The organism is Rhodococcus sp. NPDC056743 (genome assembly GCF_042790355.1).
In the GTDB taxonomy this organism is placed as follows: Bacteria; Actinomycetota; Actinomycetes; order Mycobacteriales; family Mycobacteriaceae; genus Rhodococcus_F.
On the sequence record NZ_JBHTZI010000006.1, the window covers coordinates 112,937 to 228,279 of the forward strand.

The window sequence follows — 115,343 nt, forward strand, 5'->3', positions numbered from 1 at the left end:
ACGGCGGGGCCGGCCCGCACGGCGGCAGTGCCGTTGCCACGAACGGCTTGCTGCACGAGGATGTGCTCGCGCGCCTACGGTAGCTAGCCGGGTAACAGAACTCCCCTCTCGCCGCAAGGGCCGTAGGGAGGAACCCCTGCAGGCCCTTCCGGAGGATTCGGCACGGCATCTCGACCCGTTGACTTGGAGTAGTCGATCACGCACTACTTCAGGAGAATGATGAACCGGATTTCCCGGCGCTCGATACTGTTCGGCCTTGCTGCCGCGCCCCTCGGACTTGCGGTGGGCTGCGGCGCCGACTCCGCAGGCGCATTACAGCCTACGGCAACAGCAGGGTCTTCACGTCCGTTACCGATTCCGCCGCTGGCTCCATCGACTGTCGACGACTCCGGGGTCCGCCACTTCACACTCCGCGCCGGTGCCGGAACCACCGAGATCGTCGCGGGAAAACTCACCGACACTTGGGGTTTCAACGGCTCCATCCTGGGACCGACCGTTCGAGCCGCGCGCGGAGAATCTGTGGCATTCACGATCGACAACAGCCTGGCAGAGCCGACGACCGTCCATTGGCACGGCATGCATCTGCCCGCAAGGTTCGACGGTGGCCCGCACCAGACCATCGAAGCCGGCGGACGCTGGGAACCGGCGTGGACTATCGACCAAGCGGCCTCGACGCTCTGGTATCACCCGCACCCGCACGGATCCACCGAACGGCACGTCCAGCGCGGTCTCGCCGGACTGTTCCTGATCGACGACGCCGACACCGATAGCCTGGACATCCCCAAAACCTATGGGGTTGACGATGTTCCGTTGATAATCCAGGATCGCCGATTCCTTGTCGACGGCAGTTTCGACGAGTCCGACCCGACCGACATCGGCCTGCTCGGCGACACGCTCGTCACCAACGGCATCTCCGACGCCTACCTCGACGTCACCACCGGGGCTGTCAGGTTGCGCATCCTGAACGGCTCCTCCGGCCGTCTCTACAACCTGGGGTTCCCCGACGACCGGTCATTCGATTTGATCGCCAGCGACGGCGGACTGCTCGAATCACCGATGCCGACGAAGCGGATTCAACTCAGCCCCGGCGAACGAGCCGAGATCGTGGTTCGCGTCGATCCCGGTGCGACAACCACATTGGTGTCGTTCCCGATCGAGGACGGTGGTGGCGTGTCCTCCTCCGACGCAGAAAACTTCGGCATGAACGACCGCTTCGACATCGTCGAACTTCGGGGAGTCGGCACTCGCGTGTCACGGTCGACCCTGCCGCCGCAGTTGGCCACCCTCTCACGCCTCGACCCGTCGACGGCAAGCGTTTCCCGAACCTTCGATCTGCAGTGGTACATGATCAACGGACAACGAATGGACATGAACCGCATCGACTTCGAGGCCGTGGTCGGAGCCACCGAAGTGTGGACCATCACCAACAAGGACAACTGGCCGCACAACTTCCACGTCCACGACGTGCAATTCCAAGTCCTCGACGTCGACGGCCGAACTCCCCCACCGCACCTGCGCGGCCTCAAGGACACTGTTTACACGCCTCCGGGCAGCAGGATTCGCGTTGCACTGCAGTGGTCCGAATACACTGATCCCACTGTGCCGTACATGTTCCACTGCCACCTGCTGATGCACGAGGATCAGGGCATGATGGGCCAATTCCTCGTCCTCGAACCGGGCCGGAAAGCCGCGCCGATGCAGATGCAGATGCAGATGGACGTGGACATGGACACCGGTCATTGACGGGTCTGCAAGTGGTACACGGCAAGGCGGACCCGATTGTCGCAGCCCGTCTTCGACATCAGGTTTGCCACATGAGTTTTGACCGTCGTCACACCCAAATGCAGCACGTCCCCGATTTCCTGATTGCTCTTCCCTTCCGCGACCAAGGCGAGAACCTGAGATTCACGCTCGGTCAGCGAAACCACCTCTGTCACAGCAGAGCCTGCGGCCGCGCCGATCACCGCTCGATCCACGAGGCGGCGAAGCAGTTCCGGGGAGAACACCATGTCGCCGTCGGCTACCCGGCGAATGGCACCGAGCAACTCGGCGGGTTCAGTGTCCTTGACGAGAAACCCCGAAGCACCGGCAGCAAGCGCGGGATACAGATGATCGTCGTCGTCGAAAGTGGTGAGTACGAGAATGCGTGCGCGCCGCCCGGACTTGACAATCTGCCGGGTGGCGCCGATCCCGTCGAGGCCGGGCATCCTCAGGTCCATCAGGATCACGTCGGGATCCAGTTCAGCAGCAAGCGATACCGCCTCGACGCCGTTCGACGCCTCACCGGATATGGTCATGTCCTCGGCCGCAGTGCACAGCATCCGCAAACCGGCGCGTACGAGTCGCTGGTCGTCGACAACCAACACTGCGATCACGAGTCGCCACCTTCGACTACCAGCGGAATACTCACGTACACTTCCCATCTTCCGTCACCGAGCGCACCGGCGCTCATCTCACCGCCGACCAACTTTGCACGCTCCCGCATTCCGACGAGGCCGTGTCCGGCGCCCTTCACCGATCCACCGAAATTGTTGCTCACCCTGACCTCGACCCGACCGTCCTTGCGACGAACAGTTACCGAGACGGGCACCTTCCTGTCTCCATATTTCAGGACGTTGGTCAGAGATTCCTGAACTACCCGTAACAACGTCAGCCGGCCGATGGCGTCGAGGTCAGCTGCGTCCGACTCGACGTGCGCCTGAACCTGGAAGCCAGCCGCCCGCACACGATCGACCGCGGCCTCGATTTCCGCGCCGACGGCGTCCGGTTCGACCAGAGCAACCTCGCCGAGCGAGGGATCGCGCAATGCGACGAGAAGGCGGCGAATGTCAGTCAGCGCATCCGATGCCGTCGCATGCACGTCGGTAAGGACTTCCCGCACGGCTTCGTCCTGCGGTGCCAATACGTGTTGAGCGACTCCGATTCTCAGGACAATCGACGCCATGTGGTGCGCAACGAGGTCGTGCAGCTCACGGGCCAGCGCGCTCCGTTCCGCAGCACGGGTGTGCGCGAGATTATTCGCGGCCAATTCACGCTGCGAGCGCAGATACAACCCGAGCAGCAGCGGCAAGCCCACGTAGGCAAGCACTTTCACAGCGGTGGTGACCGACCAGAATGCGTCGTGAGATTCGAACCAGATCCCTGCCAGTACGGAACCGCACCACCCGGTTGCCGATACGGCGACCAGTTCCCGGCGCTCGACCCGCATCGTGACATCGACAACGGCTACCGCGCCGAGATACGGCACGAGTTCGGAGAGCCCCCACGCATCGGCGACGAACATCGGAATGGCAAGAGCCGAGATAAGCAGGGAACCAAGAACCGGCCACCGCCGACCCGCCACGAAGACGAGCGCCGACAGCATCGAGACGATCCAATAGCCGACGGGAACCCGATACTCCCCGGGATACGTGCTTGCAATCAGTAGGCACGGGATCAGCACCAACGGCGCGTAACGCACATACCGCTGAATTCGATCTGGCACCGCTGTCCGGTTCACCCGTCGAGCCTATGACGCTCGGGGTCGCGGCACCTCCTCCCCAGGGAGGAGGGGACGTGACTCGCGTCATTTCGAGCGTTTCTCGACAACTGACCTTACTCCTGAGTAAGATAAGGGGGTCCAACGCCCCGACACCGAGAAACCCCTGGTGATCATGACCAAGCAAGACAGTGTGGCCCCGAGCAAGAGCCATGCCACGGCGCACCCTCGAGACACGTCCGCAGTCGGCCTCAACCCCGTCAAACGCGACGCGATGGGTGCTGCCATGCGCGTGCTGACCAAGATCACCGGTTCTGAATTCGCAGACAAGTTCAACCTGCGCCAGACCATCGACCGGGTTACCTACGAGGGCACCAAAACCGGCTTCAAGACTCTCGGCGCCGCTACGCGTGGCTTCAAGAAGGTTGCCGGCAACGACGCTCCCAAGCGACTGCCGGACAACCCCGCCAAGAACGCCGACTACTTCGATCTGACACCCGACGACGATCAGAAGATGATCGTCGAGACCGTGCGCGAGTTTGCGTCGGAAATCCTGCGCACCGCAGCACACGACGCCGACGAGGCTGCCGCCGCTCCCGCCGATCTGACGAAGCGCGCGGCCGAACTCGGGATCACCTTGATCAACGTCCCCGAGGAACTCGACGGCGCCGCATCCGATCGTGGCGCGGTTACCAACTCGCTTGTCGCCGAGGCACTCTCACACGGAGACATGGGTCTGGCACTGCCGATCCTCGCTCCCAGCGGTGTAGCCGTCGCCCTCACTCAGTGGGGCACCGACGCGCAGCAGAAGACGTACCTCCCCGCGTTCACCGGCGAACAGGTTCCCGGCGCCGCGGTGGTAGTCAACGAACCTCGCGCACTGTTCGATCCCTTCGCTCTGCAGACCAAAGCTGTTCGCTCCCCCAGCGGATACCGACTCAACGGTGTCAAGAGCCTGGTACCGGCTGCCGCGACGTCGGAACTTTTTGTCATCGCCGCAGAACTCGACGGTAAGCCGTCGTTCTTCATCGTGGAGTCGGACACCAAAGGCCTTGTCGTCGAAGCTGACCCCAGCATGGGACTGCGGGCCGCATCGCTGGGCCGCTTGATCCTCACCGATGTCTCGGTTCCCGAATCTGCGCTTCTCGGCGACGGCAACGCTGATCAGCGTAAGGCCGAATACGCCGACGCGATCCGCCTCGCCCGCCTCGGTTGGGCGTCGATGGCGGTAGGCACCAGCCAGGCTGTCCTGGACTACGTGATTCCGTACGTGAACGAGCGTGAAGCATTCGGTGAGCCGATCAGCCATCGTCAGGCAGTTGCCTTCATGGTCGCCAACATCGCCATCGAACTGGACGGAATGCGTCTGGTCACGCTACGCGGCGCGTCGCGCGCCGAGCAGGGGTTGTCCTTTGCTCGTGAATCCGCCCTGGCCCGGAAGCTGGCTTCCGAGAAGGGCATGCAGATCGGCCTCGACGGCGTGCAGCTCCTCGGTGGACACGGATTCACCAAGGAACATCCGGTCGAGCGCTGGTACCGCGATCTTCGAGCCATCGGCGTTGCCGAGGGCATTGTCCTCATCTGACGCCGCTGACTTTCCAGGAGAACCACGATGATCAATCTCGAACTTCCCAAGAAGCTCAAAGCATCCGCGAACCAGGCGCATCAGGTCGCAGCTCAGATCTTCCGACCCATCTCACGTAAATACGATCTCGCCGAACACGAATACCCGGTCGAACTCGACACGATGGCCGCCATGGTCGAGGGTCTGTCCGACTCCGGCGGCGACATCGGCGGCGCTGCCGGCGGCCGAGCAGATTCCGGCAAGACCGGCAACGCCAACGGCGGCAACATGTCGGCACTGCTCAACTCCCTCGAAACCTCCTGGGGCGACGTGGGTCTCATGCTCTCGATCCCTTATCAGGGACTCGGTAACGCGGCGATCGCGGCCGTCTCCACCGACGAGCAACTCGAACGGTTCGGCAAGGTATGGGCTTCGATGGCCATCACCGAGCCCGGCTTCGGATCCGACTCGGCAGCGGTCACCACCACAGCTGTTCTGGACGGTGACGAATGGGTTCTCAACGGCGAGAAGATCTTTGTGACCGCGGGTGAGCGTTCCACGCACATCGTCGTCTGGGCGTCAGTTGACAAATCCAAGGGCCGGGCGGCAATCAAGTCATTTGTCGTGCCGCGTGACGCGCCGGGCCTGAGCGTCGCACGCCTCGAGCACAAGCTGGGCATCAAAGCGTCCGATACCGCCGTACTGCTGCTCCAGGACTGCCGAATCCCCGCGGACAATATCCTCGGCAGCGCAGAGGTCAACGTGGAGAAGGGCTTTGCCGGCGTCATGCAGACGTTCGACAACACCCGCCCGTTGGTCGCCGCGATGGCTATCGGCGTCGGCCGCGCTGCCCTCGAAGAACTGCGCACCATCTTGACGGAAGCGGGGGTCGAGATCTCGTACGACACACCGGCTTACAACCAGCACGCGGCAGCCGCCGAGTTCCTACGGATGGAAGCCGATTGGGAAGCTGCCTACCTGCTCGCACTGCGCGCGGCCTGGATGGCAGACAACAAGAAGCCGAACTCCCTCGAAGCATCGATGTCCAAGGCCAAGGCGGGCCGCACAGGCACTGATATCACTCTCAAGGCAGTGGAACTCGCCGGAACGTACGGCTACTCACAGCGTCCGTTGCTCGAGAAGTGGGGTCGCGACTCCAAGATCCTCGACATCTTCGAGGGTACTCAGCAGATTCAGCAACTGATCATCGCTCGTCGTCTGCTGGGAAAGACCTCCGCCGAACTGAAGTAAAATACGGCACCGAGATCGTCGGTGAAAGTCTCGGATTTCGATTAGTCTGAAATCCGGTCCTTTCACCGACGCTCGGAAGAGGTTTACCCATGCCCGGAATGGTCACCAAGATCGCAGACACCATCGGCGCCGTGGGAGTAATGGCTCGAGCAGGACTGATTCCATTTCCCCGCCTCGACAAAGGCCTGAAATCGATTGCCGCCGTGGACAAATACGGACCCTTTGCCGGCCCCGTCCATGCGCATGCAGAAGGCGGTCTCGACGCGGTAGCCATTATCGACGAACGTGGATCCATCACGTACGCCGAACTGGAACGACAGAGCAACGCACTCGTTCGGGCCTGGCAGGAAGACGGCATCACATCCGGTTCTGTCATGGGCGCCATGTGCCGGAACCATCGAGGCCTGGTTCTGACTATGCTCGCGGCAGCCAAGAACGGTACCAAACTTGTCCTCATGAACACGGGATTTGCGCGCCCTCAACTGGTCGACGTCGCGGCCCGTGAAAATGTCGCGGCATTCGTCTACGACGACGAGTTCACCGAAGTCGCCGACGCACTGCCCGCAGCCACCAGGCGATACCGATCCTGGACAGAGCGTGAGAACACCACCATCCGCACCCTCGATGACGTCATTGCGGGTCGAAGCACCTCAGCGGTGCCCGCGCCGGAGCGCAATGGTGGGTTTGTACTTCTGACCAGCGGAACCACCGGAACCCCGAAAGGCGCGCCCCGCAGCCACACGTCACCGTTGGCGTCGGCGCAGTTCCTCGACCGGGTACCACTGCGCCGCGGGCAAACGATGATGATGGCAGCACCTGCGTTCCACGGCACCGGCGTCTCCCAGTTCGCGCTCGCACTCGGGTTGGGACAGACCGTCGTGATGCATCGGAAATTCGACCCCGAGAACACGATCAAGCTTGTGGCGCAACACAAGTGCGACAGCCTTGTCGTGGTTCCGACCATGCTGACCCGCATCATCGATCTCGGCCCCGACGTGCTGTCGAAGTACGATACCTCACATCTGAAGATCATTTTCTCCGCCGGGTCGTCGCTTTCACCCGATCTGTGCAAACGAGTCACGGAGGCATTCGGCTACGTTCTCTACAACCTGTACGGATCCACCGAAGTAGCGGTCGCCACTGTCGCCACACCCGAAGATCTCACCATCGCACCGGGCACCGCCGGCCGGGCGCCCGTCACGTGCCACGTCGAACTGTTCGATGACAGCAACCAGAAAATCAACTCCCCCCACACAATCGGGCGAATCTTCGTCTCGAGCGGCCTCAGCTTCGAGGGGTACACAGACGGCCGCGACAAGGAGCGCATCAACGGACTCCTCTCCACCGGCGACGTCGGGCACTTCGACGCCAACGGTCTGCTGTTCGTCGACGGGCGCGACGACGACATGATCGTCTCCGGCGGCGAAAATGTGTATCCCCTCGAAGTCGAGAACCTACTTGCTGATCACGCGGATGTACTGGAAGCTGCGGTAATCGGTGTGGAGGACGCAGACTTCGGGCACCGGCTGCGCGCGTTTGTCGTCATCGCCCCCGGCGCAGACAAGAACGCCGAGGATCTGAAAACGCACGTTCGTTCCAACTTGGCGCGCTACAAGGTGCCACGTGAAATCCTGTTCATCGACGAACTCCCCCGCAATGCAACGGGAAAGCTGTTGCGCCGCGTGCTGATCGAGATGGACGTCGACGAACACTAGCCTTCACGGTGCGATTGTCACAGCGCCGCGAGTGCACTGATCAACTCCGCCTCGTCTACCCGCGTCGAGTGCCCGTCGCGAATGACAACCTCACCGGCAACCAGAACGGTGTCGACAATCTGCCGGGTGCCGGTCGTGAGAATGGATGCACCCGGATCGCGCACCGGCAGGCATCCGAAGTCTCTCTCGAACCGAATCATGGTGAGATCAGCGGCATCTCCGACCCCCACCCCGCCGGATCGCGGCGGCAAGCCGAGGGCACTGTTGGCGCCACCGGTTGCGATATCGATCATGTCACCGAAACCGAGTAGGTCCGCCCGTGATCGGGTGGCCCGCTGCACGTAGGCACCGGTACGCAGGGTTTCGAGCATATCCTGCGTGTCGTTGCTGGCGGCGCCGTCAACCCCCAGACCCACCGCGAGGCCGGCTTCGAGGAAACTCGGAACCGGCGCAACCCCGCTACCGAGTCGCATATTGCTCACCGGGTTGTACGAGACGCCAACTCCCCTCTCCGCCAGCACTTTTTGGCCGCGATCATCGAGTTCGACACAGTGAACCGCGAGAACCCTATCCCACAGGAAATCATTCGAGTCCAGAAAGTCGACCGCACCCATCCCCGTATGTTCGGTGCACATCATATTGTCGGTCTGAGTCTCGAGAAGATGTATCGATACGGTCAGTCCTCGCGCCTGCGCGAATTCCCGCACTTGCGCCATCCCCTCCGGAGTGAGCGATCGCGGATTCGGCACTGCCACAGCAGCATCGATGCGCAATCCGGCGACATCCCGCATTATCTGATCGGTGTGGGCGAGGACGTCGTCGAGTGGCTGCAAAAGCCTGGGATCGAACCCCCACTTACGCGTCGGGTCCGAGCGATCCCCCACCCCGCGCCCCAGGAGGGCGCGAATCCCGGTGTCCTGCAATCCCCGGATGACGGCGTCGTGTACCTCGCTCGACGGGTGCGGCCACATGTGTTCCACCAAGGTTGTGGTGCCGCTTCGCAGGGCCTCCAGGCTGGCCGCAACTGTTGCGGTATATGCCTTCTCCGGGGTGATCAGCACCGATTCCTCGGCAACGGCCAGGAGCCATTCGAGTAGTGGGGTTCCTTCCGCGATACCTCGCATCAGCGACTGCTGGATGTGCGTGTGGGTGTTGACGAATCCGGGAATCAGGTACGCCCCGGACCCGTCCACCCTCCCGGAGTCTGGGCCGCTTGGAGCCGCGGTACCGCGCGACGCCTCGATCGCGGTGACAATTCCGTCCGTCACAACGACGTCTCGACCTTCGAGCCATTGCCTGCCGCTGTACACAGTGACATCGGTGATGGTGGTGCTGGCCGGTGCGGTACTCATCGTTTTCTCCGTATCTTCGGTCGACATCTTCGGTCGACATCTTCGGTCGACTCAGCGGGCGAAGTTGGCGTTCACACGCTGGTAGATGTAGTCCTCGGCGGTGATCGGCGGATACTTCCCGGCCGGACCTTCGATCACGATGTCCCGGTTGGCCTGCGCGAAGAATGCCAGGCTGTATCGAGGGCCGCGGTAGTCGTCCGGGCCAGGGCTCTTGACGCGATGGAAGTTCGACGGCAGTACATCGTCGCTCCATCGCATCAGCATGTCACCGATGTTGCAGGTGATGGCTTCCTCGGCGGGTTCCACCGACGTCCATTCCTGGGTCTCCATCTCCTTTCCCGGGCACAACTGCAGTCCGCCCTGACCGTCGCGTTGGAAAAGCAACGTCAGGCAGTCGAAATCGGTGTGGGCGCCGGCCCGCCACATTCCCTCGACATCGGCATCCGGAGCAAGCGGGAAGTAGTGCAGCAACCGGAGAGTGCTCTGGTAGCTGGCGAGAGACGGATCGTGAGCCTTCGTGAAGAAGTCGCGCTCGAATCCGAGTTTGTCAGCGAAGCACGACAGCAGTGCCATCGCGACGCCCCAGCATCGTGACTCGAAGTCGAGAATAGTTTCGCGGAAACCCGCGAGTTCCTCGTCCGTGGGCCACAGGTCACCCATGTGGGGCCGAGTTACCTGGTAGGACTCCTTCTGGTCGGGCGTCCCGATCGACGGCCGCACTTGCGACATGCTCTCCCAGCCGGAATTGAATCCCTTCTTCAGCGGATATTGGGCCTTAACCTCGCTTTGCAGCGCAAAGAAGTTCTCGGTCGCGGCAAACGCCTTGCGCACCTCACCGATGTCGATTCCGTGGTTGATTACCTGAAAGAATCCGATATCCGTTGCAGCCGACCATAACTCGTCGGCTATTTCACTTCGACGGTTCTCGAAATCGGAGAGATCGATCCGACGCACTTCGCGGTCGGTTGTTTCGGTACCGAGGCCGCCCATACGGCTCTCGCGGTTGAGTTCTGTCATCTCGTACGTCATGATTTTCCAGGCTCCTGATCAGCGGATTCCGATGGACGGATTGGTGAACTGGTTGGTGTAGATCTGCTGCGCAGTCAGTGAATCCGGAATCGCGGCACCGCCTGCCACCAGGACAGGCGTCAGGTCGGCAACGTTTCGGGCGACTCGGGCCATGTCATAGGTTCCCACCGAACCGTCGGCCTCGTTTGCAATCAATCCTTCGTCCTTCAACATCTGAGCACTGAAGGCAGCTTCGCCTGCGGTGTAGGGGCTGAACGAAATATCCTGCGAGACAACGTCGACGATCGTGGCATTTGCCGCGCCCGGATCGCTGATGTAGTCGGCGCTCGCCTGCTGGATGATCGGTACCAATTTGGTCAGGCACGACGAGAGCGCTTCTACCTTGTCGGCGCGGACCGACACGTTGGACGCATAGATATCGAAGCCCGAATCCTTCAGCAGATCAAAGGAAACCGGCTTGTCCCAGGCCGGGGTCTCGTTCTCGTAGGTATACGGTTCGGAATTCGCGAACCCCTGCTGCGCAATGGTCGGGTCGCCGACGAAACGCGACGGTGCGCCGTCGTAACTCGTGTCGAGTTGCGACTGCTTCAACAACCCCTTCGCAACCAGCCACTGCGGAAACAACTGTTCCTTCGAGACCACGACGCTAGCATCGGTTTTCCCGATATCGGCAACACTCTTCCACTCGGGGTGCGACGCAGGGTCCCACATCACGATTGCCGGACTGTACTTGAGCAGTGGGGTCACCGCCATGACAGGCTGACTTGCCGACGCCGCGATCACCTGGTCACCATGGACGAGCCCCAACGTGATCGAATCGTCCACGTACATCTGAGAACTGACGGACTGAAACCCGATCGCGGGGCCACCGGCCCGAAGTGTGAGATCGACGCCGGTATCCTTGCCGCCCGCGACCAGAGTGCCGCTGACCGACTTGTCGTCGGTATCGACGGTATATCCCGGCCCGAGCATCTCGAACAGCGCACCCATGTCCGACTGGGGCTGCCATTGCAGCTGCACTACAACGTTTTCCGGACATACGCCGGCAAGTGTCTGTGCCTCCGCTGCCAACTCGAGTGCCTCCGACGTAACTGCCGTGTCGGCGTCACTCGAACTACATGCACTCAATCCGAATGCAGCAATCAGCGCGACGGCGATGCTGGCGGTTCCCACAGTTGTGCGATTGGGGCTCACGGCGTTCTCCTCGAATGAAGTGACTCTGACATGCAGATTGTGGATGAGCAGAGTCTGTAGCACTTCGATTACATGCAGATGCCGCTTTGTTTCTCGCAGGTTAAACATCAGCGATAACCAATTCACCTGCGATGTCACAGTCAATTAACACTGAGAAATCCGCACGACATACATGCAATCCAAACTCGAACACAGCAGAACACAGATATTTTGCATGCATCACACGATCCGGAGGCACGGATGAAACTCGCAAACACGATGCAGGACACCGACGCACGCAGACTGACCACGTCCATGCAGATGGCCTTCACCGATGTCGTGAAGAAGTTCGACACCGGCACGGTGGCACTGGACGGCATCAACCTCGATGTGCGTCGTGGCGACTTCGTAGCCGTGGTCGGCCCGTCCGGCTGCGGAAAGTCGACGCTGTTGCGCATGGCAGCCGGCCTCGAGCGCCCCACCAGTGGATCCGTTGCACTCGACACCGAGTCGGTTGGCTTCATCTTCCAGGAACCGACCCTGTTGCCGTGGCGAACAGTGCAATCCAATGTCGAGTTGTCGGCCGAGTTGGGCGGTGTATCCAAAGCCCTCCGTCGTGAACGCGGCACCGATGCCATCAATGCAGTCGGCCTGCGCGACTTCTCGGGGCAATTGCCCAATGCACTGTCCGGTGGCATGAAGATGCGAGTGTCGCTCGCTCGGGCTCTGACCCTGGCTCCGGAGGTCATGCTCCTGGACGAGCCGTTCGGCGCTCTCGACGAAATGACTCGCCTCGACATGCAGGTCGAACTTCAACGGCTTTACGCGGACAAGGGATTCACCGCTATGTTCATCACGCATTCGGTGTCCGAGGCGGTGTACCTCGCCAACAAGGTTGTCATCATGACCGCGCGACCTGGTCGCATCCATTCTGTTGTCGACATCGACTTTCCCTACCCACGCAACCCGGAACTGCGGTACGACGCCCGTTTCACCGAATACGTCGCCGAAATTTCGGCCAGTCTGCACGGGAGCATCCGATGACCGAAGCACTTGCACTTCGTCGGGACATGATTGTGTTTCCCCTTCTCTCATTGGCCGGCGCCCTCGCGCTCTGGTCGATAGTGAGCAACCTGGTCCTCTCCCCCGAACGCCAGTTCATGCTGCCGCCACCGAGTCGAGTGCTCACGCAGTCGCTACTCGACTGGAAACACTTGGGCCCGATGCTCGAAGCTCTGGCCGTCACTGCGCAGGTCGCGGCTGTAGGCTTTGTCGTCGCGGTTGCGATCGGCGTCGGAACCGGTGTGCTGATGAGTCAGGCCAAGTGGATCGAACGGATCGTCTACCCGTATGCCGTTGTGCTTCAAGTTATTCCCATTCTCGCGATCGTCCCGTTGATCGGCCTGTGGTTCGGCTACGGCATGACTGCCCGCACCTTGGTGTGTGTACTGATCGCGGCGTTCCCCATCATCACCAACACCCACTTCGGTTTGCAGTCCGTCGACCGGGGACTGCACGAACTCTTCACTCTCGGACGCGCATCCCGCTGGGATCGGCTGGTGAAGCTCGAACTGCGAGCTGCGATGCCTGCCATTCTGACCGGCATTCGCACCGCGTCCGGACTTGTCGTTGTCGGCGCCATTATCGGCGACATGTTCTTTGCGAAAGGACAGCCGGGCATCGGCACCCTTCTCGACGTCTACCGCAGCCGACTCCAGTCCGAGGATCTGATCGGCGCAATCGTCATCGCATCGCTTTTCGGCGTTCTGGTCTTCTCCGTCTTCGGATACCTCTCCCGTGTGCTGGTCGGTAAGTGGCACACGTCGGGCCGCTGATCGACTTGCTCTTTACTTGAAAAGGACCTACTGACATGAGCTTCGAGATTCCCACCATCGACATCAGCCCCTACGTCGCGAACTCGCCGGACGAGCGCCACCACGCCGCCTGCGCTGCCGTCGCTACCGAACTGGACCGGGCTTGCCGCGAGGTCGGCTTCATTCAGATTGTGGGACACGGCATTCCGCGCGAGTCGATCGACGGACTGGCCTGTGCGCTGGACGAGTTCTTCGACCTGCCGTTGAACGTGAAGAAGACATACACTCGCTCGTCGTCCGAGAATCGCGGTTATTCGCCGCCGAAATCGGAGTCGTTGAGCATGAGCCTCGGCGTCGCGTCCGCAAACATGATGAACGACTTCTACGAAGCCGTTGTCGTCGGAACCGAGGTTGCCGACTATCCAGGACTGGGTCTCCCCGAATCCAGCTACGCCGCCAACACCTGGCCGGACGCCGCACCCGGGTTCCGACCGGCCGTCGAGCACTACTTCTCCCAAGCCCAGACTTTGGCCACAATCCTGATGCGCGCCTTCACCGATGCGTTGGATTTGGAGAAGGGATACTTCGACTCCATGCTCGACCATTCGATCAATGCGTTGAAGATGAACAACTACGCGCTCGAAGAAGGCGACATCGATGTCGCCGGCGACATGACCGGCATGGGCGCACACACCGACTTCGGAATTCTGACCATTCTGTGGGCCGATCAGGTTCCCGGCCTTCAGATTTTGGGCGCCGACAATCTCTGGCACGACGCCCAACCCGCGGACAACGCACTGCTGATCAATCTCGGCGACGCGATGGCTCGATGGACCAACGACCGCTGGCGGTCCACGATTCACCGCGTGGATCCGCCGATCGTCGGCGGCCGGATCATCAGACGGCGTTCTGCCGCATTCTTTTTCGACGGCAACTACGACGCCGTTATCGAGGCGCTGCCGGGAACACTGGCGCCCGGTGAGGTCGGATATCCGCCGATCACGATTGCCGAGAACATCGCGGCAAAGGTCGCAGGATTGAAGGGTGGGATCGCCCCGGGTGGGGACTTGCGAGAAGCCGAACGGGTGCGAGCGGCCGGGTAATGTCAGCACCGTGCAAGGGGACCGCGATAACCATGACCAGCGAATCTATGACCAGCGAGAAATCATGACCACAACCGAACGTGCACCACTGACCGAATCGGTGCACGAGAGTCTCCGAGAGCTCATCTTCTCCGGCGAACTTGCTCCGGGTACGCCGCTGAGTGTCCCCGCGCTCGCAACCAAACTGAATGTCAGTAGAACACCGGTTCGTGAGGCCGTGCAGCAGTTGATCTACGAGGGCATCGCGGTGCATACCCGCAACGCCGGTGCGAGGGTCGAATCACTCGATGCGGACTCGCTGCGCGCGGTGTTCGAGGTCCGGGAAGTCTTGGACGGCCTGGCCGCATTCAGCGCCACAACGCGCGCAACGCACGACGTCGTCTCACAACTGAACACGATGGTCGAGGAGCAACGCGAATTGCTGGTCGCCGCTCCGGATCGGCGACGCGATTCCGCATTGGATCTCGAGTTTCACAATCTGATTCGAGAGACAGCGGCCAATGTCCCACTCAGCGAGGCTCTGCACCGTCTGGATGGTCAGTCGCACTTGTTTCGGACGGATATGTGGGGTTCGGATCTGAACCGGCGCCTCGCCGTAGCCGAGCATGCGCGGATCGTCTCGGCCATCGAGACCGGTGACGCGATTGGTGCCCGCGCCGCGGCGAGCGCTCACGTCGCCGGACTACTCGTCCGTACAACGCGCTGCTGACCCACCACACACACCGACAAAAAAGAACCGCCGCACTGGATTCCAGTGCGGCGGTTCCTTCTTTAGTAGCGGGGACAGGATTTGAACCTGCGACCTCTGGGTTATGAGCCCAGCGAGCTACCGAGCTGCTCCACCCCGCGATGCATTGATAAAACTACACGAGCCGGTGAACAGATTGCAAATCGCCTGCGCCAGAGTCACATCCAGGCCTCGGACCACGATTTTTCGTGACCGGCTTCACATTTTGCCCGTGACCATCAACACATAACGAGTATGTAACGGCGCCGCTTCGAATCCGCATCGGTGGGAGTTGACCTGGCGATTGTCCGAAAAATCCCGACCCGTACCGAACAGTTCGCTCGTAAAACTGTGAAGTGAACCTTGAAAGCAACTGCCGTACGGTCGATCCCGGCCCGAATCAACCGGGCGAACGCCGACCCGCCGCTGCTTGACTCTGCCCCGCGGGATCGGAACCCCCGAAACCTTCGAGGGGCAGAGACACGGAGAGACAAGCGCCCGGGACGAACGCACCACCTCGACCCGCAGGCCCGCCGTTGTCAGCGAGCGCGGAGAGGATTTACCCCATGTCTTACACCAGCATCAGCAAGCGTGCAGTAGGCACATTGGCCGTCGCCGGCGCCCTCGTTGCAGTGCCCCTCACCATCTCCGCCGGCACCGCATCCGCAGCCACCCACAACTGGGACGGCGTCGCAGCGTGCGAGAGCGGCGGAAACTGGAACATCAACACCGGAAACGGCTACTACGGCGGCCTGCAGTTCTCGCAGAGCACCTGGACCGCCAACGGTGGCTCCGGCTCCCCCGCAAACGCGTCGAAGGAAGAGCAGATCCGCGTTGCCGAGAACACCCTGCAGTCCCAGGGCCCCGGCGCATGGCCCAGCTGCGGCAGGCACCTGACCGTCGCGTCCGAGGAGCAGGCTCCGGCACCGGCACCGGCCCCCGAAGCAGCACCGGCCGTCGCCGAAGCACCCATCGCCGCATTCCAGATCCCGGCCGAGTACAAGCCAGCCGCACAGCAGGCCTACGACTCCGCTCGCGGACTTGCCGACCAGTACGGTTTCGGCGCGCAGTTCCAGCAGCTCGCCGACACCAACCCGCAGGTGCTCGCAGCACTTCGCTGACACCGATCACGCACAAACACGCGCACACAAACACGCGCACACAAACACACGTACACAAAATCGAAGGCCCACCATCCGATTGGATGGTGGGCCTTCGAGTTCTGCTACAAAACCTTACTTCGGCAGAACCTTACTTCGGCAGCGCCTGGTAGGCGTCAACAGCCTTCTGCAGACGATCCAACGCCGCACCGTACGCAGCGAAGTCGCCACTCTGCTGGGTAGCTCGCAGATTGGTCAATGCCGCATCGAGCTCCGCGACCACTGCCGCGGTGTCCGTCGGAGCCGGGGCCGGAGCACCGGGCGTCGGAGTGGTATCCGTGCTGGTATCCGGAGTCGGCGCTGTCTCCGCCGTTCCGCCCGGAGCCGTTGCCACCCCGGCAGCACCGCCGTTGTCGAAGATCTGACCGAGAGCCTCGGCCAGCGTCGACGCGTAGCCGACCCGGACACGTCCGGACACACCCGGTTCCTGGTAACTCGCCAGGACACGAGAGAGCTGCGGGAACGACGTACTGGCATTACTGCGTTCGGTGTACATCGGCTCGACGTAGAGAATGCCGCCCTTTGCGATCGGCAACGCCAACTGGTTGCCGTATCGAATCGTGTTGGTTCTCTCGAGGATCGATTTCTCCGAACCCACTCGCGGATCCGAGATCATCGAGTTCTGAGACTGCGACGGACCCTGCGTCTGTTTGTCCGTCGGCAACTGCAAGACTGTGATCTTGCCGTAGTTCTTCGGATCCGAATCCACCGAAATGTGGGCCGAGAGGAACTCACGACGGAAGCCGACCATCGGGCTGATGAGTCGGAACGACGGCTCACCGGTCTCCTGATCGCCGACCATCACATAGAACGGCGGCTCGTTCTGGTTGGAACCTTCGACCGTCGGCTCGTTGGGCACCGACCAGAACGCGTTGTTGGTGAAGAATTCGGTCGGGTTGTCGACGTGGTACTTCGCCAACATTTCGCGCTGGACCTTGAACAGATCCTCCGGGTAACGGAAGTGCGCACGCAGGTCGTCGGAGATCGCGCTCTGCGGCTGGACGGTGTTCGGGAACACACCCTTCCAGGCGTTGAGGACAGGATCGTTGTCGTCGACCTGGTACAGCGTGACCGTGCCGTCGTAGGCGTCGACGGTGGCCTTCACCGAGTTACGGATGTACGACACCTCCTTCTTCGGGAGGAGTCGGCCTGTGGTGGCGTCGACGCTGTCGGCCACCAAGCCCTCGAGCGAACTACGCTGCGCGTACGGGTAGTTCTCGAGCGTTGTGTACGCATCGACGATCCAGACGATCTTGCCGTCCACGGCTGCCGGGTAGGCGTCGCCGTCCATCGTCAACCACGGAGCGACCTGGCCGACGCGATCGCGCGGGTCACGGTTGTAGATGATCTTCGAATCGGAGCCGACCGCACCCGAGAACAGGATGTTGCGCTCGGTGTACTTGGCAGCAAACGCCAACCGGTTGAACCAGTTTCCGATATCGACACCACCGGATCCGGTGTACGTGTACTTGGTCTGCTCGGTGTCGTACTCACGTGGCTCGGAACCGCTGGCCCCGCCGACGATCGCGTAGTCCGCGGCGCCCTGAGCGATGACCTCACCGTAGTAGACACGCGGCTGGTCGACCGGGATGACCTGGGTACCCGCAGCCAACGACGCGATGTCACTGACCGTGTAGATCGGGTAACCCGCGTTGTTGTTGGCTGCTTCCTTGGTCGGATCGAGGACCGGAGCGGTGATCCTGTTGGCCGGTGCTGCCACCAGGCCGTCACCGTGCGTGTAGACGGTGTGCTTGTTGATCCAGTCCGTCTGGTTACCTTGCAGGTTGTTCGGCGAGAGTTCACGCGCCGCGACAATGTAGTCCTGCATTTCGCCGGCGACCTCGTAGCGGTCGATATCGAGCGACGGCGGGAAGCCGTAGAAGTTCTGACGCTGCTGCTGCTGCGTGAACGTGGGCGAAAGAATGTTGGGATCGAGCAAGCGCGCGTTTGCAATGGTCGTGACATCGGCCGGAACGTCGCGCGGAATGGCGGTGCCGTCACCCGAGTACGGCTGATAGGTCACCTTGTCGTCGGTGATGCCGTACGCCTGCCTGGTGGCCGCGATATTTCGCTCGATGTATGTGCTTTCCTTGTCGGCAGCGTTCGGCTTGACCGAGAACTGTTCGACGATCATCGGCCACACGGCACCGACGAGAACCGACGACAGCACGAGCAGAGCAACAGCCATGGCCGGAATCCGGAGATCCCGCGTGAAGATGGCCGCGAAAAACGCCAGGGCACAGATCACTGCGATCGACAGCAGGATCAGCTTGGCCGGCAGCACCGCATTGATGTCGGTGTAACCGGGGCCGGTGAACGTGGGCTCCTTACGATCACTCGAGAGCAGCGAGTACCGGTCGAACCAGTACGCCACTGCCTTGAGCAGAACGAAAGTTCCTGCCAAGACTGCCAATTGGATACGAGCAGCCGACGTGAACGTTCCCCCACGGCCGGCGAGTTTGATGCCGCCGAAGATGTAGTGCGTGAGAAGGTTCGCCACGAATGCCAGGAGAACCGCGACGAACAGCCAGTTCAGCACGAAGCGGTAGAACGGCAGATCGAACGTGTAGAAACCGACGTCGAGGTTGAACTGCGGATCGGTGATCCCGAACGAACCGCCGTTGAAGAACAACTGGATCGTGACCCAGTTGGCCTGCGCGATCAACCCGGACAGCAATCCGATCGCGATCGGGACGATCACACCGAACAGACGCAGACGCGACATGACGGTGGTGCGGTAGCGCGCGATCGGATCATTCGGTCCCGATACCGGAACGAAGACCGGACGCGAGCGGTACGCGAGCATCATCGCCAACCACACGATGGCACCGACTACAACACCCACGACGAGGAAGAGCAGCGCCCGGGTGAGCAGAACCTTGGTGAAAACGCCTCGGAAATTGACCTCGCCGAACCACAGCCAATCGGTGTACATGCTGATCAGCCGGGGACCGATCAGCAGGAGGACCGCAACAATTACGGCTACCCCCAACAGAATTCGACTGCGTCTGGACAGAGAGGGTAAACCTGCGGGGGGCCGCATGCCCACGTGCCACGCTCCAAGATTCGGCGACGCCGAGACGTCGCAACCGAGTGCATCGATCAGTGCAGCCAGGTCCGAGTGGACTTGGCCGTTTCGGACCACTCTACGTAACAACAGTCACGGCATGACAACACGAGGTGCAAGGATGAACAGGTGAGTGAAGAAAATCCGAACAGGTCACCGAAGGCTCTTGCCCGGTGCGTTCATGAAGTTGTCGACCACATCGACGCCGAAGGCTGGGATCAGCCGCCCAAGTTGTATGCCTTGGTACCCACCGAATTGCTTGCCGCAGCCGAACCGGGTCTGCTCGACCAACTCGAGGACGGGGCCGAATACACCCCGATCGAACAGGAACCGCTCCCCGACGACATCATCGGCGGATCACGAGCGCTCGAAGAGTTTCTGGCAACGACCAACTGGCCCGAGTCCGTCGAGGGTTGCATCCTCGTTCAGGAAATCGTAGTTCTGCCGCCCGCCGCAGAATCCGATCTAGACCACGCTGTCGAGCCGGTCTTGACCGACGAGCACGCAGCCGACGAAATTGCTCGACTGACGGCCGATGCCCACCCGGATCGACGAGCGGCACGCCTCTTTGTCGGCGTCCTCCGCGACGGCCCGTCCCTGTCGCTGTTGCAGATGCGTCCGGACGAAGACGCAGATCCTTACGCCGAGCTACAGCTTCTGACGTACGACGGGTTGGCTCCGCATCTCGTTCACGCGCTGTACGCGACGCTCGACGAGGTAGAAGAGGACTAGCAAGAGGACTAGCAGCTGGGTGCGTCGCCGCCCGAGTTGAGACTGTCGAGTGCGTCGACCGCGCCGGACAGGTTGTCGACCTTCACGAGTCGAAGACCGTCCGGCGCGTTCTGTTTTGCCTCGTCGCAGTTCTGCGCGGGGACGAGGAACGTCGTGGCACCGGCGTCGGCGGCGGCGATGAGCTTGAAGCGGATTCCTCCGATGGGCCCCACGGTGCCGTCCGAATCGATGGTTCCGGTTCCCGCGACGAACTGCCCGCCGTTGAGTTCGCCCGGCGTCAACTTGTCCAGCAGAGCGAGGGTGAACATCAGGCCGGCTGACGGCCCCCCGATATCGGCAAGATTGAACGTCACGTCGAACGGAACTTCGGGAACTTCTTCCGGGGTGATGCCGAGGTAGCCGGATTCGGGCTGGTTGGGCCGGGCTCCGACCGTGACGGACACAACCGTTTCGGCGCCGTCGCGAATCACGGTAACCGGTACCTCTGTGCCCGGCGCTATTGCCGCGACAGTTTGTTGCACCGCACCGACCGTGTCTACCGGGGTGTCACCGATCTTCACCAAGGTGTCGCCTTCGGCCAACGCACCACTGGCAGGACCGTCTTCGGTGACCTTCGTGACGGTCAACGCGACTGGCTTGCCCAGGAAGTTGAGGGCCGCGAGTTCCGCGCTGTTCTCGGACTGCTGGAAGTCGGCGGTGTTAGCCTGCTGAATTTCTTCCTTCGTCTTGCTCGGCGGGTACACCTCGGCGCGGGGAACCAATCCGTGGTCGCCGCTGGCCCAGAGCCCGAAGGCCTCGAAGAGATTGAGACCGTCTCGAACGGAGACGGTGGTCATATTGAGGTTGCCGGTCGTCGGGTCGAGTTCGGTGCCCTCGATGTCGACCACCGACTTCGTGACCTGCTTGCCGTCGACGGTGGTGTCGACTGTGCCCAGCGTGTTGAACGTCGGTCCCGGACCGAGCGCGACGTACGGAACGGTGACGAGGGATCCGACGATGCCCAAGACGACGATGGGAGCTAAGGCGGCCAGGAGAGTCACGATCCGTCGATTCACCTTGTCCAGGGTAGAGCCATTGCCTTCGCTGTTCGCCATCAGCGTGACAGCGCGCATTACTCGAGGCCTCGAACCCTTGTACCGTTGAGGTATGAGCAACATGCCGTTCGGCTTCTCCAACTCCGACGACGATCCCGACCGCGACAAGAACGCGGCCGGTGGCAATCCGTTCGGGGGTGGTGACATGCCGTTCGGGTTCGGCGCGGGCGGTGAAGGTTTCGACCCCGCACAACTCGGGCAGATGCTGACCCAGTTCGGCCAGATGCTCAGCGGCATGGGGTCGTCGATGGGCTCCGGCGGGTCCGGTCCTGTCAATTACGACGTCGCGAAGAAACTCGCACGCCAGCAGATCGGTTCTGTCACACCGATCACGGAGGGCAACGTCAAGGCCGTCGCCGACGCGGCTCATCTCGCGGAACTGTGGCTGGACGCTGCAACGACGCTCCCTGCCGGCGCCACCAAGACGGTTGCGTGGACGGCTAACGACTGGCTCGACAACACCATCGACACCTGGAAGCGCCTGTGCGATCCGGTGGCCGAGAAGGTGTCGGGCATGTGGGCGCAGGGTTTGCCGCCCGAGGCCGCTCAGATGGCCGGCCCGATGATGGGAATGCTCACGCAGATGGGTGGACTCGCGTTCGGTTCGCAGCTCGGTCAGGCTCTCGGCCAGTTGTCGAAGGAAGTGCTGTCCTCCACCGACATCGGTCTTCCCCTCGGTCCCGCAGGCACCGCAGCTCTTCTTCCCGCGGCAGTTCAGTCGTTCAGTGACGGACTGGAGCAGCCGAATCAGGAAATCCTGGTGTTCCTCGCCGCACGTGAGGCTGCTCACCATCGCCTGTACAGCCATGTGCCCTGGTTGCGCCAGCGAGTGCTGTCCACCGTCGAGGAATATGCCCGTGGGATCACCATGGACTTCTCGGCAATGGAGGAATTCGCGAAGGACCTCGACCCGTCGGCCTTGGCCGACCCGTCCAAGCTGGAAGCCCTCATGCAACAGGGCACCTTCGAACCGCAGACAACACCGGAGCAGAAGGCTGCTCTCGAGCGCCTCGAAACACTGCTGGCGCTGGTCGAGGGCTGGGTGGAGACGGTAGTCACCGCCGGACTCGGCGAACGCCTGCCGGGTGTTGCGGCGATGAGCGAGACGCTTCGCCGTCGACGCGCCACGGGCGGACCGGCAGAGCAGACCTTCGCAACACTCGTCGGTCTCGAACTTCGTCCGCGCAAGGTCCGCGAGGCCGCAACACTGTGGCAGCGATTGACCGCCGAAGCCGGCATGGAAGCCCGCGACGGCGTCTGGTCGCATCCGGACCTGCTGCCTGACTCCACTGATCTCGATGCCCCGACGTCGTTCGTCGAACGTGTCACCGGCGGCGGCGAGGCCGGTAACTTCGACGATCCGATGGCTCAGCTCGAGGCATTGCTGGCCAAGGAACGGGCCGCCGAAGAAGCCATGGACAAGACACAGGCAGACAAGACACAGACAGACAAGACGCATGACAAGTCCGCTGAGGACGAGCAGGACGGCAAGTAAACCGAAAAAGTTGCGATCCACGTCGAAGCACAAGGTCAGTGCCTCGAAAGCCTGTGGATAACTATGTGTTTCGCAGTCAGGCGAGCCCAGCTCACTGTCATCATCGGTGAATGAGCACACCGAACACCACACGATCCGTGGGTCCCGAATGGGATCCACGGATCGTTGTTCTTCTGCGCCCGGACGGCCGGCTTCAACTCGGATGGCGACCGGGGCAAGCTGTGGTCCTGACTCCCCCCGACGGAGTCGACGGCAGAGATCTGCAAGCCATACTCCGATTGATGGACGGACGCACGAGCATTGCGACCATCACGTGGACTGCAACGCGACGCGGTATCAGTACCGCTGTCATGACCGAACTGCTCGCCGAACTCACCGCAGGCGGATATCTGCGGCCCGTCCGGGGCGGCACCAGCCGAACCGGATCAATTCGCGTCCACGGGCAAGGTCCGCTGTCGGACTCCATCACGCAGGCTTTACGTCACGGCAGCACGCATATCCAACGCTCGCACGGCTACCGCAGCAGTCATGTCGTTGCCGGGTGGCGGAATGTACTTGTCGTCCTGACCGATGACGTCGTCACCGATCCGCGCCTGGTTGCCGACCTCGTGCGGTGCGGCATCCCCCACCTTGCGGTTCACCTGCGCGACGGGTGCGGCGTCGTCGGACCGTTGGTACTACCAGGACACTCGAGTTGTCTGCGATGCGCCGACATCACCCGAGCTGGCCACGATCCGGACTGGCTGCACCTGGCGGCGCAGTTGCTCGGTAGTGCCGGCTACGCCGAACCCGCGATGATCCATGCGACCACAGCGCTCGCTCTGTCCGAAATCGAGTCCGCGCTCAGTGCGTCCGAAGCGACGCCGCCGGTCAGCTTGTTCTCCACCCTCGAGATTGATCTGGTCCCTTATCGCATCACGACACGTCGCTGGCCACGGCAAACGTCGTGCAGTTGCCATTACCTCGCACCCGTGACGGGCGCGGGCGGCGTCCGTCAGACATGATGGTGTGGTGTCCGACATCCCGCGCAAAAGCTCTGCCCGTACCGCCAAACTCGCAAGCATTCCGATTGGGATGGCCGGGCGGGCCGCAATGGGCTTCGGGCGCAAGCTCGCCGGTGGTGACAAAGACCAGATCGACGCCCAGCTCAGTGCCCGGGCTGCGGAACAGTTGTTTTCGGTTCTGGGGGAACTCAAGGGCGGCGCCATGAAGCTGGGCCAGGCGCTCAGCGTCATGGAAGCGGCCATTCCGGAGGAATTCGCAGAGCCGTATCGCGAGTCCCTGAACAAGCTCCAGGCCGCCGCTCCGCCGTTGCCCGTCAAGCAGGTCCACAAGATGTTGGATCAGCAGCTGGGAACCAAATGGCGTGATCGGTTCCAGTCCTTCGACGACACCCCCACCGCGTCGGCAAGCCTCGGGCAGGTCCATCGGGCCGTGTGGTCAGACGGACGGGACGTAGCCGTCAAGGTGCAGTACCCTGGCGCCGACGAAGCCCTGCGAGCCGACCTCAAGACTCTCGCTCGATTTGCGGGCCTCTTCGGATCGGTGATGCCCGGCGTCGACGTGCGCCCGGTTATCGAGGAATTCACCGCGCGCACCGAGGAAGAACTCGACTACCGGATCGAAGCCGACAATCAGCGAGCATTTGCCGCGGAGTTCGACGGCGATCCGCAGTTCGTCATCCCGCGCGTCGTTGCAAGCGCACCGAAAGTTGTTGTCACCGAATGGATGACGGCAACACCGTTGACCAGGATCATCGAGAGCGGAACCCCGAACCAACGCAATGCCGCCGGCGCACTCCTCGCCGAGTTCCACTTCGCGTCACCGGCGCGCGTCGGCCTGTTGCATTGCGATCCGCACCCCGGGAATTTCATGTTGCTCGACGACGGCCGACTGGGTGTCATCGATTTCGGCGCGGCGGCACCGTTCCCGAACGGGCTACCGACCGTCTTGGGAACAATGGTGAGATTGGCCGTCGACGAACGATTCGACGAATTGACGGAATTGTTGCGGGCCAACGGTTTTGTCATTCCGGGCCGCACGGTCACCGATCAGGAAATCGCCGACTACCTACGTCCGTTCACGGATCCGATCCAGACCGAGTCATTCCATTTCACTCGAACCTGGCTTCAACGAGCCGCCGGAACTGCGACCGATTTCAACAGCGCGCAGTTCCGGACGGCCCGGGCACTCAACTTGCCGCCCGAGTACCTGATGATCTTCCGAGTCCTCCTCGGCTCGGTGGGCATTTGTGCCCAGTTGGACGCGTACGCCCCGTACATGGAGATCCTGACCCGGTGGCTGCCGGGATTTGCGGAGCCGCAGGTGTAACCACCTCATATGCCGCAGGTGTAACTCAGGCACACACGAGTTGCTTACGGGGTCTGCCCCTCGGCCTCTTGGTTGCTATGACCGCACCGTGGTCGAGGATTTCTCCGCCCCATACTCCCCACGGCTCGCCGCGGTCGAGAGCTGCACCCAGGCAGAGGGAGCGGATGGGGCACTGCGCGCAGAGGGCCTTGGCTTGTTCGAGTTCTGCCGGGGACTCCGCGAACCACAGATCGGGATCGGACACGCGGCACGGCAGGTCGTGGCGGGTGGAAGCGATCTCGATGAACGTGACGGCTCGACATGTCTGGGTAGACAACTCGTCTCTCCTAGCTTGGATGCGACGTGGATGTGTCGCAAGAAATGGGTTCGATGGGTGCGAACCACAACCGAGCGGGGAAACCGGAAAGCACGGGATCCAACACAAAGGCCACGGTCCGCGTAATGCGGGGTCCGTGGCCGTAAGTGAACGGATGCGTCTTATCGAGGATTTTCTCGATGGCTTAGAGACACGGACCAGATTGCTGCTGCGCGCAGCTTGGCGGCGGCAACAGCGAACTGTTCACGCACCGGGTACGAATTCATGTTCGTCATTTTTGCCACCTCCATTTCTGATCGGTCCGGATAATTTCTGCGCACGAGTCTCCCCGTAGCACTGGAAACCAGACTAGAGAATTCTCGGAAACTGCACAACCTATTTTTGACCTGCGGTTTTGCAGATTATGAGGACGTCTTCGCCGTAGTCCTCGAGTTTTTTCGGCCCGATTCCATTGATGGCAACCAAGCCCCGAGCGTCCTGCGGGCGTTGCTCGGCAATGGCGGTCAGTGTGTTGTCACTGAACACGACGTAGGCGGGCACCTTCTTTTCCCTGGACTTGTCGAGACGCCACGCACGCAGGTTCTCGAGTAATTCGACGTCGATGTTGGACGGGCATTTCTCGCATCTACCGAGCATCGTGGCCGACGTTCCCATGAGCGGCTTTCCGCAGACACGGCAACGCTGACGCTTCTTGCCCGACTGCGCCGGTGCGGCAATCCGTGAGGCCGGAGAATCCTCGGGGATCAACCCGTTCAGGAACCGTGAGCGGCGTCGGGATTTTCGGCCACCCTCGTTACGCGCCAATGCCCAGGACAAGTGCAGATGCTCACGGGCGCGCGTGACACCGACGTAGAGGAGCCGACGCTCTTCTTCGACCGCTGCCTCGTCGGGGGCGGAGTTGGCGTCACCGAGCACGTGCTGGATGGGAAGCGTGCCGTCGTTGAGGCCCACCAGGAATACGGCGTCCCACTCGAGGCCCTTGGCAGCATGCAACGACGCCAGCGTGACCCCTTGGACTGTCGGTGGGTGCCGCGCTTCGGCGCGCGCCGTCAGTTCCTGCAAGAGACCGGGAAGTGTCAGTTCGGGATCGTGAACCAACTGCTCTTCGGTGAGTGCAACGAGCGCGGTCAGTGATGCCCAGCGTTCACGTGCCTGGGCGCCTGCCGGTTCCTCGTTGGTCAGTCCGAGTGGTGCCAGTACCGCCCGGACCAGCGAGAGAAGTCCGGTGCCACTGTCTGCGCCGTCCGGGAGGTCGTCTCGGCCGCCGGCTTGCCGCAGCGCCGTCACCGCCTGACGAACCTCGGTGCGAGTGAAGAAACCCTCGCCGCCCCGCACCTGGAATGGGATGCCGAGCTTGGTGAGTGCCTGCTCGTGCACTTCGGATTGCGCGTTGATCCGGTACAGGATCGCGATCTCGGCGGCCGGTGTTCCGGCGGCGATCAGACGTTTCACCGATCGGGCAATGGCAAGCGCCTCGGACGGTTCGTCGTTGAATTCCGCGAACTCGGGCTGGGGGCCCGGCGCGCGTTGTCCGATGAGCTGCAATCGGGTGCCGGCGATTCGCCCGGTGGCAGCGCCGATGACCCGGTTGGCCAGCGAGACGACCTCCGGCGTGGAGCGATAGTCACGTTCGAGCCGGACCACGGTTGCCTCGGGAAACTTCCGTGAGAAGTCGAGGAGGTAGTTCGGGGTAGCTCCGGTGAACGAGTAGATGGTCTGGTTGGCGTCGCCGACAACCGTGAGGTCGTCGCGGTCACCGAGCCACGCGTCGAGAACGCGCTGCTGCAGCGGCGTGACGTCCTGATACTCGTCCACCACAAAGCAGCGGTAACGCTCACGGAACTCGTCGGCCACGGACGAGTGCTCTTCGAGTGCGGCAGCGGTGTGCAGGAGAAGATCGTCGAAATCGAGCAGCATGCCGTCCTGGCCGCGCGCCTTCAGTTCTTCGTACGCCGCGTAGACCTGCGCCACCTTGGCAGGATCGGCCGGTGCCTCCCGGCGGAACTTGGCAATAGTGCGCGGGTAGTCCTCCGGCGCGATCAACGACGCCTTGGACCACTCGATCTCACTCGCGAGGTCGCGCACGCTTTCGGTGCTGGTCGGCAAACCCACCCGTGCCGCGGCGCTGCTGACAACCGCGAACTTGCGATCAAGCAGGCGCCATTCGGTATCGCCGATCACCTGCGGCCAGAAGTACTTGAGCTGCCGCAGCGCAGCAGCGTGGAACGTGCGAGCCTGCACCTGGGGACCGCTGCCACCAACACCCAACTCCCGCAGTCGGCCACGCATTTCACCGGCGGCGCGCGCGGTGAAGGTGACCGCCAGGACCTGCCCGGCCTGCACATGACCATCGGCAACCAGGTGGGCGATTCGCCGGGTAATCGTGCGTGTCTTGCCTGTTCCGGCGCCCGCGAGTACACATACCGGGCCGCGTGGAGCGAGCACGGCGGCTGATTGTTCCGGGTCCAGTCCGGTGTCCGCAGGCATGCGCACCATCATGGCAGGGCGTACCGACAGCTCCGCCGCGTGCCCGAGCGGATGTGGGCAAGCGAACACGGCCAGTTACGGAACAACAACCGAACTCGTGGTGTTATATGCGCCGTGACTACTTCCGAAAAAGCTCCTGCCCTGACCATCTACTCGACCACGTGGTGCGGCTACTGCCGTCGCCTCAAGACTCAGCTCAACGCGTCGGGCATCGAGTACACCGAAATCGACATCGAGGACGATCCCTCGGCAGCCGAATTTGTCGGCAGTGTCAACGACGGCAACCACATCGTCCCAACGGTGAAGTACGCCGACGGCAGTGTGGCCACCAACCCCTCGCTCAATCAGGTGAAGGCGGCCCTCGGCCTGTAAGGGCGCTACTTGACCCAGCTCTCGAGCATTCCTCGCGCAATCGAGATGGAACCGGGCAGGAGCAACGGCGCATCGGCGTCGGATGCCCAGTCCCCCAGTTCGAGAGCAGATCGCACCTCGTCTTTGGTGAACCACCGTCCCTCGGCGATCTCGCCGTCCGCGAACACCAGCGGATCGGCGGGGTCGCCGATGGCCGTGAATCCCAACATCACCGAGCGTGGGAACGGCCATGGCTGACTACCCAGGTAGCGGACGTCGTGGACGTCGACGCCCACTTCTTCCTTGATCTCGCGCACCACACACGTCTCGAGCGACTCCCCGGCTTCGACGAAGCCGGCGAGAATCGAGAACCGTCGCTGCGGCCACGTCGGCTGACGAGCCAGCAGCACTCGATCCGCGCCGTCGTGGACCAGGCAGATCACTGCCGGGTCGGTGCGCGGAAACTCCTCGTGCCCGGTAGTCGTGGAAATACGTGACCACCCGGACATCGTCGGCTCACTCGGGGCCCCGTCGATCGAGCTGAATCCGGCACTGTCATGCCAGTTGAGAATGGCGATCGCGCCCGTCAGTAGACCCGCGTCCGCATCGTCGAGCGTTCCGCCCAACATCCGCAGATCCGACAACTCGCCGGCGAGCAGCGACACGCGCACTGCCCACACATGCTTGTTGTCGCGAATTCCGAGAAACACCGCACCGCGAACAGGTTCCGCACCCAGGTCAGTGGCCTCGCCGAACACCAACTGCCCGCCGGAGACCTTCACCTGACTGCGCGAGTTGACGCGCAAGAGCAGCGCGTCACTCCACCCTGCGGTCAGAGCGGCTGTGTCGGACCGCAATTCCTCGGCGCGGCCGACACTCGAGCGGGAAAGCAAAGGCGTTTCGGTCAGCTGGAAGTCGTTCACGCTGACGACATTACTGGGCGCCGAAATATCAGCTGACGACGCGACGGATGTACAACAGTCGATCGTTTGTCTCGACAGCGTCGACCTCCGGTGAACCGACTCGAACCAGACGCCCGTCGCGAACAACTCCCAGCACGATGTCGGACAGGTGACGCGGCGACCCGCCGACCTCGTCACGTTCGACAGCACGCTCGGCAATCGCGAATCCCGCCTCGGGCGTCAGGAGATCTTCGATCATCTCGACAACCGTGGGTGTGGTGGTGGCGATGCCGAGGAGTCGGCCTGCGGTCTCCGAGGAGAGCACCACGGAATCCGCGCCCGACTGACGCAGAAGATGCGCGTTGTCCGCCTCACGAATAGCCGCGGCAATTCTTGCCTTCGGTGCGATCTCGCGAGCGGTCAACGTCACGAGCACCGCCGTGTCGTCACGGTTGGTCGCCACGATGATCGAATTTGCGCGCTGCGCTCCGGCGAGGCGAAGCACGTCGGACTTGGTCGCCGAACCGAATACCGTCACCAGGCCCTTGGCCTCAGCGGCGTCCAACACTGCCCGATCGGTGTCCACGACCACGATCTCGGATGCGGACACACCGTCGCCGATCATGGCTTCGATAGCTGTGCGCCCCTTGGTGCCGTATCCGACGACGACGGTGTGATTACGCACTTGCTGCCTCCAACGCTGAATTTTGAACGCCTGACGCGAACTCTCGGTCAGAGCTGACAGTGTGGTTCCGACCAACACGATCAAGAAGAAGATACGAAGCGGCGTGATCAACAAAACGTTGACCAGACGCGCCGACGGAGTGAACGGCGTGATGTCGCCGTAGCCGGTGGTCGAGAGCGACACTGTGGCGTAGTAAATGCAGTCGAGAAGCGAGAGTTCGTTGTCCTGCGCGTCGCGATACCCCGCACGGTCGATGTACACGATGAGCACGGCGGCCGCGAGCGCGCCGAGTGCCACCAGAACCCGTTTGTAGATTGCGCGGGCAGGACTGGTCTGCAGCTGCGGAATTCGCAGCACCCCGACAAGGGCAAAGTCAGGCTGGTCGGCCAATGATTCCGACCTGGAAAAACGCGCCCGGAGTTTACCGGCCATACTTGCAACTCTCTCACTAGTAACTACGCAGACGCATCACAGTAGTGGCACGGACTGACTCTGTGAGGCAGGGTGGGTCAATGTCTTCGAAAAGTACGACGTCCTCGAAAAGTACGACATCCAGCCAAGCCGCGGCAATTCGACTCTCCGCTTTGTTGCTCGGCGCCGGAACCATGCACTTCGTAGCCCCGTCATTCTTCGACAGCACCGTCCCACGCCAACTCCCCGGCGAAGCTCGCACGTACACCCAGGTATCGGGTGTCGCAGAACTGGCAATCGGGGCGGCCCTGGCGATTCCGAAGACTCGCCGGTTGGGTGCCGGTCTGGCAGCGGCACTGTTTGTCGCAGTGTTTCCCGCCAACATCCAGATGGCTGTGGACTGGTGCCGCAGCAACAAGACGTCCACTGCCCAGAAGGTGGGTTCGATCGCGCGCCTTCCCGTGCAAATCCCCTTGGTGACCGAAGCTCTCAAGGCGCGAAGGAACGCCGGCTAGCTCTCCTCGCGGGCTCCTGCCGTGCGGATGAGGTGCGCCAGCGCTTCACCGTCCGGCAGGTTCTCGGGCGAGATGGTGCGTCCAGTCCGCACGTAGTGGAATGCGGCCCGAACCTTGTGCAGTGGAAATTCTTCCTTCCGTCCCGACGCGCGGGCCCGCGCGGACATCAATTCACCCCACGCCACACGGTAGGCAGCCAACTGCATGACCACGGCGTCTTCGTTGGCGGCGGACGGTTCGGCTCCGGTCTTCCAGTCGATGACCGTCCACCCACCGTCCGAGTCCGCGAACACCGCGTCGATTCGGCCACGCAAAACTGTTCCGGCAATGGAGGTTTCGAACGGAACCTCCACCTCGACGGGGCTGCGGTTGGCCCATGGAGAACGCAGGAAGGCATCCTGCAACTTGACCAGATCGGTCTCCGGGCCCGCTCCGGTATCGGCGGCGCCGGGCAGTTCGTCGAGATCCAACAACCGCGTTGCGCCGAAACGTCGCTCGATCCACGCGTGGAACGCGGTGCCGCGCCGGGCCAACGGGTTGGGCGGATACGGTAGCGGCCGACGCAAACGCGCTGCGAGTTCATCGGGATCGGCCTTGAGGTCGACCAACTGTGTGACCGAAAGCTGCGCCGGGAGAATCACTTCGGCACGCGCGTTGGCGCGGGCCTCTCGCTCGGCCAGAAGCACAGTGACATCCGACGCCCAGTTCTCCGGGTCGTCTTCAGGTTCCAGCTCGCCTTCAGGTTTCAGCTCTTCGGGCTCGGTAGGTTTCGCCAACTCTGCCAGTACCGCGGCCGCGCCGGCCTCCACCGCTCCGCGCCGTGAACCGAGCGGATCCGGTGGCCACTGAGCGGTTCTCGGTGTGGACGCCAAGGGATTCTCGGTATCGGGCTCGGGGTCCGGCGCCCAGGTCTCGACAACACCGATGTCCGGAGTCTCGGTAACCGTCTGGTGCAATTCGGCCAGGAACTCCGACGGCCCTTTGGGCTCGGCTCCCGACTCGGCCCAGTGGTGCGCCGAAAGGAACAGTGCCCGTTCGGTTCGGGTGAGGGCAACGTAGAACAATCGCCTGTCCTCGTCGAGTCGACGGTCTCCGAGAGCCTGCTTGTGAGCGTCGATTGCGTTCTGCAGATCCTTGCGGTTGTAGACATCCTCGAGATCGAGCACAGGTACGCCGTCCGCCGAGTCTGCGTCGACGGCACGGTCACCGCGCAGCGACGGCGGCAATTCTGCGAGCGCTCCCAGCCATGAACCGGACGCCGTCGACGATGGAAACACGCCGTCACTGACGTGCGGGACGGCAACCACTTCCCATTCCAGGCCCTTCGCGGAGTGCACCGTCAGAATCTGCACCCGATCCGGCGCGACTTCCACTTCGCCGGGCGTCAGCCCCTTTTCGATCTGTTCGGCGGCAGCAAAGAACGCAAGCATTCCCGTGAGATTCGAGGTGGGGCGCGTGGCGTAGTTGGCAACAACATCGGCAAAGGCGTCGAGGTGCTCGCGACCGGCTGTTCCCAGTACACCGAGCCGGGTGCGCGCGCCGGCTTCGATTCCGATGCCGAGCACCCGCTCGACTTCTGCCACCAATTCTGTGAGCGGTTGTCCGATGCGCTCGCGCAACGACGCCAGTTCACCGGCCACGGCGCCAATGCGCGCATAGCCGAGCGCCGAATAATTCTCTGCCGAGCCAGGATCCGATATCGCGTCGACAAGTCCTGCCTGCTCGGCCTGCTCACCGGGCAGCGAATCCTGCACGGCTTCGGCGAGCGCTGCCGAATCGGTAACGGCTCCGGCCGTGCCGTAGCCGGCGGAAATCGCGAGCTCCCGGGATCGCTTCGACAGCGCCGCCACGTCCTTGGCACCGATCTGCCAGCGCGCCCCGGTCAGCAGTCGCACCGCGGCACTGCCCGCCAACGGATCGGCTACTACCCGCAGCATCGCAATGACGTCGGCAACTTCGGGTGTGTGCAGGAGTCCGCCGAGGCCGACCACCTCGACCGGCAAGCCGGCCGCACGCAGCGCCTCGGCCAGCGGCGCGGCGTCGGCATTGCGGCGGATCAGGACTGCTGCGGTAGGTGGTGGCCGGTTGTCTGCACGGGCGGCGTCGTACTGCTCGGCAATTTTCTGCGCCACCCACAGCCGTTCCTGCTCGACGTCAGGCAACAACGCGAGCCGGACGTCGCCGGCAACTGCCCCCGGCCGGGCCTTCAATGTGCTGACGGCAACCCCGCGTCGACGAAGCGGCGCCGACGAGAGATTGGCAAGTTCGAGTGCCTCCGGGGGATTACGCCAGCTGGTCAGCAATTCGAGGGTCGGGGCCGGGTTTCCGTTCGCGAGTGGGAAATCCGTCGCAAAACGCGGGAGGTTGGCTGCCGATGCGCCGCGCCAGCCGTAGATGGATTGCATCGGATCGCCGACGGCCGTCAAGGCCAGACGAGCATCGGTGCCGCCGCCGAACAGCGAGGACAGCAAGACGCGCTGAGCGTGACCGGTGTCCTGATACTCGTCGAGAAGCACCACCCGGAAGCGGCTCCGTTCCGCCTCTCCTACTTCGGGGTGCCCCGACGCTACGCGGGCGGAGAGCGACATCTGACTACCGAAGTCGAGGGCTCCTTCCCACCGCAGTGTCTCGGACAGCCTCGCTACAAGCGGCAGGAGTTCGACGCGCTTGTGTTGGACGTCGAGATATCCGAGCAGTTCCTTGCTCGGCCCGCCGCGCTGCTTCGGGCCGGCAGGCAATGTGTGGATCAACGCGTCGAGTTCCGCGTGAGCGCCGCGCAGTTGATCCGGGTCGACAAGATGCTCGGAAAGCTGACCGGCAAGTGCCAGAACGGTTTCGGTGATCGACCCCGGATTCTTGTCGGTATCGAGGTCACCATCCCAGCCGCTGACAACCCGGTGCGCCACCTGCCACAGTTCCGTCTCCGACAAGAGCGTCGCCGACGGTTCGATAGGCAGAAGCAGACCGTGTTCGGACAGCAACCGGCCCGCGTACGCGTGATAGGTGCTGACCTCGGGTTCACCCGCCAGGATCCGTCCGCGCACTCCCCCGGTGGGATCGAGGGCGCGCAGAACATCGGAACCGGCAAGCCGCGCGAGGCGCTTGCGGATACGAGTCGTGAGCTGTTGCGCGGCTTTTCGGGTGAATGTCAGACCCAGCACAGCCTCGGGGTCGACAAATCCGTTGGCCACCAGCCAGACGACGCGAGCAGCCATCGTTTCGGTCTTGCCGGCCCCGGCGCCCGCAACAACCAGTGTCGGGCCCAGTGGCGCAGCAATGACCGCTGCCTGTTCCGGCGTCGGCGGATGTTGACCGAGCGCTACCGCTAGATCGACCGGGCTGATCTTGGGTCGCCTCGCTTTGGATGGCATCTAGGAACTCACCTGCCGTCCTTCGTCGTGGGCGGGGCAACTGGACCGTACCGGGCAGTGGCGGCATCCGTCATTGACCCTGGCCAGATACTGCGGCCCCTGCGTTGCCGCAGCGGCGTTGTGGATGACATCACGCCACATCTCGACGGCCTCGGCGGTCAGCGGCGGCTGAACACGCTGCGCTGCACCGTCTTTCTTGTTGGACTTCGCCACGAACACCAACCTGGCCCCACCGGGTTGCGTAGCCGCCTCTCCCGCTATCGCCCCTTCCGCTGCCGCCACCTGATAGGCCGCCAACTGCGCGTGGGACTGCGCCGCGTCGTTGCTGACGGGGTTTCGCGCCGTCTTGACGTCGATGACAACGGGGCGCCCCTCGGTGTCGCGCTCGAGTCGATCGATACGTCCGCGGAGTTTGACGGCCGGCTCCCCTTCTTCGCGCGGTTCGAGGATGCCCTCGACCGCGACCTCCACCCCCACTTCGGTGAGTTCGCCGCGGGTGGAGCTCATCCAGGCGGTGAACGTAGCCAACATTTCCCGAGTGCGATTGAGTTCGCGGCGCGAGTACCACTGCGAACCCAAATCGATGGACTCCCAGGCATTCTCGAGCGCTTTCTCGACCTGATCCGGGGGGATACGCCCCGCGAGTGCCTGCACGAGCGTGTGGACGAGCGTGCCCGCGATGGCATGCGTGTTGTCTCCGTCGGAACCGCCATGACGCTCGAACACCCAACGTAGCGGACATGTTTCGAGCAACTCGATGGTGGACGGCGAGAGTGCCACCGGACCGTCCTCCGGCTGCCACAACGGTTCCACGGTACTGGGTGAGCTGGTGCCGTACCACTGATCGGGGTGCGCGCCGCGCACTCCCGCGGCGGCCAGACGAGCCAACTGACGAGCCGCACGCGCGTGCTTCTCGGGATCGCCCGCGGCGAGATCCGGATCGCACACCACACTGCGCAGTTGGGCAACCAACGCCGGTAAGGACAGCACTCTGGTGTCGCCGGGTTCGGGGGCAAGCATGGCCGGTTCACCCGTGCCCTCGTCATCGAACTGATCTCCGCGCAGTAGCTCGTCGACAAATCGTGACGGCACCAGATCGGTATCTCCCGACGCGGATTCGACGGCTGTGACCAACAATCGACGGCGCGCTCGACTGCACGCCACGAGGAAGAGTCGACGCTCCTCGGCCAGCAGCGGAGCCGTCCGCGACAACCGCTCTTCGGCAGAATCGCTGCCGTCCGAGACACCGTTGATCAGGTCGATGAGTGCCTCGGTCCGGAGAAGTGAACCGCGTGCCCGCAAGCTGGGCCACAGTCCTTCCTGAACACCGGCCACTGCGACAACTGCCCATTCGCGTCCGGCCGCCGCGTGCGCACTGACGACGGTCACAGCATCCGGCGCGATCACCGACCGCGAGCGCGAATCAGTGGGGATCTCCTGGCTGGTGAGGTAGTCGACAAAACCCGCGAGCTGCGAACGGGGCAGCCGATCCACGTAGGTGGCTGCGGCATCGAAGAGCGCGACCACTGCGTCGAGGTCGCGGTCGGCCTGCGAGCCGATCGGGCCGCCGCGCGCCGACGCGGCCGCCCAGCGGCGCTCGAGCCCGGTGGCCTGCCACGCTGCCCAGAGAACTTCCTCGACGCCGAGCCCCCGATCGAGCGGTACGCGAGCCTTGCGCAACACGGACAGAACACGATTCAACGCGGCAGCTTCGACGTCGGTGAGCTTGGCGGTCAACCGCTTGGATTCTGCGCGGTCCTCGTCGATCAGAATGAGCCGCAACAGTTCTGCGGAGTCGCGATCCTTCCCCGAAGCAAGTTCGATGCGGCGCAGACCACGACGCAACCGCCGCAGCGTGACGGGTTCGGCGCCACCGACAGGGCCGGACATGAGCGCCAAGGCGTCGTCGCCGGTGAACCCGTCTCGCCCGAGAGCCCGCAGTAGCAGGAGAAGCCCGGACACTCCGTGTTGGCGGGCAAGTGGCAGTTCGGTGGCTGCGGTGGTGACGGGGACGCCTGCCGCCAGCAAAGCGCGTCGCAGCGGAGCCAAGGTACGCGGAACCGAACGCACGATGACTGCCATGTCCGACCACGCAATACCGTCGAGGAGGTGCGCACGCCGCAACGTGTCCGCGACGACGGCCGCTTCCTTGGCCGTGGTGCCCAAGACTCGAACCGACGCGTGACCGGGATTGTCGTCCGACAGGTCGGCGGGTACCGCAATGCGGTGAGCGAGGTTGCCGGGCAATCGTGCGGCGATCTTCGCGGCAATCGCCGCGACGTCGGCGTTGTTGCGGTGCGTGGTCGGCAGGATGACTGCCCGCTCGTCGCCCTTGTCCGCCAGGTCGAGGAGGAAACGGGAATCGGCCCCGCGGAATCCGAACACGGACTGATCCGGGTCGCCGGCGACGACCGTCGTCGTCGTTCCGGTTCCGATCAGCCGAACCAACTGCGCGGCTTGCGGATCCAGGTGTTGAGCATCGTCGACCAGGAGGTGACGGATGCGGGCACGTTCGGATCGCAACAACTCGGGGTCAGTGGCAAACGCAGTGAGCGCGGCACCGATCAACTCTGCGGCATCAAGGGCCGGCGCGGTTGCCTCCGGGGCCTCGACGCCGACGGATGCGCGCAACAGAACACCCTGCTCGTATACCTCGGCGAATCGGCCGGCAGCCACCCATTCCGGACGGCCTTTACGCTTGCCGAGCTTGATCAGATCTTCCGGTCCGAGGCCGCGTTCGTTGGCGCGCAACATCAGATCGCGCAGTTCGACCGCAAACCCGTTCATGCCCAGCGCCGGCCGCAGTCGCTCCGGCCAGTACTGCGCGCCGTCCTCGATATCGCCGCGCAACATCTCACGCAACACCGCGTCCTGTTCGGCGCCGGTGATCAACCGCGGCGGAGCATTACCGTGCGCTGCTGCCTGCAACCGCAGCACGGCAAACGCGTAGGAGTGCACGGTGCGGACCAGCGGTTCACGAGTTGCCTGCGGGCCGCGCTCGCGTTCGAACCCGAAGAGCCCCGCGGTGATCTGTTCACGCACCGCCGTTGCTGCCCGACGCGACTGCGTGAGGACCAGAACGGATTCCGGATCTTCGCCGCCGGAAATCTTGGCCACCGCCAGATCGACCAGCAGTGACGTCTTGCCCGTTCCCGGACCGCCCAGCACTTGCCAGGGATTCCACTGCGCACCACCGAAGGCCAGCATGAACGGGTCGTCGTCCGGCTCGGCGAACAACAGCGCAGCGGTATCGTTCCACTTCCGCGGAACAAGTGAGGGCGCGGCCCGATGCACCAACCGCGCCCGCGGGATGGTGTTCTTGGTGCGCACTGACGTCTCACTCACCCAGGCATTCCATCAGAGGGCACCGACACCGCACACATTGCCTACGTCGGGCAAGATTGGCCTGTGCCTGCACTCCACACCTATCTGTACGGCCCGGCCGATGCGCCGGAGATACTCTCGCTGCACGGTCTGACCGGCCACGGCCGACGGTGGCAGTCGATGGCCGAGAATCAGCTTCCCGACGCTCGCTGGATCGCTCCCGATCTGCGTGGTCACGGCCGCTCGACCTGGGCTCCGCCGTGGAACATCGAGGCACATGTCGCCAGCCTGATCGATACCCTGGACGAGCACGCACGCGGCCCGGTCCTGATAGTTGCCCACTCGTTCGGCGGCGCTGTGGCGCTCCATCTTGCGGCGACGGCGCCGGAGCGTGTCCGCGGCTTGGTGTTGCTCGATCCTGCCATCGGACTCGATCCGGAGTTCATGGGCAGAGTGGCCGAACTCACGATCGGTTCACCGGATTACACAGATGCCGCCGAGGCACGTTCGGAAAAAGTTCACGGTTCCTGGGGCGAGGTGCCCGCCGCAGTCCTCGACGAAGAATTCGAGGAACATCTCATCCACCTCGACAACGGACGCGTCAACTGGCGACTCTCCACTCCCGCCGTCGTCACCGCGTGGGGAGAACTCGCGCGGCCACTGGTGCTCCCGCCGAGTTCCATGCCGACGGTGATCGTCCAGGCGATGAAAGTGCAACCGCCTTACGTCACCGACGAGTTCCGGACGGCAATGACCGAGCACCTCGGCCCGCACCTGACCAGCGTGGAGTTCGACTGCGACCACATGGTGCCGCACGTGCGCGCCGACGAGGTTGCGGCCCTGATCCGCACATTGCTCTGACCCTCACTGCTTGCTCTGACCCTTGCACCGAGAGGCACACCATGGCAGCCACCACGGACGAACAGATCGAAGGGGTCCGCCGACTCGTCGCATCCATTCCCTCCGGATTTGTCGCCACCTACGGCGACATCGCCGACGCTGTCGGGCTTTCCAGCCCACGAACGGTCGGGTGGATCATGCGTACCGACTCCTCGGACCTTCCGTGGCATCGGGTTCTGGGTGCATCCGGCAAACCCGCAGCGCACCTGGCCCATCGCCAGATTGCGAAGTTGGAATTGGAAGGCGTGCCGATCAAGGACGGCCGGATCGACATGTCGCGCGCACGGCACACCTTCCCGTAGGGCAGCATGGACTCATGACCGCCCATCCGCCCACATGTGCGCTGATACTTGCCGGCGGACGCGGCACCCGCATGGGTGGTGTCGACAAACCTGGACTTGTGGTGCGCGGCCGCCGTCTACTCGACATTGCGCTCGCTGCCACAGCACATTTAGGCACGACGGTGGTGGTCGGACCGCATCGCGACGACCTCGACGCCGGGGTCGTGCAAACCCAGGAGTCGCCGATCGGCACCGGGCCGGTATCCGCACTCTGGGCCGGCCTGCATGTCATTGATCTACCCGAAGACGCAGTCGTGGTCGTCCTGGCAGCCGATCTGCCGCAGATCAGTCGCGGTGTCGTCGACGCCCTCGTGGATACTCTCGATTCCGAGTCACGCGCAAACCTGGTGGCGTGCGCCGTCGACGAGAACAACCGAACACAATTTCTGTTGTCCGCCTGGATATTCCATGAACTTCGGGATCGAATCGCAGCACTGCGCGAACACGACGGACTCGACAATCAGCCGATGAAAAAGTTACTTACCCAAGGATTCTCGACACTTCAGGTGAGCGGCACAGCTGATTGCGACACTCCCGAGGATCTCGAACGGGCGCGGGATCTACCTCGACTGACAATCACGGAGGCCCGCGCCGCGATTCTGGAGTCGCTCACACCCCTGCGCCCCCGCCGGGCCGTGCTGGCTGAGAGCGTCGGCGCCACACTCGCCGAACCCCTTGTTGCACAGGGCGATTTACCGCGCTCACCCGTCTCCGCGATGGACGGCTATGCCGTCGCAGGTGACGGACCCTGGCGGATCCGCCAGGAAATCCGCGTCGCCGGCGCCGACGCCACGCTTGAATTGGCAGACGGTGAAGCAATCCGCATTGCGACCGGAGCACACCTTCCCACCGGCGCCAGCGCCGTAGTCCGAGACGAACACGTGGTCACTGAGGTCGCCGAGGGCACTGAGGACAGTCCCCCGCGGTTGACGCTGCTACCGAATACGCCGCTACGCAACGACGCTCGACCCCAGGGCGAAGACTGGACTGTCGGTTTCACCATCGCACCGGCCGGTACACCGGTGACACCGGTACTCGTTTCGGCAGCCACCAGCGGTGACGTTGCCGAAGGCGCGGTTCGCGGTCCGGTGCGTGCGCGGGTCGTGACAACCGGTGACGAAATCCGCCGAGACGGACCGCTGCGCGAAGGCCAGACGCGCGATTCCATCGGCGGCATCCTTCCCCTTCTGCTCGGGCGATGCGGCGCGACGTGCATCTCCGACACCCATTTACGCGACACCGCCGACGGTTTCGCGAACACCCTCGCAGCTGACGACAACGCCGATCTCATCGTGATCGTCGGTGCGACGGGCGGCGGCGCTGCCGACGAAATGCGCTCCGCGTTAGACCGTCTCGGTGCCCGAATTGTTGTCGGCCGGGTCGCGTCGCGTCCCGGCGGTTCACAGATCACGGCAGTGTTGCCCAACGGAAAAGTGGTTCTCGGCCTCCCCGGTAATCCTTATGCGGCAGTCACGACGTTGTTGACGATGCTGCCTACCATTGTCGGTGCGCTCACCGGGAGAACTCCCATGCCGCCGTTGCTCGGAACTATCGAGAACGCCTCCGAGGTCAGTTCCGATGCCCTGCGGCTACTCCCGGTGACGCAGATCGATGACGGCCGCTGGCACGCAGATCCTTCGGTGCGAACCTCGCATCTGGCGGGTTTGATCGGCAGGGCAGCGTTTGCGCTTGTGCCCGCATCTGCACCCGACAATGTCGTTGCCGAACTTGTGCTCCTGGGATGAGCTCACCCTTCCCGGTATAACGTCTCCTGATGCGGCGTGGGCGCGTACCCGAACCGTCCCGAACGGCCTCAGATCACCACTACGCCGCGGCGAGCGGCCGAATACCGGTTGACCACAAGATCCACGACGCCGGGATCAACGCCGAGAGGTTCGGTGACGCCGTCGGCGCCCGCCGCACCAAGACGTTCGTGAAACAATCCGTGAGCAAGAAGATACGACGCGATGAACACTCGGCGCGCACCGCGAACCCGCGCTGCTGCAACAACATCCGCAACCTTGGGTGTTCCGGTTGCGATGTACCCGATATCGACCCGCGTGTCGGCCTGTTCCGCCAACATCAGTGCGGCGCGCTCGACGTCGCGGAGCGCGCGCGAATCGGAAGAACCGGCTGCGGCAAGGACTATCGCGTCGCCGCTGCGCCAACCGGCATCACGCAACCGCCGCATCAGGACACTGGCCAGCGCGGGATCGGGACCAAGTGCAGGCGTCACCGTGACGCCCCTGTGCCCACTGACTTCCACTTCGCGTCGAACGTCGGTGTGCACGTGATATCCCGAGGCCAGGAACGCGGGTACCAGAATGGCTCGGCCGGGAATATCGCGGAGAACCTCCGACGGCGACGGACCCAGGACGTCGACAAAGGCCACGCGAGTTGTCCCTACCCGGGCACTGACCGCTTCGGCCAGTGCGGCAACCATTTCCACGCCCCGCGCACTACGTGTGCCGTGGGCGACCAGAACCAGGACGTCGCTAGAGTTCTGCGTATTCGGTGGGATCGAGTGCAAGACGATAACCTCGTTTCACAACGGTTTGAACGGCTTTGGGAGCGCCGAGGCACGCGCGCAGGCGTGCGACGGCGGTTTCGACGGCGTGCGTGTCGTCGCCGCTTCCCGGAAGGGCGGCCAACAGTTCGGCACGAGAGACGACGTGCCCCGGCCTCGCCCCGAGGGATCGCATGAGCGACATACCGGCCGGTGACACTGCTCGGACTTCTCCGTCCACGACAACACAGCCACCGCGGATACTGATTTCGTGGTCACCGGCCTGAATCCGATTGGCACGCTGCGGAAGTTCGTCGACAATGTGTCTCGCCAGCGCACCAAGGCGAGCCCTGGCCGGAGCAGTGGTCGGAACGCGCAATGCCTCCAGCGGCGCTGAGGTCACCGGCCCGACACACACCGCCGTTACCGATCCCCGCATGGCATCGAGAACGGTATCGAGTCGCCCCGTCGTATCCGCGCGCATCAGGATCGACGCGACCGCCGGCGCACTCGTGAAACTGACAGCATCGATTGCGGACGTCGCGATGGCGTCGATCATCCGGTCGAGCAGTGTCGGATCTTCCGGCGGTTCCCAGCGATAGACCGGGACTGCGATGACCTCGGCACCCGCGTCACGCAGCACCTGACAGAAATCGGGGATCGGCTCCCATTCCGTGGTGGCGCCGTGTAGCTGGACGGCAACAACCTTTCCCGAAACTCCCTCGGCCAAAAGATGTTCGAGTACCTCGGCCGAGGATTCGGATGCCGGAGACCATTCTTCGCGCAGGTCCGCTGCGCGAATCGCACCTTTCGCCTTGGGCCCGCGAGCCAGCAGGCGTGCTGAATTCAGTGCGGCGGAGAGATTCTCGGCTTCACCCCACCCGTCCGCAGCTTCGAGCCAACCACGGAATCCGATACCGGTCGTGGCAACAACCACCTCGGGCGGACTCGCGATAATCTGCCGCGTCACCCGTTCCAATTCGCGGTCGTCGGCGAGCGGGATGATGCGGATAGCCGGAGCATGCACCACTTCCGCTCCCCGCCGGGTCAGCAGCATCGCAAATTCATCGGCACGGCGCGATGCCGTGATCCCGACCGTGAACCCCGCTAGTGGCATGTTGTCGATCACGAGACGGATTCGACAGCCCGAATAGTGCTGTGCACCTGCACGACGCCGGCCCAGACTCTGATTTCGTACACCGGAAGCGACACCGACTCGTCATCGAGTGCCCGGCCGTCGATCAGCGAGAACACCTGCTTGAGCAACGGCGACACCACGATCGGTTCACCGTCACGGTCTCCGACGAGCCCTCGTGACATCACCGATGCGCGTCCGTACGGATCGAAGTTGCCGACGGCCCGCAAGGTGCCGTCCTCGAGGAGGAACAGCGCCACCTGCTCACCGCCGCGGAGCAGCACTGCAACCCCGCGCCCCGGGATGAGATGACTCAGTGGGCACGCCGAAGTCCATTCCAGTCGTTCGGAATCCAGCTTGGCGATCTGTGCATCGATGACACTCATCGAAGTCCTCCTGTCGATCCGGCGAGCGCGTCGCACGGGTTCTTGTCTTAGTTTGTACGGACCCCGTGTTACCCACGGGTTACGCAGCGATTACCGGCGCGTGGGGATGCTCGGCATACCCATCAGGACGGGAACCTTGCGCACTCCGGTCTCGTCGAACACAACCGTCGGGTCGGCTTCTTCCGGCGCATTGACAAACGAGACGAACCGCGACAACTTCTCCGGATCACCCAGCACACCAGCCCATTCGTCCTGGTAGCCCTCGACGTGCTTGGCCATCAACGCCTCGAGTTCCTCGCCGATGCCCAGACTGTCCTCGCAAATCACGGACTTGAGGTGGTCGAGTCCACCGTCGAGCGAATCCACCCACGGCGCGGTGCGCTGAAGGCGATCGGCTGTACGGATGTAGAACATGAGATAGCGGTCGATGTACTTGACCAAGGTGACGTCGTCGAGGCCACCAGCGAGCAACTGAGCGTGTTTGGGAGACTGTCCGCCGTTGCCGCCCACATACAGATTCCAACCGTTCTCCGTCGCGATGACACCGACGTCCTTGCCGCGGGCTTCCGCACATTCGCGGGCACATCCCGAAACGCCGAACTTGATCTTGTGCGGGGAGCGAAGGCCGCGATAGCGGTTCTCGAGGTCGACGGCCATTCCCACCGAGTCCTGAACACCGTAGCGGCACCAGCTCGACCCGACGCAACTCTTGACCGTGCGCAGGGACTTGCCGTACGCCTGCCCCGACTCCATTCCCGCATCGACCAGGCGCTTCCAGATTGCCGGCAACTGTTCGACCCGAGCGCCGAACAGATCGATGCGCTGGCCGCCGGTCACCTTGGTGTACAGACCGAAATCGCGTGCTACCTCACCGATCACGATGAGCTGTTCCCCGGTGACCTCACCGCCGGGCATGCGCGGAACGACCGAGTACGTGCCGTTCTTCTGAATGTTGGCCAGGAAGTGGTCGTTGGTGTCCTGCAACGACGCCTGCTGACGGTGGAGGATGTGATCGGAATCCGTGGATGCCAGGATCGAGGCGACAACGGGCTTGCAGATGTCGCAACCGGTGCCCTTGCCGTACTTGGAAATCAGAGCCGAGAAGGTTCTGGTTTGCGTCGACTGCACGATCTGGAACAGCTCTGCCCGCGACTGCGCGAAGTGCTCGCAGAGCGCCTTCGACATCACGACGCCGGAATCGGCGAGCAACTGCTTGACAGTCGGAAGGCAACCGCCACAGGTGGTTCCCGCACTAGTGCACACCTTCACCGACGCGATGTCGCACGCGCCGGCCGCAATCGCACCGCAGATGGCGCCCTTGGTCACTCCGTTGCACGAGCACACCTCGGCGTCGTCCGGCAGCGATCCCGCACCTGGCTTCTCCCCCGCGGGCGAAATCAATGCTGCTGGGTCGCCGGGCAATTCGCGACCGACCAGCGGGCGCAGCGACGCGTAGGCTGATGCGTCACCGACAAGAATGCCGCCGAGCAGGATCTTCGCGTCGTCGGAGACGACGAGCTTGGCGTACGTTCCCTTGGCTGCGTCGCTGAGCACAACTTCGAGAGCACCGGGCGAGGTGGCCATGGCATCACCGAAGCTGGCGACGTCGACGCCCATGAGCTTGAGCTTGGTGGACATGTCGGCACCGGGGAAATCTGCGGCGCCGCCGAGCAGACGGTCGGCCACGATCTCGGCCGTCGTGTAGCCGGGGGCGACCAGTCCGTAGCAACGGCCCTCTACCGCAGCGCATTCGCCGACTGCGTAGATGTTCTCATCCGACGTCACGCAACCGAGGTCGGTCAGGATACCGCCGCGCTCACCGACTGCGATGCCGGCGTCGCGGGCCAGCTGATCGCGCGGCCGGACTCCGGCGGAGAAGACGAGCAACGACGCGTCGATAGTGGAGCCGTCGGACAGTTCGACCACAACTCCGTTGTCGGACTGTGAGATTCCGGCCGTGCCGACGCCGGTGTGGACGGTGAGCCCCAACTCGGTGACGAGCCGAGCGAGCAAAGCGCCGCCACCCTCGTCGACCTGCATCGGCATCAGGCGCGCGTTGTGCTCGACGACGTGTGCCGTCATTCCCATGAGCGAGAGCGCATTTGCGGCTTCCAGTCCGAGCAGACCGCCGCCCACCACGACGCCGACAGCCCCGGTTCCTGCCTTGTCGGCTGCAGCCCGGATACCGTCCAGGTCGTCGAGGGTGCGGTAGACAAAGCATCCGTCGCCGTCATGGCCGGGCACCGGCGGAACAAAGGGGTACGAACCGGTAGCCATCACCAGAGCGTCGTAGGAGATCGTGTTTCCGGCGGTTGTCGTGACCGTTCGAGCATCCTTGTCGATCGAGAGCGCACCCTCCCCCACCCGGAGATCGACCAGGGCGTCACCGACGTAGTCGTTGCCTGCCAGCGCCAGTTCTTTCGGATCCCACACTCCCACATAGGAGGACAATCCGACGCGATCGTAGGCGGCATACTGCTCGTCGCAGAGAACGGTCACCGACCAGACGTTTGCCTCGTCGCGCGAACGTAGTGCCTCGACAAAGCGATGCCCGACCATTCCGTGTCCGATGACAACTACCGATTTGCTCATGACGCGCCTACTTCCAAAGGTAACGAGAGAGTTCTTGAGATTGTGTGGGCCGATCGTCAGGCCGTGACCGAAACCTTCACGTCGTCGACGTCTGTGGTCAGCGTGGACGGCTTGCGCAGGAAGACGAACCAGGTCACCGCGATGCAGGCGATGTAGAAGGCGAGGAACACCCAGAACGCCATGGTGGCCGACTTGGCGGGGCTGCTGTACGACGCGCGCAGCACCAGGTTGATGCCGACACCGCCCAAACCGCCTACCGCACCGGCAAATCCGATGAGGGCACCGGAAATGCTGCGCGACCACGTTGCCTTCTCGGCCCGATCCATGTGGTCGAAGCTCTGAGCCTTCGCCTCGAAGATCGCGGGGATCATCTTGTACACGGATCCGTTGCCGATACCCGAGAGCAGGAACAGGGCGATGAATCCGAGAACGAACGTCACCATGATCCCGGCGCTTGCGACGCCTGCGGTGTTGTCGTCCATCGTTCCGGCCGTCACGAGGATCGATGCCGCGAATGCCATGGCGACAAACGTCCACATCGTTATCTTGCCGCCGCCGATCCGGTCGGCCAGTTTGCCGCCGAGGGGGCGAGCGATCGAGCCGAGGAGCGGTCCGATGAAGGCGATCTGCGCTGCATGCAGGGCCGCCGCGGCCGGAGTGGCACCGCCGGCGAGGAAGTTGATCTGCAGAACCTGACCGAAGGCGAAGCTGAATCCGATGAAGGAACCGAACGTACCGATGTACAGGAAGCTGATCACCCAGGACTCGGAGAACTTCAGCGCCTTGGCCATCGAACGCAGGTCCGATTTCTGGTTGCCCAGGTTGTCCATGAACAGTGCAGCGCCGACCGCTGCCGCCGCGATGAACACGAGGTAGACAGCGCACACGATCCACGGAGCGCGGTTGCCGACGGTGGCGATCACCAGCAGACCGATCAGCTGGATCATCGGAACACCGATGTTTCCGCCGCCTGCGTTGAGACCGAGCGCCCATCCCTTGAGTCGCTGCGGGTAGAAGGCATTGATGTTGGTCATCGACGACGCGAAGTTACCGCCGCCGATGCCGGCAGTGGCCGCCACCAACATGAACGTGGTGTACGACGCACCTGGGTTCATCATCAGATACAGCGTGAGAAGCGTTGGTATGAAAAGGAACAGCGCACTCATGACGGTCCAGTTGCGACCGCCGAAACGTGCGGTGGCGACCGTGTAGGGAATGCGGAGGACGGAACCCACCAAGGTGGGAACCGCGACGAGGAAGAACTTTCCGGCCGCGTCGATGCCGTAGATCTCTGTGGGCATGAACAACACCATGACGGACCAGATCGACCAGATCGAGAAACCGACGTGTTCGGCAACGACCGACCAGATCAGGTTTCGCTTCGCGATGTCCTTGCCGCCGGATTCCCAGGCGTCGACGTCCTCTGCATCCCAATGCTCGATGTAATGACTCACCAGGGCCTCCTGAATGTGTGGGAGACCTAAAGGTAGAAAACGGTTATTGCGCCGGTGCTGCGCGCGGTGACCGCGAAGTCAATTGATCCTCACCCCGTAACAGGACCCCGTGTGAGGACTTATCGAGCGTGCCAGGAGTCCTCGAGCATCCGCGGCTTGCAGGCCTGATAGGCCCCGACCAGCACCACGACGACGGCAACGACGAGCAATCCGAAGGGCGCCGCATACCCGTCCGTCGCATCGTGAAACACGCCGAACAGCAACGGTCCGAGGCAGGCCACTGTGTAACCGATGCCCTGAGTGAAGCCGGACAACGCCGATGATCCGAGGTGCGAACGCGTACGGAGGTTGATCAGTGTCAGCGCCATCGGGAAGGTACTCGGACCCAGGCCCAGGACAACCACCCAGACGATCGGCGCGGCCATCGGCGCAAAGTACAGACCGGCAAAGCCGATCAGATAACAAGCGGCACAGCCGATCACCACGGGGAACGGATTGGCCATTCGGGCGCAGAGCGTCGGCGCGCCGAAGGCCGCGACCAGTCCCATCACCGAGAAGACACCGACCATGGTTCCACCGAAGGCATCGCCGGCGCCGGCGTCGCCGAGGATCGACGGGATCCACGTGAACATCGAGTAGGTGATCAGCGACGTCATACCGAACATGCCTGCCATCCCCCAGGCAACGGGCGAACGCCACACCTGGCCACGGCGACTCGCGTCGACGGCCGGCACCACCACTGCTTCTGCGTCGGCCTTGCGCGAGCGAGCGAGAGTGATCAGCCACGGAACGGCGGCGGCAAATCCGAAGGCAGCCCACCATCCGATGGAGAATCTCCACCCGAAGGCATCGGCGACCGGAACCGCGACAAATGCCGGCACGATGGTGCCGATCTGCACGGCCACGATGTAGACCGAACTCATGGTGGCAAGACGATCGGAGAAGTATCGCTTGACCAGCGGTGGGATCACGACGTTGCCGATACCCATACCCGCCAACGCGAGAGCCGACAGGGCCAGCAACGACCAGGTTTGAGACATCATGGCGCGCAGCAGCATTCCGACTGCAGCCATGATCATGGCAATCAACGCGGTACGTTCGAGGCCGAGACGCTTTGCCAGGGCCGGTGTGATGAGACCGAAGGCGGCGAACATAGCCGTCGGCACCATTCCGAAGACGCCGACCACAGAACCGGAGAAACCGAACTCGTCCTGGATCTGCGATGCGAGTGGAGAGAACGACGTCACCGCAAGGCGAAGTACGAGCGCAGACATGGCAATGGCAGCGAAGACGAGCACACGGCCTTTGACGAGCGAGCGGGGTTCTGTTCTCTCCAGTTGAGCAGTCACCGAGAAATCATAGGATGACCGGACGAAATGACACAAGGGAGATAATCTAGCTTCACCACCGCTCAGTCACCCGGAAACCGAGGAACACCCCGTGCAACCCGTTCGACGCGCCAGCCTCATCTCACAGGTCACCGAACAACTCCGCGACGAAATACGGAGCGGAACGTGGCCCGTCGGAACGAGGATCCCCACCGAACCCGAACTGACCGAACTGACCGGCACCGGGCGCAACACCGTGCGCGAGGCCGTACAGGCACTCGTTCACGCGGGCATGCTCGAGCGCCGACAGGGCTCGGGAACCTACGTTGTCGCACTGTCCGATCTGGAGAGCACCCTCGGCAACTACTTCGCCGGAGCGCACGAGCGCGACGTGCTCGAACTGCGTCGAGCACTCGATATCACCGCGGCGACGCTCGCGGCCGCCCGGCGCACAGACGACGACGTCGCCGAGCTGACACGCCTGCTCGCGGTCCGGGCAGCCACCTGGGAGGGTCACGACACCACAGCGGCCGCCGTCGCCGACGCGGCACTACACCGCGCGATTGTCGCGGCCAGCCACAATGTGGTGTACCTGGAGTTCTACGACTCCCTGCTTCCCGTCATCGAATCAACGATCCATCAGCACATCGACGCCACCGGAGAGGGATTCCACAGCCGGCACCAAAACCTCGTGGCGGCAGTCATCACAGGTGATGCGCGGGCCGCCTCGGATGCCGCGCGCGATCTTTTCGAAGGCCTGGTCGCCGACTTCGGCTGAGCTCGAGTTAGAGAAGCAGCCGGACGATATCGGAGGTCCGGGCCAGACCGGGAAACGCGTCCGCCGTCGACCGGGGGTGCAGCACATGAACGGCCAAGCGGAACATCACGGCTCGAAGCAGCATCTGCGGCCACTCCGGCAGATCCTCCCAGCGACCCACCAGAGCCTCGTCGGCGCCGCCCCACGAGATGGCGTCGACAACCGCCACAGCTGCGGCCCATGCCGCCGGTCGCCAGTACGGCGTGATGTCTGTGATTCCGGGCGCCATGCTGCCCGAGAACAGGACGGTGCCGAACAGATCACCGTGCACCAATTGATCAGGACTCTGAACCGGTTTGCGGAGCGTGGCAAGACCCGCGATCAGTTCGAGACTCTTGCGCCCGTCGGGTGTCGGCGACTCGAGCTGCTCGACCCCCTTCGCAATTCTCAGCGGAACCGTTTCCCAGGCCGCGCGGTCGGCGGCAACGAACACGTCGACCTCGGCCCACGGCGGGACAGGCGGCTGGGCGAGGAATCGTGGACGCTCCAGCGACGCCGTAGCAGCGTGGAGCCGGCACGACATGGAGACAACCTCGTCGTGCCGGGGTTCAGGCGTTCCGACGATGAAAGTGTCTGCACGCCAGCCCGATACGACGTATCGACCGTCCGTGGAACGGACCGGACGGGCCAGACGCACCCCGTCGACTTCGAGATTCTCACGCACTTTTGCCGACCAGGCCGCGCGCGCATGATCCGCGACGGCAGAGAGGACGACGTCTCCACACAGCCAACCGCCGTCCCAATCCGCACCGAGTGGGATGGGATCGACTTCGCGGAGGCCGAAGGTGGAGCACACGTGCTGGGGAGGTTGGCCTGTGCTCACACCCCAACGCTACCGGTGCGAACCCGCTACGCGGCGCAAGGCACGCCTAGTAGAGCGGCAGAGAAGTGTCCACCTGTTTTGCCCAGGCGATTGCGCCACCCTGCAGATGGACGGCATCGGCGAACCCGGCACTCTTGACGACAGCAAGCGCCTCAGCCGACCGGATACCGGTTTTGCAGTACAGAACTATCTGCTTGTTCTGCGGCAACGACGCCAACGCTTCACCCGAGACGATCCGACCCTTCGGAACCAGAACCGCATCCGGCAAGTGCATGATGTCCCACTCGACGGGTTCTCGCACGTCAACGAGCTGCAACTCGCGACCGCTCGCGATCAACTGCGCGAGTTCCGGTGCGGTGATCGTCGAACCGGTCGCAGCAGCACTCGCTTCGTCGGACACCACGCCACAGAACTCGTCGTAATCGATCAGTTCCGTCACCGGCGCCCGCGACGGATCACGTTGCAACCGGATTGTGCGAAACGTCATCGACAACGCGTCGTACATCATCAGACGGCCGAGCAACGGTTCGCCGATTCCCGTGATCAGTTTCACGGCCTCGGTTGCCATGATCGAACCCACGGTGGCGGGCAGGACGCCGAGCACACCGCCCTCCGCACACGACGGCACCATGCCCGGCGGCGGAGCTTCGGGATACAGATCGCGATAGTTCAGGCCCACTCCCCCCGGCGCGTCTTCCCAGAACACGGAAACCTGGCCTTCGAAGCGATAGATCGAACCCCACACGTACGGCTTGCCGGCGATGACGGCCGCGTCGTTCACGAGATAGCGCGTCGCGAAGTTGTCGGTACCGTCGAGGATGAGGTCGTACTGCGAGAACAATTCCACCGCATTGGAGTTGTCGAGGCGGAACTCGTGCAAGCGTACGTCGACGTGGTCGTTGATCTCGAGAATCGACTCGCGTGCGCTGACCGCTTTGGAGCGGCCGACGTCCGAGCGGCCGTGAATGACCTGCCGTTGCAGATTCGACATGTCGACTTCGTCGAAATCGACAATGCCGATCGTTCCCACTCCCGCCGCAGCGAGGTAGAGCAGTGCGGGCGATCCGAGTCCGCCGGCCCCGATGAACAGGACCTTCGCGTTCTTGAGTCGCTTCTGCCCTGACATCCCGACATTGGGAATGATCAGATGCCGGCTGTACCTGGCAACTTCTTCCCGGCTCAACTCAGCGGCTGGTTCCACCAGAGGTGGCAAGGCGACGGGTGATGCGGACACGCTCAAACTCCTGAATCAGCTACTGACGCTCTCGGATACGGCTCACGCTCTCGGATACGGCCACGGGTTGAAGCGGCAGGTCAGCCCGTTCATCGGGACGACGCCGTCCGGATCGAGGACCGCGATGTCGTTGTTCGCGGTTCCGAACGTCTGCTGCATCATGATCGGCGCCAAACCACCTTCGGTTTCGCACGGTTGATGCTGGGCGTATCCGATGGCATGGCCGACTTCGTGGTTGATCTGATACTGCCGGTACGAACCGATGTCACCCTGGAACGAGATCGCTCCACGAACCCATCGTGGCTCGTTGAGTAGGACTCGATCCATACCCGGGTTGTAGCACGAGCCCTCGAGTTCGATCTCGTAGCCGCAGCCTTCACGGATGGTCATCTGAGAGGTCAAGGAAATACGGAAATCGGGAGAACCGGAATCGATCCGCCGGAAGGCGACCTTCGGATCGTTGGTCCAACTTTTGGGATTGGCCAGCGTCTGATCGATCATCCGGCCATACGACTCGTCGCCACCGAAACCGGCCGTATCGACGCCGTCCTCGATTTCGACGGTGTAGGTGAACTCGCGCTCGGTGCCCTGGCCGACCTTGCCGGTAGATCCGGGAACTATGTGCCACGTGCCACCACCGGTGACCGCAAACGGTCCACCCTCCGGCAGCGCTCCGGACGGTATCGATGCCGCGAACTGCCCGTCGGCGGCCGGCGGCGCTCCGATGACATCGGTCCCGTCGGTGCTGTGCGCGAGGTCGGCAGTTGCCTTCGTCGACGAAGAGGAATCGGAGGCGGGATCGGAACGCACAGCGTCGAAGATTACGAATATCGTCAGAATCACGAGCACGGGAATCGCGTACGCACGCCACCCGTACGTCGCAACGAACTTGCCCAGTCGACTCTGTTTACGGGCGCTGCGATCCGGCCGCGGAGTGCGTGGGGTCTTTCCCACCTGTCTCTTCGTGGGATCCCACTGAGCTCGCAACGGCTGGTGCGACGCAATTCCTCGGTAGTCGCGCTCTCCGTACATACGATCCTCGTGCATACGGTCCTCGTGCATACGGTCCTCGCGCGCACGCTCTTCGCCGTCGGGGTTGCCCCACGGCTCGCTCACTCCGCTGCGCATTCGAAGCTCGTCACGGTCAGGGTTCTGCGTAGATTGTCCACGCATGCGCGGTCCCCCTGGGTCAGTCACGGCTCCAGAATCTCACATCCCACAAGCGGCAGGCTCCGACCGCGCAAAACCCGCAGGCAAGGGCGTGTCAGATGTGCCGACCACCACATCACACCGATCGAGGATTCCGCTTGCCGAGACGAAAAAACGCGAGCGCGCGACACACGGTATCGTTCATGCAGCTACGGCCGATGTGACGGAGGATACTGGCGAGTACGCATTCGTGACTCGACATGTTCGCGCCGCGGCCGAATTTTACTTTTGCTCAGATTGGACAGCGACATGACAGAACTCGCGGATCGGACAGAATCCGATCGCGGTACATCGGCCGGTAAGCCGGCTGGAACCCGTCGCAGCACCCGCCTTCCGCGAGATGCACGCCGACTCCAACTCCTCGCTGCTGCCAGCGAGGTGTTCGTAGCCAACGGCTACCACTCTGCGGGCATGGACGAGATCGCCGAATGCGCGGGCGTCAGCAAGCCGGTCTTGTACCAGCATTTCCCAGGCAAACTCGAACTGTATGTAGCGGTTCTGCAGAGTTACGTCGACAGCCTCATCTCCGGTGTCCGACAGGCCCTGCGCTCCACTACCGACAACAAGCAACGCGTACGCGCCGCTGTGCAGGCGTTCTTCGATTTCGTCGACAACGATTCACAGGGTTTCCGCCTCGTCTTCGAGTCAGACATCATGGGTGAACCGCAGGTGCAGACGCGGGTCGAGCAAGCCACCGAAGCGTGCGTCGACGCAGTCTTCGACCTGGTCAGCCACGATTCCGGTCTCGATCCCTACCGGGCGCGCATCCTTGCGGTCGGTCTGGTGGGCGCCAGCCAGTTCACGGCACGCTACTGGTTGGAAGCGGCTCGCCCGATCCCCAAGGAAGAAGCCATCGAAATCACGGTGACGCTGGCGTGGGGCGGTCTGTCGAGAGTGCCCCTTCAGTCCTGACAACACTGCAGTCCTGAGAACACTGCAGTCCTGAGAACACTGCAGTCCTGAGAACACAGCAGCCTCGTTCAACGAAAAGGCGGGCAGTCTCATTCGAGACTGCCCGCCTTTTCAGTTACCTAACGCATCAGACGGTAGGCGCAAACCCAACCTTGCGGATATCGGACGGACCGATCTCCACGTATGCAACGCGGCTCGCCTGCACCAGGAACTTGCGGCCCTTGTCGTCGACGAGCGAAAGAACGGGCTCGCCGCCACCGAGGACGCCTGAGACCAATGCCTCAACCTCGTCCGGGGTCTGTTCGCTGTTGACGATGAGCTCACGCGGGCTGTCGATTACACCGATCTTGACCTCCACGGTCAACCTCCGAACTGTTCGTGAAATACATCAGCTGTCCTGGCCAGGCTAATGCAGCATCACTCCCACATGCTCGCTGCCGCGCTGTGCCGATAGCGAACAGGCTCAGACCAGTCCGAGCGTGGCCATCCGCTCGGCATGCTTTTCCTGCATACCGTCGAACAATGCGACCACGCCGTTGAGATCGCCCGAGGCGGAAATCACCAGGTCGGTGAGATCGTCGCGCTGGGCGAGAACAAACTGCGCCTGGGTGATCGCCTCACCGAGCAGTCGGCGTCCCCACAGCATGAGACGGTCCTTGACCCGGCTACTCGCCTCGACTGCTGCCTTCACTTCGAGGACCACGAATTCGGAATGCCCGGTCTGGGAGAGAACGTCCTCGACGATCTCGGCGACGTCATCCGGCAACGAGTGCCCGATTTCCCGATAGAAGTCTGCGGCGATTCCGTCGCCGACGTACGCCTTCACGAGTGATTCCATCCACGTCGACGGGGTGGTCGACGCGTGGTAGTTGTCCAAGGCCCGCACGAAGGGATCCATGACCGCAAAGATCTCGTGCCCACGTTCCGTCAGAGCTGTGCTCAACGTCTCGAAGTGCGCCATCTCCGCCGCTGCCATGCTGGCAAAAGCTACCTTCCCGTGCAGGTCAGGTGCCATCTGCGCGTCTTCGGACAAGCGATAGAACGCTGATATCTCGCCGTACGCGAGTACCGCGAACAAATCGATCACGCCGGGATGATCGGAAGGCACCCGGCCGCCGGTTCCAGTGTCAGTCGAAGCATCAAGATCGTGTGCGCCCATGCCTACGAACTCTAGTGCCACATCCCCGGTCGGTCCCCTCGATCACCCCATGTCGACAGGGGTGATCTAGGCCATGCTTTGCTGGGAATTGCCCGGTTACCGTTACAATGGTTCCGGGAGTCCGCTTAGTTTCCCCCGCTCTTTCAACCAGCTCTTTCAACCAGCGGGGATGATCTAGTACTTACGGACCCCACAGATAATGTGCGCGCACCTGCATCGACGGTTGTTGCCCGCTTCGCCGAGATTTCACGGACGGCATCAGAACATCGGTCCGCGAAACCCCAGTGCTGAGGCGTAGGCAAGGCCGACGAACAAGAGGGCATCGACTTCGGCCGATTTACGGCCAGGCCCCTTACCTTGTGCGTGCGTACCGCAACGAGGAAAGGCCAGACCCCTGAGCAAGATCACGATCGACCACGAAGACGAAGCAACCGAAAACACCGTGTCCGTCCAGCTCGACGACACACATGTACCTCCGACGTTTGCCGAGCTCGGTGTCCGCGACGAAATCGTCCGCGCGCTGAACGAAATCGGTATCGAACGCACTTTCGCCATCCAGGAACTCACACTTCCGTTGGCTCTCGCCGGCGACGACCTCATCGGTCAGGCCCGTACCGGAATGGGCAAGACCTTCGGTTTCGGAGTCCCGCTGCTGCACCGCATCGCCACCGCCTCCAACGGCACCGCTGCCCTCGACGGCACCCCGCGCGCCCTGATCATCGTGCCCACACGCGAGCTGTGCATCCAGGTTGCTCGCGACCTCGAGAACGCCAGCAAGTACCTGCGCGTCGGTGATCGCGGTCTCCAGGTTCTGCCCATCTACGGTGGCCGCCCCTACGAAACGCAGATCGCGGCGCTCCAGAAGGGCGTCGACGTTGTTGTCGGCACCCCCGGCCGCCTGCTCGACCTCGCAAACCAGTCTCACCTGATTCTCGGCAAGGTCGGCGTTCTCGTCCTCGACGAAGCCGACGAAATGCTCGACCTGGGCTTCCTGCCTGACATCGAACGCCTCATGGGGATGGTCCCCGACAAGCGTCAGACGATGCTGTTCTCCGCGACCATGCCGGGCCCGATCATCACGCTGGCCCGCACCTTCCTGACGCAGCCGACGCACATCCGCGCCGAAGAGGCTGAATCCTCCGCAGTGCACGACCGCACGAGCCAGCACATCTACCGTGCGCACGCCCTCGACAAGGCCGAGATGGTTGCCCGCGTTCTGCAGGCCGAAGGCCGCGGCGCGACGATGATCTTCACCCGTACCAAGCGCACGGCCCAGAAGGTCGCCGACGATCTTGCCGAGCGCGGCTTCTCCGTCGGCGCCGTTCACGGTGACCTCGGACAGATCGCCCGCGAGAAGGCCCTGAAGGGCTTCCGCAACGGCAAGGTCGACGTTCTTGTCGCCACCGACGTCGCTGCTCGCGGTATCGACATCGACGACGTCACCCACGTCATCAACTACCAGTGCCCTGAAGACGAGAAGACGTACGTCCACCGCATCGGCCGCACCGGCCGCGCCGGGCGTACCGGCATCGCCGTCACGCTGGTCGACTGGGACGACATCCCTCGCTGGCAGCTCATCGACAAGGCACTGAGCCTCGGAATCCCCGACCCGGTCGAGACGTACTCGAGCTCTCCGCATCTGTACGAAGAGTTGTCCATCCCGGCCGACGCGAAGGGCACCATCCGCAAGGCTGCGCCCGAGAAGGCTAAAGCTGCGCCCGAAAAGGCGAATGCGGACAAGAAGGCTGCTGCCGACTCCGACGGCACCGAAGAGAAGGCCGCTCCTCGTCGCAACCGGACCCGTCGCCGCACCCGGGCGGGCAGCGAGTCGACCGACTCAGCTCAGACCACAGCTCAGACCACAGCAGCACCCACTGCGGATGCTGCTGCACCCGCCGACGATGCTGCCACGTCAGCCGACTCCGATGCCGCGTCCAAGCCGCGCCGCCGTCGTCGTCGTCGCCCAGCGCAAGCCGTTGCGGCAGCCGCAGCAGAGTAAGCTCCCCATGTGCTGGCACCTGAACGGCGTACTCGCTCTGATGTAATCGCGGCGCTCGGTATCGCGCTGGCCGTGATCGTGGCGGTGACCGTGGTGTGGTTGCGCAGTGATGCGCGCGGAACCACCTCGGTCACCGCCGACACGGCTCTCCCTCCGTTGACGACGTCCGTGGCTCTTCCGGACGTCCTGCGTGAGGTGTGGTCGTTCCCGAGCGCTGACTCCACGGCTCCGATCGCCGTGGGCAACGCGGCAGTCACAGCGGACGGCTCCGATGTCGTCGGCCGCGACCCGGCTACCGGGGACGAAGTGTGGCGCTACTCGCGCAACTATCCGCTGTGCGGAGCCATCGGATCCTGGGATCGAGTTGTCGCCGTGTACCAGGACAATCGTGGGTGCTCACAGGTCACCTCTCTGGTTGCCGACACCGGGGCGCGTAAAGACCAGCGCAACAGCGACGCCGACCCGTCGGTGACGCTGTCCGCCGACGGCACCTATGTCATCTCGCTCGGTGACACCCGCATGGAACTGTGGCGCTCCGATCTGGTGCGCACGCTCGAGTACGGCCGCGTCGACGCCCCGGTCAATCCCAACAAGCAGCCGCACGCCGGGTGCGAATTGCTCAGTGCCGCTTCCAGTTCCAGCCGGGTGTCGGTCCTCCAGAAATGCGAGGGCGACGCGTCGAACCGTCTGACGATCATGAATCCCGCACCGAAAGACGCTCAGGAACCGCAGGAATACGGCACGGTCGTACTTCCGGATTCCGAGGGCGCCCGCATAGTCGCCGTGTCCGGCGAAAAGACCGCCGTCTACCTCCCGGCCGGCAACGGAACCGTCTCCCGCCTGAGCATTTTCGACGGCGCCGGCACCGCGCTGGTCGACTACCCCGTCGACGGAGTCGACTCGGAGCGCGCAACCCTACGCGCCGACAAGAACGCCATCACCTGGTGGACAGGCACCCAGACGATCAATCTTCGATCGAACGACTTGACCCCCACCTGGATCGTCGAGGGAACTTCCGGCCCTGGCACTCTGGTGTCCGATCAACTGCTTGTCCCCGTGCCCAACGGGATTGCGGTGATCAACCCCGCCGACGGCACCGTCATCCGCATGATCGGCGTCGACCGCGGCGACGTCACCTCACCGATCGTCATCGCGAGCGCCGGCGACACTGTCCTCGAACAGCGCGACGGCAACCTGGTCGCACTGCGCTGAGCTGAGCTACCTTCAGATCGTCAGATCCGGCACAAAGGTAACGACTTCGCTTCCAGCCCAATGCTTCACGAGGTTCGCCGCAAGATCGCGATACGCGTCGGCGCCCTTGTTCTTTCGCCCGGCCAAGACCGTCGCGCCCGACGCCGACGCCTCGGCGAACTTGACGGTCCGCGGAATCGGCGGGGCGAGCACGGGCAACGAGTAGCGATCACTCACGTCGGCGAGAACGTCACGACTGTGTGTTGTCCGAGCGTCGTAGAGCGTCGGGAGCGCACCGAGCAGAACCAGATCCGGATTGGTGATCGCCTGCACTTCTCGCACCGTGCGCAGAAGCTGCCCCACACCGCGATGCGCCAGCGTTTCGCATTGCAGCGGAACAAGAACGGACTGCGCCGCAGTCAATCCGTTGAGCGTCAACACACCCAACGACGGCGGGCAGTCGATGATGACGACATCGTAGTTTCCGAGTAGCGGAGACAGTGCGCGCTTGAGCGCGAACTCCCGGCCTGGACGCATCAGCAGGAGCGCTTCCGCTCCGGCCAGATCGATGGTTGCGGGCAGAAGATCCATCCCGTCACCGGTTGGCAGGATCGCATCGGCGGCGTCGAGATCGCCCGCCAGGACTTCGTTGACCGACCGTTCGAGTCGATCGGGATTGTGCCCGAGCGAGAACGTCAGGCATCCCTGAGGATCAAGATCCACCACCAGTACGCGTTGACCGAGGGCGGACAAAGCCGCGCCGAGGGAGGCGACGGTCGTGGTCTTGGCCACGCCGCCCTTTTGATTTGCCACTGCGAGAACCGTCGTCACAGATAGATCCTTGCGTATTTCGAGCGAAGAGGCGAACGCTACACGCGGATGTCTTGTCTCGAGTTGTCCTGCAATGATGGGCACATGGCCCCCTCGGTTCGCAGCACCGGCACGTCCGATCCCCGTGTGATTCTCCTACGTCACGGCGAAACCGAATGGGCCCGCAGCGGTAAACACACCAGCCGCACCGAAGTCCCACTCACCGCGCTCGGCGAGATCCAGGCCACCGCGACCGGTAACCGCATTCGGGCACTCGGCCTCCGCAATCCCATGATCCTGACCAGCCCACGGCTGCGTGCTCAGCGCACCGGCGACCTCGCGGGACTTCCGGACGAGCGGACATGGGATGCATTGTCGGAGTGGGATTACGGGGACTACGAGGGGCTCACCACGCCCGAAATTCGGCGAACCGTCCCCGAGTGGACCGTGTGGACTCATCCGTGTCCTGGCGGCGAGCATGCCGATGAGATCGGTGCCCGCACGGATATGGTGCTGAGCCTCGTGACATCCCAATTGCCCGAACGGGACGTCATCCTGATCGGGCACGGGCACTTCTCCCGCGCACTCATATCGCGGTGGCTCGAACTGCCCGTCTCCGAGGGCCGACGATTTGCCCTCTCCCCCGGTGCCTATTCGGTGCTCGGGTACGAACACGGGTCGACGCACCTCCTGCACCACAACGTGCCGCCGCTCGTGGAAGGCTGAGTGCCATGATCCGACGCGCCACTCCCGCCGACGTCCAGCCGATCACCGACATGATCTACGAACTCGCCGACTATCAGAAGGCCATCAACGAGTGCACCGTCAAGCCCGCACAGATCAGCGAAGCCCTCTTCGGTGACGCGGCGGCCGCTTTCGCCCATGTCGCGGTCTCCGCGAACGGAGATGTTGTCGGCATGGCGCTGTGGTTCCGCAATTTCTCGACCTGGGAAGGCGTATACGGCATCTATCTCGAAGACCTGTACGTGAAGCCCTCCGAGCGCGGATCAGGCCACGGCAAAGCCTTGCTGGCAGCCCTCGCGAAGGAATGCACTGACAACAACTACTCACGCCTGTCGTGGTCGGTACTCAACTGGAACACACCGTCCATCGAGTTCTACGAGTCCCTCGGCGCCGAGGCCAAGACGGAATGGACCACCTACCGACTGACCGGCGACCACCTGGGTTCGCTGGCCGCGCAGGCTCGTTAGAGCCTCAGTTGTCGGTTTTGCCCTCGGACTTGTCCTGGGGCGTTTCGGTCTCATCGGTCTCTTCGGTTGCGATCTCGTCGGAAAACGATCCGTACTCGAGTGCCATCCACTTGGACGTGGGCGCCGAGAACAGGAAAACCAGCGTGGCGAGAACAACCGCGCCGAGAACAACGCCGAGAAATACCTGGTGCGAGTCGGTCAAAAGCGACCAGGCAACCGGCAGAAGGAGCAACTGCGCGACAACGGCAATAGCGCGTCCCCACCGCCGCCCCGTCAGCAGCGCGATACCCGCGGCCAACACGGCACCACCGAGAATTGCGACCCACGCGGCAAACCCGTACCCGTTGGTCACGCTCTGATCGTGCCCGGTCAGACCCCGAATTACTGCTACCACGGCAAAGCCGGCCGCAACAAGACCTTGCAGCGTCACGAGGGCTCCCGCCCACCTGACTGTGTTGGGAAGGGTATTCGGACTGGCAGTATTCGGCACGAGACCAGCCTAGAACACGACACCGGATAGGCTGATGCCCCGTGCGCGCACTGCTGATCGTCAATCCCAATGCCACTTCGACCACCGCGGCCGGTCGTGATCTGTTGGCTCACGCTCTCGAGAGTCGGGTGCGACTGACCGTGACGCACACAACCCACCGGGGTCACGCCGCCGAACTCGCCCGGCAAGCACACGAAGACGGTTTCGGTGTGGTGATCGTCCACGGCGGCGACGGCACCGTCAACGAAGTGGTCAACGGCCTTCTCGGATCACCGCACCCCACATCGATGAAAGCCGTGCCCGTCGGACCCATCCCGACCGTCGCGGTTGTTCCCGGCGGATCCGCCAACGTGTTCGCCCGCTCGCTGGGTATCGCGGCTGATCCTGTCGACGCCACCAATCAACTCATCGATCTCCTGAGCGAGCGGACGCGCCGGCGCATCGGACTCGCACATGCAGACAACCGTTGGTTCACGTTCAACGCCGGCATGGGCCTCGACGCCGATGTGTGCGAGGCCGTCGACGCCAGTCGCAAGAACGGTGATCCCGCGACGCCGAGCCGATACGTGCGCACCGCGATCGCCGCATTCTTCCGGGCCAAGCGAGCCGAACCTGCACTCACGGTCCACCTTCCGGGTCAGGATCCGATTCCGGGCGTTCACTACGCTTTCGTGTCCAATTCGAGCCCGTGGACCTATCTCGAAGCGCGGCCCGTACACACCAATCCCGGAACGACTTTCGACTCGGGACTCGGACTCTTCGCGATGACGAGCACCAAAGTCCTTCCCTCGCTGAAGGTTGTCCGGCAGCTGCTGGCGAAGGGCGCAGAGCCGAAATCGAAAGTGCTCGTACGCACCGATGACGTCGCGACCATCACCATCGCATCGTCACGGCCGATCGGTTTTCAGATGGACGGAGATTTCATCGGACTTCGCAAATCGGTCGAATTTACCGCCGTACCGGACGCGCTCGAGGTATTCGCTCCGCTTCCCGCGTGATCCACACAACTGGTTTGACCTGCGAAAACACTAGAAAATCGTCATTGCGCTCCGGTAAAATGCCGATGACTACAAGGTTGCCAACCGGTACGTCCGAATTTAGTGAGTTGGCCCACGAACCTGTCCAAATCTATTGACATACTGCGAGTTCGTGAAAGCATTCACAAGTAACAGTGCGGAAACATTGATTACGCACACACAAACTCATTGGTACCAAACGGTGTATTCACACCCAGCTTAAGGAGCGAAAAGGATGGACTGGCGCCACAACGCAATCTGTCGCGACGAGGATCCCGAACTGTTCTTCCCCGTGGGAAACAGCGGACCGGCCCTCGCACAGATTGCTGATGCCAAGGTTGTCTGCAACCGCTGCCCCGTCACCGCCGAATGCTTGTCCTGGGCTCTCGAGTCCGGTCAGGATGCAGGCGTGTGGGGCGGAATGAGCGAAGACGAGCGTCGCGCACTCAAGCGTCGCAACGCACGTACTCGCGCACGCACTTCCGTCTAGGCAAGTACCTCAGACGTTCGACGCGAACGCGAGTACAGCCCCTCCCGTTTTGCCGTCGAAGACGACAGCCCGGCACACCATGGTGCCGGGCTTTTTGTCTGCCCGGAATACCATCGCCGACGCGAATCAGTAACGCGCACTTCGCCTGCCGAGCGGCACACGGAGCACCGCATCGGTTCCGCCACCACTTCCCGGGTGCAATCCGAGCGAACCACCGAGCTCCGCACCGAGCAGCGTCCGCACGATCTGCAACCCCAGACGGTCGGATTTCTCGAGACTGAAACCCGCGGGCAAACCACGCCCGTTGTCGTGAATGATCACGTCCAGCCACCGCGCCGAACGCTCCGCACTGAGAGTCACGGTGCCGGCGACGCCAGGATCGAACGCGTGCTCGATCGCGTTCTGTACCAACTCCGTCAGCACCATCACCAGCGGCGTCGCCCGCTCGGCGGAGAACACACCGAAACTGCCCTCACGCCGGATCGTCACGGGCGCACCGACTCCCGCGACATCGGAGAGCATCGGAACCAACCGGTCGATCACTTCGTCGAGGTCGACTTCCTCGTCCACCGACATCGACAACGTGTCGTGCACCAACGCAATCGACGTCACTCGTCGCACCGATTCGGTCAGGGCCTGGCGCGCTTCGTCGTTGCCGGTTCGGCGAGCCTGCAGGCGCAACAGCGCCGCGACGGTCTGCAAGTTGTTCTTCACCCGATGGTGAATCTCGCGAATTGTCGCATCCTTGCTGAGCAGAGCACGGTCTCGCCGCTTCACCTCGGTCACGTCACGGATGACAACAGCAGCACCCACGTGGCGTCCGCCCGGCTTGAGGACCAACGCACGTAGCAGCACGGTGGCACCCCGCGCTTCGATCTCCATCCGTCGACCGGGCTTGTCCGCCAAAGTATCTCGGATGTAGCCGGCCACCTCTTGCGATTCGAACGGGTCGGTCACCAGCATCCGCGTCACCGCAGCGAGATCCTGGCCCACAAGATCCGCGCTCAACCCCATGCGGTGATAGGCCGACAACGCGTTCGGGCTCGCGTACACCACCCTCCCCTCGGTATCGAGCCGGATGAAACCGTCGCCCGCACGCGGACTCGAGTTGGTATCCGAACGCGACTCCCGAACCGGGAACGTGCCGTCACTGATCATCTGACACAGGTCGGCTGCACAATCCAGATATGCCACTTCCAACGGACTCTGCGCCCGCTGCTGCGACAGGTTGGTATCGCGACTCAGGGCGGCAATGACACGGCCGTCCAATCGCACCGGCAATGCCTCCCGGCGCGGCGGCATACCTTCGCGCCAGTCTGTGTCCTCGGCCCGCACCACCTGACCCTCGACCAACGCACGCAGAACCTGCGGATGCTCGGACTCCGACACGAGGGTCCCGACGGCGTCCTCCGGGAACGCCGTCGACGCCGTGGTCGGGCGGCAATGCGCGACGCAGATCACGCTTCCGGACAGCTCCGACTGATCCGATTCGGTGGCTACCCACAGAAGGACGTCGGCGAACGAGAGGTCGGCCAGGAGTTGCCACTCACCGACCACCCGCTGCAGGTGATCGACGGCGACGCCGGGGAGGTCGGTGTGTTCGGCCAGGAGGTCGCTGAGCGTGGACATTCGCGAGCGCTTAGGAGATCACGGCGATCAAGTCGCCTTGCTGAATGACATCGCCGACCTTGACACCCAGGGTGGTCACGGTTCCCGCGACCTCGGCCAGCACCGGAATCTCCATCTTCATGGACTCCAGGATGACCAGAGTGTCACCGTCCGCCACAACATCGCCCTCGCTCACGACAACCTGGAACACCGTGGACACCATTTCCGCGCGCACATCTTCTGCCATCGTGAACCTCACTTCTGCCGATAACCGGTAAGACTTCCGTCGCCGGGAGACCCGATCGACCTGCCAATGGAACCACACCGGCGTGGGCGTGAAAGAATGACGCGAAAGAAACAGAAGGGAGACCAATCATGGGTAAGCGCGGTCGTAAGAAGCGTAGCCGTAAGGGCAGTGCAGCTAACCATGGCAAGCGTCCAAACGCCTGACATGTAGTGCACCAACAACAAGGGGCGGGGAAGCAATCTTGCTTCCCCGCCCCTTGTTGTTACTGACGTCTCAGACGCCCCCAGCCGGACTATTTGTCGGTTTCGGTACTCGTGACGATGATCGTACGTCGCAACTCGATGGTGAGCCTCTGACGGAGGCTCTCGGGTGCATGCTCGCCGCCGCACTTGCGGCTGATCAAACTCTTGACCTTCTCTTCGATTCCGTACGCGGCGAGGCAGGAACCACAATCGTCGATATGCCGCTGCAGACGTGCGCGACTGGCATCGTCGCATTCACCGTCGAGCATCAACCACACGTCGGCAATGACCGCCGAGCAGTCGAGCCTTTCGAATTCGTCCTGCGTGCTCATCGGACAACACCTTCCGCTTCGGCAGCCACGTCCTTCTCGCCGCGGTTGAACCCACGGTCCTTCGCGACGTCGGCCAACAATCCGCGCAACTGCTTACGGCCGCGATGCAGCCGCGACATCACCGTTCCGATGGGCGTGCCCATGATCTCCGCGATTTCCTTGTACGGGAAACCCTCGACATCCGCGTAGTACACCGCCATCCGGAACTCTTCGGGCAGCTCTTGCAGGGCCGCCTTGATGTCGTCGTCGGGAAGCGCGTCGAGCGCCTCGACCTCAGCGGAACGCAGCCCGGTGGACGTGTGTTCCGCCGTGGCAGCCAACTGCCAGTCGGTGATCTCGTCGGTCGGATACTGCGCCGGCTGGCGCTGCTTCTTCCGATACGAATTGATGTACGTGTTGGTGAGAATCCGGTACAGCCACGCCTTGAGATTGGTTCCGTCGCGGAACGACCGGAAGGCCGTGTACGCCTTGATGTACGTTTCCTGAACCAGATCCTCGGCATCCGAGGGATTACGCGTCATCCGCAGTGCGGCGCCGTAGAGCTGGTCGAGCAAGGGCAGCGCATCCCGCTCGAAACGGGCAATCAACTCATCCGCAGTTTCGGGCGTTTCGGACGCGACAGCATCGGTGGGTTCGGTGACCTCCGACTGTTCGTCCTTGGGCCGGTCGTGTTCCAGCACTCTGATCCCTTCACTAGCCGTGGGGATCAAGGTTACCGCCATCGTCAGTTCCGACCTATGGGCCGGTCGTGGCTCGCACACAGCCAGCACGGTCGCTCCTTCACTATTTCCGGATGTATCAAGCAGTACCAACACCACTGCCTCGGACAACATTCCCTCTTTACAGGCGGTACGGACATAGAGTGTCGGAATGGCCGGAACTGCGACCCCTGCGACCAAACTCCTCGAGAAGTCGAAGACCGCACATCAGGTTCACAGCTACGACCACGACCCACGCGCAGAATCCTTCGGCGACGAGGCTGTCGCCGCGCTCGCCGGGTCCGTCGGCGTCACGGCAGACCAGATATTCAAGACGCTGGTCATCAAACTCGACACCGGAAAACTGGCCGTCGCCGTACTCCCCGTCCCGAACAAACTCTCACTGAAAGCTGCTGCCGCCGCACTCGGCGCAAGCAAAGCCGTCATGGCCGACCGCGCCGATGCAGAGCGCTCGAGCGGCTACGTCTTCGGTGGCATTTCCCCCTTGGGACAACGCAAGAAACTGCCCACAGTGATCGACGACTCGGCACTCGAGTGGGATCGCGTCCTGTGCAGCGCGGGTCGACGCGGACTCGAAATCGAACTGGCGCCCGGTGATCTTGTCGATCTGTGCGGCGCAACGACTGCGTCGATTACAGCCGGCTGAACAACTACTGCAGTGTCGAGTACTGCAGTTTCGAGTACTGCAGTTTCGAGTCCGTGGGCCTAAAGTCCCGACCCCCCTACACCTAAGGTCACGTCCACATCCAGTCGACGGGACATTTCTCGGCAAGATTCACCCCCGAAATCACCCTTTCTCTCGACTTCGAATTGCGTTACGACGCAACGGATTAGCACACTTCTGTGAAATAGCGCACGATCAGCAAATCGGACTTGACGGACATAGCGACCATCGAGTTACCTTAAGTTGAACACTTGATCAACTACCCGCCGCCATCGGCGCACTCTTCGATCCGCCTCGCCCGGCCTTCATGTGCCGTGCCCCCGATCCGAGCTGTGCACCGCCGCTTCCGGGACCCGAAAGGTCATACTGTCGTGAACAATCAGCGCGGACGTACCAAGATTTACGCAGCAGCAGTAGCCGTCGCAAGTTTCACCGCATTCGCGGGAGCGGCGCCGGCGGCGGCAACCGACGACGACAACGGTGAGGCGACTACAGCGCAGACAACCGCCGAGTCGCCCACGACCACCGAGTCGGCAACGGCCTCCGAGTCCGCGCCAGCAACAACGTCAGCAACGTCATCGGCAACATCGGAGACGACGACTGCCGCCGCGACCACCACGACAGGCACGACAGGCACGACAGGCACGACAACACCGTCAGTCGCCACAAAGTCGACCCCGGTCTGGAACTCACCGACCGACGGTATCGCCGCAGGTGGGCGCGAATATTCGGTCTCCCCCGGAACCGTCACGGTGTATTACCCCGACGGCCAGAGCGCTGCGATGGGCCAGCACATCAATCTGGACATCAGAAACCCCGAGACCGGTGAAATCATCAAACTGGGGACACACATCGACGGCAACGGACAGTGGACCGAGAAGTACATCGGCCAATCCCCCTGGGTGCTCGACATATCCTCACACCCCAATTTCCCGGGGTGGGATAACTTCGAGATCGTCTGGGTTCAGGTCGACGGGCAGAACTACCACTACGGCGAGCACGGTGAACCGCCGATGCCCTCCGATCCCAAGACACCCGAAACAACAACCAGCACAACAACACCGGTGACGACAACGACCATCCCAGAGGGCCCGACTCCCCCGATAACAACTCAGCCGACCACACCAACGGTCACGACGACAACCGAGGTGACAACCACCGAAGTACCGACCACCACCACGTCTGCGACAACCACTGCCACCACGGAACCGACCACCACCACGCCTGCCACCAGCTCTTCCGCAGTGTCGACACCGTCGGCGACGTCGATTCCGACAACCACCACTCGGGTGGTCGTGATCCCCCCGATCATCGTGGGAATCCCGAAAATCGACGGCTCGACCCCGGCGCCCACGACGGGACCGTCGAAGGAACCGGTGTACGTGGTCACTACGCCCGAGGGTTACGAAGTCCACGGTTACGACGATCCACAGGGCACGTTTGTCCCCCTGGCCTACGACGACGCGCTGGTGTTCCAGACCGGGGCAAGTGAGTCCACGGGACCGTCCGGTGTGGTGATCGCGGGAGTCGGCGGCGCGGCTTTGCTGGTCTCCGCTGCGGGCGCGTTTGCTCTGCGTCGCAAGAATGTACTGCGCCAGCACTGAAATGCACTGCGCCAGCACTGATCGGTGGCGTGTCCTGATCCTGGCAGCGCTCTTTCTCGTGCTGTCAGGGTGCGGGGTCTCCGGACAAGCCCGGCCGGAGACCGCGCACACGTCGGTCGACACGATTCCTCCCGATTCGCTTCAATTGCAGTCGGTCCCGATGGCTCAGCCGAGGCAGCTGTCGATCGCCGATCTGGGAATCGATGTACCCGTGCTCCCGATGCCTGCCGGCGCCTGCCCCGTGCTCGATCCGCCGACGTTGGCGGACGCGTACTGGGTCGGATGCCGCAGTGAACCTGGAACAGACAGTGACGGAACGGTTTTTGTCATCGGGCATGCGGGCGCCGGGACTCCGGCCGTGTTCGACACACTGCCCGAGATCGTGGCCGGCAGCACTGTGTTGATCGACACGGATTCCGGCACACTCGAGTACACAGTGCGCTCGACTGCGCTGTACGAGAAGCTCGGCGAAGCACAGGAGTCGCCGGAGTTGCGCCTTCGACAGCCGGGACGCCTGGTCCTCGTGACGTGTTACCTGGAGAACGGAACGACGCTGTCGTCGAAGAACTTTGTTGCCTACGCCGAGATCACCGGCGCCCTGGCTCGATGACGGGATTCGACCACGCAGCCTAGCGGGAGTCGCTAGCGTCTGGGCCATGAACCTCACGACCGGCCGACCACACCTGGCGACGCTTGCGGTAGCCGCCGCGCTCGCGATCTCGCTCACCGCATGCGCAAGCACCGACAGCACGACCAAAGAGGTCACCGTCGTCGGAACAGGTGAGGTGCGCGGCGCCCCCGATATTCTCAGTGCGGGCATCGGAGTCGAGGTAGTTGCGCCGGACGTGTCGGGAGCGGTTTCCCAAGCGAACGAGAAAGCGCGGGTGATGATCGACGCGATGGTCGCCGCAGGTGTCGCTGCCGAAGACATTCAGACCAGTGATCTGTCCATCCAGCCGCAGTACGACGGGACAGGTGGTCCGTTCGGCGGCGCAGCCGTGACGGGTTACCGTGCGACGAACTCGGTGCGGATTGTCGTTCGGGATCTGAGTAAGGCGTCCGCCGTGCTCGACGCGGGAATCGCTGCCGGCGGTGATGCGGCACGCCTGAATACCGTCACCTTCGATATCGACGACGATTCGGCGTTACTCGCAGACGCTCGGACCCGTGCATTCGAGGACGCCCAGAACCGTGCGGAGCAATACGCTGATCTTTCCGGGACATCACTCGCGAACGTCGTCACCATCACCGAGGCTCACAACACCACCGGCAACCAGAACATGATGCGTTCCCCGGACGCCTCGATGAGCGACATGGTGATCGCACCCGGAACCCAGCAAGTGTCCTTCGAGGTCACCGTGACGTGGGCGCTCGACTAGAGCAGGCTGATCTGCTCGCCCGCGCGATCGATGTCCGGCTCGATCAGTTCGTGTCCGTTGTTCTTGACACTGTTGACGAGGGGCCGGACTCGATCGATCTCGATCTGTTCGAAGAGGTCGGGTACCGGTTCGAGCAACGACGGGTTCGCGCCGTGATCGGGGGCGAGCCACGCCTCCCAGCGGTCGCGCGGTAACGCCAGCGGCATCCGGTCGTGTACCTGCTCGAGGTGACCGAGTGAGTCGACAGTGACGATGGAGCAACTCAGGACGGGGCTCGCATTCTCGACGTTCGGGTCCCGCCACGCTGACCACACGCCGGCCATGAACAGCCGTGATCCGTCGCCTGGGTGCATGTAGTACGGGATCTTCGACGCCTTCTTGCCGCCCTGCGGTTCGGTCTGCCACTCGTACCACCCGTCCATCGGGACCAGGCAGCGCTTGTATTTGAACGCGGTCCGAAAGGCCGGTTTCTCGGCTAGGGAGTCGGCGCGAGCGTTGAACAGGACCGGGCCCTTGCCCAGTTCTTTCGTCCATGAGGGCACCAACCCCCATCGCATCTGCCGAATCCGCTTTGTCGGATCAGCGTCGGGGTTCTCGCGATCATGGCGCTCGACCACCGTCAGCACCGGCGTTGTCGGGGCCACGTTGTAGTCCGGCGCGACGGCCGACGAATGATCCGTCTCGTCGATTGCATCGAGTTCGACTGCCAGGCTCGCCGGGTCCGCTGTGGTCGCATACCTTCCGCACATGACACCCAGGGTGGCACGGTTTCGACCAATCTCCCACCGATGAGAGAAGATGGACCTCGTGAGTCTGAGTCTGTGGAGCGCCCCTGTATCCAAAACGCCGGTCGACGCAGTGGTGACACTGCCCGGATCGAAGTCCATCACCAATCGAGCCTTGATCCTGGCAGCGTTGGCTGACGGTCCGTCCACCCTCACCGGCGCACTCCGCAGCCGCGACGCCGACCTCATGATCGCGGCATTGCGCGACCTCGGGATCGGTATCGAGGAAGCGGGCGATCCCAGCACGCTCGCGGTCACACCCGGTCCGCTGCGCGGCGGCGACGTCGATTGTGGGCTCGCCGGTACCGTCATGCGATTCCTCCCGCCCCTGGCTGCCATGGCTGACGGCGTTGTCCGTTTCGACGGCGACGAACAGGCCCGGACGCGACCGCTCGGCACCATCCTCGAAGCACTGCGAGGGTTGGGTGCGCAGATCGACGGCGACGCTCTCCCGTTCACGGTGACCGGCACAGGATCACTGCGCGGCGGAACAGTCACCATCGACGCGTCCGGTTCGTCACAGTTCGTCTCCGGGTTGCTGCTCTCGGCCGCAGCGTTCGAGGAGGGCGTCACCGTGCACCACAGCGGCAAGCCGGTTCCGTCGATGCCCCACATCGACATGACCGTCGACATGCTGCGCGAAGCCGGTGTGTCCGTCACGACACCGGCTACGGGCGGCGACGCCGACACCTGGCGGGTCGAACCCGGATCGGTGCGCGCGATCGACTGGGTCATCGAACCCGACCTGTCCAACGCCACCCCCTTCCTGGCAGCGGCGGCCGTCACCGGCGGCACCGTCAGCGTGCCGTTGTGGCCGTCGTCGACAACGCAGCCCGGTGATGCAATCCGCGACATTCTCGCCGCGATGGGGGCCGAGGTCACGCTCGCCGACGGCACCCTCACCGTGCGAGGCCCCGCAACCTTGCGCGGCATCGACATCGACCTGCACGACGTCGGTGAACTCACCCCGACCGTTGCGGCGCTCGCCGCCCTCGCAGAGGGAACGTCGCATCTGCGCGGGATCGCACACTTGCGCGGCCATGAGACGGACCGACTGGCGGCACTGGCCGACGAGATCAACAAGCTGGGCGGGTCTGTCACCGAGACCGATGACGGCCTGACCATCGTTCCCGCGAAACTACATGGTGGGCAATGGCTCTCGTACGCGGATCACCGCATGGCCACGGCCGGTGCGATCATCGGCCTGGTCGTCGACGGTGTCGAGGTCGACGACGTCGCGACGACAGCCAAGACGCTGCCGGGCTTCGAGAACATGTGGACTGACATGCTGGCATCCTCCACGCGAAAGGCAAGCTTCTGAGCCCGCGGCAGTACGACGAGTCCGACGTCCGGGTCCGCCCCGGTCGCGGATCACGTCCCCGCACCAAGACCCGTCCCGAACATCTGTCGGCCGAATCGGGGATGGTGGTGTCGAAGGATCGTGGCCGTTGGGGTTGCGTCCTGGGCGGCGATCCCGACCGGCTGATCGTGACGATGCGCGCCCGCGAACTGGGACGAACACCCATCGTCGTCGGCGATCAGGTGGACATAGTCGGCGACCTGTCGGGCAAAACCGATACGCTCGCTCGCATTGTCCGGGTCTCCGAGCGCTCCACTGTGCTGCGACGCACCGCCGACGACACGGATCCGTTCGAGCGGATCGTGGTCGCCAACGCGCAGCAGCTGTTGATCGTGGTTGCGTTGGCCGATCCGCCGCCGCGCACCGGTTTTGTCGAGCGCGCCCTGGTTGCGGCGTACGTGGGCGGTCTCACGCCCATCGTATGCCTGACCAAGAGTGACCTGGAACCGCCGGAGGAGTTCGCCAGCACGTTTGCCGACCTCGACATCCAGGTGGTTGTAGCCGGTCGTGACGATCCGCTGGACGAACTCACCGCAATCCTGCACGACAAGCTGACAGCCCTGATCGGGCACTCGGGCGTCGGCAAGTCGACGTTGGTGAATCGCCTTGTCCCCGATGCCAATCGCGCCGTCGGCATCGTCTCCGGCGTGGGCAAGGGACGGCACACGTCGACGCAGTCGGTGGCACTCCCCCTCGCCGAGGGCGGTTGGGTGATCGACACGCCAGGTATCCGCTCGTTCGGCTTGGCCCATATTTCACCGGAGAATGTTGTCGCCGCTTTCTCCGACCTCGCGGCGCAGATCGAGGACTGCCCCCGTGGATGCACGCACCTCGGCCCGCCGGCGGACCCGGAGTGCAAACTCGATCTTCTCGAAGGAAAATCGGCCCGTCGGGTAATTGCCGTGCGGCAACTCCTCGAAGCCATCAAATCGAACGACCAGTACTGACAAGCGACCAGTACTGACTAACGACAAAGCCCAGATACCTGAATCGGCATCTGGGCTTTGTCGGCAGCAGATCAGCGCAGGCCGAGCAGGCTCCGCAGCTTTCCACTCTTACGCTTTTGCGCGATGGCGCTCTTGAGCCCGCGACGACGGCCGGTGACCGGATCGATCGTCGAGGAGGCCTCGCCGTCGAACATCAACTCGGATGCCGTTTCCGGCGCGTTGTCGACGGTGTCCTTGAGGTACTTGTTTGGCAGCGACAACTTGGCGATGGTGCGCCACGACTTGGCGTACTGCACCAGGAAAGGCCCTGTCGTGTAGGGCAAGTCGTACTTGTCGGTGAGCTCGCGAACCTTGACCGCGATGGCCGGGTACCGGTTGCTCGGCAGGTCGGGGAACAGGTGGTGTTCGATCTGGTAGCTCAGGTTGCCGGACATGAAGTCCATCAGTTTGCTGCCGTCGATGTTGGCACTACCGAGCATCTGACGCAGGTACCACTGAGCCTGCGATTCACCGTCGATGTCTGCCTTGGTGAACTTCTCAGCGCCGTCCGGGAAGTGCCCGCAGAAGATGATGGCATTGGTCCACACGTTGCGGATGATGTTGGCGGTGAAGTTGGCACTGAGCGTGCTCTTCCACGCCGGCCCCGTGAGGGCCGGGTACACGACGTAATCCTTGACGAGTTGCTTGCCGACCTTTTCGCCGACCTCGCGCAGTTTACGACGCGTATCGTCCATGTCCGCGCGACCCTTGGCCACCTTGCCGAGCTCGAGGTGCTGCGCGGCGATGCCCCACTCGAAGAAGAGCGCAAGCAGAGTGTTGTAGACGAGGTTGCCGGAGTTGAACGGCTTCCAGCGCTGGTCGCGGGTGACGCGGAGCAATCCGTATCCGACGTCGTCGTCCATGCCGAGGACGTTGGTGTACTTGTGATGCAGGAAGTTGTGCGTCTGCTTCCAGTGCGCCGACGGGCCGGTGACGTCCCACTCCCACGAGCTCGAGTGAATTTCCGGATCGTTCATCCAGTCCCACTGCCCGTGCATGACGTTGTGGCCGAGCTCCATGTTCTCGATGATCTTTGCAACACCGAGGATGCCGGTGCCGAGCAGCCACGCGGGGCGCTTGCGGCTGGCGAACAGGATCGCGCGACCACTGACCTCCAGGGTTCGCTGGAGACGAATGACATTGCGGACGTAGCGTGCGTCTTTCTCGCCACGCGAATCTTCTATGTCACGACGGATCGCATCGAGTTCACGACCGAGCGCTTCGACGTCAGCTTCGGTGAGATGCGCATATTCCTTGACGTCTGCAATCGCCATGCGGGCCTCCTACGGTGAGTTCTTGTCGAAAAGTTCATGCCGAACGTTCATGCCGAACGGATTCAACACGACCTACTCTAGCGTAAGTTACGGCACCGTAGGTTAGCTTTTGCTCGATGTAATCTATATCACTTCTTGCGCTTCGGCAGGCGGGAACGCGCTTGCGACTTCAAAGCAGTCAGCAGACCCATTCGCTTGCCGGTCACCGGATCGGTCCGCAGATCGTCGACCATCGCCAGTGCAGCACCTTTGATTCCCGGCTCCCGGAACCGCAGTTCCGAGGACGTTTCCGGCGCATTGTCCGAGGTCGCGATCAACCACTTGTCCGGCAAGGCCAGTTTGTGAATGGTGCGAAGAGCAAGCACATACTGCTTGAACAACGAACCTGTCGTGTACGGAAGATCGAACTTCTCGCACAAGGCCCGCATCTTCACAGCGATCTCCGGATAGCGATTGCTCGGCAGATCCGGGAACACGTGATGCTCGATCTGGTAACTCAGGTTGCCGCTCATGAACCCCATGAGCTTGCCGGAATTGAAGTTGGCACTGCCGAGCATCTGACGCAGGTACCACTCGTGACGGGTTTCCTGCTCGAACTCGGCGACGGTGAACTTTTCTGCACCATCGGGAAAATGGCCGCAGAAGATGACAACGTACGCCCACAGGTTGCGAACAAGATTCGCGGTGGCATTGGCCGTCAGCGTCGACTTCCAGGCAGGCCCGGTCAGCAAGGGGAAGACCACAAAATCCTTGCCGACCTGCCGGACGATCTTGCGTGCAAAATCCTTGTTGGCCTGAGAATTCAGCTGACCCTTTACGGCACCCTCCAACTTGGCGGCCGCGGTCAGGTCATGGAGAGCGATGCCCCACTCGAACGTTGCCGCCAGAATGACATTGGCAATCGGCTGCAGCAGGTTGATCGGCTTCCACGCCTCGTCCCGCGTCATCCGCAGGATCCCGAAACCCAGATCCTCGTCCATCCCGACAACATTGGTGTACGTGTGATGCTGGTAGTTGTGAGCACGTTTCCAGTGCTCGGACGGACCCGTCTGATCCCATTCCCACGAGCAGGAATGAATCTCCGGATCGTTCATCCAGTCCCACTGCCCGTGCATCACGTTGTGCCCGAGTTCCATGTTCTCGATGATCTTCGAGATGCTCAGCAGCGCCGTACCCGCCAACCAGGCGGGCCGGTACTTGCTACCGAACAGTGCGATACGGCCGCCGAGTTCCAAGGCGCGCTGAACGCGAATGACCCGACGAATATAACGGGCGTCCCGGATTCCACGAGAGTCTTCGACATCAAGTCGAATCTGGTCCAGTTCACGCCCGAGCGCTTCGACATCAGCTGCGGTGAGGTGCGAAAACTCTTTGATGTCGGTGATGGCCACCGTTGTCCTCCGTGTGCCTAGAAGCTATGCGTCCAGCGTACAGTCGCCCGCCGCAGCGGAAATGCATGTCTGGATGCGTTCACCCTCGACATGCTGCTTTCCCGAGCGTAGGTCGATCGCATGACCGGAAACGAGAGGTACGACACAGGTCTGGCAAATGCCCATTCGGCAACCGAAAGGCATCAGGGCGCCAGATTGCTCCCCAGCTTCGAGAAGGGTTGTCGCGCCGTCCACCGTGACGGTCTTTCCCGACTTCTCGAACGTGACGGTGCCACCGTCTGCGGATGCATCGATCCTCGACACCGCGAACCGCTCCATGTGCAGGCGGTCTTCGATCCCCTCGGCCTTCCACACGTCGTCGATCTCGTCGAGCAACGGCAGGGGTCCACACGCCCAGGTGTGGCGCTCACGCCAGTCCGGGCACACCTGATCAAGCGAACTGAGCTTGAACTTTCCGTCCCGACGGGTGAGCTGAATGTGGCTGACAAAATCCTCGTGCTCGCCGTGCAGTGCCGTCAGCTCGTCCGCGAACATGACATCGGATTCCGTGGGAGCGGAGTGTACGTGCATGACGTCGGGCAACTGTCCTCGACGATTCATCGTGCGCAACATGCCCATGACCGGCGTGATTCCGCTGCCTGCCGTGATGAACAGGATCTTCTCCGGCGGCGGGTCGGGCAACGCGAAGTTACCGGCCGGCGTGGCCAGCCGGACGATCGTTCCGGACGGAACGGCACCGCTCACCAGGTGACTCGAGAGGAAGCCCTCGGGCATCGCCTTCACCGCGATGGAGATCTTCTTGTTCTCCCAGTTGGGCGGCGACGTCAACGAGTACGACCGCCAATGCCATCGCCCGTCGATGTGCAGGCCGATGCCGATGTACTGCCCCGGCTGGTAATTGAAGTCGAACCCCCAACCCGGCTTGATCACGATCGTCGCGGAGTCCTGCGTCTCCGGCCGAACTTCGACGATCCGGCCACGCAGTTCGCGCGCCGACCACAACGGGTTTGCCAGATGAAGGTAGTCGTCAGGCAATAGAGGTGTGGTCAATCGCGCTGCGGCACCGCGCAGCAAATTGAGCTTCGACCGCGCTGCCGGAACTACCGACGCTGCCGGTGCCTCGATCCAGTCCTTCAGACCCATCAGACCTCCACCTCTCACCTGCGATACTCACGCGCAATGCCTGTGCCTACGCTATCGTAGGTTATCAGGTTACGGTACCGTAGGTTACTTCATAGTAAGGACAGCGGGTGTCCGGTATCAGAGCAGGTCGAGCAGGAACGGCAACTCTTGCGCCGCGTACCACGCCAACTCGTGATCTTCCGCGTCACCGAGGGTGAACTCCGCGTCCGTATCGCCGAGATCTGCAGCATCGACAATCCCCGCCGCCCGCTCGATATCCGGTTCGGCCTGAGCCAGATCAACATGAACGGACGCGACCTGCGCCATCGTTACCGGACCGGCCAAGCGGACCACCGCATCGTCGAGATCCGGACGCAACTTCGCGTCGTCGACATCTGCCGCAACCACCGCGCGGCGGAAGGTCACCGGTCCGTCGGCGCCGGCGATCAAACGCAACGACGCGCGCGCCGCCTCACTCATCGCGACTTCCGCCAACTCGTCGTCGTCCCCGGCTGCATAGGCCTCACGTAATGCCGGAGTGACGGCAAACGCAGTCCGACTCATCGCGTCGAACTCCTGATCGGCAACCAAACGCTGCAGAATTTCCACAGTTGCCGGTACGAACACCCTCATGAGACCACCTTCGGTTTGACTGTCACGACGCGCGAGAAACACTTACCGACTGGCGTCGGTCAACTCCTCGAGAGACTCGAAGAGCAACGAACGCACCACGTCGACGTCCGACATCGCGTCACGGTCGGCATTCAAACCGTAGTAGACATTCCCGTCATACGACGTCAAGGCAATACTGAGTGTCTGATTCTTCAGCAACGGCGAGACCGGATACATCTCCTCCATCCGCGCACCACCGATGTAGAGCGGAAACTGCGGACCCGGCGCGTTGGTGATCATGAGATTGAACATGCGCTGCGAGAGACTGCTGGCCGCGCGCGCACTCATCGCATGGAGAGTGGCCGGCGCGAACCCCGACATCTTCACCATCGTCTGAGCGGTCACCCGACGGCCCTGACGCGCAAATGCTTCCGTGGCGTGCGCGACGTGGGACAACCGGACGACGGCATTGGGCTCCCCTACCGGCAGGTCGATCAGGAACGACGACACATGACCGGGCGCCTGCGGGTCTTCGACGTCCGGGCTGTCCGGACCGTCGATGTACACCGACATCGGCACCATCGCTCGGACAACACTCGCCTCGGTGACCGGCTCTCCCCGCGACAACAGCCAGTTCCGCAAGGCGCCGGTGACCACCGTGAGGATCACGTCGTTGATCTCGCACCCGTACTTCGCCCGAATCCGCCGGTAGTCGTTCAGTGGAGTCTTTGCGACGGACAGTCGTCGGCTCCGCGAGATCGGCGCATTGAGCGGGCTGTTAGGGGCGACCTGCGCGGCCGTACGCACCACAGCGGCAACCTTGCCGACAGCACTGACCGCCTCCGTCATCGACGTCGTCACGTCGCCCAAGGCGGCCCTCGCCCGGGCGACACCCTCACCCGGACTCGTGACGAGATCAGCGAGCGCACCGATGAGCAGATTCAGATCACTCGGCGGCGGGGCAGGCATCCACAACTCTTCCGCGCCGGGCAGGCGCTTCTCCTGCGGATCGAACAAGACCTGACTGATCTCGAGAGCGGTATCTCCGTCGACCAATGCAGAATGCGATTTTGTGAAGATTGCAAACCTGTCATCGGCCAAACCCTCCACGAGGTACATCTCCCACAGCGGCCGAGTGTTGTCCAGGGGCCGGGAAATGAGGCGCGCGATCAGATCGTTCAACTGCTCGGCCGACCCCGGTTTCGGTAGCGCTGACCGGCGGACGTGGTACGTGATGTCGAAATCTCGATCGTCGACCCACACCGGACGTGCCAAACCCAGAACAACTTCCCTGACTTTTTGTCGATACCGCGGCACCAGAGCGAGCCGCTCCTCCACGAGTCGCAGCAATTCGTTGTGGTCGATCCCGGTTCCCGGCTGCCGGAAAATTCCCAGCGAACCGACATGCATCGGAGTGCTGCCGGCTTCGAGAAAGTAGAAGGCCGCGTCCTGAATCGTCAATCTGTTCACCATGATTGATCACCCGCCGGTAGATCATCCAAACCAGCTGCATCATCCAAACCAGCTGCATCATCCAAACCAGCCGCACCGTCCACGTCGAGCAGTATCGACAACTCCTCGATCGTGTCGGCCGGGTCGTAGTGATGGACACCGACCATGCCGACGGCGACGGCGCCTCGAACATTTATCTCGAGGTCGTCCACGAACACACAGTCCTGCGGACGCAGACCCAACCGTGTTGCGGCCAGAAGGTAGATCTCAGCTTCCGGCTTGGCCATCCCGACGTCACCGGAGAGCACGACGTCGTCCACCAACACCCCGTCGCCGAGATCACGAAGCCACTGCGCGTCCGATCCGCCGGGATCGTTACTCACGATTCCCGTCGCGATGCCCGCGCTGCGAGCCCGCCGAACCACCGCACTGAGACCGTCCAGGTCAGACCCCGGACCGAACAGCACGCCACCCACATCCAACAGAAGTCCCCGCACGAGATTTACATTAAGGTGCGGCCGTGATCTCTGCGACATCTGTGGGTGTTCGTGTCATACTTCTCACCATCGTTCGGGGGAGCGATAAAGATATCCGCGTTGAAAGCTATCCGCATCGAAAAATATCCGGGGGGATACATCATGACCATCGACCAACACGTCGACGCGCACTGCACACCACAACGATTTCTCCGACCGGCGCCGCAGAGCGAACCGCCGGCCGATTCCCTGATGATCAGGCGACTACCGGCCCGAACCGAACGAGTGCTGGGCAGCGCGCGCAAAACAGCACACAGCGGAACATCAGGACACGGTGCAGCATCGGGACACAGGGCAGTACAAGACAGGCCCGCGGCCGAACCGGTCGCACCCGGCGCTGATGTCTTCTGGAACACGTCGCTGCGGCTCGTCCTCGAAGTCCTCGACCGCAAGCGAAATCCCGCACACCTCAAAAGGGTACTGTCCCCGACGGTGATGGAACTCGTTCAGCGCCTTGCACTTTCACACGATCCACTGCGCGGACTTGGCGCTGCCCGGACTCACAAGACTCATGTGAGCACCGCTTCGCCCCACGCTGCAGAAGTCTGCGCCACCTACACCCGGGGCAGCCAAACCTTCGCGATTGCCGCCAAGATCGAGAACACTGACAACAAAGGCTGGATGGTCACCGCACTACACGTGGTGTGAGCATCCAGCCTTTGTCGGTGGGAAAGTCAGCGCCCGAGAATCAGCGCTTCCGCTTGGACTTCGGTGCGCGGTTGCCCTTTGCCTGCGTGCGGGCCGCTTCACGACGCTCTCGACGCGACGCGGTCTCCCCCGCGTCGACGGCTGGATCGCGAGTGGCCTTCGCCTTCCCGTCCTCGTCCGGGCCGGTGTACGTCAGCCTGGACGGGCCGCCGTCGTCAAGTCCCTTGGCGCGCAATGCCGATGGCGCCGACGCGCCGGTGGTACCAGCAGCAGCTTGCTGTGTCGGCAAGGGCTTCGGTGCGGTCGCGGACGCCGCAGCAGCGGAACCTGCCGTCACCGAAATACCCGAAGTAGGTTGCGCGGGAGCAGCTTCGACCTGAAGGTTGAAGAGGAATCCGACGGACTCCTCCTTCAAGCCGTCGAGCATCCCGATGAACATGTCGTAGCCCTCGCGCTGGTACTCGACCAACGGGTCGCGCTGCGCCATGGCGCGCAGGCCGATACCTTCCTTGAGGTAGTCCATCTCGTAGAGGTGTTCACGCCACTTGCGGTCGAGCACGGACAGGAATACCCGGCGCTCGAGTTCGCGCATTCCGTTCTCGCCGGCAATCGCGTCGATCTCGGCTTCGCGCTTCTTGTACGCTGCGTGCGCGTCGTCGAGCAGGGCGGTGCGCAGTTCGTCCCGCGTGAGGTCGCCGGCGATGCCACCGTCTTCGCCCACGAGTGCCTTGTAGTCGATACCCACCGGGTAGAGGGTCTTGAGTGCCGTCCACAGTTGCTCGAGATCCCAGTCCTCGACATATCCCTCAGCGGTCGCGCCGTCGACGTACGCGGTGACCACGTCGGTGATCATCTGTTCGACCTGGCCCTCCATGTCCTCACCTTCGAGGATCTGGCGGCGTTCCTTGTAGATCACGGTGCGCTGCTGATTCATGACCTCGTCGTACTTGAGGACGTTCTTGCGAATCTCGAAGTTCTGCTGCTCGACCTGGGTCTGCGCGCTCTTGATAGCCTTCGAGACCATCTTGGCCTCGATCGGAACGTCGTCAGGCAGGTTGAGGCGCGTCATGATCGATTCGAGCGCGGAACCGTTGAATCGGCGCATGAGCTCGTCACCGAGGGAGAGGTAGAACCGCGATTCTCCCGGGTCGCCCTGACGACCGGAACGGCCGCGAAGCTGGTTGTCGATACGACGCGATTCATGGCGTTCGGTGCCCAGCACGTACAGGCCGCCGGCTGCGCGAACCTTGTCGGCGTCAGCCTTGACGTCTTCCTTCACCCGACTCAGGACGTCGTCCCACGCGGCTTCGTATTCGTCCGGCGTCGTGACCGGGTCGAGTCCGTTCTTGCGCAGTGCGATGTCGGCGATGATGTCCGGGTTACCGCCCAGCACGACGTCGGTACCGCGGCCGGCCATGTTCGTGGCGACCGTCACCGCACCGGAGCGACCGGCCTCGGCGATGATGGTTGCTTCCTTCTCGTGGAACTTGGCGTTGAGGACGTTGTGCGCCACGCCGCGCTTGGTGAACTGCTTGGACAGGTACTCCGAGCGTTCGACGCTGGTGGTACCGATCAGAACCGGCTGACCGTTCTCGTGCCGCTCGACGACGTCGTCGACTACGGCGTCGAACTTGGCTTCCTCGGTCTTGTAGATGAGGTCGCCGCTGTCGACGCGGATCATGGGGCGGTTGGTCGGGATCGGGATGACGCCAAGGGTGTAGGTCTGGTGCAGCTCGGCGGCCTCGGTCTCGGCGGTACCCGTCATGCCCGACAGCTTGTCGTACAGACGGAAGTAGTTCTGCAGGGTGATCGTGGCGAGGGTCTGGTTCTCAGCCTTGATCTCGACCTTTTCCTTGGCCTCGATGGCCTGGTGCATGCCCTCGTTGTATCGACGTCCGACCAGAACACGGCCGGTGAACTCGTCGACGATGATGACCTCACCGTCGCGGACGATGTAGTCCTTGTCCTTGGTGTAGAGCTCTTTGGCCTTGATGGCGTTGTTCAAGTAGCTCACCAGCGGCGAGTTCGCGGCCTCGTACAGGTTGTCGATTCCGAGTTGATCCTCGACGAGTTCGACACCGGCCTCGTGAACACCGATGGTGCGCTTACGGATGTCCACTTCGTAGTGGACGTCCTTCTTCAGGAGCGGCGCGATCCGCGCGAACTCGCTGTACCACTTGCTGGAGCCGTCGGCCGGACCCGAGATGATCAGCGGCGTGCGGGCCTCGTCGATCAGGATGGAGTCGACCTCGTCCACGATGGCAAACGCATGTCCACGCTGGACCAGATCGTCCAGGGAGTGCGTCATGTTGTCACGCAGGTAGTCGAACCCGAACTCGTTGTTGGTGCCGTACGTGATGTCGGCCGCATACGCGACCCGGCGCTCGGCCGGCGTCATACCGGAGAGGATCACACTGGTCTCGAGACCGAGCGAACGGTGAACACGGCCCATCCACTCGGAGTCACGCCTGGCCAGGTAGTCGTTGACTGTGACGACGTGAACACCGTCACCTGCGATGGCATTGAGATAGGCAGGCAACACACAGGTCAGGGTTTTGCCCTCACCGGTCTTCATCTCCGCGACGTTGCCGAAGTGCAGTGCCGCACCACCCATGATCTGCACGTGGAAGTGCTTCTGGTCGATGACTCGCCACGACGCTTCACGCGCGACGGAAAACGCCTCGGGCAGCAGTTCGTCGAGCGTCTCACCAGCGGCGTAACGCTCGCGGAACTCGTCGGTCTTGGCCTTGAGTTGATCGTCTGTCAGGCCTTCTACCTCGGGCGACAGTGATTCGACATGCTCAGCAATGTGCTTGAGGCGCTTGACCATGCGACCTTCACCAACACGGAGCAGCTTCGATAGCGACAGCGACGGCACAGTCTTGTTCGTCCTCAATCTTCGGCAACAAATGGGTGACACACTAAAAATCCGGCCGGGGTCCGAAAACTCCGGCCGGATTCCATGGTAGGCGCTAACTCGAGGTTGCGAGGCAACCCACCTACAGATCGGTCACGTCAGGCGGATCAACCCGTAGTCGAATGCGTGTCGACGGTAGACGACGGACGGCTTGTCGGACTCCTTGTCATGGAACAGGAAGAAGTCGTGACCGACCAGTTCCATCTCGTAGAGAGCGTCGTCGATCGTCATGGGCTCGGCTGGGTGATCCTTCGTGCGGACCACGCGTCCCGGGCCGTCGTACTCGTCCGGCTCTTGACCGTTCAGCGAAATGTCGGGCGCGGCACCGAGTGAGTCTGCGTCGACGAGCGAGGCGGTTGCCTCGGCGACGGACAGCGGTCGCTTGTCACCGTAATGGACCTTCTTGCGGTCCTTGGTTCGACGGAGTCGGCTCTCGAGTTTGTCGATCACCGATTCGAATGCAGCGTAGAAGCTGTCTGCTGCGGCTTCTGCTCGCGCTACCGGCCCTTTGCCGCGGGCAGTGATCTCGACCCGCTGGCAGTTCTTGGACTGACGTCGATTGCGTTCGTGCTGAAGTTCCACATCGAAGTGGAATATGGAGGGGTCGAAGTGTTCCAATCGCGCCAGCTTGTCCGAAACATAAACTCGGAAGTGATCGGGTATCTCGACATTGCGTCCCTTGACGACGATGTCGGACCTCGGAACAGCGGATTGCGCGGAACGCTCGGTGGTGGCGTCCTCGATGAAAAACGAGGCTTGCGAAGGGGTCGTCACTCGTACCTCCCAATTACGGCCCCGCTCAGTGATTGAGCGGCGGCAAGTTCTTCAAGTACCGAGAGGGGATCCGCCCGGCATCAGGATTGAAGTACCACCTCCCACCTGTTTTCGGGTGTGCCGCCGACGCTAGTACGTAATCCGCGCGAGTGCCACTGTTAGCCGGAAATTCATTCACACGCCCGCGATCACGAGTACGAGATTTGTCCGGATTGCGATCCTCTCGAGCGCCCGAATCGATTCTGCCGCAGTCGCTCCCGTCGTCAGAACGTCGTCGAGTAGCACTACGTCGACGTCACGGTTCACCAATCCGACCCCCGCGCGTGTCACTGCGATCTTCTCGGCCACATTGCTGGCCCGAGCCGCGGCGGACAAGCCGACGGAATCGCGGACGCCACGCGTCATGGACAATGCCGAATGAACCTCGACACAGTGCTGCGGCAGAACCTCGCGAGCCGCACGAGCAATGCGGCGGACCGGATCACCGCCGCGAGAACGGGCGGCGCGCGCACGGGACGGGGCCGGGATCAGGACCAAAGGCCGACGCGTCGGATGGTGGAGCTCGCCCCACCGCGCCAGAAGCGTCAGCGCTTCGGCCACAGCGTCTCCCAGCGGCTCAGCGAGGTCGCGTCGCCCGCGCTCCTTGATCTCGATCACACTGCGCCGTCTCGGGCCACTGTATGGACCGAGCGCCCAGGCCGGCGCGCCGGGATCGACTCGAGGCGTGAGGCGGATCGGATGGTCGCCAAGCGTGGCGGCGCACTCCTCACACCATTGCACGCCGATCCGCCCGCATCCCCCGCACTCACGCGGCAACACCAGATCGAGCGCTGCTCCCCCGATACCGCTCCATTTCCGAAATCCACCGACCCCCATGCCCGTCAGTGTGCAGGCGCCCACCGACAGCAACCCTCGTGCACCGCCGGAATCCTCAGCCTGGTAGTATCGGAATCGCCTTCTGTCCCGTCAACCCAGGCACCTCACGCCACAACCTGTCGCCCGCGGGATCGTTGTTGTTCAACTGGAAAACCGCTCGAGCATCAGCGACGTACTCGGTGGTCGGCGACGCGTCGACGGACACCACGGGCGCCGTGAGATTGCCCCGGGGCAACGAGTCCATTCGAGAGCCGTCGATCGCGACCTGCACAACCGGGACATCGGAGTTGTTACGTGCGATCACGATGGTGTCGCTGTTACTCCAGTCGAGTGAGAGCGCTGTGCTCCCCAATCCCGGAGCCACAGCGCGTGGATTGGTCAATGCGAAGACCCCGCTGGGCAGGCGGACCACGATCGCCAGATACACCTTGCCGTCGATGATCATCGCCGCTCGAACTCCGTCACGAGACAGGCGCAGTTCGGTGATGTTCGATCCCATGGGGATCAGTGCGCCCACGTCCACGTTCATGACCGATACCCGGCCGCTGGTTGGCTCCCGAACCGCGCGCACCACGGTGTTGCCGTTGACCGCCGCCCAGATCGTGTTGTTGTCGATTTCCCACGTCGGCCTGGTGATCACCGGCGCGTCGAGTACCGGGACCGCACCTTCGGCATAGGTACCCAGCGACAACGAAAATCGTTTTGCGGGATCAGGATTGGCGGTATCCGCCACTGCGGCTACGGCCTTGCCGTCACGGGAGAGCGCAACCGATGCAAGGTTGCCGGCAGTGCCGGCAAATCCGGGTACCGGAGTCACGCCCTGTTCACCGACACTGACCAGTGAACCGTCACGAAGGGCGTGCAATCCGACTGTCGCCCCTGTCGTCGCCAACGGATTCGTGGACGCGACGTCGGCAGTTGTCCAGCCTTCCGGATGTGCAGCATCGAGGGGCGCCCCGTCCACCAGCAGTACGTAGGGACCCGCGACGTCCGCGCTGGCCAATGTCCAGATGATCTGCGCGGCAAACAATCCGCGCGTTTCGGGGTCCATCGACTGATCGATCCGGAAATCGATGCGGACGCCGCCGAGACCGACACCTACCTGACCGGATCGACCGTCGGCCTTCGTGATGGGCCCGATCACCGAGACACCCGTGCCCAGTTCGTTGCGGACGGCCGACGCGAGCGCCTCCTTGGGCCCCTCGATCAACAGGCCGACCAACTGCGCGGTCACCTGGTCCTGGGAACCCGATATCCACCGCAGATCCGGAACCATGGTCTGACCGCTCGGATCCGGGAAGAACAACGATTTCCGTTGGTACGCACCGAGGAACGCCGCACGCTCCATGATCACACCCGAAGGAAGATCGCTGATGCGCCACTCACCCTCGACCAGAGTCAGCGTCATCTTGGCTTCGTAACTGCCGTCTTCGGGAACGTAAATTCCCCCGGGCTCGAGCCGCCCGACCTTGTTCACTCGAATCGTGTAGACCGCTTCCTGATCGGTTCGCGATTCGGACAGTGTGTCGACCTTGTCGACGATGATCGCGGTCGCCGCGTCGTCCCATTTCGCGGACATCTCAGGGGTCAGGTACTGCCGGGCCGCCAGGTGCCGGTTCGCGGGTTCGGTGTTCGCTTTCACGAAGTCCCGCAACAACAAATCGGGCTCACGGCCCGAAGCCGGCGGCGAGACGGGAGTTCCCGGTGCCGCAGTGGCAAGTGTCCCGATCGCCTGCGGCGACGACGATGCCGGCAGACTCGCACACGCGCCGGTCAGGAGCACCGCACTCAGCCCCAGCGCCAACAGACCACGGCGATATCGTTGCATCACGAACGCTCACCTCCTTGCGAGCCGCTTCGCGATTCGGTGTCGTGCGGCGTCGGAATCGACGACGTGACGTCCCCGACCTCTTCGGCGACGAGGTCCGCATTCGAGGGGGTCCGTACGAACTTGGCCGTCGTCGGCTTCAGCGGAAGCGGGCTCGATACCAGCTTCTTGCCGCGCACCCGCGGCAACGTCAGACGGAAGCACGCGCCGACACCGGGCTCACCCCAGGCTTCGAGTTTGCCGTCGTGCAGATTGGCATCCTCGACGCTGATCGCCAAGCCAAGACCCGTGCCGCCGCTGCGCCGGACCCGCGACGGATCGGATCGCCAGAAGCGGTTGAACACAAGTTTCTCCTCGCCGGGACGAAGTCCGACTCCGCTGTCGCGAACGATGAAGGCCAGAGCGTCGTCGTCGGCTCGCAGGCGCAGCAGGATGGGTTTACCTTCCCCGTGATCGATGGCGTTGGCGAGGAGGTTCCGCAGGACCCGTTCGACTCGGCGCGGATCGACGTCGGCGATGACCGGGTCGTCGGGCATGTCGACTATCAACTCGGTACCGGATTCACGGGCGAGGTGGCGAACGGTGGACACCGCGGCCCGCGCACACATCCTGACGTCGAGTTGTTCGGACGCCAGTTCCGCAACGCCGGCGTCGTGCCGGGAAATCTCGAGCAGATCGGCCAGCAGACCTTCGAACCGGTCGAGTTCGGCGACAAGCAGTTCAGACGAGCGTCGGAGTATCGGATCGAGGCTCTCGCTGCCGTCGTGGATGAGGTCCGCGGCCATTCGCACCGTAGTGAGCGGGGTGCGCAGTTCGTGGCTGACATCGGACGTGAAGCGTTTCTGCAGATTGCCGAACTCCTCGAGCTGGGTGATCTGCTTCGAGAGGCTCTCGGCCATTTCGTTGAAAGACATTGCGAGACGGGCCATGTCGTCCTCGCCGCGAACCGGCATGCGTTCCTTGAGCCGGCCGTCGGCGAAGCGCACGGCGATCCTCGACGCAGATCGGATCGGCAGCACTACCTGGCGCGCGACGAGCAGCGAAATCGCGGCCAACAGAACCAGCAGGACAGCGCCACCGATCAACAGGGTGCTGCGGACCAGCGACAGGCTGCGATCCTCGCTGGCGAGCGGGAACACGAGATACAACTCGAGGCCCGAGATCGACGACGCTGTGGGACTGCCGATGATCAAGGCAGGACCGGAGTAGCCTTCCGGATCCGAGACCGTCGCGAACTGGTAGGCGATCTGGCCGTTGTGAACGAACTCACGCAAGTTTTCGGGGATCTGGTCGGCCGGTCCGGCATACACGGGGTCCCGGGGCCCGTCTTGCTCGACGATCAGCGCGGGATCGAAAGTGCCCGCAGAACCCGATGCTTGACCGCCCGATTGATTGCGGCTCGTCAAGCTTGACGCCGCACTCTCGAGTTGGTCTTTGAGCGCAGCACTGCCGTCGACTCCGGCCAGCTGATCTTCGACGACGCCTCGGGCGCGATCCATCTCCTCCGTGGCGGCGGTGATTTTCGCTTCGAGCAGTCGGTCGGTGATCTGGCTCGTGAGCACAACACCGAGAATCACGATCACGATCAACGACAACGACAGCGTCGAGACGACAACCCGCAGTTGCAGCGATCGTCGCCAGGTGTGGGCGAGGGTGTTGCTCAGTGAGTGGCACCACCGCAGAAAAGGCGTCAGCCACCGATTGGAGCGGCGACGCCAACGAGAAACGCCACCGGTCACGGCGGTCCGGCCTTGTAGCCGACACCCCTCACCGTCAAAACCACTTCGGGATTCTCGGGATCGGTTTCGACCTTGGCGCGCAGACGCTGGACGTGGACGTTGACCAGGCGGGTGTCAGCGGCGTGGCGGTAACCCCACACCTGTTCCAAGAGCACCTCACGGGTGAACACCTGTCGGGGCTTGCGCGCAAGGGCAACGAGGAGATCGAATTCGAGAGGGGTGAGCGAAATCTGCTCGCCGCCGCGGCTGACCTTGTGCGCCGGCACGTCGATCACGATGTCGGCAATACTCAGCAGTTCTGCCGGTTCTTCCTCGGTACGACGCAGTCGAGCGCGAACCCGGGCGACCAGTTCCTTGGGCTTGAACGGCTTCATGATGTAGTCGTCCGCGCCGGACTCGAGGCCGAGGACAACGTCCACGGTGTCGGTCTTTGCAGTCAACATCACGATGGGAACGCCGGAATCCGCACGCAGAACCCGACATACGTCGATGCCGTTCATGCCGGGCAGCATCAGATCGAGCAGGACCAGGTCGGGCCGAGTCTCGCGCACTGCCGCAAGTGCAAGAGTTCCGTCGCCTACCACGTAGGGATCAAAACCCTCACCCCGCAGTACGATCGTGAGCATCTCGGCGAGTGCCGTGTCGTCGTCGACAACCAGAATCCTTGGTTTCATATCCCTATCGTTGCATCTTCGAGTCGTAATTAAGACCGTTACGTGACTGTGCGGCGTGCCGCGTGTTCCCTCTACTGTGCCGGAAACTTCCGAATCGGGTCGTCATCGTGACGCATCACGCGAAGTCGGCCAGTTTGCGGGCAAGATCCGACGGGTCCGTATCGGGACCAATGACCCACCACGGTGACACCCACTCGGTTGCCGCCAGTTGCGAGTACAGTTCGCCGGTTCGGATCTGCAGGTCTCCGTCGCGCTCGTAAGCATCACGCTCACGCGTCGAATCTTCCACCTCGCGACTGCGAGCACGCTCGTTCGCCAACTCGATCGGTACGTCGAGGTACATCTGGAGATCAGGTACCGGGAGGCCGAGACGACCCAGTTCGAGATCGCGAACCCACTCCACCATCTCGCCGTCGACGCCCTGATGCAGGCGCGCTGCGTTGTACGCGGCGTTGGACGCGACGTACCGATCGAGTAGGACAATGTCGTTGGCGCTCAACAATTCCGAGATCTGCGATGAAGCACCAGCCCGATCGAGAGCGAACAGCACTGCCATCGCGTTCACCGAAGCAGCGAGGTCGCCGTGCGCTCCCTTGAGCGCTTCGGCAGCAAGATCCGCATGGATCGATTGACCGTAGCGGGGAAAATCGAGTGTGGCGATCGAGGTACCGCTCCGCTCGAGTTCGCCGACGACCTTGCCGATCAACGTCCGCTTGCCGGCTCCATCGAGCCCTTCCAACGCCACGAGTATTCCCACGGCTGACTAGCCTATCCCGCAGCCTCACATGCCTATCCCCCAGCCCGCAGACGCGGACCGGGGGACGGTGAGAGCTGGTGAAGACCGAACCGAAACAGCTCAGTAGCGGTAGTGCTCGGGCTTGTACGGGCCTTCGACGTCGACGCCGATGTACTCCGCCTGCTCCTTGGTGAGCTTGGTCAGCGTGCCACCGAGTGCCTCGACGTGGATCTTCGCGACCTTCTCGTCGAGGTGCTTCGGGAGACGGTAAACCTCGTTGTCGTACTCCTCCGGCTTGGTCCACAGTTCGATCTGCGCGATGACCTGGTTGGAGAAGCTGTTGCTCATCACGAACGACGGGTGACCTGTCGCGTTACCGAGGTTGAGCAGACGACCCTCGGACAGAACGATGATCGAGTGGCCGTCGGCAAACGTGAACTCGTCGACCTGCGGCTTGATGTTGATCCGCGTGACGTCGCCCGACTTCTCGAGGCCGGCCATGTCGATCTCGTTGTCGAAGTGACCGATGTTGCCCAGGATGGCCTGGTGCTTCATGGCCTTCATGTGCTCGAACGTGATGATGTCCTTGTTACCGGTGGACGTGATCACGATGTCGGCCCAGCCGATGGCCTGCTCGACGGTCTTGACCTCGAAGCCGTCCATGAGCGCCTGAAGGGCGTTGATGGGGTCGACCTCTGTGACCGCGACGCGAGCGCCCTGGCCACGAAGCGCCTCGGCGCAGCCCTTGCCGACGTCGCCGTAACCACAGACGAGTGCAGCCTTGCCGCCGATCAGGACGTCGGTGCCACGGTTGATGCCGTCGAGCAACGAGTGGCGCGTGCCGTACTTGTTGTCGAACTTGCTCTTGGTGACCGAGTCGTTGACGTTGATCGCGGGGAACGTGAGTTCACCGGCAGCGGCAACCTGGTACAGACGCAGAACGCCAGTGGTGGTCTCTTCGGTGACGCCCTGGACGGACTCGGCGATTGCCGTCCACTTGCCCTTGTCGGCCTCGAGGGACTGACGCAGCAGGGCGAGGAAGACCTTGTACTCGTCGGAATCCTGGTCGTCATCCGTCGGCGGGACAACGCCGGCCTTCTCGAACTGCGCGCCCTTGAGGACGAGCATGGTGGCGTCGCCACCGTCGTCGAGGATCATGTTGGCAGGCTCGCCCGGCCAGGTCAGCATCTGCTCGGCTGCCCACCAGTACTCCTCGAGGGTCTCACCCTTCCACGCGAACACCGGAACGCCCTTGGGCTCTTCCGGGGTGCCGTGGGGGCCGACGACGATAGCCGCGGCAGCATGATCCTGGGTGGAGAAGATGTTGCACGAAGCCCAACGAACCTCGGCGCCGAGCGCGGTCAGCGTCTCGATCAGGACCGCAGTCTGAATGGTCATGTGGAGCGAACCGGAAACGCGAGCGCCCTTGAGCGGCAAGACCTCTGCGTATTCACGGCGAAGTGCCATGAGGCCCGGCATCTCGTGCTCTGCGAGTCGGATTTCCTTGCGACCGAATTCCGCGAGCGAAAGATCTGCAACTTTGTAGTCGACACCGTTACGGTTGTCGGCGACGGGCGTTGTTGAAACTGAGGTCGTCATCGTCCCTCTCCTGGTTGACGTGCATACTCCACTCCAGGCTATCCGCTCGGCCCACGCAGTAGGACATCACCGTGATCACGGTGAACCTCACACCGTGTCGCGCGCACCTCGGGCAACATCGATGAACGGTCCGAGCAACGCACCCAGATCCTCCGCAACCGACGCCCCCGACTCGGGCGGCATCGAGATGTAACTGAGCCCCAGCCTGGCAATTGCCCTGGCCAGGATGCCCGCATCCTGGGCCGACGCCTGAATCCACCCACGCTGAAAGCTCTCCGACAACCGGGTCGATGCCCGGTCGATGATCACTGCACTGTCCGTTGTGATCAAACGCAACAAATCGGGCTTCGCCTCCCCTGTCAGGAGTGAACGCACCAACGGGTCCATCGCACTCGAGGCAAAAAACGCCCCGAACCCTGACATCAGGGCATCGACACTGCGTCCCTCGTTTGCCGCAACGGCGTCGTCCACGGCGTCGACAAACCCGTCCGCCAGCCGCAGCGCGTACGCCTGCGCCAGGCCTTGCCGGGAACCGAACTCGTTGTAGAGCGTCTGCCGGCTGACACCCGCATGCTTGGCCAGAACGGTCAGACTCACCTCGGACCAGTCGCGCTCGGTCAGCAATTCACGCATCGAATCGAGCACCGCCCCGCGCAGCAGCAAACGCGACGCCTCTTTCTGCGGCAGGCGGGACGCCTCTTTCTGCGACAGGCGGGTGGGCGTCGACATCATGGTGACGAGCCTACCGCCGCACCCGCCGACCCACTCAGGTCCGTTCGATCTCCACCATGAAGAAGTCACTTTTCGCCGCGCCGCAATCCGGGCAACTCCAGTCATCCGGAATATCGTCCCAGCGAGTGCCTGGCTCTATGCCGTCATCGGGCCAGCCTTGCGCCTCGTCGTACTCGAATCCGCACTGCGCGCACTGATACAGCTTGTAGTCGTTCATGATTCACTCCCCTGTCGTTGCCGAAACAGCTTCGAAGTCCAATTTTTCTCGAACGCCGCAGTCCGGACAGCACCAGTCGTCGTGGACTGCCTCCCACGGTGTTCCTGCCGGAAACCCTTCTCGCGGAGCGCCCTTCACCTCGTCGTAGACGTACTCACATACAGGGCATTTGTAGGCACTCATGCGCTCGCTCCGTACCGCGCGAGGATCTTCTCGCGCTTGCCCGGCGAGATGTTGACCCGGGTGATGTCACCGTCATAGTGGGCAATAACCTTGGGATCCATTACTTTTCGCCACAGGGGCGGTACGTATGCCAGCATGATCATGCTGGCATATCCGCTCGGAAGATTGGGTGCGCCATCCATACTCCGGAGCGTCTGATAGCGGCGCGTGGGGTTGGCGTGATGATCACTGTGACGCTGCAGGTGATACAGGAAGATGTTGGTGCAGATGTGATCACTGTTCCAGCTGTGTTCCGGAGCGGCACGCTCGTATCGGCCGCTGGCCAACTTCGTCCGCTTCAGCCCGTAATGCTCGAGATAGTTGACCGTCTCGAGCAGGCAGAAGCCGAAGACTGCCTGCAGGAACAGGAACGGCAGAATCGACAGCCCGAACACGGCGGTGAGCACAGCGAACAGCACGACCGACATCAACCACGAATGTAGGACGTCGTTGCGAATTGTCCACGGCTTCTTGCCCAATCGATCCAGTCGCGACTTTTCGAGTTCCCACGACGATCGCAGGGATCCCCAGACGCTACGCGGCAGGAAAGCCCAGAAGCTCTCACCGAATCGCGAAGATGCGGGATCTTCCGGAGTAGCCACCCGGACGTGATGACCGCGGTTGTGCTCGATGTAGAAGTGACCGTAGAAGGACTGCGCCAGGGTGATCTTGGACAGCCACCGTTCGAGATCGTCTTTCTTGTGGCCGAGTTCGTGCGCTGTGTTTATTCCGATGCCCGCAACGCATCCGACGGTGATCGCCACACCGATCTTCGATACCAGTCCGAGTCCGCCGTCGATACCGAGCCACGACAGGTCCGTCGCCGACCACAGGTAGCAGGCCATGACAAGGCTGACCAACTGGAACGGAATGTAGATGTACGTGCAATAGCGGTAGTACTTGTCGTTCTCGAGTCTTTCCATGACGTCCTCGGGCGGGTTCTCACCGTCCGGCCCGAAGAAGATATCGAGGATCGGCAGCAGCACGTACACCAGCAGCGGCCCGATCCACCACCACACCGGCGAGACCGCGTCCAGACCGATGTTGTTGAACAGAGCCACCATTCCCACTGCTATGAAAATCGCGATCGGGGGAACCAGGCCGAGCAGCCAGAGATGCCGTTTCTTGTCCCGCCACTCCCCCGATATCTGATCGGATTGTGCGCCCACGTGTGTCGACACTGCGTGCCTCCTCCATCCGGAACGACCCACGACTGTGAGTCACTTCACTCTGAAGTAGACAATACTGGCTATGTTGTAAAAAAACTATACAAATCCTGAAATTTGTACACTCACTCGATTTCGCCGCGCTCGCGCTTTCCGATCAACGAATGCCGACGGCTGTACGCGAAGTAGATGACCACGCCGATCGCCATCCAGACCACAAACCGCAACCAGGTCTCCACCGACAGATTGAACATGAGCCACACGCACGCCAGCACCGCAAGAATCGGGACAACCGGAACCCACGGAACTCGGAATCCGCGAGGCAGGTCCGGACGCGTCCGGCGCAGAACAATAACTCCGATCGAGACGAGGACAAACGCGAACAACGTTCCGATGTTCACCATTTCCTCGAGCGTGCCGATCGGAAAAACACCGGCCAGGACGGCAACCACCACACCGACAAGCACGGTGATCCGGACCGGAGTCCCATGCTTTCCGGTCGGCGCCAACCGGCGCGGCATCAAACCGTCGCGGGCCATCGCAAAAAGCACACGGGTCTGCCCCAGCATCAACACCATGACTACGGTCGTGAGTCCGGCGAGGGCACCGAACGAGATCACGTTCTTTGCCCACGTGATGTCGTGGAACGCGAATGCCGTTGCCAGATTGGACGTGTCGCCTTCGAGTTCGCGGTAATTCACCATCCCCGTGAGCACCAGCGTCACCGCCACGTACAGCACGGTGACGATGAGGAGTGAACCGAGAATTCCACGCGGCAGGGCCTTCTGCGGTTCCTTCGTTTCCTCCGCGGTGGTCGCGACGACGTCGAATCCGATGAACGCGAAGAACACCAGGCTCGCTGCCGCCAGGAGTCCGTACCACCCGAACGTGCTGCCGCCGGCGCCGGTGACGTAGGAGAACAACGACTGATGGATGCCCTCGCCGGTGCTACCTGGCTGAGACGGCGGAATGTACGGCGTGTAGTTGTCGGTGTCGATGTAGAACATGCCGACGATGATCACGAGCAGCACCACGGCCACCTTGATCGACGTGATCACCAGCGACACTCGTGAGGACAGCTTGGTTCCGGTCACCAGCAACACCGTGATGACCGCGATGATCAGCACGGCGCCCCAGTCGAAAGTGATCGGCCCGAGTTCTACGATCGGACTCCGCGAGCCCATCACCTCACCGAGATACAGCGACCACCCTTTTGCCACCACGGATGACGCCAACGCGAATTCGAGGATGAGGTCCCAGCCGATGATCCAGGCGACGAACTCGCCGAACGTCGCGTACGAGAACGTGTATGCGCTTCCGGCGACTGGAACCGTCGACGCGAATTCGGCATAACAGAGCGCCGCCAGGCCGCACGCGATCGCGGCAATGACAAAGGCCAGGGACACAGACGGCCCGGCGACATTGCCTGCCGTCCGAGCCGTGAGTGTGAAGATCCCTGCGCCGATGACCACCGCAACACCGAACACGGTGAGATCCCAGGAGTTCAGATCTTTTCGGAGCTTCGTCTCCGGTTCGTCGGTGTCCTTGATGGACTGCTCTATCGATTTGGTACGGAACAACTTGGAACGACCGGATCCGGCCTCGTCCTTGATCGCCACTGCCGCCTCCTTAGAGATGGCATCAGCCTAAGCCTGTGCGCGAGGCTTTGTTCAGGGTTTGCGAGTGACCAGTTTGTCCAGATCAGGTTCGAGGTAGATCACGCGTGCCGCCGGAACAGCGGCCCGTACACGCGCTTCCGCCTCGTCGATTGCAGTCGCGACATCCGAGATGGTCGAACCGAACGGCACGGCTACCTTGGCCGCAACCAGAATCTCCTCGGGACCGAGGTACTGAGTCTTGCAATGGATGACTCGTTCGATGCGGGTTCCGTCGACCAACGCGGCCAGGATCAGATCGTTTTCGGCGCTGGTCGCGCCTTCCCCGATCAACAGGGACTGCATTTCGACGATCAGGACGACCGCGATGATGCCGAGCAGCACGCCGATGCACAGGGTGCCGATGCCGTCGAACACCGGATTGCCGGTCACCATCGTCAGGCCGACGCCGCCCAATGCCAGCACCAGTCCGATCAGTGCGCCGGTGTCCTCGAGGAGGACAACCGGAAGTTCAGGACTGCGCGACGTACGGATGAACGACCACCACGACGCGTTTCCCTTGAGCGGACGCGATTCCTTCATCGCGGTGAAGAAGCTGAACCCTTCCAAGCACATGGCGATGACCAGGATGGCAATGGCCACTAAGGGCGAGTTGAGTTCCTCCGGATGTTGAATTTTGTGAATGCCCTCGTAGATCGCGAACAGCGAACCCAGGGTGAAGAGCACCAGAGCAACCACGAACGAGTAGAAGTAGCGATTGCGCCCGTATCCGAACGGGTGCAGCTGGTCGGCTTCCTTCTCTGCCTTCTTCTGTCCGAGTAGAAGCAGTCCCTGATTGGAGGTGTCGGCCACCGAGTGCACCGACTCGGCAAGCATCGACGACGACCCCGTGATCAAGAATCCCGCAAATTTGGCTACGGCAATTCCGGCATTGGCTCCCAATGCGGCCAGGATTGCTTTCTTTCCACCCTCTGCCGACACGACTACCGACCGACCGTGGCGCTGAAAACCTGTGCCGTTTTGCTTCGTGCCGAGATTTCCACGCGAGGTTCGTCCGCGGAAATCCACGCTGCGCGACCACGATCGAGTTCCAGTTCGCCGGCCCCACACCGCAGCGTCACGGAACCATCCGTGCACATCAGGATGCGTGGTTCCCCGGCCGGAACGACACTGTCCGTCACATCCCCACCCAACTCGATCCGCGTCAGCCGAAATTCCGGAGCGGGCGTCGGATAGACGATGTCCGCGCTGCCCGCGTGCGGCGACGGGTCGAGAATTGTGATGTCGGAACCGTTGAAGTCGAGAACCCGAAGCAATTCAGGTACATCGACGTATTTGGGGGTCAGTCCGCCGCGCAGAACGTTGTCGGAGTTCGCCATGATCTCGACAGCCAGCCCGTGCAGGTAGGCATGCAGGTTGCCGGCGGCCAGGAAGAGTCCCTGACCTGGTTCGAGGGTGACCCGGTTCAGCAGCAACGCGGCCAGCACTCCGGCATCACCCGGGTACGACTCGCCGAGTTCGAGTGCTGTACGGATCTCGGCGGCAAATTCGACGTCTCTGGACGACGCGTAGCCGATGCATCCCGCGAGGACTGCCGGCAGCAATGTTCCGAGCGCGGTGGACGGCAAGGTTATCCACGTTGTGAACAACGCCCGCAGACCGTCCGAATCCGGTTGTCCTTCAAGGAGACCGATGTACGGTTCCAGCTCGGGCACGGCCAGTGCGCGCAGCATCTTGACAGTCCTCGTCGGTTCGCGGAATCCCGCGAGCGCTTCGAAGGTGCTCAGGGCGACAACCAGTTCCGGCTTGTGGCTGCCGTCCTTGTAGTTGCGGATGGGCGCGTCCATCGGAACACCGAGGTGGTTTTCCCGGTGGAAGCCCTCTTCTGCCTGACGCGCACTCGGGTGCGCTTGCAACGACAACGGCTCCTCCGCCGCCAACAGCTTGAGCAGGAACGGCAGGCGTTCACCGAAAGCCTCGATGTTCTGCCGGCCCAATTGCCGCACCGGGTCACTGCCGAGGACATCGAGCAACGACTCACTGCCGTCGTCGGTGATGACGCGCGCAGGATCGCCCGGATGCGCGCCGAGCCACAACTCCGCCTCGGGATGTGCGGACGGCACGGGGAGCCCACGAAGTTCGGCAATAGCCGTACGCGACCCCCAGGCGTAGGACCGCAGAGCGCCCTCGAGTTCTTGCACTAGCGCGACCCACCCGTCAACTGCACGTACGCGGACGCCATGTCCACTCTCGATGCCAAGACAAACACCTGTTCCACTTCCGATACCCCCGTATTGGCGCTGTCCTCGTCCGCTGTGATCACCAGATCCGCATCGGCCAGCGCATCCATGCGTCGCGTGGCCTCGCCGCGTCCCGATTCCATGGCAAACACGAACGCCCGAACCGGGTCGATCGGCAACGGGCCGTCGAGCTCCGGATCGTGGAAGAACGGATCGTGGAAAACCGAATCGTGAGCCCCGGTTGTCGGAGCGAACAGGGCCCGGGCCGCTGCGATCACATCCGACAGTTCACCGGAAGCCGCGGAGCGCCCCGATGCCAGAAGCGACGCGCTTGCGTAGTCGGCAAGACCCGTGGCAACCGCGCCGAGGCCACACACGACCACTCGGCGATCACGCATTCTGGTAGCCAGGGATTTAGCCGGATTGTGAAACACCTCGTTCGACACACCGTCGCTGATGGCCTCGGCGTCGACGGCGTCCGCGATCCGATCGAGGGACGACGGTCCGGCTTCGACCTTCTCACGGTCGAGCTCACGGTGGTCGAGCGCCGAGACCACCGCAACGAAGACCGCGAGAAAGCGCATCATCGTGTGGCGCGGAGCCGTGAACACACGTGCAGGCAAAGTCATCGTGCGCCCGGCCGCCACTGCCCGCATCGGTCCCTCTTCGGGAACCGCGACAACAACTTCTGCGCCGCGGCGTACCGCCCCGTCGACGGACTCCACCAGACGCGAATCCCCGGCGTCGTCGCCGGCTACCACCACTACGTCGAGGGGTCCGACCCACGACGGCGTCCGGTCGAGCAACACCAGAGGGCACGGCACAGCATTACCGAGCAGGGCGACCGCGATCCGGGCGGCGTATCTCGCGCCGGCCGATCCCGCGATCAACACGATGCTTCGTGGCCGCAGTCCGGCCAACCGATCGAGCGAGCCTTCCGCGACCGCCGAAGCCGTCGAACGAATCTGTGCGCCCCCCATGGCTACCGAACGCAGTAGCCCCTCCGAATCGGCAGCTGACAATGCGTCACTGTCGTCGAGGTCGAGGAGCGGTGTCGGCGCTGTCATCTCACCGCACCCCCTTCTCCGTAACAACTTCTCTCGCAACCAACGTCGACCGCAGCACTGCGTGCGCGGATAGTCCCCCAACTATCCCAGGCGGCCGACGCGCCGACAAACCAATCGAGCAGAAAAATGAACTCAGCCTCGAACGATCGCCAGAATCTCGCCGACCAACGCATCGACATCTGCCTGCGTCGGAGCTTCGACGTTGAGTCGGAGCAACGGTTCCGTGTTGGATGCCCGCAGGTTGAACCACGCGTTACCCGACAAGTTGATCGTGACACCGTCGAGGCGGTCGACGGAGTCGGTGCGGTCCGCGAACGCCGCAAGCACGGCAGCTGTTCGATCGGCTGCATCGGCAACGGTCGAGTTGATCTCACCGGAAGCGCTGTACCGGGTGTACTCGGCCATCAGTTCCGACAGCGGCCGATCCTGCTCACCGAGTGCGGCCAGCACGTGCAATGCGGCCAGCATGCCGGAATCGGCCCCCCAGAAATCGCGGAAGTAATAGTGAGCGGAATGTTCGCCGCCGAAAACTGCGCCCGTTTCGGCCATCTGCTGCTTGATGAACGAATGGCCGACGCGGGTGCGGATCGGAACGCCACCCAGTTCGGTGACCAGTTCCGGCACCGCGTGCGAGGTGATGAGGTTGTAGATGATCGACGCGCCGGGCTCCTTGGCCAACTCGCGCTGCGCAACCAGTGCCGTCACGGCGGACGGGGACACCGGATCGCCCTTTTCGTCGACCACGAAGCAACGATCCGCGTCACCGTCGAAGGCAAGACCGACATCTGCGCCTGTCTCACGGACATATGCCTGCAGATCGACCAGGTTGGCCGGATCGAGCGGGTTCGCTTCGTGATTGGGGAACGAGCCGTCCAATTCGAAGTACAAGGGCAGAACTTCGAGCGGCATCGGACCGAAGACGGCGGGCGCAGTGTGTCCACCCATCCCGTTACCCGCGTCGACGGCAACCTTCATCGCACGCATCTCGGACAGGTCGACAAGCCCGCGCAAGTAGCTTGCGTACTCGTCGAGCACATCGCGGCCGCTGACTGCGCCGGCTGGACCGTCGAACTCGGGAACTCCCGAGACAACCTCACCCGAGATGACAGCAAGACCGGTGTCCTGACCGACCGGCTTGGCGCCCGCGCGGCACAACTTGATGCCGTTGTACTTCGCGGGGTTGTGGCTTGCGGTGAACATCGCGCCGGGGCAGTTCAACAACCCGGAAGCAAAATAGAGTTCGTCGGTCGACGCCAGTCCGATGTGAACGACGTCGAGTCCCTGCGCGACGACACCCTCGGCAAACGCAGCCGACAGTGCGGGTGAGGACTCGCGCATGTCGTGACCGATCACGACAGTCGACGCAGCGCCCTCCTCGTCGCGAACCAAACGGGCGAACGACGCGCCGACATCACGGACAAAATCTTCGTCGATCTGCTCACCGACCACGCCACGGACGTCGTACGCCTTGATGATTGCAGCAACCGACTCGGCTGTTCGCCCCACTGAATTCATTCTCCTTGTGTGCGCATCCGACGGACATTTTCCGCAGGACACTGGAAGTTCGCAAGACGCTGGAAGTTCTGAGCAAGCCTAATGCTTCACGCGCGACTACGGGCGGTCAGGCGAAAGCGGCCGACAATTCAGGCCGACGGATCCGGCAGAACACGCAGGTGACCGCGACGACCCGTGCGGACCGTGGGCGGTGCAACGGAACGGGCGTCCTCGCCTGCGGACACACCGGTGTCCTCGCGTCCCTTGGTGCGGTCACCGAAACCTGCCTCACGGACAGCTTCGGCAAGAGCGGTCAAATCGTCTTCGTCCGGGGTGCTGCTCGAGAATCCACCCTCGTACCGGACCATTTCCCAGCCCTTCGGGACCGTGATACGCGACGCATGGTTGTCACACAGATCCCACGAGTGCGGTTCAGCGACGGTCGCGAGAGGACCGACTACCGCAGTGGAGTCCGAGTAGACATACGTCAACGTCGCAACGGCGGGGTTCTTGCACCCGGGGCGGCAGCAGCGACGCAGAGATCTCACAGGTACGGAGCCTAGCCCTCCCCGCGGCGGGAACCTACTCGGACACACCGACGGAGCGTCACTGTCGTAATCTCGACGGCATGTCACGCTCCCCCCGCCGACGGTCGGTCACCACCCGTTCGATCGAACGGCACGGCCGCGGCCTGCGCGGACCGTTGTTGCCGCCGGAAGTTCCGGCACGGCGAACCCGAGCGGAGAAATTCGATCTCCTCGTGATGGACGCGTTTGCGCCGGTGGACCTGGCGTGGCATGACCGGCTGAAAAAACTCGACATCGCCGTCGACGAGGTTCCCAAGATTTTTGCCCGTGATCCGGATTCGGTGAACTGGCCACCGGAAGTTGTCGCAGACGGACCTGTTCCACTCTCACGTTTGATTCCCGCGGGCATCGATCGCCACGGCAAAACGACACGTGCGCGAATCGTGTTGTTCCGTAGACCGCTGGAGCAGCGCGCCAAGAATCCGGACGAACTCACGGATCTGGTTCACGACGTGCTGGTGCATCAGGTCAGTACGTTTCTCGGTGTCGACCCGTCAGTGATCGATCCGACGTTTCCCGAAGAAGACTGAGCCAAGAAGACGACTGAGCTATGAAGAAGACTGAGTACCCTTGCATCAGGGCCGAAAGTCCATATTCCTGAAAGACAAGTATCCCTGAAAGTCTGTGCACGACCTGCAATTCCCCGTTGCAGGTCAAGACTTTTCGCAGACCGTCCCGTCAGCCCCGACGCTGACAGAACCGATTCAGCAGCAGATCAGACGATCCCCCGCTTGAGACGCCGACGCTCGCGCTCCGACAACCCTCCCCAGATTCCGAACCGTTCGTCGTTGGCGAGTGCATAGTCGAGGCACTCGTCACGAACCTCACAGCCGAGGCAAATTCTCTTGGCTTCCCGAGTAGATCCACCCTTTTCGGGGAAGAACGCTTCGGGATCGGTCTGTGCACAAAGCGCACGTTCCTGCCATTGATCCTCGATGGTGTCGAACAGTTCCTCGAAGCCGGTCACGAGACTCAGCACCGGCCGAGTTGTCACCGCCTCGATATCACTGCAGGCACCTTCTGCTGCGCCTGCTTGGGAATCGGTCTGCGGTTCGTAGCTCACTGTCATTGCCAGAGCACTGATCTCGACATTTTCATTGGGCATCGTTCCGCCTCCTCACCTGTAATAGCGCAGAATTTCACTCCGTATTTCAACCCATTTCAACCCCACCCCGTTGACCACTCGAAACTACGTTCGAATGTGGTCCCGCTGCAGGCAAACTCGCCGACATCGGTGGAATGACACATTTGAGATTACACACGTCCAGCGTGTCGCGGTCAAGCTAATGCACAGGAATCCATTAGTATTCCGGCCCCAGTTTTGCCCCTGACACACCGCCCAGCAGACACGGGAAGTCGAGCACCGCCTAGGCTTTGTCAAGTGAACGTGACTGTATTGGTTGGCGGCGTCGGCGGAGCTCGTTTCCTCCAAGGAGTGCAACATGCACTCGGCATCTCCGGTGGTGAAACGCTCGAGAAATATCAAGGCCCACACCGGATCACAGCGGTGGTCAACGTCGGCGACGACGTCTGGATGCACGGTCTGCGGATCTGCCCCGACCTCGATACCTGCATGTACACCCTCGGCGGCGGCATCGACACCGAGCGCGGATGGGGCCACAAGGGCGAGAGTTGGAACGCGAAAGAAGAACTCGCCGCGTACGGCGCAAAGCCGGACTGGTTCGGGCTCGGCGACCGCGATATCGCCACCCATTTGATCCGGAGCCAGATGCTCAGAACGGGCTATCCACTCTCCGCAGTTACCGAAGCGTTGTGCAATCGTTGGAATCCCGGCGTTGACCTCATCCCCGTCAGCGACGACCGCAGCGAAACTCACGTAGTGATCACCGACCCGGAAGACGGCGAGCAAAAAGCGATCCATTTCCAGGAGTGGTGGGTACGTCACCGCGCTCACGTCCCGACTCACAGCTTTGCTCATGTCGGCGCCGAACAGGCCAAGCCGGCTCCCGGAGTGCTCGAGGCGATCGAGAACGCGGACGTTGTCCTGATCGCTCCATCCAACCCGGTTGTCAGTGTCGGCGCGATTCTGGCCGTGCCCGGTATCCGTGGCGCACTACGCACCACCGCTGCCAAGGTGATCGGCCTCTCCCCCGTGATCGGTGGAAAACCGCTGCGCGGAATGGCGGACGAATGCCTCGACGTCATCGGCGTCGAGACGACGTCCGAAGCAATCGGTCGCCACTACGGCGCCCGGTCGATCAACGGCATCCTCGACGGTTGGCTGATCGACGAAGGTGACACCGCCGACGTCGACGGTGTGGATGTGCGCGCCGTACCGCTGATCATGTCCTCTCCCGCGGCCACCGCCGAGATGGTGGCCACAGCATTCGATATCGCCGGAGTGTCGCTGTGACGACTGACACGACCGATCAGGCCCCCGGCGACCACTCGCCCGGCGCAGCCATCGAAGTGATTCCCGTTCAGGGTCTTCCGGAGTTCCGCCCCGGGGACGATCTGGCAGGCGCCCTCATCGAGGCAACGCCGTGGCTCCGCGACGGCGACGTCCTTGTCGTGACGAGCAAGGTGTTCTCGAAGGTCGAAGGCCGCATCGTCTCGTCCCCGACCGACCCCGACGAGCGTGACGCCGCACGGCGCGTTCTGGTCGATCAGGAAGCTGTACGCGTCGTAGCGCGCAAAGGCCGGACCCTCATCACGGAGAACAAGCTCGGGATCGTTCAGGCTGCGTCCGGCATCGACGGCTCGAACGTCGACGGAGCCGAGTTGGCTTTGCTTCCCGTCGATCCCGACGGTAGCGCTGCCGCGCTCCGTGCTCGAGTATTCGAGAGCACCGGCAAGGACGTCGCCGTCGTGGTGACGGACACCATGGGCCGGGCGTGGCGCAACGGACAGACCGACGCTGCAATCGGCGCTGCCGGAATCCCGGTGTTGCACGGCTACCTCGGAGCACAGGACAGCCAGGGCAACGATCTCATCGTGACCGAGATCGCCGTGGCGGACGAAATCGCCGCCGCCGGCGATCTGGTCAAGGGCAAGCTCGGCGGTGTCCCCGTTGCCGTCGTGCGCGGCCTGCGTTTCCAGGACAACGGTTCCACGGCCCAGGATCTCATCCGGCGCGGCGCCGACGATCTGTTCTGGCTCGGCACGGCAGAAGCAACAGCCATGGGCCGCGGCCAGGCGCTGCTTCTGCGCCGCTCCATTCGCAGCTTCACCGAGGAACCTGTCGACGCCGACGCAATTCGGTTGTCCATCGCCGAGGCGCTGACCGCGCCGGCGCCGCACCACACCCGACCCGTTCGCTTTGTGTGGTTGCGCACCAACACTATTCGTCAGCAGTTACTGGAAGCACTGCGCGAGAAGTGGCTGGCCGATCTGCGCGCCGACGGACGCACCGAGGAGTCCGCGCAAGCACGCGTCGCTCGTGGCAACATCTTGTTCGACGCCCCGGAAGTTGTCATCCCGTTCTGCGTCCCTGACGGCGCGCACAGTTACCCGGACGAGCGCCGCAGCGCTGCGGAGTCCACGATGTTCACCGTGGCCGCTGGAGCGGCAGTACAGGGTTTGCTGGTCGCGCTCGCCACCCGCGAGCTCGGCAGTTGCTGGATCGGTTCGACGATCTTTGCCGCCGACACGGTGCGCGAACATCTTGGCGTGCCTACCGAGTGGCAACCGCTCGGCGCCATCGCTATCGGTCACCCCCTCGAACCGCTCACACCCCGTACGGCTCCCGCGCCCGGCGACGCATTGGTGGAGATGTAGGTGAGCGCCGAGACTCTACACACGTCCGCCACAGATGTTCTGGAACAATGGATTACGCCGTCAGCGCACGACGAGTCCCTCCGGCACACCATGTTGGCGTTTCTCGGCTCCGCACCCGACGGCTGCCTTCGTCGTCATGCGCCCGGGCACATCACCGCGTCGTCGCTGGTTGTCGACGAGAGCCTCCAGCACGTCCTGCTCACTCTGCATCCGCGCGTCGGGAAGTGGATTCAGCTCGGCGGACACTGCGAACCGAGCGATGACACCGTGATCGATTCGGCGTTGCGGGAAGCTCGCGAGGAATCGGGCATTCACGATCTGCGCATCGACCCCGCACTTCTCTCCGCGCACACACACCCGATCACGTGTTCACTCGGCGTCCCGACGCGTCACCTCGACCTGAGGTTTCTTGTTGTGGCACCGGACAACTCGCCGATCGTGCGCAGCGACGAGTCGACGGACCTGCAGTGGTGGCCCGTCGACTCTCTCCCCGCCAACGCCGAGCACGAGACCGTCGACCACATGATCTCGCTGGCGAGGTTGCGGCGTCAGGCCTGAACCTTCAGGCTTGGAAAGCGGGCGCCAACTCGGGGCGCTTGGCGCTGACTCCGTCACCGGAGGACACACCCTTGACCCGCCGAGCCAGCCACGGCACCAGGAACTCTCGGGTCCATTGACGGTCTTCGCGCCGGGCCTCGGTCTTCGTCTGCACAGGCACAGGACCGAGATCGGGTGCGGTGAGCGTGTGCTCCACGCCGATGGCATCGAGCACGTGAGCTGCCATGTTCTGATGTCCGGCCGGTGACATGTGCAGGCGGTCGAAGTCCCACATCCGCAGATCCTGGTACTCGGCGAACCGCCAGAAGTCGACGATGGTCGCGCCGTGCCGGTCGGCTACTTCGCGCACCAGTTCGTTGTAGATGGCCATTCGCCCGCGGAGTTTGCCGAAGAACGCCGACCACCCGGTGTCGTAGGCGGTGAACATCACGACGCGAGCACCGGATTCGGTGAGCGCAGCAATCGCGGTGTCATAGCGGGCGACCACGGCGTCGAGGTCCAACTTCGGCCGCATCATGTCGTTGCCGCCGGCGTAGATCGTCACGAGATCCGGCTTCAGGGCAAGCGCAGGCCCCAACTGTTCTTCGATGATGGGACCGAGTAGTCGACCACGAATCGCCAGATTCGCGTACCGGAAATCCGGGTTGCCGATTGCCAACTGCTCCGCGACGCGTTCGGACCAACCTCGTAGTCCGTTGGGGAATCGCTCGTCTGTGTCGCCGACACCCTCGGTGAACGAATCACCGAGGGCGACGTAGCGGCTCGGAAATGAAGTCATCCGGCCAGTATTCCAGTTGCGAAGCTCAACAATCACACATCTGTGCTGAAACGCACGCCGCCGTCGGGCAGCGTCACACCGGGCCAGACCCGAGCGCCACGGAGCAATTCGCAGCGCGCGCCGATGTCGGCGCCGTCACCGATCACCGCGTCGCGGACGAGAGCGCGAGGTCCGACCCGAACACCGAATCCGAGGATCGATCGCTCGACGACGGCCCCGGCTTCCACCACGGCTCCGTCGAACAGGATCGCGCCGTCGAGGCGGGCACCGGCGCCCACTTCTGCGCCGCGCCCGACAACCGTGCCGCCGATCAGCACCGCTCCGGGAGCCACGCCGGCACCGGGATGCACCAGAGACTCACCGCGCGGGCCCTCGAGTGCGGGTGACGGTGCGATACCGCGAACCAGGTCGGCGGAACCACGGACGAAGTCCTCCGGAGTGCCCATGTCACGCCAGTACGACGTGTCGACGTGACCGAAGACGCGCTTGCCCTCCGCCAGCAGGTTCGGGAACACTTCACGCTCGACCGACACCGGGCGCCCCTCGGGGATTTGCTCGATGATCTCGCGTTTGAAGACGTAGCAGCCGGCGTTGATCTGATCGGTCGGCGGATCCTGGGTCTTCTCCAGGAACGCGGACACCCGGCCGTCTTCGTCGGTGGGCACACAGCCGAAGGCGCGCGGATCGCCGACTCGGACGAGGTGCAGGGTGACATCCGCATCCGTTTTCGTGTGAGTGTCGAGAATCGCGTTCAGGTCGGTGCCGCCGAGTACGTCACCGTTGAACACCATGATGTTGTCGCCGCGGAGTTTCGGAAGGACGTTGCGGATACCGCCACCGGTTCCGAGCGGTTCGCTTTCGAAGACGTAGTCGATCTCGAGGCCCATCTTCGATCCGTCGCCGAAGTAGTCCTCGAACACCTCTGCCTTGAACGACGTACCGAGCACGACGTGCTTGATGCCCGCAGCTTCGATCCGCGCGAGCAGGTGCGTCAGGAAAGGCAGACCGGCCGTCGGCAACATCGGCTTGGGGGCCGACAAGGTCAGCGGGCGCAGGCGAGTGCCCTTGCCGCCTACCAGGATTACCGCGTCGGTCGGAGTAGGTTCGGTCATCGTTGTTGTCCCCTGGGATTCGAATCTGAAGTGTCGTCGGTCGGGTGGTCTGTGCGAGTGCGATCGCGGACTGCGGATGCGACGGCGATCTTGGAGCGAAGCGCCAGGCCGCCGCGCAGCGCCAGGCGCAGCGGGGCCTGCCACCAATGCGGGTGGCGGTCGGCTTGGAAACGGTAGGCACTGCGGTGGTGCGCCGGCAGCATCAACTCCGGATGACGCCCTGCCGCATGCCCTTTCGCGTGGGTTACCTCAGCGGCGGGTACAAACACGTTGAGCCAACCCGCTTTTCCGAGGCGATCACCGAAATCGACGTCCTCCATGTACATGAAGTAACGGGAGTCGAATCCGGAGATCGCATCGAAGGCATCCCGGCGAACGAGCAGGCACGACCCGGACAGCCAGCCGACTGCGCGCTCGGTGAGTGCCTCGTTCTCCTGGCGGTAGCGAGTGGTCCACGGATTCTTCGGCCACACCGTGCCCAGAATTGCGTGTCCCGCACCGGAAGTGATGTCGGGCACCGATCGCGCCGACGGGTACACGCTGCCGTCAGGTTCGAGGACCTTGGGCCCCAGTGCACCGGCCCTTGGCCACCGATTTGCCGCAGACACCAATTCGTCGAGTGAACCGGGGCTCCATTGGACGTCCGGATTGGAAATCACGATGAATTCGATAGCGGGATCGATCTCTGCTACAGCCCGATTTATCGCGCCGCCGTACCCGATATTTCCACCGGTACGGAGCAGACGGACGTGCTCGTACTTGCGCTCAGCGGCCTCGGGAGTTCCGTCGGTCGACCCATTGTCGGCCATGATGACCTGGGGTTTTTCTGTCGTCGCCTCAGCGAGTGTGCTCAAAAAGTTCTCGAGATGCTCGCCGGGCGAGTACGTCACCGTTACCACGGCCAGCTTGGGACTCACGCCGGTCAGCCTAGCCGCCCGGAGCGCTCCATCTGAACTTTGCTCACGCGATTGCGTCGTGAAGCGCCTCACGCCACGGCCGCAACGGGGTCAAGCCCGCGTCCGCCCACGCATCACCGGACAACACGGAGTAGGCGGGGCGCGGCGCCGGGCGCACAAATGCGGCGCTGGTGCACGGGCGTACGCGGTTCGGATCGGCACCGACCTCCTCGAACACCGCGCGCGCCAGATCGAACCAACTGGCCTGCCCGGCATTGGTGGCGTGCAGCGTCGAGGTTCCCGTGAACGGGCGCGACGCCAATTCCAGCAGACCGGCTGCCAGGTCGACGCTGTACGTCGGCGAACCGACTTGATCGTCGACGACGTCGATGAAGTCACGTTCACGTTCGAGGCGGCGCATCGTGCCGACAAAATCGCCGGCCTCACCCGAGTAGACCCAGGCTGTGCGAACGATCACGGAATCGGCGCCGGATTTGCGCACGGCTTCCTCGCCGGCGAGCTTCGTGCGGCCGTAGACCGTCGACGGCCGGGTGGGCGAATCGACCTCGTAGGGGCTGTGTGCGTCACCGGGGAAGACGTAGTCGGTGGATACGTGGATCAATCGGGCACCCGCCCGAGCGCAGGCCGACGCCAGGTTGCTCGGACCGGTCTCGTTCACTGCCGTAGCCGCTGCCTCATCCGACTCCGCGTCATCCACTGCCGTGTACGCGGCGCAGTTGATCACCACCGTCTCGGGGGAGAGAACATCGGACGTCAGAGCCCGCTCCACAGCATCACGATCGGTGATGTCCAGCTGCGCTGACCCCAGGGCGACAACGCTTCGACCCGCCGAGAGCGCAAGCGATTCGATACGGCTTCCGAGCTGGCCGCGTGCCCCTGTGAGCAGGATATTAGTCATACCCGTCAGTTTGGCACGCCGCCGCCAGGTACCCGACCTGGAGCGAAGAGACCAGTAACCTGGATGGGTGTCCCACCAGCAACCCCCACGCCGCGTGCGTCCGCAGCCTGCGCCTAGTCGACCGAAGACCAGTCCAGGCCGGATCGCCATCGCTGTCGTGTCGGTCCTGGTGTTACTGGTCACCGGCTTTGCGTGGCGCGGGGTGGATTCACTGCGCAATTCGCTCGCCACCGCCAGCGGTCTCGGTTTGGGCGGCGGCAAGGACGGCGCCATCGACATCCTCATGGTGGGAACCGACAGCCGGACGGATGCGCACGGAAATCCACTCACCCAGAGCGAGTTGGATTCACTGCGCGCCGGTGAGGAAGTTGCGTCCAACACCGACACCATCATCTTGATCCGCGTTCCCAACGACGGCAGTTCCGCGACCGCGATCTCCATTCCCCGTGACGCGTACGTCAACGTCCCCGGCATCGGGATGTCGAAGATCAACGGCGCTTTCGGAGCAACCAAGGAGACCGAGCGCCTGCGTCTGGTCAACAACGGAGCCAGCGAATCGGAGTCGGACCGCAAATCCACCGAAGCCGGTCGCGAAGCACTCATCGAATCCGTCGCGAACCTGACGGGAATCACCGTCGACCATTACGCCGAAGTAGGTCTGCTCGGATTCGTCCTGCTCACCAATGCAGTCGGCGGCGTCGACGTGTGTCTCAACGCGGCGGTGAACGAACCGCTCTCCGGCGCAAACTTTCCGGCCGGCCAACAGACCCTCGACGGATCGAACGCCCTCAGCTTCGTCCGGCAACGTCACGATCTCCCCCGCGGAGACCTGGACCGCATCGTGCGTCAGCAAGTCTTCATGGCCTCCCTCGTCAGCCAGGTCCTCAGCGCAAAAACACTCAGCGATCCCGGCAAACTCAGCTCGTTGACCAACGCTGTGTCACGCTCGGTCGTGATCGACGATGATTGGGACATCATCGAATTCGCGAAACAACTGCAGAATTTGGCGGGCGGCAAAGTCCAGTTCGAAACCATCCCGGTGCTCGACATCAACGGTATGACCGATTACGGCGAGTCGATTGTCAAGGTCGATCCGAAAGAGGTCAAGAAATACGTGGCGAACCTCGTCGGCGCGGACGTCGAGGAAGAGGAGACGACCTCGGCGGCACCCACCGTCGATGCGTCGAAATTCACCGTCGACGTCGCAAACGCCAGCGATATCGCCGGCCTTGCGAGCGGAGTCTCCGAAGCACTGAGCGCACTCGGCTACCGAGAGGGTGACGTCGGAAACAACACGGGCGCAGACGTATCCGAGTCAACGGTCTTCGCGAAATCCAAGGACGACGACGCGGCCCTTGCCGTCGCCGAAGCATTGGGCGGTTTGAGTGTGAAAGCGGATTCGTCGTTGCCCTCGAACACCGTTCGGGTTGTTCTCGCTTCCGACTACTCCGGTCCCACGTCCGCCGATTCCGTGTCGCCAACGGATTCCGAGTCGGTGTCGGCTTCGGGGACACAGGACTCGGCGAGCACCACCGAAACCAGTCCGACGCCCGCTCCCGCCGGCCCGCCGATCGATGCGGCATCAAATGGACCACGCTGTGTCAACTGAAGCTCTGCGTAAACTGAGCGGATGCCTTCAACTGCCGACAATCTGACCGACGCACTCCTCGGACCGATCCTCGCGGCCGACCCTGCGGGACCACGCATCACGTACTACGACGACGCGAGCGGCGAGCGCATCGAGTTGTCGGCAAGCACACTGGCGAACTGGGCTGCCAAGACCGCAAACATGGTGCGCGACGAGTTTGCTCTCGAGCCGGGAGCAAAAGTGATTGTGCTGCTGCCGGCCCACTGGCAGAGCGTTGCCGTCCTGCTCGGAGTGTGGTGGGCCGGGTGCGAGGTTGTCCTCTCCCCCGAGTCGGACGCCGAGCTGGCCTTTGTGACGGCGGATCGCCTCGATGACGTCGCCGATGTCCCCGAGGTCGCAGCACTGTCCCTCGACGCATTCGGCAAAGGCCTCAGTGACCTGCCGATCGGAGTTGCGGACTACGCGACGTCCATCCGCGTGCACGGCGATCAGTTCCGCGGCGCCGGCGCCGGCGCGGCTCTGGAAGGTCGATCGGTTGCGGAAACCGTACGCGCGGCAACTGAATCCGCCGCTGCTCGTAACCTCACGTCACCGGACCGGGTCATGTCCGGTGCGTCGTGGGATTCGGCCGAAGAAATGATCGACGGTTTGCTGTCGGTGCTGGCGGCCGGTGCGTCGCTCGTGCAGGTAACCCACCCGGACGCAGATGCTACCGCGCGCCGAGTGGGCACCGAGAAGGTCACGAAGCAGTTCTGATCACACTCAACCAGGCAGTCTCAACTCGACAGTGCTGTGACGGGTGAGACCATCCCGGCCCGGCGGGCGGGCAGGAGTGAGGCGATTACTCCTGCGATCCCGCCGATCAAGGTGATGGCCACCAACTGTGCCCAAGGCACGGCGCCGAGCGACACGTCGCCAAGTCCGAAGACCGACGCCGTTCCCGCGACTCCGAACACCAGACCGAAGACAACACCGATCACCGAGGCGACCCCCGCAACCAACAGAGCTTCCCAGATCAGCATCGCTCGAATCCCCTTCCTGGTCAGTCCGAGTGCGCGCAGCAGTCCGGATTCTCGACGCCGCTCGAGAACGGAGAGCGCGAGGGTGTTCCCGACGCCGATCAGCGCGATCAGTACAGCGACGGACAGCAATCCGGCAACCACCATGAGCATGGTGTCGAGGATCGAATCGAGCGCCGAACGCATCTCGGTCATACCTTGAACGTCGCTACCCGGCGCCACCTGGCGCGCGAGTTCGGTAATGCGGTCCGTAACGGCGAGCGCCTCCTCGTCAGTGGGGGTGTCGAGTCTGACCCAGTACGCATCGATGGCCGGGGTGGATGCCGCCGCCAGGTCTGCTCGATCCACCAATGCGGGTTGACCTTTCACACCCTCGATGACACTCACGGTCAGTGGTCCACGATCTCCGCGCACGGTGACGGTGTCGCCTGCGCCGAGTCCGTAGTCGCTCAGGTCCGCGGGCGAGAGCACGAGTCGGCCCGGCGCCGGCACTGAAATATCGGTACGCAGAACGTCTTTCACCTGCACCGCGTCCACACCGTATCCCTGTAGGGTCCCGTGACCGTCGAGCACCAGGTCGGCATTGACCAGGCCGCTGACGGCCCGCACTCCTGCTATCGCATCGATGTCGGCGCCCAGGTTCTCCGGCAGTGACGCGGATCCGGAACTGCTCACCATGACATCGACCGGAAACTGGCTGTCCATCGCGCCCGGCGCCGCGTCTTTCACCGTGGCGATACCCACCACCATGGTGCTCGTCAATGCCACCCCGATCAGCAATGCCAGTGCTGTCGCGGAGGTTCGGCGCGGATTCCGGCCGGCGTTGCCTGCTGCGAGTTCGCCCACCGAGCCGATCATCCGGCCGAGGACACCGCCGGCCGCAGTGATCAATGCCGGCACGATCCGACCCGCCAGGGCTGCGACGCCGACAAATGCGAGCAGCCCGCCGACGGTTGCCACCAACACCTGCTGTCCGATCACACCCAGCACTGTCGCCGCGATGCCGCCGAGTAGCGCCACGACGCCGAAGGCAACCCGAACCACCGAAGCCGCCGCGCGTTCGGGCTTCGACTCCATCGGTACCAGCGCCGCCAACGGCGACAACCGCGTTGCCGCACGGCCGGGCGCCGACGCCGCGACCATCGTCATCACGATTCCGACGACCAGCCCGACCAGCAGAGTCACCGGTGTGACGGTCAGAGTGGACAGCGGCACCGGTACGTCCGCCGCAGTGGACACCGCACCGATCGTGGCCGCCATTCCGATGCCCAGTCCCACTCCGAGTATCGATGCGATCACACCGACGGCGCCGGCTTCGGTCCGGATGCTGCGACGCACCTGCGTGGCGGTCGCGCCCACACACCGCAGCAACGCGAGTTCCTGCGTTCGAGCAGCCAACAGAACCGCAAACGTGTTGGCGATGACCAGTGCCGCGACAACGACCGCAACCGCACCGAAGGCCAGCAGCACGGTACTGAGAATGTCCGTACCGCCGAGGTACTGCGCTGCGGCGGCGTCAGTGGCGGATTCCGCACTGACAACGCTCGACCCAGCCGGCAGCGCGGCGGCCACCCGCTCCACTAGTTGATCCGGCGTCACCGAACCGTCACCGACGATGCGGAACTCGCGGGAGGCCGAGTCCCCCGCCCACATCGCTGCCTGCTCCGGTGTGGCAAACACCTTGGTGCCGCCGAGCCGTTGCGCCGACCCGCTCAGATCAACGAACCCGACAACCCGACCACGCGGGTCGGCGGCGCCATCCTCCGAATTTGCAGCGGTCACGATGATCTCGCCGCCGAGGGGAATTCCCGAATCGGCGCTCACGAGAACCTCTCCCGGCGACGTCGGCCAGTCCCCTTGGGTGAGACTTTGCCAACGCAGCTGCGGGCTGTCGGACACAGACAGCACATCTCCGTAAGACACGCCCTGCTCCGCGGAATCGACCCGCACGTAGCCCGCGATATCCTCGGCCACTGCCGACACACCCGGGACGCCGCGCACTGCCTCGAGGCTCACGTCCGGACCGGACGCGACCGCGTCCGTCATGTTGTACTGCGCCGCAAGCGATGTCCGCACACTGGCGGTCACCGTCGAACTCAACGTCAACGTCGCGACGATGTAACCGACGGCGATCACGACGGCCAGAATCGACGCGACGTATCGGCCCGCGTGCGCCCGGGCCTGAGCAAAGGCAAGTTCCCTCATCGGAATACACCGACGGTCGAGGTGGCGTCTGCAGTGGTGTCGAGATCGTCCGCCCCGAGTCCACGCATCGCAGCCATCACCGAATCAACGGTGGGGCCGGAGATCTCACCGGCAGTACGACCGTCCGCAATCAGCACCACACGGTCGGCGTACGACGCCGCAACCGGATCATGGGTCACCATGACCACGGTCTGCCCACTCTCCCGGACGGCAGTGCGCAACAAACCGAGAACTTCTGTGCCGGAACGTGAATCCAGATTCCCGGTGGGCTCGTCGGCAAAAATGACGTCCGGCTGCGGCAACAATGCTCGCGCCACCGCGACGCGCTGCTGTTGCCCGCCGGACAGCTCGTGCGGCAGGTGGTCAAGTCGCTGGGACAGGCCGAGGGTCGTGACCACTTGATCCATCCACGCGGGTTCGGGTTCACTGCCGGCCAGCTTCATCGGAAGCACCATATTTGCGCGGGCCGTGAGCACCGGAAGCAAGTTGAAGGCCTGGAATACGAAACCGATCCGCTCGCGGCGCAATTCGGTGAGTTCGGTGTCGCCGAGCTTGGTAATCTCCGTGTCTCCGAGATAGACCTGCCCACCCGTCACCGTGTCGAGGCCGGCCAGGCAATGCATGAGCGTCGATTTTCCGGAGCCGGACGGACCCATGATCGCCGTGAACATTCCCCGGCCGAAATCCACGTCGATGCCGCCCAAGGCATGGACGGCGGTATCGCCGCTGCCGTAGACCTTTGTGACGCCGCGCGCCGTGATTGCCGGCGCGATATTCCTGTGCTGATTCATGTCTACGACGCTATGGGAGCACCGGGGGCGAGCGCGTCGGAGCGCGGACCGATTTCGGGTTCACCGGTGTCCTCCCACAGGAGGACGCCGGATCAGCCTTCAGCAGTACAAGCCTACGAATCAGCACTCAACAAGTCGGCGCGACGTACCAGTCCGATCTGGAACGCGAACACAACTGCCTGCACCCGATCACGGGATTGGGTTTTCGAAAGAACCCGTCCCACATGAGTTTTCACCGTTGTTTCGGAGACATGGAACTTGGCGGCGATTTCCGAGTTCGAGAGCCCGTAAGCCATGGCCTCGAGAACTTCGATCTCCCGCGGGGTGAGATCGCCTGGCAACGCAGCCTCGGGAGCAGAACCTTCGAGGAGTGGTCCGACATGCTGAAGCAGACGCCGCGTGGCCCGCGCCTCGATGACGGCGTCGCCTCGGTGCACCGTGCGAATGGCGTCGAGCAACTGCTCCGGCGGCACGTCCTTGAGCAGGAATCCGCTGGCACCGGCCCTGATAGCGGACATCACGTACTCGTCATTGTCGAATGTGGTGAGCACCACAACCTTTGGGGCGTCCGCGGTGGTCAACAGCCGCCGCGTCGCCTCGATCCCGTCCATGTTCGGCATCTGGACGTCCATGAGCACCACGTCGACCCGCCGGGTTGCCAACTGGGTCAAACCTTGCTGCCCGTCGGACGCCTCCAGCACCACTTCGAGGTCGGGTTGTGAGTCGATCACCATCCGGAAGCCCGCTCGAACCAATTGCTGATCGTCGACAAGAGCCACTGCAATCGGGGTCACCGGGTTGTCCATGGATGACACCCTAGGTCCTCTCGTACGGCAGCACCGCATGCACGGCATATCCGCCGCCTGCCTGGGGGCCGGCGGTAATGGTCCCGCCGTGCAACCGCACGCGTTCCGACATCCCGATCAGGCCCTGCCCACCGGGCGAGGATTCGACCAGCGCAGCACTGCCGCCGCGGCCGTCGTCGGTGATGCGCAGTACGAGTTCGGTATCGGTCCAGGTGATCTCGACGCCAGCGTGCGCACCGGGTCCGGCGTGCTTGAGTACGTTGGTCAGCGATTCCTGCACGATCCGATACGCGGTCAGACCGGCACCCGCCGACAGGTCGCGTGGCTCTCCGGTCACGGTCGCGTCGACATCGAGTCCACTGCGCCGCAGGTCTCCCAGCAGAGTGTCGATGTCACCGGCGCCTGGGATCACCGCAAAATCTCGCGGGCGATCTTCGCGGAGCACCGAGAGAAGAGCGCGCATGTCGGTCAGCGCCGCCCGCCCCGTCGACGCGATGGTTTCCAGCGCTCGAACCGCCGCCTGCGGATCCTTGGCTGCGCTGTACCGACCGCCGTCCGCCTGGGCAATTACGACGGTGAGCGAGTGGGCAACGATGTCGTGCATCTCGCGGGCGATCCGCGAACGCTCACTGATGGTGGCGATCTCGGCTTCCTGCGCCCGCTCGAGTTCGAGCAGCCGCGCGCGTTCGGTGAGGCCCTCCAACTGCTTGGTGCGCACGCGGCGCAGGTCACCGAATGCCCAGACAGCGAGCATCAAAATCATGAGGCCGACCGATTGGAACATCTGTGCGGACAGCGTGATGCCGTCGTAGCCGAAATATCGGAACTCCGCAGCGACCGCTCCGAGCAGCGCAATCCCCAGGCCGGTGTAACTGCTCCACCGCGCGCCGTAGGCAGCAAGGGCGTATAGCGAGATGGGAACGGCGACAGCCGAGCCGAGCAGAGTGTTCCCGATGACAAGCAGATGCAGCACCGCGAATGCGGCGATCAGCATGCCGGACAGCTCGGGGCGGGACCGTCGCCACGCCAACGGGAGGCTCATTCCGAGCGAGACGATGACGGCCCAGACTCCGGCAGTAGCGGCTGTTACCAAGCTCAGTAAGGCAACCGCGGCGGCAAAGGTGATGTCGATGCCGCGCGCATGGTCCGTGGTCCAGCGCACAAATCGTTCACTAGTCGGAAAACGAGCCATGCCGCCCACAGTAGCGCTACTCAGACCCGGTAACCGCCGTCTTCCAGCCCGGCTTCGATCTCGAACGCGTTTCGCGGGCCAGGGTGACGCAGTTCCTCACACAGGTACTTCGGACCGAATATCAGTCCGTGCCTGGCCCATTGGTCGGCGTGAATCGCTTCGTGACGCAACACTGCCCGGGTGGTGTTCCGGCGGGTCAGATACACACCACCGAGAGTTGTTCCGCCGCGGGCAAATCCGCGCCGCATCCCGGAGGCCACGAAAATACCGAACTCGTCGTCGAAGGTGACGTGCGCGCCCAGCGCTCGGGCGTAGAGCAGCGCTACCCGGGTGACGAGTGCGGCCTGCGCGCTGCCCCGACTAGCTCGGATCAGGGTCAGGGGCAGGCCGCGTCGTTCACGCATGAAGAAATCTCAGCCCAGCAATTTCTCAGCCCAACAGCTTTTCACGCAGCGCCTTGTCCTTTTCGAGCACCATGGTCTCGAGGCTTTCCTGGAATGTCACCATGGCTGTCTGCAGCGCCGGATCCGAAGCTCCGAGGATGCGTGCCGCGAGTAGTCCGGCGTTGCGGGCGCCACCGATCGACACCGTTGCGACGGGAACACCCGCAGGCATCTGCACGATCGAAAGCAGCGAGTCCATACCGTCGAGGTACTTGAGCGGAACCGGCACACCGATGACCGGCAACGGCGTTGCCGAGGCGACCATTCCGGGCAGGTGCGCGGCTCCGCCCGCGCCGGCGATGATGACCTTGATGCCGCGGCCGGCAGCATCCTTCGCGTAGTCGAGCATGCGCTGCGGTGTGCGGTGCGCCGAGACCACACCGACCTCGAACCGAATCCCGAA

107 protein-coding genes and 1 tRNA gene (2 of these 108 running past the window's edge) are annotated in these 115,343 nt (G+C 63.1%); 41 read left to right on the forward strand and 67 right to left on the reverse strand.

The genetic code is table 11. The features are described 5' to 3' along the window. Together hisN and ACFRFQ_RS14995 are read left to right on the forward strand one after the other, a co-directional pair. A protein-coding gene (gene hisN / locus ACFRFQ_RS14990; RefSeq protein WP_378658865.1) for a histidinol-phosphatase crosses the window boundary here: on the forward strand, positions 1 to 83 show its 3' end. It extends 724 nt beyond the left edge of the window; 83 of the gene's 807 nt are visible here — the last part of the coding sequence; its start codon lies off the left edge, out of view; it ends in the stop codon at positions 81 to 83. A 136-nt stretch (positions 84 to 219) separates the two neighbouring features. After that, positions 220 to 1,743: a multicopper oxidase family protein gene (locus ACFRFQ_RS14995; protein WP_378658868.1), complete on the forward strand. Its 1,524-nt coding sequence runs from the start codon at positions 220 to 222 to the stop codon at positions 1,741 to 1,743. On the opposite strand, the gene ACFRFQ_RS15000 is transcribed toward ACFRFQ_RS14995, so the two are convergent. After that, positions 1,737 to 2,375 carry a response regulator gene (locus ACFRFQ_RS15000; protein WP_378658870.1) on the reverse strand — a complete coding sequence of 213 codons (639 nt, stop codon included), beginning with the start codon at positions 2,373 to 2,375 and terminating at the stop codon, positions 1,737 to 1,739. The genes ACFRFQ_RS14995 and ACFRFQ_RS15000 overlap by 7 nt on opposite strands. Further along, positions 2,372 to 3,499, reverse strand: a complete 1,128-nt coding sequence (locus tag ACFRFQ_RS15005) for a sensor histidine kinase (RefSeq protein ID WP_378658873.1) — start codon at positions 3,497 to 3,499, stop codon at positions 2,372 to 2,374. Before ACFRFQ_RS15005 ends, ACFRFQ_RS15000 begins: the two co-directional genes overlap by 4 nt. A 148-nt stretch (positions 3,500 to 3,647) precedes the next feature. On the opposite strand from ACFRFQ_RS15005, the gene ACFRFQ_RS15010 reads away from it, so the two are divergent. From ACFRFQ_RS15010 to ACFRFQ_RS15020, 3 genes are all read left to right on the forward strand, one after another. Continuing rightward, positions 3,648 to 5,063 (forward strand): acyl-CoA dehydrogenase family protein, encoded by a 1,416-nt coding sequence (locus ACFRFQ_RS15010; protein WP_138869291.1) that lies wholly within the window; start codon positions 3,648 to 3,650, stop codon positions 5,061 to 5,063. Positions 5,064 to 5,090: 27 nt separating this feature from the next. After that, positions 5,091 to 6,293, forward strand: coding sequence for an acyl-CoA dehydrogenase family protein (locus ACFRFQ_RS15015; protein ID WP_378658876.1), 1,203 nt, complete (start codon positions 5,091 to 5,093; stop codon positions 6,291 to 6,293). An 89-nt stretch (positions 6,294 to 6,382) separates the two neighbouring features. Continuing rightward, positions 6,383 to 8,008: an acyl-CoA synthetase gene (locus tag ACFRFQ_RS15020; protein WP_378658878.1), complete on the forward strand. Its 1,626-nt coding sequence runs from the start codon at positions 6,383 to 6,385 to the stop codon at positions 8,006 to 8,008. A gap of 17 nt (positions 8,009 to 8,025) precedes the next feature. Here the strand turns inward: ACFRFQ_RS15020 and ACFRFQ_RS15025 are convergent, their stop codons facing one another. Genes ACFRFQ_RS15025 through ACFRFQ_RS15035 form a run of 3 tightly spaced genes read right to left on the reverse strand, consistent with a single transcriptional unit; the run spans position 8,026 to position 11,583 of the window. Further along, a complete protein-coding gene (locus ACFRFQ_RS15025) occupies positions 8,026 to 9,360 on the reverse strand; it encodes an amidohydrolase family protein (protein WP_378658881.1) in 1,335 nt (444 codons plus the stop codon). Between the two features lie 51 nt (positions 9,361 to 9,411). After that, a complete protein-coding gene (locus ACFRFQ_RS15030) occupies positions 9,412 to 10,389 on the reverse strand; it encodes an isopenicillin N synthase family dioxygenase (protein ID WP_378658884.1) in 978 nt (325 codons plus the stop codon). 18 nt (positions 10,390 to 10,407) lie between these two features. After that, the gene (locus tag ACFRFQ_RS15035) at positions 10,408 to 11,583 is read right to left on the reverse strand and encodes a nitrate ABC transporter substrate-binding protein (RefSeq protein WP_378658886.1); all 1,176 of its coding nucleotides are present in this window, start codon (positions 11,581 to 11,583) and stop codon (positions 10,408 to 10,410) included. Between the two features lie 240 nt (positions 11,584 to 11,823). Here ACFRFQ_RS15035 and ACFRFQ_RS15040 point away from each other — a divergent pair, with 240 nt between their 5' ends. The 4 genes from ACFRFQ_RS15040 (at position 11,824) to ACFRFQ_RS15055 (ending at position 15,188) form a co-directional block, all read left to right on the forward strand. Beyond that, positions 11,824 to 12,606, forward strand: coding sequence for an ABC transporter ATP-binding protein (locus ACFRFQ_RS15040; RefSeq protein ID WP_378658888.1), 783 nt, complete (start codon positions 11,824 to 11,826; stop codon positions 12,604 to 12,606). Then, positions 12,603 to 13,397, forward strand: a complete 795-nt coding sequence (locus ACFRFQ_RS15045) for an ABC transporter permease (RefSeq protein WP_378658891.1) — start codon at positions 12,603 to 12,605, stop codon at positions 13,395 to 13,397. Before ACFRFQ_RS15040 ends, ACFRFQ_RS15045 begins: the two co-directional genes overlap by 4 nt. Positions 13,398 to 13,432: 35 nt before the next feature. After that, positions 13,433 to 14,479, forward strand: a complete 1,047-nt coding sequence (locus ACFRFQ_RS15050; protein ID WP_378658893.1) for an isopenicillin N synthase family dioxygenase — start codon at positions 13,433 to 13,435, stop codon at positions 14,477 to 14,479. A 64-nt stretch (positions 14,480 to 14,543) separates the two neighbouring features. Further along, the gene (locus ACFRFQ_RS15055) at positions 14,544 to 15,188 is read left to right on the forward strand and encodes a GntR family transcriptional regulator (protein ID WP_378658896.1); all 645 of its coding nucleotides are present in this window, start codon (positions 14,544 to 14,546) and stop codon (positions 15,186 to 15,188) included. A 66-nt stretch (positions 15,189 to 15,254) separates the two neighbouring features. On the opposite strand, the gene ACFRFQ_RS15060 is transcribed toward ACFRFQ_RS15055, so the two are convergent. After that, positions 15,255 to 15,328, reverse strand: a tRNA-Met gene (locus ACFRFQ_RS15060). 444 nt (positions 15,329 to 15,772) lie between these two features. Here ACFRFQ_RS15060 and ACFRFQ_RS15065 point away from each other — a divergent pair. Then, entirely contained in the window at positions 15,773 to 16,327 is a 555-nt protein-coding gene (locus ACFRFQ_RS15065; protein WP_378658898.1) for a transglycosylase family protein, read from the forward strand. A 130-nt stretch (positions 16,328 to 16,457) separates the two neighbouring features. On the opposite strand, the gene ACFRFQ_RS15070 is transcribed toward ACFRFQ_RS15065, so the two are convergent. Next, a complete protein-coding gene (locus ACFRFQ_RS15070; protein WP_378658901.1) occupies positions 16,458 to 19,415 on the reverse strand; it encodes a UPF0182 family protein in 2,958 nt (985 codons plus the stop codon). Between the two features lie 147 nt (positions 19,416 to 19,562). On the opposite strand from ACFRFQ_RS15070, the gene ACFRFQ_RS15075 reads away from it, so the two are divergent. Beyond that, positions 19,563 to 20,165 (forward strand): PPA1309 family protein, encoded by a 603-nt coding sequence (locus ACFRFQ_RS15075; protein ID WP_378658903.1) that lies wholly within the window; start codon positions 19,563 to 19,565, stop codon positions 20,163 to 20,165. An 8-nt stretch (positions 20,166 to 20,173) separates the two neighbouring features. Here ACFRFQ_RS15075 and ACFRFQ_RS15080 read toward each other — a convergent pair whose 3' ends face one another. Continuing rightward, positions 20,174 to 21,220 (reverse strand): PDZ domain-containing protein, encoded by a 1,047-nt coding sequence (locus tag ACFRFQ_RS15080; RefSeq protein ID WP_378658906.1) that lies wholly within the window; start codon positions 21,218 to 21,220, stop codon positions 20,174 to 20,176. A gap of 91 nt (positions 21,221 to 21,311) precedes the next feature. On the opposite strand from ACFRFQ_RS15080, the gene ACFRFQ_RS15085 reads away from it, so the two are divergent. The 3 genes from ACFRFQ_RS15085 (at position 21,312) to ACFRFQ_RS15095 (ending at position 25,085) form a co-directional block, all read left to right on the forward strand. Further along, on the forward strand, positions 21,312 to 22,754 hold the full coding sequence (locus ACFRFQ_RS15085) for a zinc-dependent metalloprotease (RefSeq protein ID WP_378658908.1): 1,443 nt from the start codon (positions 21,312 to 21,314) through the stop codon (positions 22,752 to 22,754). 110 nt (positions 22,755 to 22,864) lie between these two features. Next, positions 22,865 to 23,758 (forward strand): hypothetical protein, encoded by an 894-nt coding sequence (locus ACFRFQ_RS15090; protein ID WP_378658910.1) that lies wholly within the window; start codon positions 22,865 to 22,867, stop codon positions 23,756 to 23,758. Between the two features lie 4 nt (positions 23,759 to 23,762). Continuing rightward, a complete protein-coding gene (locus ACFRFQ_RS15095; RefSeq protein ID WP_378658913.1) occupies positions 23,763 to 25,085 on the forward strand; it encodes an ABC1 kinase family protein in 1,323 nt (440 codons plus the stop codon). Between the two features lie 25 nt (positions 25,086 to 25,110). On the opposite strand, the gene ACFRFQ_RS15100 is transcribed toward ACFRFQ_RS15095, so the two are convergent. Both ACFRFQ_RS15100 and ACFRFQ_RS15105 read right to left on the reverse strand, forming a co-directional pair. Continuing rightward, positions 25,111 to 25,401 carry a WhiB family transcriptional regulator gene (locus tag ACFRFQ_RS15100; RefSeq protein ID WP_185993260.1) on the reverse strand — a complete coding sequence of 97 codons (291 nt, stop codon included), beginning with the start codon at positions 25,399 to 25,401 and terminating at the stop codon, positions 25,111 to 25,113. Positions 25,402 to 25,776: 375 nt separating this feature from the next. Continuing rightward, positions 25,777 to 27,900, reverse strand: coding sequence for an ATP-dependent DNA helicase UvrD2 (locus ACFRFQ_RS15105; RefSeq protein WP_378659630.1), 2,124 nt, complete (start codon positions 27,898 to 27,900; stop codon positions 25,777 to 25,779). 102 nt (positions 27,901 to 28,002) lie between these two features. Here ACFRFQ_RS15105 and ACFRFQ_RS15110 point away from each other — a divergent pair, with 102 nt between their 5' ends. After that, positions 28,003 to 28,260: a mycoredoxin gene (locus ACFRFQ_RS15110; RefSeq protein WP_378658916.1), complete on the forward strand. Its 258-nt coding sequence runs from the start codon at positions 28,003 to 28,005 to the stop codon at positions 28,258 to 28,260. Positions 28,261 to 28,265: 5 nt separating this feature from the next. Here the strand turns inward: ACFRFQ_RS15110 and nudC are convergent, their stop codons facing one another. Together nudC and ACFRFQ_RS15120 are read right to left on the reverse strand one after the other, a co-directional pair. Continuing rightward, a complete protein-coding gene (gene nudC, locus ACFRFQ_RS15115; protein ID WP_378658919.1) occupies positions 28,266 to 29,162 on the reverse strand; it encodes an NAD(+) diphosphatase in 897 nt (298 codons plus the stop codon). Positions 29,163 to 29,190: 28 nt separating this feature from the next. Continuing rightward, positions 29,191 to 30,258, reverse strand: coding sequence for a potassium channel family protein (locus ACFRFQ_RS15120; protein ID WP_378658922.1), 1,068 nt, complete (start codon positions 30,256 to 30,258; stop codon positions 29,191 to 29,193). 80 nt (positions 30,259 to 30,338) lie between these two features. Between ACFRFQ_RS15120 and ACFRFQ_RS15125 the strand changes: the two genes are divergently transcribed. Then, complete coding sequence (locus ACFRFQ_RS15125) at positions 30,339 to 30,752, forward strand: hypothetical protein (protein WP_378658924.1); 414 nt, start codon at positions 30,339 to 30,341, stop codon at positions 30,750 to 30,752. Here the strand turns inward: ACFRFQ_RS15125 and ACFRFQ_RS15130 are convergent. Beyond that, complete coding sequence (locus ACFRFQ_RS15130; RefSeq protein ID WP_378658926.1) at positions 30,749 to 34,123, reverse strand: ATP-dependent helicase; 3,375 nt, start codon at positions 34,121 to 34,123, stop codon at positions 30,749 to 30,751. The genes ACFRFQ_RS15125 and ACFRFQ_RS15130 overlap by 4 nt on opposite strands. Continuing rightward, positions 34,124 to 37,468 carry an ATP-dependent helicase gene (locus ACFRFQ_RS15135; RefSeq protein ID WP_378658929.1) on the reverse strand — a complete coding sequence of 1,115 codons (3,345 nt, stop codon included), beginning with the start codon at positions 37,466 to 37,468 and terminating at the stop codon, positions 34,124 to 34,126. It abuts the gene before it with no gap. Between the two features lie 63 nt (positions 37,469 to 37,531). Between ACFRFQ_RS15135 and ACFRFQ_RS15140 the strand changes: the two genes are divergently transcribed. From ACFRFQ_RS15140 to ACFRFQ_RS15150, 3 genes are read left to right on the forward strand one after another with little or no spacing between them, the layout of a single operon-like run. Beyond that, the gene (locus ACFRFQ_RS15140; protein ID WP_378658932.1) at positions 37,532 to 38,308 is read left to right on the forward strand and encodes an alpha/beta fold hydrolase; all 777 of its coding nucleotides are present in this window, start codon (positions 37,532 to 37,534) and stop codon (positions 38,306 to 38,308) included. 41 nt (positions 38,309 to 38,349) lie between these two features. After that, positions 38,350 to 38,649, forward strand: a complete 300-nt coding sequence (locus ACFRFQ_RS15145; protein ID WP_378658934.1) for an MGMT family protein — start codon at positions 38,350 to 38,352, stop codon at positions 38,647 to 38,649. A 14-nt stretch (positions 38,650 to 38,663) separates the two neighbouring features. After that, the gene (locus ACFRFQ_RS15150; protein ID WP_378658937.1) at positions 38,664 to 40,433 is read left to right on the forward strand and encodes an NTP transferase domain-containing protein; all 1,770 of its coding nucleotides are present in this window, start codon (positions 38,664 to 38,666) and stop codon (positions 40,431 to 40,433) included. Positions 40,434 to 40,501: 68 nt separating this feature from the next. Here the strand turns inward: ACFRFQ_RS15150 and ACFRFQ_RS15155 are convergent, their stop codons facing one another. The 6 genes from ACFRFQ_RS15155 to ACFRFQ_RS15180 all read right to left on the reverse strand — a co-directional run bounded on the left by ACFRFQ_RS15155 (position 40,502) and on the right by ACFRFQ_RS15180 (position 48,110). After that, complete coding sequence (locus ACFRFQ_RS15155) at positions 40,502 to 41,218, reverse strand: sirohydrochlorin chelatase (protein WP_378658939.1); 717 nt, start codon at positions 41,216 to 41,218, stop codon at positions 40,502 to 40,504. Next, a complete protein-coding gene (locus ACFRFQ_RS15160; protein ID WP_378658941.1) occupies positions 41,184 to 42,323 on the reverse strand; it encodes a uroporphyrinogen-III synthase in 1,140 nt (379 codons plus the stop codon). The genes ACFRFQ_RS15155 and ACFRFQ_RS15160 overlap by 35 nt, the downstream gene beginning before the upstream one ends. Beyond that, positions 42,320 to 42,715, reverse strand: coding sequence for a nitrite reductase small subunit NirD (gene nirD, locus ACFRFQ_RS15165; RefSeq protein ID WP_378658944.1), 396 nt, complete (start codon positions 42,713 to 42,715; stop codon positions 42,320 to 42,322). Before nirD ends, ACFRFQ_RS15160 begins: the two co-directional genes overlap by 4 nt. A 90-nt stretch (positions 42,716 to 42,805) precedes the next feature. Then, the gene (gene nirB, locus ACFRFQ_RS15170) at positions 42,806 to 45,307 is read right to left on the reverse strand and encodes a nitrite reductase large subunit NirB (protein WP_378658946.1); all 2,502 of its coding nucleotides are present in this window, start codon (positions 45,305 to 45,307) and stop codon (positions 42,806 to 42,808) included. A 56-nt stretch (positions 45,308 to 45,363) separates the two neighbouring features. Continuing rightward, complete coding sequence (locus ACFRFQ_RS15175) at positions 45,364 to 46,764, reverse strand: MFS transporter (protein ID WP_378659633.1); 1,401 nt, start codon at positions 46,762 to 46,764, stop codon at positions 45,364 to 45,366. Between the two features lie 116 nt (positions 46,765 to 46,880). Next, positions 46,881 to 48,110 (reverse strand): MFS transporter, encoded by a 1,230-nt coding sequence (locus ACFRFQ_RS15180; RefSeq protein ID WP_378658949.1) that lies wholly within the window; start codon positions 48,108 to 48,110, stop codon positions 46,881 to 46,883. Positions 48,111 to 48,201: 91 nt separating this feature from the next. Here ACFRFQ_RS15180 and ACFRFQ_RS15185 point away from each other — a divergent pair, with 91 nt between their 5' ends. After that, positions 48,202 to 48,867, forward strand: coding sequence for a FadR/GntR family transcriptional regulator (locus tag ACFRFQ_RS15185; protein ID WP_378658951.1), 666 nt, complete (start codon positions 48,202 to 48,204; stop codon positions 48,865 to 48,867). Positions 48,868 to 48,874: 7 nt separating this feature from the next. On the opposite strand, the gene ACFRFQ_RS15190 is transcribed toward ACFRFQ_RS15185, so the two are convergent. From ACFRFQ_RS15190 to ACFRFQ_RS15200, 3 genes are read right to left on the reverse strand one after another with little or no spacing between them, the layout of a single operon-like run. Further along, positions 48,875 to 49,729: a TIGR02569 family protein gene (locus ACFRFQ_RS15190; protein ID WP_378658954.1), complete on the reverse strand. Its 855-nt coding sequence runs from the start codon at positions 49,727 to 49,729 to the stop codon at positions 48,875 to 48,877. 46 nt (positions 49,730 to 49,775) lie between these two features. Next, positions 49,776 to 50,963 carry an adenylyltransferase/sulfurtransferase MoeZ gene (gene moeZ, locus ACFRFQ_RS15195; protein ID WP_378658956.1) on the reverse strand — a complete coding sequence of 396 codons (1,188 nt, stop codon included), beginning with the start codon at positions 50,961 to 50,963 and terminating at the stop codon, positions 49,776 to 49,778. Between the two features lie 42 nt (positions 50,964 to 51,005). Further along, on the reverse strand, positions 51,006 to 52,010 hold the full coding sequence (locus tag ACFRFQ_RS15200; protein ID WP_378659636.1) for a DUF3152 domain-containing protein: 1,005 nt from the start codon (positions 52,008 to 52,010) through the stop codon (positions 51,006 to 51,008). A gap of 411 nt (positions 52,011 to 52,421) precedes the next feature. Between ACFRFQ_RS15200 and ACFRFQ_RS15205 the strand changes: the two genes are divergently transcribed. Next, positions 52,422 to 53,084: a TetR/AcrR family transcriptional regulator gene (locus ACFRFQ_RS15205; RefSeq protein WP_033231167.1), complete on the forward strand. Its 663-nt coding sequence runs from the start codon at positions 52,422 to 52,424 to the stop codon at positions 53,082 to 53,084. Positions 53,085 to 53,211: 127 nt separating this feature from the next. Here the strand turns inward: ACFRFQ_RS15205 and ACFRFQ_RS15210 are convergent, their stop codons facing one another. After that, positions 53,212 to 53,442 (reverse strand): DUF3107 domain-containing protein, encoded by a 231-nt coding sequence (locus ACFRFQ_RS15210; protein WP_033231168.1) that lies wholly within the window; start codon positions 53,440 to 53,442, stop codon positions 53,212 to 53,214. A gap of 105 nt (positions 53,443 to 53,547) precedes the next feature. Continuing rightward, positions 53,548 to 54,243, reverse strand: coding sequence for a ferritin-like fold-containing protein (locus tag ACFRFQ_RS15215; protein WP_378658959.1), 696 nt, complete (start codon positions 54,241 to 54,243; stop codon positions 53,548 to 53,550). 442 nt (positions 54,244 to 54,685) lie between these two features. On the opposite strand from ACFRFQ_RS15215, the gene ACFRFQ_RS15220 reads away from it, so the two are divergent. Further along, positions 54,686 to 56,242: a DEAD/DEAH box helicase gene (locus ACFRFQ_RS15220; RefSeq protein ID WP_378658962.1), complete on the forward strand. Its 1,557-nt coding sequence runs from the start codon at positions 54,686 to 54,688 to the stop codon at positions 56,240 to 56,242. A 9-nt stretch (positions 56,243 to 56,251) separates the two neighbouring features. Then, complete coding sequence (locus ACFRFQ_RS15225; protein ID WP_378658965.1) at positions 56,252 to 57,454, forward strand: hypothetical protein; 1,203 nt, start codon at positions 56,252 to 56,254, stop codon at positions 57,452 to 57,454. 12 nt (positions 57,455 to 57,466) lie between these two features. On the opposite strand, the gene ACFRFQ_RS15230 is transcribed toward ACFRFQ_RS15225, so the two are convergent. After that, on the reverse strand, positions 57,467 to 58,264 hold the full coding sequence (locus ACFRFQ_RS15230) for a ParA family protein (protein ID WP_378658968.1): 798 nt from the start codon (positions 58,262 to 58,264) through the stop codon (positions 57,467 to 57,469). 84 nt (positions 58,265 to 58,348) lie between these two features. On the opposite strand from ACFRFQ_RS15230, the gene ACFRFQ_RS15235 reads away from it, so the two are divergent. Together ACFRFQ_RS15235 and ACFRFQ_RS15240 are read left to right on the forward strand one after the other, a co-directional pair. After that, positions 58,349 to 58,969, forward strand: a complete 621-nt coding sequence (locus ACFRFQ_RS15235; RefSeq protein ID WP_378658970.1) for an acid phosphatase — start codon at positions 58,349 to 58,351, stop codon at positions 58,967 to 58,969. Between the two features lie 5 nt (positions 58,970 to 58,974). Beyond that, complete coding sequence (locus tag ACFRFQ_RS15240; protein WP_378658973.1) at positions 58,975 to 59,454, forward strand: GNAT family N-acetyltransferase; 480 nt, start codon at positions 58,975 to 58,977, stop codon at positions 59,452 to 59,454. Between the two features lie 4 nt (positions 59,455 to 59,458). On the opposite strand, the gene ACFRFQ_RS15245 is transcribed toward ACFRFQ_RS15240, so the two are convergent. Further along, entirely contained in the window at positions 59,459 to 59,944 is a 486-nt protein-coding gene (locus ACFRFQ_RS15245; RefSeq protein ID WP_378658975.1) for a hypothetical protein, read from the reverse strand. A 41-nt stretch (positions 59,945 to 59,985) separates the two neighbouring features. Between ACFRFQ_RS15245 and ACFRFQ_RS15250 the strand changes: the two genes are divergently transcribed. Together ACFRFQ_RS15250 and ACFRFQ_RS15255 are read left to right on the forward strand one after the other, a co-directional pair. Further along, complete coding sequence (locus ACFRFQ_RS15250; RefSeq protein ID WP_378658978.1) at positions 59,986 to 60,942, forward strand: diacylglycerol/lipid kinase family protein; 957 nt, start codon at positions 59,986 to 59,988, stop codon at positions 60,940 to 60,942. A gap of 253 nt (positions 60,943 to 61,195) precedes the next feature. Next, positions 61,196 to 61,450, forward strand: a complete 255-nt coding sequence (locus ACFRFQ_RS15255) for a WhiB family transcriptional regulator (protein WP_003940950.1) — start codon at positions 61,196 to 61,198, stop codon at positions 61,448 to 61,450. A 126-nt stretch (positions 61,451 to 61,576) separates the two neighbouring features. Here ACFRFQ_RS15255 and ACFRFQ_RS15260 read toward each other — a convergent pair whose 3' ends face one another. Continuing rightward, entirely contained in the window at positions 61,577 to 63,079 is a 1,503-nt protein-coding gene (locus tag ACFRFQ_RS15260) for a sensor histidine kinase (RefSeq protein WP_378658981.1), read from the reverse strand. A 10-nt stretch (positions 63,080 to 63,089) separates the two neighbouring features. Then, complete coding sequence (locus ACFRFQ_RS15265; RefSeq protein ID WP_378658983.1) at positions 63,090 to 63,305, reverse strand: biotin/lipoyl-binding carrier protein; 216 nt, start codon at positions 63,303 to 63,305, stop codon at positions 63,090 to 63,092. Between the two features lie 128 nt (positions 63,306 to 63,433). Here ACFRFQ_RS15265 and ACFRFQ_RS15270 point away from each other — a divergent pair, with 128 nt between their 5' ends. Then, a complete protein-coding gene (locus tag ACFRFQ_RS15270; RefSeq protein WP_095887907.1) occupies positions 63,434 to 63,508 on the forward strand; it encodes a 50S ribosomal protein bL37 in 75 nt (24 codons plus the stop codon). Positions 63,509 to 63,597: 89 nt separating this feature from the next. Here ACFRFQ_RS15270 and rsrA read toward each other — a convergent pair whose 3' ends face one another. After that, positions 63,598 to 63,879 (reverse strand): mycothiol system anti-sigma-R factor, encoded by a 282-nt coding sequence (rsrA, locus tag ACFRFQ_RS15275; protein ID WP_033231177.1) that lies wholly within the window; start codon positions 63,877 to 63,879, stop codon positions 63,598 to 63,600. Beyond that, positions 63,876 to 64,601 (reverse strand): sigma-70 family RNA polymerase sigma factor, encoded by a 726-nt coding sequence (locus ACFRFQ_RS15280; RefSeq protein WP_378658986.1) that lies wholly within the window; start codon positions 64,599 to 64,601, stop codon positions 63,876 to 63,878. Before ACFRFQ_RS15280 ends, rsrA begins: the two co-directional genes overlap by 4 nt. 148 nt (positions 64,602 to 64,749) lie before the next feature. On the opposite strand from ACFRFQ_RS15280, the gene ybaK reads away from it, so the two are divergent. The 4 genes from ybaK to ACFRFQ_RS15300 all read left to right on the forward strand — a co-directional run bounded on the left by ybaK (position 64,750) and on the right by ACFRFQ_RS15300 (position 68,245). Then, entirely contained in the window at positions 64,750 to 65,244 is a 495-nt protein-coding gene (ybaK, locus tag ACFRFQ_RS15285) for a Cys-tRNA(Pro) deacylase (protein WP_378658989.1), read from the forward strand. 389 nt (positions 65,245 to 65,633) lie between these two features. Then, positions 65,634 to 66,866: a hypothetical protein gene (locus ACFRFQ_RS15290; RefSeq protein WP_378658991.1), complete on the forward strand. Its 1,233-nt coding sequence runs from the start codon at positions 65,634 to 65,636 to the stop codon at positions 66,864 to 66,866. Between the two features lie 160 nt (positions 66,867 to 67,026). After that, positions 67,027 to 67,476: a class F sortase gene (locus tag ACFRFQ_RS15295; RefSeq protein ID WP_378658994.1), complete on the forward strand. Its 450-nt coding sequence runs from the start codon at positions 67,027 to 67,029 to the stop codon at positions 67,474 to 67,476. 46 nt (positions 67,477 to 67,522) lie between these two features. Further along, entirely contained in the window at positions 67,523 to 68,245 is a 723-nt protein-coding gene (locus ACFRFQ_RS15300; RefSeq protein WP_378658996.1) for an SIMPL domain-containing protein, read from the forward strand. Here ACFRFQ_RS15300 and ACFRFQ_RS15305 read toward each other — a convergent pair. Further along, positions 68,242 to 68,994: an SOS response-associated peptidase gene (locus ACFRFQ_RS15305; protein WP_378658999.1), complete on the reverse strand. Its 753-nt coding sequence runs from the start codon at positions 68,992 to 68,994 to the stop codon at positions 68,242 to 68,244. The two genes, ACFRFQ_RS15300 and ACFRFQ_RS15305, sit on opposite strands and share 4 nt — an antisense overlap. Before the next feature lie 49 nt (positions 68,995 to 69,043). On the opposite strand from ACFRFQ_RS15305, the gene aroA reads away from it, so the two are divergent. After that, positions 69,044 to 70,351 (forward strand): 3-phosphoshikimate 1-carboxyvinyltransferase, encoded by a 1,308-nt coding sequence (gene aroA / locus ACFRFQ_RS15310; protein WP_378659002.1) that lies wholly within the window; start codon positions 69,044 to 69,046, stop codon positions 70,349 to 70,351. After that, positions 70,348 to 71,337, forward strand: a complete 990-nt coding sequence (gene rsgA / locus ACFRFQ_RS15315; protein ID WP_172936213.1) for a ribosome small subunit-dependent GTPase A — start codon at positions 70,348 to 70,350, stop codon at positions 71,335 to 71,337. Before aroA ends, rsgA begins: the two co-directional genes overlap by 4 nt. A 71-nt stretch (positions 71,338 to 71,408) precedes the next feature. On the opposite strand, the gene ACFRFQ_RS15320 is transcribed toward rsgA, so the two are convergent. From ACFRFQ_RS15320 to ACFRFQ_RS15345, 6 genes are all read right to left on the reverse strand, one after another. Further along, a complete protein-coding gene (locus ACFRFQ_RS15320; protein ID WP_138869340.1) occupies positions 71,409 to 72,650 on the reverse strand; it encodes a fatty acid desaturase in 1,242 nt (413 codons plus the stop codon). A 128-nt stretch (positions 72,651 to 72,778) separates the two neighbouring features. Continuing rightward, on the reverse strand, positions 72,779 to 74,041 hold the full coding sequence (locus ACFRFQ_RS15325; protein WP_378659005.1) for a fatty acid desaturase family protein: 1,263 nt from the start codon (positions 74,039 to 74,041) through the stop codon (positions 72,779 to 72,781). A 24-nt stretch (positions 74,042 to 74,065) separates the two neighbouring features. Then, positions 74,066 to 75,184, reverse strand: a complete 1,119-nt coding sequence (locus ACFRFQ_RS15330; protein ID WP_138869342.1) for a ferredoxin reductase — start codon at positions 75,182 to 75,184, stop codon at positions 74,066 to 74,068. A 117-nt stretch (positions 75,185 to 75,301) separates the two neighbouring features. Next, entirely contained in the window at positions 75,302 to 75,796 is a 495-nt protein-coding gene (locus ACFRFQ_RS15335) for a DUF6912 family protein (RefSeq protein WP_378659009.1), read from the reverse strand. A 42-nt stretch (positions 75,797 to 75,838) separates the two neighbouring features. Beyond that, entirely contained in the window at positions 75,839 to 77,248 is a 1,410-nt protein-coding gene (locus ACFRFQ_RS15340; protein ID WP_378659012.1) for a wax ester/triacylglycerol synthase family O-acyltransferase, read from the reverse strand. Next, positions 77,242 to 77,724, reverse strand: coding sequence for an HAD-IA family hydrolase (locus ACFRFQ_RS15345; RefSeq protein ID WP_378659015.1), 483 nt, complete (start codon positions 77,722 to 77,724; stop codon positions 77,242 to 77,244). Before ACFRFQ_RS15345 ends, ACFRFQ_RS15340 begins: the two co-directional genes overlap by 7 nt. A gap of 141 nt (positions 77,725 to 77,865) precedes the next feature. Between ACFRFQ_RS15345 and ACFRFQ_RS15350 the strand changes: the two genes are divergently transcribed. Further along, positions 77,866 to 78,411: an Rv3235 family protein gene (locus ACFRFQ_RS15350; protein WP_378659018.1), complete on the forward strand. Its 546-nt coding sequence runs from the start codon at positions 77,866 to 77,868 to the stop codon at positions 78,409 to 78,411. Between the two features lie 40 nt (positions 78,412 to 78,451). On the opposite strand, the gene secA is transcribed toward ACFRFQ_RS15350, so the two are convergent. From secA to ACFRFQ_RS15440, 18 genes are all read right to left on the reverse strand, one after another. Next, on the reverse strand, positions 78,452 to 81,289 hold the full coding sequence (gene secA, locus ACFRFQ_RS15355; protein WP_378659022.1) for a preprotein translocase subunit SecA: 2,838 nt from the start codon (positions 81,287 to 81,289) through the stop codon (positions 78,452 to 78,454). Between the two features lie 132 nt (positions 81,290 to 81,421). Further along, on the reverse strand, positions 81,422 to 82,102 hold the full coding sequence (gene hpf / locus ACFRFQ_RS15360) for a ribosome hibernation-promoting factor, HPF/YfiA family (RefSeq protein WP_378659025.1): 681 nt from the start codon (positions 82,100 to 82,102) through the stop codon (positions 81,422 to 81,424). Positions 82,103 to 82,276: 174 nt separating this feature from the next. Continuing rightward, positions 82,277 to 82,978 (reverse strand): ComF family protein, encoded by a 702-nt coding sequence (locus ACFRFQ_RS15365; protein WP_378659028.1) that lies wholly within the window; start codon positions 82,976 to 82,978, stop codon positions 82,277 to 82,279. Positions 82,979 to 83,033: 55 nt separating this feature from the next. Then, a complete protein-coding gene (lpqB, locus tag ACFRFQ_RS15370; protein ID WP_378659646.1) occupies positions 83,034 to 84,806 on the reverse strand; it encodes an MtrAB system accessory lipoprotein LpqB in 1,773 nt (590 codons plus the stop codon). Further along, on the reverse strand, positions 84,806 to 86,545 hold the full coding sequence (gene mtrB, locus ACFRFQ_RS15375) for an MtrAB system histidine kinase MtrB (protein WP_378659031.1): 1,740 nt from the start codon (positions 86,543 to 86,545) through the stop codon (positions 84,806 to 84,808). Before mtrB ends, lpqB begins: the two co-directional genes overlap by 1 nt. Beyond that, positions 86,542 to 87,219, reverse strand: coding sequence for an MtrAB system response regulator MtrA (gene mtrA / locus ACFRFQ_RS15380; RefSeq protein WP_033231194.1), 678 nt, complete (start codon positions 87,217 to 87,219; stop codon positions 86,542 to 86,544). The genes mtrB and mtrA overlap by 4 nt, the downstream gene beginning before the upstream one ends. A gap of 115 nt (positions 87,220 to 87,334) precedes the next feature. Then, the gene (locus ACFRFQ_RS15385; protein ID WP_378659035.1) at positions 87,335 to 87,976 is read right to left on the reverse strand and encodes a dTMP kinase; all 642 of its coding nucleotides are present in this window, start codon (positions 87,974 to 87,976) and stop codon (positions 87,335 to 87,337) included. A 99-nt stretch (positions 87,977 to 88,075) separates the two neighbouring features. After that, positions 88,076 to 89,554: an adenosylhomocysteinase gene (gene ahcY, locus ACFRFQ_RS15390; protein ID WP_378659038.1), complete on the reverse strand. Its 1,479-nt coding sequence runs from the start codon at positions 89,552 to 89,554 to the stop codon at positions 88,076 to 88,078. A gap of 87 nt (positions 89,555 to 89,641) precedes the next feature. After that, positions 89,642 to 90,286, reverse strand: coding sequence for a TetR family transcriptional regulator (locus ACFRFQ_RS15395; RefSeq protein WP_378659041.1), 645 nt, complete (start codon positions 90,284 to 90,286; stop codon positions 89,642 to 89,644). A gap of 34 nt (positions 90,287 to 90,320) precedes the next feature. Continuing rightward, on the reverse strand, positions 90,321 to 90,503 hold the full coding sequence (locus tag ACFRFQ_RS15400) for a rubredoxin (RefSeq protein WP_378659043.1): 183 nt from the start codon (positions 90,501 to 90,503) through the stop codon (positions 90,321 to 90,323). A gap of 3 nt (positions 90,504 to 90,506) precedes the next feature. Then, positions 90,507 to 90,686, reverse strand: a complete 180-nt coding sequence (locus ACFRFQ_RS15405; RefSeq protein ID WP_378659045.1) for a rubredoxin — start codon at positions 90,684 to 90,686, stop codon at positions 90,507 to 90,509. Beyond that, positions 90,683 to 91,906, reverse strand: a complete 1,224-nt coding sequence (locus ACFRFQ_RS15410) for an alkane 1-monooxygenase (RefSeq protein WP_378659048.1) — start codon at positions 91,904 to 91,906, stop codon at positions 90,683 to 90,685. The genes ACFRFQ_RS15405 and ACFRFQ_RS15410 overlap by 4 nt, the downstream gene beginning before the upstream one ends. A 110-nt stretch (positions 91,907 to 92,016) precedes the next feature. Continuing rightward, a complete protein-coding gene (locus ACFRFQ_RS15415; RefSeq protein WP_378659051.1) occupies positions 92,017 to 93,510 on the reverse strand; it encodes an amino acid permease in 1,494 nt (497 codons plus the stop codon). A 51-nt stretch (positions 93,511 to 93,561) separates the two neighbouring features. Continuing rightward, positions 93,562 to 94,488 (reverse strand): cation diffusion facilitator family transporter, encoded by a 927-nt coding sequence (locus tag ACFRFQ_RS15420; protein ID WP_378659053.1) that lies wholly within the window; start codon positions 94,486 to 94,488, stop codon positions 93,562 to 93,564. Positions 94,489 to 94,490: 2 nt separating this feature from the next. Continuing rightward, entirely contained in the window at positions 94,491 to 95,708 is a 1,218-nt protein-coding gene (manA, locus tag ACFRFQ_RS15425) for a mannose-6-phosphate isomerase, class I (RefSeq protein WP_378659055.1), read from the reverse strand. After that, positions 95,708 to 96,814 (reverse strand): tobH protein, encoded by a 1,107-nt coding sequence (locus tag ACFRFQ_RS15430; RefSeq protein ID WP_378659057.1) that lies wholly within the window; start codon positions 96,812 to 96,814, stop codon positions 95,708 to 95,710. Before ACFRFQ_RS15430 ends, manA begins: the two co-directional genes overlap by 1 nt. A 132-nt stretch (positions 96,815 to 96,946) precedes the next feature. Next, positions 96,947 to 98,320 carry a phosphomannomutase/phosphoglucomutase gene (locus tag ACFRFQ_RS15435; protein WP_378659060.1) on the reverse strand — a complete coding sequence of 458 codons (1,374 nt, stop codon included), beginning with the start codon at positions 98,318 to 98,320 and terminating at the stop codon, positions 96,947 to 96,949. 137 nt (positions 98,321 to 98,457) lie between these two features. Next, on the reverse strand, positions 98,458 to 98,856 hold the full coding sequence (locus ACFRFQ_RS15440) for a DUF3499 domain-containing protein (protein ID WP_378659063.1): 399 nt from the start codon (positions 98,854 to 98,856) through the stop codon (positions 98,458 to 98,460). 80 nt (positions 98,857 to 98,936) lie between these two features. On the opposite strand from ACFRFQ_RS15440, the gene ACFRFQ_RS15445 reads away from it, so the two are divergent. Then, positions 98,937 to 99,425, forward strand: a complete 489-nt coding sequence (locus ACFRFQ_RS15445; protein ID WP_138869362.1) for a metallopeptidase family protein — start codon at positions 98,937 to 98,939, stop codon at positions 99,423 to 99,425. A 185-nt stretch (positions 99,426 to 99,610) separates the two neighbouring features. Here the strand turns inward: ACFRFQ_RS15445 and ACFRFQ_RS15450 are convergent, their stop codons facing one another. After that, a complete protein-coding gene (locus tag ACFRFQ_RS15450) occupies positions 99,611 to 99,874 on the reverse strand; it encodes a WhiB family transcriptional regulator (protein ID WP_378659649.1) in 264 nt (87 codons plus the stop codon). A 402-nt stretch (positions 99,875 to 100,276) separates the two neighbouring features. Between ACFRFQ_RS15450 and cofD the strand changes: the two genes are divergently transcribed. The 3 genes from cofD to ACFRFQ_RS15465 are packed head-to-tail and all read left to right on the forward strand — an operon-like array spanning position 100,277 to position 103,191. Beyond that, positions 100,277 to 101,269 carry a 2-phospho-L-lactate transferase gene (gene cofD, locus ACFRFQ_RS15455; RefSeq protein WP_033231206.1) on the forward strand — a complete coding sequence of 331 codons (993 nt, stop codon included), beginning with the start codon at positions 100,277 to 100,279 and terminating at the stop codon, positions 101,267 to 101,269. Next, the gene (locus tag ACFRFQ_RS15460) at positions 101,266 to 102,633 is read left to right on the forward strand and encodes a coenzyme F420-0:L-glutamate ligase (RefSeq protein ID WP_378659068.1); all 1,368 of its coding nucleotides are present in this window, start codon (positions 101,266 to 101,268) and stop codon (positions 102,631 to 102,633) included. Before cofD ends, ACFRFQ_RS15460 begins: the two co-directional genes overlap by 4 nt. Then, on the forward strand, positions 102,634 to 103,191 hold the full coding sequence (locus tag ACFRFQ_RS15465) for an NUDIX hydrolase (protein ID WP_378659070.1): 558 nt from the start codon (positions 102,634 to 102,636) through the stop codon (positions 103,189 to 103,191). A 4-nt stretch (positions 103,192 to 103,195) separates the two neighbouring features. On the opposite strand, the gene ACFRFQ_RS15470 is transcribed toward ACFRFQ_RS15465, so the two are convergent. The 4 genes from ACFRFQ_RS15470 to rfbD are packed head-to-tail and all read right to left on the reverse strand — an operon-like array spanning position 103,196 to position 106,896. Further along, positions 103,196 to 103,969 carry an SGNH/GDSL hydrolase family protein gene (locus ACFRFQ_RS15470; RefSeq protein WP_378659073.1) on the reverse strand — a complete coding sequence of 258 codons (774 nt, stop codon included), beginning with the start codon at positions 103,967 to 103,969 and terminating at the stop codon, positions 103,196 to 103,198. Between the two features lie 32 nt (positions 103,970 to 104,001). After that, entirely contained in the window at positions 104,002 to 105,081 is a 1,080-nt protein-coding gene (locus tag ACFRFQ_RS15475) for a sugar phosphate nucleotidyltransferase (RefSeq protein ID WP_378659076.1), read from the reverse strand. Beyond that, positions 105,078 to 105,998 (reverse strand): glycosyltransferase family 2 protein, encoded by a 921-nt coding sequence (locus tag ACFRFQ_RS15480; protein WP_378659079.1) that lies wholly within the window; start codon positions 105,996 to 105,998, stop codon positions 105,078 to 105,080. The genes ACFRFQ_RS15475 and ACFRFQ_RS15480 overlap by 4 nt, the downstream gene beginning before the upstream one ends. Before the next feature lie 43 nt (positions 105,999 to 106,041). Next, complete coding sequence (rfbD, locus tag ACFRFQ_RS15485) at positions 106,042 to 106,896, reverse strand: dTDP-4-dehydrorhamnose reductase (protein WP_378659081.1); 855 nt, start codon at positions 106,894 to 106,896, stop codon at positions 106,042 to 106,044. A 94-nt stretch (positions 106,897 to 106,990) separates the two neighbouring features. On the opposite strand from rfbD, the gene ACFRFQ_RS15490 reads away from it, so the two are divergent. Continuing rightward, positions 106,991 to 108,505: an LCP family protein gene (locus ACFRFQ_RS15490; protein WP_378659652.1), complete on the forward strand. Its 1,515-nt coding sequence runs from the start codon at positions 106,991 to 106,993 to the stop codon at positions 108,503 to 108,505. A 21-nt stretch (positions 108,506 to 108,526) separates the two neighbouring features. Then, positions 108,527 to 109,240: a TIGR03089 family protein gene (locus tag ACFRFQ_RS15495; protein ID WP_378659084.1), complete on the forward strand. Its 714-nt coding sequence runs from the start codon at positions 108,527 to 108,529 to the stop codon at positions 109,238 to 109,240. 20 nt (positions 109,241 to 109,260) lie between these two features. Here the strand turns inward: ACFRFQ_RS15495 and ACFRFQ_RS15500 are convergent, their stop codons facing one another. The 6 genes from ACFRFQ_RS15500 to purE all read right to left on the reverse strand — a co-directional run. Further along, positions 109,261 to 111,708: an ABC transporter permease gene (locus ACFRFQ_RS15500; RefSeq protein WP_378659087.1), complete on the reverse strand. Its 2,448-nt coding sequence runs from the start codon at positions 111,706 to 111,708 to the stop codon at positions 109,261 to 109,263. Next, on the reverse strand, positions 111,705 to 112,499 hold the full coding sequence (locus ACFRFQ_RS15505) for an ABC transporter ATP-binding protein (RefSeq protein ID WP_378659090.1): 795 nt from the start codon (positions 112,497 to 112,499) through the stop codon (positions 111,705 to 111,707). The genes ACFRFQ_RS15500 and ACFRFQ_RS15505 overlap by 4 nt, the downstream gene beginning before the upstream one ends. Positions 112,500 to 112,612: 113 nt before the next feature. Then, on the reverse strand, positions 112,613 to 113,305 hold the full coding sequence (locus ACFRFQ_RS15510; RefSeq protein ID WP_378659093.1) for a response regulator: 693 nt from the start codon (positions 113,303 to 113,305) through the stop codon (positions 112,613 to 112,615). 10 nt (positions 113,306 to 113,315) lie between these two features. Next, positions 113,316 to 114,497, reverse strand: coding sequence for a sensor histidine kinase (locus tag ACFRFQ_RS15515; protein WP_378659096.1), 1,182 nt, complete (start codon positions 114,495 to 114,497; stop codon positions 113,316 to 113,318). Between the two features lie 20 nt (positions 114,498 to 114,517). Then, on the reverse strand, positions 114,518 to 114,901 hold the full coding sequence (locus ACFRFQ_RS15520; protein WP_378659098.1) for a hypothetical protein: 384 nt from the start codon (positions 114,899 to 114,901) through the stop codon (positions 114,518 to 114,520). Positions 114,902 to 114,926: 25 nt separating this feature from the next. Beyond that, positions 114,927 to 115,343, reverse strand: partial view of a 5-(carboxyamino)imidazole ribonucleotide mutase gene (gene purE, locus ACFRFQ_RS15525; RefSeq protein ID WP_378659101.1) — the 3' portion only. It continues 102 nt past the right edge of the window; the window shows 417 of its 519 coding nt (coding positions 103-519); its start codon lies off the right edge, out of view; it ends in the stop codon at positions 114,927 to 114,929.

Coding starts and splice junctions, on each gene's coding strand:
- ACFRFQ_RS15125 (WP_378658924.1), top strand. CDS start 30,339: ATGTCTTCGAAAAGTACGACGTCCTCGAAAAGTACGACATCCAGCCAA.
- ACFRFQ_RS15520 (WP_378659098.1), bottom strand. CDS start 114,901: ATGCGTGAACGACGCGGCCTGCCCCTGACCCTGATCCGAGCTAGTCGG.
- nirD (WP_378658944.1), bottom strand. CDS start 42,715: ATGAGTGTCATCGATGCACAGATCGCCAAGCTGGATTCCGAACGACTG.
- ACFRFQ_RS15330 (WP_138869342.1), bottom strand. CDS start 75,184: ATGGGTCTGAAGGACTGGATCGAGGCACCGGCAGCGTCGGTAGTTCCG.
- ACFRFQ_RS15445 (WP_138869362.1), top strand. CDS start 98,937: ATGTCACGCTCCCCCCGCCGACGGTCGGTCACCACCCGTTCGATCGAA.
- ACFRFQ_RS15255 (WP_003940950.1), top strand. CDS start 61,196: ATGGACTGGCGCCACAACGCAATCTGTCGCGACGAGGATCCCGAACTG.
- ACFRFQ_RS15365 (WP_378659028.1), bottom strand. CDS start 82,978: ATGGGGGTCGGTGGATTTCGGAAATGGAGCGGTATCGGGGGAGCAGCG.
- ACFRFQ_RS15065 (WP_378658898.1), top strand. CDS start 15,773: ATGTCTTACACCAGCATCAGCAAGCGTGCAGTAGGCACATTGGCCGTC.
- ACFRFQ_RS15295 (WP_378658994.1), top strand. CDS start 67,027: ATGGCTCAGCCGAGGCAGCTGTCGATCGCCGATCTGGGAATCGATGTA.
- ACFRFQ_RS15300 (WP_378658996.1), top strand. CDS start 67,523: ATGAACCTCACGACCGGCCGACCACACCTGGCGACGCTTGCGGTAGCC.
- ACFRFQ_RS15050 (WP_378658893.1), top strand. CDS start 13,433: ATGAGCTTCGAGATTCCCACCATCGACATCAGCCCCTACGTCGCGAAC.
- ACFRFQ_RS15240 (WP_378658973.1), top strand. CDS start 58,975: ATGATCCGACGCGCCACTCCCGCCGACGTCCAGCCGATCACCGACATG.
- ACFRFQ_RS15120 (WP_378658922.1), bottom strand. CDS start 30,258: ATGGCCGGTAAACTCCGGGCGCGTTTTTCCAGGTCGGAATCATTGGCC.
- ACFRFQ_RS15430 (WP_378659057.1), bottom strand. CDS start 96,814: ATGACAGCGCCGACACCGCTCCTCGACCTCGACGACAGTGACGCATTG.
- ACFRFQ_RS15500 (WP_378659087.1), bottom strand. CDS start 111,708: ATGAGGGAACTTGCCTTTGCTCAGGCCCGGGCGCACGCGGGCCGATAC.
- ACFRFQ_RS15025 (WP_378658881.1), bottom strand. CDS start 9,360: ATGAGTACCGCACCGGCCAGCACCACCATCACCGATGTCACTGTGTAC.
- ACFRFQ_RS15510 (WP_378659093.1), bottom strand. CDS start 113,305: ATGGACAACCCGGTGACCCCGATTGCAGTGGCTCTTGTCGACGATCAG.
- ACFRFQ_RS15515 (WP_378659096.1), bottom strand. CDS start 114,497: ATGGCTCGTTTTCCGACTAGTGAACGATTTGTGCGCTGGACCACGGAC.
- ACFRFQ_RS15405 (WP_378659045.1), bottom strand. CDS start 90,686: ATGAGTGCCTACAAATGCCCTGTATGTGAGTACGTCTACGACGAGGTG.
- ACFRFQ_RS15215 (WP_378658959.1), bottom strand. CDS start 54,243: ATGGGCGCACACGATCTTGATGCTTCGACTGACACTGGAACCGGCGGC.
- ACFRFQ_RS15040 (WP_378658888.1), top strand. CDS start 11,824: ATGAAACTCGCAAACACGATGCAGGACACCGACGCACGCAGACTGACC.
- lpqB (WP_378659646.1), bottom strand. CDS start 84,806: ATGCAACGATATCGCCGTGGTCTGTTGGCGCTGGGGCTGAGTGCGGTG.
- aroA (WP_378659002.1), top strand. CDS start 69,044: ATGGACCTCGTGAGTCTGAGTCTGTGGAGCGCCCCTGTATCCAAAACG.
- ACFRFQ_RS15130 (WP_378658926.1), bottom strand. CDS start 34,123: ATGCCATCCAAAGCGAGGCGACCCAAGATCAGCCCGGTCGATCTAGCG.
- ACFRFQ_RS15200 (WP_378659636.1), bottom strand. CDS start 52,010: ATGCACGAGGATCGTATGTACGGAGAGCGCGACTACCGAGGAATTGCG.
- ACFRFQ_RS15265 (WP_378658983.1), bottom strand. CDS start 63,305: ATGGCAGAAGATGTGCGCGCGGAAATGGTGTCCACGGTGTTCCAGGTT.
- ACFRFQ_RS15280 (WP_378658986.1), bottom strand. CDS start 64,601: ATGGCGGTAACCTTGATCCCCACGGCTAGTGAAGGGATCAGAGTGCTG.
- ACFRFQ_RS15260 (WP_378658981.1), bottom strand. CDS start 63,079: ATGTCCACGCTCAGCGACCTCCTGGCCGAACACACCGACCTCCCCGGC.
- ACFRFQ_RS15020 (WP_378658878.1), top strand. CDS start 6,383: ATGCCCGGAATGGTCACCAAGATCGCAGACACCATCGGCGCCGTGGGA.
- nirB (WP_378658946.1), bottom strand. CDS start 45,307: ATGAGCAAATCGGTAGTTGTCATCGGACACGGAATGGTCGGGCATCGC.
- ACFRFQ_RS15350 (WP_378659018.1), top strand. CDS start 77,866: ATGACCATCGACCAACACGTCGACGCGCACTGCACACCACAACGATTT.
- ACFRFQ_RS15235 (WP_378658970.1), top strand. CDS start 58,349: ATGGCCCCCTCGGTTCGCAGCACCGGCACGTCCGATCCCCGTGTGATT.
- mtrA (WP_033231194.1), bottom strand. CDS start 87,219: ATGAAACCAAGGATTCTGGTTGTCGACGACGACACGGCACTCGCCGAG.
- ACFRFQ_RS15055 (WP_378658896.1), top strand. CDS start 14,544: ATGACCACAACCGAACGTGCACCACTGACCGAATCGGTGCACGAGAGT.
- ACFRFQ_RS15015 (WP_378658876.1), top strand. CDS start 5,091: ATGATCAATCTCGAACTTCCCAAGAAGCTCAAAGCATCCGCGAACCAG.
- ACFRFQ_RS14995 (WP_378658868.1), top strand. CDS start 220: ATGAACCGGATTTCCCGGCGCTCGATACTGTTCGGCCTTGCTGCCGCG.
- ACFRFQ_RS15090 (WP_378658910.1), top strand. CDS start 22,865: ATGAGCACACCGAACACCACACGATCCGTGGGTCCCGAATGGGATCCA.
- ACFRFQ_RS15475 (WP_378659076.1), bottom strand. CDS start 105,081: ATGACCGAACCTACTCCGACCGACGCGGTAATCCTGGTAGGCGGCAAG.
- ACFRFQ_RS15395 (WP_378659041.1), bottom strand. CDS start 90,286: ATGATGTCGACGCCCACCCGCCTGTCGCAGAAAGAGGCGTCCCGCCTG.
- ACFRFQ_RS15320 (WP_138869340.1), bottom strand. CDS start 72,650: ATGGCGATTGCAGACGTCAAGGAATATGCGCATCTCACCGAAGCTGAC.
- rfbD (WP_378659081.1), bottom strand. CDS start 106,896: ATGACTAATATCCTGCTCACAGGGGCACGCGGCCAGCTCGGAAGCCGT.
- ACFRFQ_RS15150 (WP_378658937.1), top strand. CDS start 38,664: ATGACCGCCCATCCGCCCACATGTGCGCTGATACTTGCCGGCGGACGC.
- ACFRFQ_RS15470 (WP_378659073.1), bottom strand. CDS start 103,969: ATGACTTCATTTCCGAGCCGCTACGTCGCCCTCGGTGATTCGTTCACC.
- ACFRFQ_RS15030 (WP_378658884.1), bottom strand. CDS start 10,389: ATGACGTACGAGATGACAGAACTCAACCGCGAGAGCCGTATGGGCGGC.
- ahcY (WP_378659038.1), bottom strand. CDS start 89,554: ATGACGACCTCAGTTTCAACAACGCCCGTCGCCGACAACCGTAACGGT.
- ACFRFQ_RS15145 (WP_378658934.1), top strand. CDS start 38,350: ATGGCAGCCACCACGGACGAACAGATCGAAGGGGTCCGCCGACTCGTC.
- ACFRFQ_RS15400 (WP_378659043.1), bottom strand. CDS start 90,503: ATGAACGACTACAAGCTGTATCAGTGCGCGCAGTGCGGATTCGAGTAC.
- ACFRFQ_RS15340 (WP_378659012.1), bottom strand. CDS start 77,248: ATGGTGAACAGATTGACGATTCAGGACGCGGCCTTCTACTTTCTCGAA.
- ACFRFQ_RS15505 (WP_378659090.1), bottom strand. CDS start 112,499: ATGAATCAGCACAGGAATATCGCGCCGGCAATCACGGCGCGCGGCGTC.
- ACFRFQ_RS15335 (WP_378659009.1), bottom strand. CDS start 75,796: ATGAGGGTGTTCGTACCGGCAACTGTGGAAATTCTGCAGCGTTTGGTT.
- ACFRFQ_RS15045 (WP_378658891.1), top strand. CDS start 12,603: ATGACCGAAGCACTTGCACTTCGTCGGGACATGATTGTGTTTCCCCTT.
- ACFRFQ_RS15085 (WP_378658908.1), top strand. CDS start 21,312: ATGAGCAACATGCCGTTCGGCTTCTCCAACTCCGACGACGATCCCGAC.
- ybaK (WP_378658989.1), top strand. CDS start 64,750: ATGGCCGGAACTGCGACCCCTGCGACCAAACTCCTCGAGAAGTCGAAG.
- rsrA (WP_033231177.1), bottom strand. CDS start 63,879: ATGAGCACGCAGGACGAATTCGAAAGGCTCGACTGCTCGGCGGTCATT.
- ACFRFQ_RS15105 (WP_378659630.1), bottom strand. CDS start 27,900: ATGATGGTGCGCATGCCTGCGGACACCGGACTGGACCCGGAACAATCA.
- ACFRFQ_RS15205 (WP_033231167.1), top strand. CDS start 52,422: ATGACAGAACTCGCGGATCGGACAGAATCCGATCGCGGTACATCGGCC.
- ACFRFQ_RS15495 (WP_378659084.1), top strand. CDS start 108,527: ATGCCTTCAACTGCCGACAATCTGACCGACGCACTCCTCGGACCGATC.
- ACFRFQ_RS15305 (WP_378658999.1), bottom strand. CDS start 68,994: ATGTGCGGAAGGTATGCGACCACAGCGGACCCGGCGAGCCTGGCAGTC.